The following is an 86,096-nucleotide window of genomic DNA, read 5'->3' as shown; positions in this document are numbered from 1 at the left end:
GAGCTAAAGAGGAATTGTAATTTTCTCACTGAAAAATCTAAATACAGATTAACAGTGTCTCTATAGCTCTACTAACCGAACCAAAGAGGAATTGTAATTTTCTCACTGAAAAATCTAAATACAGATTAACAGCGTCTCTATAGTTCTACTAACCGAACCAAAGAGGAATAGTGTTTTTTTTACTGTAAAATTTAAAAACTAATTAACAGTGCCTCTATCGTTCTTACTAACTAAACCAACGATGAGTTTTAATTTCAACTTGCTATCATATCAATTGATTTGTTAATTGATAGTGTAACTAAGATTTATTTTTTCAGTCTCGTTAAAGACGGGCGCAGTATATTTTTTGCGTTTCCGCATGTCAACAAAAAAGGGTGATAAAAAAATTGGTTGCTGATAAATCAAGCAACCAATGTTCGTTATTTGTTAATTAGCCCTTTTTCGCTCATAATTAAAGCAAATTAAATATCCCACTTAATACTGCCAGCTAACTTCTCTTTCATTACTTCAAGCGGCTCATCTGGTTCACCAACGATAACAAGGCTTGCCTTACCGATATGCTCTGAAATCCCTTTTAAGTGTTGATCTTTAAATGAAGAGGAAGGCATAAACCCAGCATCTTCAGGAACCACAAAAACAGTAACGCGTCCTTTTTCACCTTTTAATATCATATGTAAAGCTGAAGTCCCTTCAAAACTACAATAGTTAACAAATAATACTTCACCAAAATTATCCATCGCTTTAGCACCGTATACTGCTAATTTGGCATTGACTGTTTGTAAGGTTGCATTTTCATTTGCTTTTGCAGTTAAAAAATACTCTTGTTTGACATGTTGTAACGCAACACTACCAATATCTGAATGTGGCTTTACTAATGGCACCGTACTCGCGGTATTAACAACCGCAGGCGAGTTCGTTAATTGTCCCATCATTGGCACACTAATACCGATCACAAACGCGATTGATGCTGCGATAGCAATATGCCAACGAGCACTGACCGTTTTATCATGTTCTAGAGCAAAACTTTGTTCTAGTAAGATTTTATCAGTGAGATCACTTGGTACATCAACTTGCAAACTATCTTTCAAGAATTTATCAAAGGCTTTTGATTCTTCAACCAAGTTTTTAGCACTATCAGAAGCTGCAGCTCGAGATAAAAATGCATCGCTTTTATCGTTAGGTGTCGCTATCGCTGAGTGCCGGAATAAAATATCATCCATGCGCTTCTCCGTTATTATTAATTTCTACTTTTAGGTTGGTTTTGAGCAAGTTTTTTGCTCTAAATAACCGTGTTAGGACAGTATTTTTATTTAAGTCCAATTGAATAGCTATTTCTTCAGCGGTAAAACCAGCTATCAACTGTAATAGTAATGGTTCTTTATAGTCTGATGGCAAAGCTGCAATTTTTTGCTGAATTAACTCTTTATCATAGGGACTACTATTTTCTTCTGCTGCTATTTCATAATCATCAATATCCACTAAAGCCAGTTGTTTTCGCTCAAAACGCCTTGCATTTTCTCGTCTTAAAATCGTAAACAACCACGCTTTAGCTGATTTATCATCTAATAAGCTATCTATACTTTTCCATGCTCGCAGGCAAGTCTCTTGCACTAGATCTTGAGCAACCTCAGGATCTCGGCAAATCCAAAATGCATAACGGTACAAATCTGCACTATATACATTCACTAATGATTCATATCTTTTTTGTTTTCTGTCCATATCCTTATAGACCGTCGACGATGAACTTTTATTTCGTTTTGATGTAAAAAAATTCATTTGTTTCCTTAATTACTGATTTAGTCCTACACTCTTTAACTTTATGCTTGTGCATAAAACTATCGACGACATAGCTAACATTGAATGTTTATAAATTAATTTTATTATTTTTGAAATTTTTTTTACTTAAAGTCGGTATCTATTATTGGACACATCATTGAATCACGCAATGCGTGCATTTTTACATTAAATATAAAGGATCTACATTATGAAAAAATCAAATATAGCATTGGCAGCAACAGTTTCTTCTATTCTAGCTATCGGTACGCTAGTTTCTTCTCCAGCGATGGCGGCAGGTAAAGAAAAGTGCTATGGCGTTGCTGCAGCGGGTCAAAATGACTGTGCCACTAAATCAAGCTCTTGTGCTGGCACATCTAAAGTAGATAACCAAGGCGATGCGTTCATCGCAGTGCCAAAAGGTTTATGTGATAAATTATCAGGTGGTAGCTTAAAACCAATTGAAGGTTAATAATAGCACTTCATCAAGTTAAACCAGTCATTTCAGCTAATTTTGATTGTTAACTTTATTTTTTGACAATAAAAAGCTGCCATTAATACTACTCTGAAAGGAAGTGAGTAGTATTAATTTTTTACAAGGGTTTATGTGAATAATATGAGTATAACCAATGTAGGCATAGGTTTAAGAGCTGAACACTATCAAGAGATACATCAAACTTCACCTGCCATAGACTTTTTAGAGGTCCATAGCGAAAACTACTTTGATAAAAATTCGCTCAATTACTTTTATTTACAACAATTAAGTGAACAATATCCACTTAGTTTTCATGGAATCGGACTTTCATTAGGTAGTGCGGAGGCTGTTTCTAAAGATCATTTAAAACAATTAAAAACACTAGTAGCAGAATTTAATCCTTTTTTAATATCAGACCACTTAAGTTGGAGTTCATGGCAAGGGACCTATTTTAATGATCTACTGCCAGTCCCTTACACAGAAGAAGCGCTATCTCGTTTTATTACCAATATCAATCAGGTTCAAGATCATTTACAAACACAAATAATCGTAGAAAACCCATCGTCATATTTAGAGTATAAAAATACTGATTATGATGAAGCGACTTTTCTTAATGAAATTAGTGAACGTACAGGTTGTGGACTGTTACTTGATATCAATAATGTTTACGTCAGTGCAACCAATAATAATTTTTCAGCACAACAGTACTTAGATGAAATTAACTTTAATAAAGTACAAGAAATCCACCTTGCAGGGCATATACGTAAACAATTTGCAGAAGGTGAGATATTAATTGATACGCACAGCAAATTAATCAGTGATCCAGTGTGGCAGCTGTACTCTGCAAATATTAATAAAATCAAAAATGCAGTCACTTTAATTGAATGGGATGCTGAATTACCAGCCCTTTCTGTACTATTAGGTGAAAGAGATAAAGCCAAACAATTCTTAAGAGAGGTTACTCATGATTAAACCTCCTAATCAAGACAACCTTGCCCCCTCTTCTTTAAACCTTAAACAGTTACAACAACAATTTAGTCAAAGTCTGTTGTATCAAGAATCTGATATCGCGTTGCAACTTAAAGAAAAACAAGGTTTTACATCTCAACAATTACTACAAATTCACCGCAACAATTTTGTGATGAGTGTAACCGAAAGTTTAAAAAGTACGTTCAAGTATACCGAGCAATTAGTTGGCGCAGATTTTTTTGACAGTGTCGCGAGACAATTTATTTTACGGCAACCACCGGCGATTAATAACATCATTGTTTACGGCGAACAATTTCCATTTTACTTATCAAATTTAACACAGCTAGCAGACATGCCTTACGTCGCAGAAATGGCAAAATTTGAATGGTTATATGAGCAATGCCAAAAAACAGTACAACAACCGATTGAGTTTGATCTGCAATCACTACAACAAGTTAATCCCGATGACTTTGAATACATACAATTTTCAATTCCATCGCATTGCCTAATTTTTGAGAGTTCACAAAATATAAACTTGTTGTATCAAATGCTAATTAATAACAATGTTGAAGCAACGAATTTAGATCAACCGTGTTACTTATTATTAGAAAAAGAACCTAACTTTACTATAAAAGTAACTGAGCTATCCAAGCAGCAATGGCAATTAATACAGCAACTACAACAGAAAATGCTACTTGGGGCATTGCAGCCAAGTACTTTACAGGAACAATTAAGTTATTTAATAACAGCCAATTTAATTGGTGATTTTAGTATCGTTAAAGTTAAGGAGAACCAATGAATACATTAATTAATTATTATCAGCAAAGCGTGCAAGCATTGCTGCAATATATACAACCCTTAGTATTACTTGCAGCACGTTTATGGGTAGCCAGCGTATTTTTCAAGTCAGGCTATTTAAAGTTTACCACTTGGGACAGTACCCTGTATTTATTTGAAGAAGAATATCAAGTGCCCATTATTCCTTGGGAATTAGCCGCTTATCTTGGTACTGCAGCTGAATTAATATTGCCAGTATTTTTGGTACTAGGTTTGTTAACACGCCCAATGGCCGCTATTTTATTTGTATTCAACATCGTGGCAGTGATTTCTTACCCTGTAATTTGGGAAGGAGGATTCTTTGACCATCAATTCTGGGGAGCACTTATTTTAATGAATGTGATGTGGGGAGCAGGTAATATTTCATTAGATTATTTATTAAAGAAAAAAGCGAACGCTTAATAAGGCCATCAAGCCTTTGAACATGCACCTGCGTTTTAATTATTAGAAGCACACTCGTTTTAATAATTAAAGCTACATACATAATGTAAGGTAATGTTTGTAGCGGCCTTGTACAGATATTCGAGCTTGTTTCTAACAAGGCCTTTTACAAGTAGAGTGATAATATTTATTACTGAAAGTAATTCATTTCTAAATTCGCACAATAGATGCCATCATTTCACAATTAAAAAATCGTAATATAAATTAACCGGCTGACCATTAACCTCAACTACTATGTCAAGTCGCCATAGCATTTTATCTTCAGTACAAACACCTAACATGCTTTTTCCCGTCGATTGTTGTTTACCTGCTATATTAGTCACTTCAGTAAATTTGATAGGTATCTTACCCATAAACATGGTTTTACCTATTATTTTAGCACTGCTTACCTGCCAGTTTTCAACCTTGCTTTCTAGAGTTAAGTGGAACCACTGCTCAGGGATAATCTTCCCGCCCTCTACAGATAAACTGAACGCCCCCCACAGAGAATTAAAAACACAGGGCTCAGAGAAATCACACAAAACCTCTTCAACCTTATCGCTCTGCACACTCTCTTCCTGATTTTTTTCAATAACAGGTGATAGTTCAATGGTTCTCCATATAAATAAACCAATTAGTAAGCTAAGCATAATAACTAATTGAATCAATCTGCTTTTTGTTAACATTGCAATTCCTTGTAAAAATAGTGGTTAACGCGCATTTTTTAACATATCCAGTAATTTTATTAACATTAAAGCAATGCAAATCTGTTCATTTTTTTAATTGTCGCGTAAACTTCCCGCCAAATATAGATGTTTTAAGTGATATTTTAAAATTTTTATATTGAATACTTATTTTTACGTCATAACGAACGTACATTGTAAATACATGCATGGAATCAACACAATGACAACCGCAACCAATATTCAACCTGACTACAACATGAAAGTTGTTCGTCAGTTTACACTTACTACCATTCTCTGGGGTATCGTGGGCATGAGTGTCGGGGTGCTTATTGCAGCCCAACTTATATGGCCAGCTTTAAACTTTGATACACCTTGGCTTACTTATAGTCGTTTACGTCCCCTTCATACTAATGCAGTTATTTTTGCATTTGGTACGTCTGCGTTAATGGCAACTTCTTTTTACGTTGTACAACGTACCTGTCAAACAAGATTGTTTGGTGGTCCGTTAGCCTCAATTGTGTTCTGGGGATGGCAGCTAGTTATATTATCCGCTGTTATTTCTTTACCGTTAGGCTACACATCTACTAAAGAATATGCAGAACTAGAGTGGCCAATCGATTTGCTTATCGCAGCTATTTGGGTTGTGTATGCCATTGTATTCTTTGGCACCATGACGATACGTAAAACCTCGCATATTTACGTTGCTAACTGGTTCTTTGGTGCATTCATTCTAACCGTTGCGGTATTGCATATTGTTAATAGTATGGCAATTCCTGTTTCTATGTCGTCAATGAAATCATACTCTGTCTATGCAGGTGCAGTAGATGCCATGGTGCAGTGGTGGTACGGTCATAATGCCGTAGGTTTCTTATTAACGGCAGGCTTCCTAGGTATGATGTATTACTTCGTACCCAAACAAGCTAATCGCCCAGTTTATTCTTACCGCTTATCGATCATCCACTTTTGGGCATTGATTGCAGTTTATATTTGGGCTGGTCCACACCACCTTCATTACACTGCTTTACCAGATTGGGCACAATCATTAGGTATGGTGATGTCACTGATCTTATTCGCTCCATCTTGGGGTGGCATGATCAATGGTATTATGACGCTATCAGGCGCGTGGCATAAATTACGTACAGACCCTATTTTACGTTTCTTAGTTGTTTCATTATCTTTCTATGGTATGTCTACCTTTGAAGGTCCTATGATGGCAATTAAAACGGTTAATGCCTTATCACATTATACTGACTGGACAATTGGTCATGTACATTCAGGTGCGCTTGGCTGGGTTGCAATGGTATCAATTGGTTCAATTTACCACTTGGTTCCTCGATTATTCGGTCAAAAAGGCATGTATAGCACTGCACTAGTTAACTTACATTTCTGGTTAGCAACTATCGGTACTGTTTTATACATTGTTGCAATGTGGATCTCTGGTGTAATGCAAGGGTTAATGTGGCGTGCTGTTAATGAAGACGGTACCTTAACTTATACCTTCGTAGAATCATTAGAAAAATCTTACCCGTTCTATACAATCCGCTTTGTAGGTGGTGTGATCTTCTTAACTGGTATGTTTATTATGGCTTACAATACATACAAAACAGTTTCTGCTGAAGAAGGCTCTATCAAGCCTCAAGAACTAGGTTAGAGGGAGTTACTAATGAAACATGAATTTATAGAAAAAAACGTTGGTTTATTAGCTATTTTTATCATCATCGCGATTAGCTTTGGTGGTTTAGCTCAAATTACACCGTTAATATTCCAAAAAGAAACTAATGAGCCTGTGGATACTTTACGTCCTTACACCGCTTTAGAGATGGAAGGTCGTGATATTTATATCCGTGAAGGCTGTCATGTGTGTCATAGCCAAATGATTCGCCCTTTCCGTGCTGAGACTGAACGTTACGGTCACTACAGTATGGCTGGTGAGCATGTTTGGGAACATCCATTCTTATGGGGTTCTAAACGTACTGGTCCTGACTTAGCACGTGTTGGTGGTCGTTATTCAGATGCGTGGCATGAAGTTCACTTACTGAATCCTCGAGATGTAGTGCCTCAATCAAATATGCCTGGCTTCCCATGGTTAGCAACTAATTTGTTAACGGGTGAAGATACCGCTGCAAAACTGTCTATATTTAAAGACCATTTTAGTGTGCCTTATACTGATGATGATATTGCTGGTGCTAAAGCTGCTGTTGAGGGTAAAACTGAAATGCAGGCATTAATTGCATACTTACAATCACTAGGTCATGCATTTAAATAATAAAAATAGTGCCTAGCAATAGGCACTTCGGCTACTGGAGGCTATATGGATTTTGCAACATTTAACGGACTATATACATTATTCTTAATTATTATTTTCGTTGCGTTGATTTTATGGGCATACAGTAAAAAACAAAAACAGACATTTGAAGAAATGGGTAATTCTATTTTTGAAGATGATCTGGACTCAAAACAGTATGAAAGCACCTCAAGCGAACATACAGGAGCTAAAAAATAATGAGCATTTTTTGGACAATATGGATCTCTGCGATCACGTTAACTGTCATTATCGGTTGTGCAGTTCTTCTGAGAGCAGCGAATAAAAATAATACAGGCGTTAAAGAAGGCGATCCAATGCCTCATACCTTTGATGGCATTCAAGAACTTAATAATCCACTGCCTAAATGGTGGGTTGGTCTGTTTTGGTTTACGATTGTTATCGCGCTGATTTATTCATTCGCTTTCCCAAGTTATACCGCTAATTGGAATGGTTTATTAGGTTGGTCAAGTTCTGAGCAAAGTGTTAAATCAAAAGAAGAATCGGCAGAAGCAGCTGCGACATCGCATTCACAGTACCAGCGTGAAATGAATGAAGCAGAGATAAAATACGGTGAAGTTTTTAAAAAATTAGTTTATACCGATGCTGATACTTATAAAGATATTGAATTAATCGCTCAAGATCCTAAAGCAGTAAAAGTAGGACAACGTTTATTCTTACAAAACTGTGCCCAATGCCATGGTTCAGATGCCCGTGGTGGTAAAGGTTTTCCTAACTTAACTGATAATGATTGGTTATATGGTGGTGAAGCACTTACTATCAAACAAACACTAATGCATGGTCGTAATGGTGTGATGGTTGCTTGGAAAGATATCTTAGGTGAAGATGGCGTTAAAGAAGTTGCTACTTATGTATTACAACTAAGTGGTCGTCGTGTAAATGATCTTGACGCGCAAGCTGGTAAAGAACGTTTTGTTGTTTGTGCAGCATGTCATGGTGCAGATGGTACGGGTGGTCAAGCATTCGGAGCACCTAACCTAACCGATAAAACTTGGTTGTACGGTGGTTCACGTAAAGCTGTTGAAGATACTATTCGTAACGGTCGAAATGGTGTGATGCCAGCATGGGGTGAAGTACTAGGTGAAGATAAAGTACATCTTATCTCTGCTTTTGTTTACTCTTTATCTAATAAATAAATAGACAACAAATTAACCTATAAACTAGGTTAATAAAATAAAAAGCCTCGTTTTATCGAGGCTTTTTTATAGCTAAAATTTACTGTAAATGCTAGATTATCGCCCATCAAGTCCCCCTTTTTTAATAACAGGAACAACCATGCAAACAAAAGAAAAAAAATCTTGGTTTAAACAATTTTGGCCTTGGTTTTTAATTATTTTACCATTGGCAGCGGTTGTTGCCGGGCTCAGTACACTAATGATTGCCTCTGACAATAAGCCTGAAATGGTTATCGATGATTACTACAAAACAGGTAAAGCAATCAATGCCGATTTAAGTTTACTTAAAAAAGCCAAAGAGTTGGGCATATCTGCTATTGTCGAACAGCAACAAGATGGATTATTAATTACCTTAACTGGTTTAGACAGTAATACATCAATCAGCTTTTCACTCTTTCATTCAACCCAAGCTAAGCGCGATAAAATAACCATGCTTACAGCGGCCGCTGATGGTAGTTATCACTTTGAAACCGATCAAGCGTTAGATGGTAAGTGGACACTACGCTTAGAGCCTTTTGATAAAAAATGGCGCTTGCAAAAGTCAGTAAAATTTCCAAATGCTAAAATAGCACTATAAAATGCAAAGTGTCAGTCAGTGCTTTCACTGTGGAGAGCCTAACCCAAACAATACGCCTTTCAAGGTAACCATTAACGGCGTACAACAAAAAATGTGCTGTCCCGGCTGTGAAGCTGTAGCACAAACCATCGTTGACAGTGGGTTGAGCTCTTATTATGAACACAGAACAGAAGTAGCAAGTAAAGGGGAATCACTGATCCCTGAAGAGCTACAACAGCTCGAACATTATGATATTGAACAAATTCAATCGGACTTTACAAAATCAACGGGGTCAAGCACTGAAATAACCCTAACCATAGAAGGTATAAGTTGTGCAGCCTGTGCTTGGTTAATTGAAAAACAACTTCGTTTTTTACCCGGGCTGGTTTTTGTCAATGTGAATACCACCTTAAATCGTGCAGTTATTCGATGGGATAATGAACAACTTGTTTTAAGTAAAATTTTACAACAAATCCAAAAAATTGGTTATAAAGCGTACCCCTTCCAAGTCAATCAGCAAGAACTTTTTTATACTCAACAAGTAAAGTCTTATTTACGTCGTTTAGGTCTTGCGGGCTTAGCTACCATGCAAGTAATGATGTTTGCGATTGCTTTATATGCGGACTTTTTTTCCGGTATGGAAGAAGAATTTATTCACTATTTTAGATGGGTAAGTTTTATTTTAGCGACCCCCGTTTTGTTATACAGTGCTCAACCTTTCTACGCCAATGCATGGCGTAATATTCGTAATAAAACATTGGGCATGGATATTCCTATTTCAATTGCATTGTTAGGTGCTTATAGCGCTTCTGGTTATGCAACAATTATGGGCCGTGGAGAGGTTTATTTTGAATCTGTTTCTATGTTTACTTTTTTACTCTTACTGGGGCGACTATTAGAGTTAAGAGCGCGTCGTAAAGCATCAGAAACCAGCAGTAACTTATTACGTTTGTTACCCGCCATGGCGACATTATTAGAAACAAATAATGGCGAGGCGATACAACAATTAATACCCGCGAAGACGTTACAACCAGGGCAACATATATTAGTTAAGCCAGGAGAAACGATTGCTATTGATGGAAAAATTATTGATGGACAGAGTAACATCGAAGAATCCATGTTAACTGGAGAGCATTTACCTGTATTTAAAAAGTCACAGGATAATGTTTATGCTGGTACAGTTAATATCAACGGCATTCTGACCATTGAAGTAATTAAAGTCGGTAACAACACACTTATTTCTGACATCATAGCATTACAAAATAGTGCTCAATTGTGTAAACCACGTATTGAAGTAATGGCAGACACAGTGTCTCGTTATTTTGTTGGTGCATTGTTAGTGACCGCTACACTCACTTATATTGGCTGGAGTATCATTGATTCAGAACAAGCTTTTTGGATCACCTTATCAGTCTTAGTAGCAACCTGCCCCTGTGCATTATCGCTCGCGACCCCCACTGCACTGACCTGTGCTACAGCTCAATTAAACAAACATGGCATTCTCATCAAACAGCACCATGTGTTAGAAACGGTTAATAATATTAAACATGTTGTATTGGATAAAACGGGCACATTGACACAGGGTAACTTTAAACTCTTAAATACCCATATCCTCAATCATAAGTGCTTTCCAAAATCGGTTAATCAACAACAAATATGTATCGATTTGGCAGCTAATTTAGAAGTTAATTCAGAACACCCTATCGCGATTGCTTTTACACAATTACAAAGTCAGAAGTTGTCACTAAACAACATTAAAAATATGCCAAGCCAAGGTATGCAAGCAACTTGGAGCCACCTACAAGAAGAACATAATATTAAGTTAGGTCATGCTAAGTTTTGTAAAGTAGAGCATGCATTATCGAGCCAAGAGTTATTGATTTATTTAACTATTGATGACCAATTAGCAGCGATATTTGAGTTGGGAGATCAATTACGAGATTCTGCGGCGGGGCTAATAAATTTTTGCCAACAAAAACATTTAGATGTCACCATGTTAACCGGTGACATTTCTAACAAAAGTGAAGAAGTAGCTAAGCAATTAAATATTAAACATGTTGTAAAGGGTGTCAGCCCACAACAAAAATTAGCTTATATTCAAACATTACAACAATCACAACCAGTAATGATGATTGGCGATGGAATCAACGATGCTCCGGTATTAGCTGGCGCTCATGTTTCAGTTGCACTTTCTAGTGGTACTGATATTGCAAAAAATAGTGCAGATGTGATCCTACTCGGCTCAGATTTACAGAAGATAAGCTTATTAACAACGAACGCTAAAAAAACGACAACCATTATTAAAGAAAATCTCGGTTGGGCAATCGGCTACAATATTATTATTGTTCCACTTGCCATCATGGGCTTAGTTCCCCCCTATGTAGCAGTGTTAGGTATGTCCTTTAGCTCTCTAATTGTAGTGAGCAACTCTTTAAGGTTACTAAAATGAGTATAATTTATGTGTTGATACCGATTGCCATGATCTTTGTTGCAATCGCTGTACTGGTCTTTTTTTGGGCAGTAAAATCTAATCAATATGATGATTTAGATAGAGAAGGTGTAAATATTCTTTTTGATGAAGATATGACCCCGAGTAAAACTTCACAAGCAGACCTTACTGATACAGAAAATAGTGAACAGAGTACTGAAAACAACGCGCCAATGAATACAACGATAAGCGCAACGATAAGTACGGCGAAGAAAAAAAGTGGTAAACCTTCCGATGCTCGTTAATGACTTTTTCAGCGCCTTCTTAATTGGAATTTTAGGGGCCGGACACTGTATCGGCATGTGCTCAGGTATTGCTAGTGCCTTAAGCTTTTCAATCAGTCCTACACAAAAAAATGGATTGTTATCATTACTCTTGTATAACCTAGGCCGCATTAGCAGTTATTCTATTGCTGGGTTTATCTTTGCTGCAAGTAGTAGTGTCCTCATCATCTGGATGGGTGGTAAAGAATCACTTATTTATCTGCGCATCTTTGCAGCAATAATGATGCTATTACTGGCATGTTATATTGCACGCCTATGGAATGGACTGATAATTGTAGAAAGAGCAGGGCAATTAATATGGCGTTTCATTAAACCGCTGGCACAATATTTTTTACCTCTTAAGCACCCTCTTTTAGCATTTCCTCTGGGGTTTTTGTGGGGTTGGCTACCCTGTGGTTTAGTTTATTCTACTTTAGTCTGGGCAATAAGTACCGCGGATGCCGTCAATGGCTTATTAATAATGCTAGGTTTTGGCCTTGGTACTTTACCGGCCATGATGTTGGTTGGCTCATTAAGTCATCGATTAAAAACGATCCTCAACAAGCAATGGTTTAGGTATAGCAGCGGGCTTATACTTGCCCTGTTTGCCTTACAAACACTGTATATTGCCTACAAACAATTAAGTTAATCTGCGTCGAATTAGGTAGAGATTCGTCACAGCATCGATTAAGACAAGCCTTTATGTAGCTTTAGGTATTCAAAGTCACTTTATAATAACCGCTATAAGATGTTATAATTGATTGAAATCAACAAATTTAAGAGTGGAATATGGAAAAAAATAACTCAGGTCGAGTACAAGCCGCTGGTAGTTCAATACATTGTCAAGATTGTAGTATTAGTCAGCTATGCATTCCCTACTCTCTTAATGAGTCTGAATTAGATCGTTTAGATGACATTATAGAACGTAAAAAACCGATTCAAAAAGGACAAGAAATTTTTAAAGCTGGCGAAGATATGAAGTGTTTATATGCCATTCGCTCAGGGACTTTAAAATCTTACACAATTACTGAACAAGGCGATGAGCAAATTACGGCTTTTCATTTAGCTGGAGATTTAGTAGGTTTTGATGGTATTAGTTCTGGTAGTCATCCAAGTTTTGCACAAGCTCTTGAAACGGCAATGATATGCGAAATACCTTACGATACGCTAGATGATTTATCAACGACGATGCCTAAACTAAGACAACAAATCTTGCGTTTAATGAGTAATGAAATCGTTGGCGATCAAAATATGATCTTACTGCTTTCGAAGAAAAATGCAGAAGAAAGATTAGCTTCATTCATTCATAATTTATCAGTGCGTTATTCTGCTCGCGGTTTCTCTCCAAGAGAATTTAGATTATCAATGACACGTGGCGATATTGGTAACTACTTAGGGTTAACTGTAGAAACTATCAGTCGCTTGTTAGGTCGTTTCCAAAAAAATGGCATGATTGCAGTTAAAGGTAAATACATCACAATATTAGATGAACCGCAACTCGCTGAGTTAGCAGGCCAATAACATAAATTTAACATCTCCTCCATTTCCAATTTTAAATAGCCAGAAACTGATTTAATTTGATTTTTCTGGCTAATATCACTATATGTTTGCCTCCATTTGTTCTAAATTAGAGTTAAGTGATTTATTAAATCTCGGAGGCTAACATGCTCAAATACCGTAATATTTTAGTTTATATAGATCCAACTCAAGAGCAACAACCCGCATTGCAACGTGCAGTCGAAATTGCACAAAAAGGAAAAAATGCAAAAATAACATTATTCCTATGTTGCTATGACCTTACCTATGAAATGACCTCTTTAAGCTCCATGGAAGAACGACATGCCATGCAGTCGCTTGTTATACGTGACAACAGAGAATGGTTAGAAACGCTAGCTGCGCCTTATCGTGAACAAGGATTAAGCATTGGTTGCCAGGTACACTGGCATAACCGACCTTTCCAAGCAGCAATTCAATCAATATTAAAAGAAGGTTATGATTTATTAATTAAATCAACACACCCTCACTCTCGTCTTAGTGCTATTTTATTCACGCCGACGGATTGGAATTTATTACGTAAATGCCCAGTACCACTTTTATTAGTTAAAGCTAAATCATGGCCTGAAAATGGTAAAATTTTATGTGCTATTGACTGTAAAAGTATTCAAGATACCGAGCACCATGATCTTAATGAAACAATTTTAAGTGAAGCGAATGACATTGCAGCGATGATCAATTCAAATATTCATGTAGTTAATGCTTACCCAAGCCCTCCTATGAATATTATGATGGAGCTACCTGAATTTGATCCTATTCATTATGAAGATGGATTAAAAAAATTCCATCAACAAACCTTGAGTGATTATGCTCGAAAATACCAAGTAGATGAAAAAAATATCCACTTGCATCAAGGTTTACCAGAAGATGTGATCAGCTCTGTTGCCTGTGATATTAAAGCAGAATTAGTTATTTTAGGCACTGTGGGCCGCTCAGGTTTAGGATTAACATTACTCGGCAATACCGCAGAACAAGTAATTGATAAATTAGACTGTGACTTACTAGCACTTAAACCAGAAGGTTTTGTTAGTCCAATCAAACTTGAATAAGCATGACTAGACTTTTAGGTCTGAAATTGCACTGTTGACTGACAATAATTAGTAGTCGTCGAAGGTGATAGTTGATAGTTGATAGTTGATAGTTGATAGTTGATAGTTGATAGTTGATAGTTGATAGCCATCATTAGTATTTAAACAGCTAATTAAATTAAAAACTAACTGCAATAAATCGCAAATATACAGCCCAACAAAATTTTCACTTGTTGGGCTTTATTTTTCTAGGATATTTTACGTTAAATAGGATCGCCTAGATTTTAAATACTTCAACTGACTTGCTCAATACCGTAGCAATGGTTGATAACTCTTCAGATCTTTTACTATTATTCGCAGAGCCTTCAAAAGTGACTTTAGCAATATCATTTATTTCAACAATACTCTCGTTTATATCACCGGCTACCAAGGTTTGTTCTTCTGCAGAAGTAGCAATTTGATTATTCATATCTTGAATCACTGAAATGGCTTGACGTATTTGCTCTAAAGCATTATTCGCTTGTTGTGATTTCTCCGCCGTCATCTGCGCATTATTCACATTCACTTGCATCAACTCAACTGAGTTTTTAGATTCATTTTGTAAACTACTTATCATTGCTTGAATTTCTGTAGTGCTTTCCTGTGTTCTATTTGCAAGGCTTCTAACCTCATCAGCTACCACGGCAAACCCTCGCCCATGCTCACCGGCTCTTGCCGCTTCAATGGCTGCATTTAACGCTAATAAGTTAGTTTGATCAGAAATACTACGTATGACCTCAATAATACTGCCAATATCATCAATTTCACCTTCTAATTTAGTCATCACCTGTTGCACGCTGGTAATACCGCTAACTAAGGTTGAAATATCAGTATTCATATCAAGCACAACGTTAATGCCTTGGGTAGATTGATGATTTGCTTCATCAGCAGCTGAAGAAGCTTGCAAAGCGTTACGTGCTACTTCATCAACTGTAACCGTCATTTCATTCATCGCCGTGGATGTTTGCTCTAATTGCACCATCTGCGACTCTGAACTGCTATTAACACTCGAAGCCGACTCTGACATCATAGTTGACACACTATTAAGCTGTCCTGATGAGAGATTAATATTTTCAATAATTCCCTTCAGGCTACTTACCATGGTTAATACGGCTTTATATACACCTGTTTCTTGGCCATTAGCAGGGGTAATTGACTTTAAATCGCCACTCGCTATTTTTTGTACAATCGCTTCGATATCAGCAGGTTCTCCACCAATAGGACGATACATTAACTTAATAATAATGAGATAAATGCTATATAGAGAAATAATGATAAAAGCTAATGCCATCCATAAACTGGTTGCAAGATTATCATTCGATGCTTCATTGATATTATCCCAACTACTCCATGCCCAAACTGTCCAGTTCATACCTTCAATACGTGTTGCGGCTACGTCATACTCAGCGCCTTCAAAACTATAATCATGGTGGCTTACGCGATCATTTTTAAATTCTTGATAAGAAGGACGAATGTGATATATATTTTTCCCAATTAACTCACTATCTTTTGCCGCCAATAAGTAACCATCTTCACGACTAACAAAAATATTATTCTCAGGAGTTAATTTTTTAATGAAATCGGTCACCTGATTAATACCAATATCAACGCATAATGCCCCTATTATTTTTCCATTACGTTTTACAGGCACCACTAATGCCATCACTGCACCGCCAAAGTTACTCATATAGGGTGTAGTAATAATTTTTTCTTCGCCATTAAATGCACGAAGGTACCATTCACGCTTTTGTTCTTTTGCGTTAAACCCTTCAATCAAACCATCGGCTGCATCGGAATAAGTTTTTGCATCCTTAGTCGCAACGTAAGCTTCAAGCACCCCTAGATTCTTTTTCATCAGATGTAACGTTGAAACTGTCTTATCTATATCGAGTAATCCTGTTCCATCAATTTCAATATCATTCGCGATTAAATTAAGCACATCAAAATAACGTTCCATTTTTTGTTCGACGGCTTTAGAAATTAAAAACGATTGATTATCGAGTTTAGCAATATAATTTTCCGTAGAAGATGATTTGAAATTATTAAAACCAACCCCCGATACCAATAATATTGAAGTTGCAAATAGCAACCCTATTAACAACAACATTTTAGCTTTTACAGTCATGCTTTTTCCCTGAAGAGTTTTACGAGTGACTCTTCATATAATTATAATTTTATGGATTGAATAGTTTTTTAGATGCTTTGCAGATTAGAATAAACCAGTAAATACGCCCCTACTAATAACACTAAAGCCATAAATAATTATTTATGGCTTTAGTGTTGAGATAATTGTTTAAGTCACTGCTTAACTATTTATTTGAACTGCTACTTAAAGCAGCAACACAAATAATGACACGTTGCTTACTTCATATTTAGAATTTAAGTAACTGACTTATGCTTTTGAATTTAAATAGTTGAGGACAACTTCGTGATGGTCTTTAGTTTTAAACTTGTTGAAGATATGCTCAAGATTTCCCTGTTCGTCGATTAAGAATGATGTTCTCACTACGCCCATATTCTCTCTACCCATAAACTTCTTCAACTGCCAAACACCATAGTCTTCACAGGTGCTATGATCTTCATCGCCAAGTAAGGTAAAGTTTAGCGATTGTTTATTGATAAAGTTTGTTAATTTTTGGGGCGTGTCAGGGCTGATACCTAATACCACAACATTTAAATCCGTTAGCTCATTTTTACTATCTCTTAAGGCACAAGCTTGTGTCGTACAGCCAGGTGTTGATGCTCTAGGATAAAAATACACCAACACTTTTTTACCAAGATAATCACTTAAATTAACAATTGAATTATTCTGATCTGGTAATGAAAAATTTGGCGCGCTGCTACCGATTTCTAACATACAATTTTCCTTGTAAACTAATGATTAATTTTAATTTTTCTATTTATTACTCTTTATTTCTATCGATTTAAATATTTGAATAAGAAACACTTTTTGCCTGCACTAGCTTAGCGGCAAGTTATTCATATTCTTTAACATTTATTTAATAATTGTTGACGATTCAAGAGATAAACCTTCTTCTATTTCAGTTTGCGTGTTCGGCCATGCATTTAAAACCGCTTTAACTAATGTGGCTAAAGGAATAGCAAAAAACACTCCCCAGAATCCCCATAACCCACCAAAAATAAGTACAGAAATAATAATCACAACAGGGTGTAAGTTAACCGCCTCTGAAAATAGAATCGGTACAATTAAGTTACCATCAAGCGCTTGAATAATGCCATAAGCTATCATCAAATAGGCAAATTCAGGAGAGATCCCCCATTGGAATAGAGCCACCACTGCAACAGGCACTGTAACCGCTGCCGCACCGATATAAGGAATGAGCACCGAAAGTCCGACCAATAAGGCTAATAAAGCAGAGTATCTTAAGTCCATAATAAAAAAAGTAAAATAAGTCGCGACTCCAACGATCAAGATTTCGGTTATTTTACCGCGAATATAATTCATTATTTGACCATTCATTTCCGACCAGACTTGTGCGGCTAATTTACGATTTTTAGGCAAGAAACGCGTGCTACTTTTAATTAATTGGTTTTTATCCTTAAGCATAAATAGCATCATTAATGGTACTAAAATCGCATAAACTAACAGTGCGGCAATATCTAATAAAGACGCAAATGATTGAGATAGGAGAAACCCACCACGCTCTAATAAATAACTTTTTATAGTGCCAATAATATGCGTAATAGTGACCGGATCAATAGCCTCGGGATATTGCGTTGGCAACGTTAAAATATAAGCCTGTCCCTGATTTAACATGGTCGGTAAATCACGAATAAAGGCGGCGCCTTGTTTGAATATAGTCGGTAACACCCCCAAAAAAGCAAACATAGCAACTGAAATAAATAACACCATCACTATCAAGGTCGCTAATGTTCTATTGATTTTGAAACGCATTAAATGAGTAACAGGCCAATCTAATAAATAAGCCAAGACAATCGCCACAAATAAAGGAGTCAGTATATTCCCGAAAAGGTAGATGACGATAAAAGAAAACAGTAATAAAAGGAACAAAACACTTAAATTGGGGTCAGAGAAACGTGTCTTATACCATTGAAATAGTTGCATAAACATTCAATATTGATCCTTATATTAATTACAAGGTGTCATTTTACAGAGTAATAGACACTGGTGATGCGCTTTAAAAATAACCTGAATCGCAGAGCTTAAAACAAGCGACAAGTTATCTAACATGTGCAAGTACAATTAATCACTCAACTTAACTAATAATGTAGTTTGATCGCAGCTATAGCAATAGTTTTTTTTATCCAAATATAATCGTAGATCTTGCATTGCAGCTTGGTTAGAGAAAAGAATTTTAATGTCCACGGAATGCTCAGTCTTAATTAAAGTTTGCTTTAATAAAACTAATGCTAATGGACAACGTATATTACGTAAATCTAAACAGTACATAGAAGTAACTTATAACGCTATAAAACATTAATTGTACCATCTTGTTAATTTAAATAGTTGCCAATAAATACTCAGGAAAAACAAAATGGGGTTGTTTGCGAAATAATAAGCCCCCTCTTTTTTAATGTGTAAGGCACCCATTAATCGAGTTGGATGATATGATGCTATCAACATCTTTGATATCGAGAATGTTGTAATAGGCTAATTTAAATAACTTTTAAATAAATAAAATAAACTGGAGTAAAGAATGCTTTACAAATTAAAACTATTTGCGGTGTGTTTTTTTCTCTTATGCCAGTCTCCTAATAGCCTAGCCAACAATGACCTACCTGAAATAGGAACGGTTGGTTCTGGTGTGCTCACTATCGAAAAAGAAAAGCAGTATGGTTGGGCTTTTAATATGATGGCAAACCAATCATTACCTATTATTGATGATCCAGTTTTAAATAATTATATTGCAACGCTTGGGCAAAATATTGTGGCCAACGCAGATTCAGTAAAGCTTCCCTTTAAATTCTTTCTAGTCGAAGATGATGAAATTAATGCAGCCGCTTTTTTAGGCGGAAATGTAAAAATCAATACAGGGTTATTCCTCTATGCAGCAACGGAAAGTGAACTTGCCAGCGTAATTGCACATGAAGTAGCGCATATTACACAACGCCATTTAGCACGAATGTTAGAGCAACAATCGATTAGCAACCCCGCTTCTATGGCCGCCATGGCTGGTTCTATTTTACTCGCTTTAGTCTCTCCCGCCGCAGGTATCGCAGCATTAACATCGACAATGGCCATCAACATGCAAAGCCAAATTAACTATACTCGCCAAAATGAGTTTGAAGCGGATCGGATCGGTATTCAAACCCTCGCCGCAGCGGGTTACGACCCCTATGGAATGGCTGATTTTTTTGGTAAATTGGCTGAAAAGTATAAATATGCAAGTCTACCTCCACAAATGCTATCAACTCACCCTTTACCAGAAGCTCGCTTGTCCGAAGCACGTTTACGCGCTAGCCAATTAAAAAAAACAAATATCAATAACAGCTTGAATTACCAGCTAAGTAAGGCACGCATCTTTGTCAGGTATTATCGCCTGAATGCTCCGGTTTTAATTAACAAGTATCAAGGTGAGTTACAAAACCACAAGTATCAACTTAAACAGGCTGCAGAGTATGGTTTAGCATTGGCTTATTTTAAAAACAAAGATTATGACAAAGCACAGGAAATTAATAAGAAGTTGTTGAATGATGATATTAATAATCTATTTTATATCGATTTAGCAGCAGATATTGCCTTAGCCACTAATAAGGAAAAAGACGCAATTCAATTATTGATGTCATACGATAATAACTTGTCGGGTAATGAAGTTATCCTGCTCAACTTAGTCATTGCTTTGCAGCAAGATCAACAATATGTATTAGCTGAAAAGAAATTAGAGTTCTTTGTACGTTCTCATCCTAAACATGTCCTCGCTCATAAGATAGCCATTACTCTTTACAAAAAAATGTTAAACAAATCAAAGGAGCATGCTATGCGAGCAGAATATCTCGCGTTATTAGGCCGTTTTAGAGAGGCGTCACAACAAATGGGTAGCGCATTAGCTTATGCAGACAATAAGCTGGATCAAGCACGTTATAGCGCCAAAATTGAAGAGTTCAGACGTGATGATATTCGATTACAGGAACTGCAACAGTAACTCATCAACTTTTTCAAATCTTAGATTAAAATAATAAGAGGTGGGGTTAATTGTTATCCAATGCAGCGGCTCTGTTCGGTCGCTACTAAATAATACTCAATGCAAAGAAAATACCTACCAATGTCGCACTCATAAAGTTAGATAACGTACCAGCTAATATTGCCTTTAGACCTAGACGTGCAATATCAGCACGACGGCTAGGCGCAATAACACCCAAGCCACCTAACAATATAGCCATTGATGACAAATTAGCAAAACCACATAATGCGACGGTTAAAATAACCTGTGTATGTTCGCTGAGTATATCTCGCACATTAATAAATTCGATATAAGCGACAAATTCATTAACCACTAACTTTTGCCCCAATAAACTTCCCGCTTCTAGTGCTTCAAACCATGGGATCCCCAATATAATAGCGATTGGAGCAAACAAATAACCTAAAATAGATTCTAAGGTTAATGTTTGTATACCAACCACATCACCAACAACTCCCAAAATATCGTTAATTAAAGCAATAAGTGCAATAAAAGCGATCAGCATAGCACCTACATTAAGAGCAAGCTTAAGACCTGAAGCAGCACCACTTGCCGCAGCATCAATCACATTAACGGGTTGAGCAAGGTTATCTTCATCTTGTAACTCAACTTCATCAAAATCAATTTTGGTTTTTTCTGTTTCAGGTTCAAGCAGTTTTGCCATTAATAAACCACCGGGCGCAGCCATAAACGAAGCGGCAATAAGGTAATCTAAACTCACTCCTAGCGACGCATACCCTACCAATACAGATCCCGCTACGGATGCTAACCCACCACACATAACAGCAAACAGTTCAGAACGAGTCATATTTTTAATATAAGGTTTAACTACCAATGGTGCTTCCGTTTGCCCAACAAAAACATTAGCCGCAGCAGACATTGACTCACTGCGACTGGTACCTAATACTTTTTGTAAAAAACCGCCGAAAATTTTAATAATTACCTGCATAATACCTAGGTAATAAAGCACCGCCATCAATGAGGCGAAGAAAATGATAATAGGCAAGACTCTAAAGGCAAAAACAAAACCGCCAGCACCAAAGATTTCGAACATTTTTCCCGAGACTAAACCACCAAATAAAAAGCTAACTCCAGCATTGGCGCTATCAATAACACCCTGAACCGCAGCGGACATCCCCTGTAGAAAATTAGCCCCCCATGGCGTAAAGATCACTAATGCAGGAATAAATGCTTGTAATATAAATGCCCTACTGACTGTTCTAAAGTTGATAGCATGACGATCACTTGAAAACATCACGGCAATCGCTATCAAGCAAAATAGGCCAACAAATCCAAACAGTATTTCCATAAGTTTCTCCATTATTCACTTACATGGGGGAGCGGATTCAACATTGAAGTCATAAAAATTGATACAAAAAAACACACTCGAAAGTGTGTTAAAAATTAAATGTCATATTCTACTAAGCATAAAATTCTGTTGATTTTGATGATTATCAAAATCAAAATAACAACTTAGACTTTTCAATGCCTAGATTTAAAAATAATTATATAACAGTGCTGTTGATAGCTAAACAAATTACATCATCTATTTTTAAAACCTTATCTGGCATTGATAGATGACTTAACAGTTCGGCTATTTAATGAGAACAAACATGGGAAAAATTGAGGTTATTTAGCCTCAATTCGGAATAACGGAAAAGAACGTTTTTATTATCTGGATCTATTTTTATTTTTTGAATCTAAATGTAGAAACGTTAAATTTTAAATATATCAGCAGGGTAATTTTGTAAAGTTCAAGGCACACTATCAAATCAATAACTGCTTATTGGAAGATAGATTAGTACAGAAACCCACAGAATTAACTGTGCTGAATCGCCTTGCTTATCTTGAGGTTAATTTAGAGCTTAACTTTCAACTTATTATCCAACTTAACCTCCAAATTAATCTCCAGCAGAGGCTAGCTATAAAACTTTTTGGAAGTGAGCATTATTAGCAGGATCCACAGTAAAACCCATTTTAATTAAATAGTCCTGATGCACAGGATCTAAAACCGTCACATTTAGTGACTTAACACCTTTTTCCTTTAAAAAATGGCGATGAGTTTTAAAATAATAAGCACCTAATTTATAATCCCGATAACGTGGTAGCACATAGTCTAAATAGATATCAAAACAACCATCTTTTTTAACGGTTCCAATCAATAAACCAGCGATATTGTTGTCTCTCAATAAATAAAAAACCTGATTAGCTTGGCACAGCTGCTGAATAGAACTTTGCATCGTAATTTGTTGTTCATTATGACGAATGAAGTGCCACAAAAACTCTGAGTCAATGTTAGTTGACACTATTTTAAATTGTTCTTTAGTGGAATAGATGCCATATAAGAAGTACAAGTTAATCGCAGCGATGCCAAGATTCATCGCCAAGGTAGGCCATGAGTCAATGAAATAAGCAAAAGTAGCAAACAGTAAACAACCGATAAGATTTATAAAACGTAATTTAATAATCGAGGTCATAGTAAGAGAAATTAATACAACCAATGACGCAAAGTAACCAAACCATTCAACCCAATCTCTCAAGATTGATTCAATCATAATTCAAACCTCCCTTTTTAAGCTTCTATTTTAATATAAGCCCTTGATTAATAGTGCGACTGAAGTACTTTGGTCCCTTACCAATCCATATGTTGATTGTAGATATTGGTAAATAACCGAAATAATCACTTCATCGCCTAAGCCCATCGTATCCATTATCTTTGGGCACTTTTTATTAGCTGCACACTCCTGTGTTAGCTCAAAATAGCAAACTAGCGACTCAATTTTGCTAAAACTAATAATAAGTAATAGTTAGTGTAGAGACTGATTAAAAATATAATGCGATAAGAATCAAATAAGCTTGAGGAAATTGTCGGTTTTTTTATATTTCGAGATACAAAGTGAGTAAAGAACCTAATCAGCTAGCTGATTAGGTGAATCATTTAACAAAAAAAGCGATTTAATGGCCTAATAACAACGTAATCGCGGATAGTTAAGTTGATCGCTACACTGAAAAAAATAACAAACATTTAAGCTTTAAATCAATTATTTATGCAGGACTTCAGTTACTGATTAAAGTACAATCTTGGTAATAAACATCACTTAAAAAATACACGGGTCATTCTATTTACGACTAACCTCCTCAATATATGTTCGAGATATTTATGGATAACAATTTACTGCTTTTATTTATTCCTACTTTTTTTGCCGTTTCTATCACGCCAGGGATGTGCATGACACTTGCAATGACGTTAGGTATGACGATTGGTATTCGCCGTAGTTTATGGATGATGATGGGCGAATTAGTTGGTGTTGGTTTAGTCGCATTATCAGCATTAATAGGTGTCGCTACCCTATTATTAGCAAGACCAAACTTATTTTTAATCCTTAAATATGCAGGTGGTGCGTATCTATTATATCTAGGTATTCAAATGTGGCGCTCGCGCGGTAAAATGGCGATCCCTTCCACTCCCGTCGATAACCAAGCAATTAAGCGAAGCGCACTAATAAGCCAAGGATTCATTACAGCAATTGCGAACCCTAAAGGTTGGGCATTCATGATCTCTTTATTGCCTCCTTTTATTAATCCAGATAGTGCGTTATTACCGCAAGCCTCCCAATTGATTGCCGTAATATTATGTTTTGAGTTAATTTGTATGTTGCTTTATGCAACGGGTGGCAAAACGTTACGCCACTTATTACAACAGCAAAGCAGCGTAAAAATATTAAACCGCATCGCCGGTTCAATGATGATGTTTGTCGCATTATGGCTAGTGGTCAGTTAAGTAGTTAGGTGGATAGTAGGCAAATAGGTAGATGATAAATAGGTAAATAGGTAAATAGATAGATAAATAACTCGCTAATATCTTAACTATTTAATACTGCTGCTAGTTTGAGGCTAAAAATATAGTTTAGTGGTTTTAATTAACATTTTCGAACCAAGAAACAGGCTTAAATAGCAACGTCCTAGTGAGATACTTTATACTTAGCCAACTTAACTTAGTTTAAGTTGGCTTTATGGTTCGCTATTAAAGTTAATTGCCCCTCATACATATAGGAATAATCTATGACCATAATGCAAAAAGTGCTTTGGCTGATTGCCTCTCTTGGTAATTTTTCAGCAGTCTACTTTTATATACAGGCTCAAAATGTATTTAGTTTGATCATACTTCTATTTACATTGGCATATACAGCTATTGGTCTCTACGATATTTTTCGTAGCCCGCACACACTCAATCGCCTCTATCCCGTTGTAGCTTATTTACGCTATTTTCTAGAATCTTACCGAGTTGAAATTCAACAGTATTTTATAGCCAATGACACCGAAGAGATGCCCTTTAACCGAGAACAACGCACGCTTATTTATCAACGATCTAAAAACCAACGCGATACCATTGCTTTTGGTACCCAACGCAATTTGATGGAAGATAATTATTTAAGCTTATGGCATTCACTGTCTCCTGCTCATGTCAAACCCGACGCTAAGCGGGTGTTGATAGGAGAAGCAAACTGCAAACAACCCTACTCCGCATCATATTTCAACATTTCTGCTATGAGCTTTGGCTCACTAAGCCCCAATGCAATTGAAGCACTTAACCTAGGTGCTAAAAAAGCAGGGTGTTACCATAATACAGGTGAAGGTGCAGCAAGCCCTTATCACCTTAAACATGGCGGTGATATTGTGTGGCAAATTGGCTCTGGCTTATTTGGTTGCCGTGATGAAAATGGTCGATTTAACCCAGACAGTTTTACAAAAACAGCCTCACGAACACAAATAAAAATGATTGAAATAAAGCTTTCTCAAGGTGCAAAACCTGGCCACGGAGGGGTATTACCTAAGGCAAAGATTACCGATGAAATTGCACGTATTAGACAGATATCAAAAGATCACGATTGTGTTTCACCTGCTGTTAATCCTGAATGCACGTCACCTAAAGCGCTATTAAATTTTGTTCAGCAATTACGTGAATTGAGTGGTGGTAAACCTGTCGGATTCAAATTATGCGTCGGCAATCCAGCGGAGTTTCTCAGTATCTGTAAAGCAATGATAGAAACCGGCATTACGCCGGACTTTATTACTGTTGATGGTGCAGAAGGTGGAACAGGAGCCGCGCCCGTTGAATTCTCAAATAGATTAGGCTTAGTATGCTTAGAGGGAATTAGTGTCGTTAATAATGCCTTAATAGGAGTTGGGTTACGCGACAAAATCAAGATTATTGCCTCTGGCAAAACAGCGTCTAGTTTTGATCTATTAGCTAAAATAGCAGCTGGGGCTGACCTTGTTAATGCGGCACGAACCATGATGTTAGCATTAGGTTGTATCCAATCCAGACATTGTAATACTAACCTTTGTCCAACGGGAGTTGCGACACAGGATCAAGCAAGATCTGAAGCTCTCGATATAACAGTAAAAAGTGAACGAGTTAAAAACTATCATACCAATACCATGGCTAGTTTTTTTGAACTGGTGGGTAGTATGGGGCTAGACGATCCTACCAAACTGATTCCTCAGATGATCAAGCAACGCACATCCAATGGTGGCCAAATATCCGTCAATAGCTTTGCAAAACCACTGACATTAAATGCATTAATAGAAAATAAAGATCTCAACAAGTGTTGGCAACAATGGTGGCAAGCAAGTAGTGCAGAGCGATTTTATGCCGATGACTTATTTATATTGAAATCACCGGAACTTAGCTAAAATTAATGGAATTTACCCAGTAGGTAATTACTGGGTAAAAGTGATGCTACACAGAAATACTCGGTTTAATGAATAGCAATGCTCAGGTTACTAGCTGGACTAGTATTCCCTTTTTTTACTACATCACTTCGAACAAAAAAGCGCCTCAGCGCTTTTCTTTAATATTAACCACCTGACACTTATGATAGGCGTTGCCAGTGTTGCAAAATAAGTGCAAACATCAGGCCGCTATAAAAAGTGATTATTTATTAGAGACAGTAATGCCGTTATCAGCAATCACTATATCGCCATTTTTATATAACTGACCTATTGCCTTTTTAAAGTTGCCCTTGCTCATTTTTAAAATTTTCGCAATTTGCTCAGGGCTACTTTTATCTGATAATGGCAAGAATCCATCGTGTTGTCTCATGGTTAATAAAATACGATCCGACAATCCGTCCATTTTTGCATAACCAGTTTGCGTTAAACTCAGGTCAATTTTGCCATCTTCACGAATACGTCTGATGTAACCTTTACATTTTTTGCCAATACCCAAATCACCGAATACATCACTTTCAAAAATAACGCCCCAATGTAAGTTATTAATAATCGCTTTAAAGCCAATGTCGGTACGATCTGCAATCAATAAATCAACCTTTTCACCCACTTTATAGTTTGCAGGCACTTTATCTAAAAATCGATCCAACTTAGACGAAGCTAATAGTCGCTCACTGATATCGTCTTGGTATACATAGACTATGTATCCTAAGCCCGTTTTCATAGCTACTTTCTGCTGATTGAATGGCACTAACAAATCTTTTGGTAGGCCCCAATCTAAAAATGCACCTGCGCGGTTTGTATCGACTACTTTTAATGACGCAAATTCACCCGCCATCGCTTTTACATGTTGTGTCGTCGCGATCAAACGGTCTTCAGAATCAAAATATAAAAATACTGAAATAGTTTGCCCTATTTGCATACTTTCAGTGACGTAACGTTTAGGTAATAAAACTTCACCTAAATGAGAACCTGCATCTAAATACAGGCCAAAATCCACTTCTTTAACGATCTTAAGTTCGTTATAAGTGCCTACTTTAATCATAATTCTCTCTTTTTAAATACACCTCATTGTATGAGGTGTTTATTGTTTGGGTTTATCAATAACCGCTACAGTTAATCGTGAGGTGCAGATTAACTGTTGGCGTTCATTACAAATTTCTATTTGCCAAATCTGCGTACTATAACCAATGTGGACCGCCGTTGCAGTCCCTGTCACAGTGCCTTTTTTAATACTTCTAACATGATTAGCATTAACTTCTAAGCCAACACAAACCTTGTCATCTGCAACTACTAAATTAGCAGCCACACTACCGAGTGTTTCAGCAAGCACAACTGATGCGCCGCCGTGTAACAAACCATGAGGTTGATGTGTTCGTGTATCAACAGGCATAACTGCTTCAATAAAATTGTCACCAATTTTAGTATATTCAATACCTAATAGTGCAATAATCGTATCTTTACTGATTGCATTTAATCGAGCTAAATCAGTGCTTTTCTTCCAAATACTCATCGTGCCCCTTAGATTAACTATTGTTTATTGGTGATTATGTTAGCTATCATTTAACGTTAATGTTTTATCTCAATCCTAGATAACAAAAGTGCCTTTTTATTTAAATCTAGCACTGAGGTTATTTATAATAAACTTAATAAAGCTTGTACTGGGTGCTTTAGTGTTTCGCCCTCAATACGTTTAACTTGGCTACGACAGGAATATCCAGTTGCTAAGCATTGAGCACGTTCTCGTTTAGCAATTTCAGCTTCCCAACTTAAGCTATAAATTGCTTTTGAATCAGCTAGTTTACCTGCATCGTGGCCGTAAGTACCAGCCATACCACAACATCCAACTGCAACTTCTGATAATGAACCGCCAAAATGTTTAAAAATCGTCACCCAATCATTGCCCGCCATTGGCTCTGCAGTTTTTTCAGTACAATGTCCTAATAAGTAAAAGTCTGCATTACTAGCAGGTTTAACACTCCCCTTCAAACGTGGTTTTAACCATTCTTGAAACAGTTGAACATTAAATTCACCACGCTCATGACCTAGCGCTTTTTTATATTCGTCACGGTAACAAAGCACCATTGCAGGGTCAGTACCAACCATAGGGATAGACAGCTCAGCCATTTGATTCAAAAATGCGGCCGAGTCTTTAGCTGTTTTAGCGAATTGACCCAAAAAGCCTTTAATATGCTGCGCTTTACCATTTGGTTTAAAAGGCAGTAATACTGGCTTATAACCAAGCTTTTTGACCGTGAGTATTAAATCACGAACCACATCGGCATCATAATAAGTAGTGAACGGGTCCTGTACTATTAACACATAGTTTTCACGCTCAGTTGCACTTAATGCCTGTAATTTAGTTAAATCAAACTCAGTAATATCATGTTGATTTAATGTAGATTTTAGAGTCGGTGTAGAGAGTTGTGGAATATCTACCATACCCACTACTTTCTCCGTTAAAGTCGAAGTGACTTTTAACCCAGTGAAGAAGTTAAAAAATCTCGGCATAGTGCCCATTATCGGCGCGTATAGCTCAACATAAGCGACTAGGTAGTCTTTAACAGGACGTAAATAGCGATCGTGATACAAGTGAATGAAGCGTGACCTGAACGTCGGGACATCCACCTGTATAGGACACTGGGACGTACAAGCTTTACAGGCTAAACAACCTTGCATTGCCTCCATCACTTCATGTGAGAAATCATATTCGCCGTTACGTTTAGCTAAGGTATTTTTAAACTTAGTGAAAATACTGGCATTTTTACCCGCATAAAGGTCACTTTCTAATGCTAATACATCAATGTCATTATTCGCTAATTGACGTAACCATTCTCGCATTAGACCAGCACGGCCTTTAGGTGAATGTACACGATCTTTAGTGACTTTAACCGAGGGGCACATTGGCGATTTTGTATCGTAGTTAAAACACAATCCATTACCATTACAATCAAGTGCTTGCGAATAACTTTCTCGTACTTCAATCGGGATTTGACGATCGAATGTGCCTCGTTTAACCGCGTCAACACTCACTAACTGTTCAGTTGAATTTAAAGGGGTACAAATTTTACCTGGATTAACTCTATTATTTGGATCAAAAGCAGCTTTAATTTTTCGCAGCTCATTAAATAACACTTCACCAAAAAATTCAGGGCCGTATTCACTTCTAAATCCTTTACCATGCTCGCCCCACATCAGGCCCTTATATTTAGCCGTTAATGCCACCACTTTATCTGAAATTTCACGCATCAGCTTTTCTTGTTCAGGATCACAAAGATCTAAGGCTGGGCGAACATGCAATACACCAGCATCAACATGACCAAACATGCCATAATGTAATCCATTGTCATCTAACAATTGGCGAAATTCATTGATATAAGGTGCTAAATTTTCTGGAGGAACACAAGTATCCTCAGCGAATGGAATGGGTTTAGCACGAGTATCTGCTTTACCTAATAACCCAACCGCTTTTTTACGCATACCATAAATTTTATTAATATCTGCTAAATCACTACAAATTTGATAACCAATAACACCCGCTTCTTTATTGCTAATTAAACCGTCCAGCATCACGATAAGCGCATCAATTTTTTGTTGTTGTATGGTTTGATCCGATTCAGCAAATTCAACAATATTAATACCATCTAATACTTGTCCTGGCACATCGGTAATGAGATCTTTTACGCTATGCCATACGATATCTTGTTTTGCCAAATTTAAAACTTTTGAATCAACTGTTTCTACAGATAATGCATCCGCTTTTACTAAAAAAGGCGCATTTTGTAATGCAGATTGAAAACTATCATATTTAATATTGAATAACGTACGATAAGTAGGGATAGGTTGTACATGTAATGTTGCTTCAGTAATAAAAGCTAAAGAGCCTTCCGCTCCACATAAAATACGCGTTAAATCCACCGTGCCCGATTCATGGTCATAAACATGTTTTAAATCATAACCGGTTAGAAAACGATTTAACTTAGGGAATGTGTTTTCAATATTGTCCTGCTGAGATTCACAAGTTTCGATAACCTGACGATAAATTGCACCTATTGAGTCTTCTCGTTCGACTTGCTCTATCAAATCAACCGCGGCCAAAGGTTTACTTTTTAATAAACTACCGTCAATAAGGACCGAAGTTAATGCTAAAACATGGTCACTGGTTTTACCGTAAGCCAAAGACCCTTGTCCCGATGCGTCATTACTGATCATACCGCCAATCGTTGCACGATTACTCGTTGAGAGCTCTGGGGAGAAGAATAAACCATGCGGTTTTAAATAATCGTTTAATTGATCCTTCACAACGCCAGTTTGTACTCGAACCCAACCTTCTTTAGGATTGATCTCAAGGATGTTATTCATATGCTTAGATAAATCTAAAACAATATCATTAGTCAGAGACTGACCGTTAGTTCCCGTACCACCACCGCGCGGTGAAAAGCGTATATCAGCAAATTCGGATTGTTGGGCAAGTTGGCAAAGGGTAATAATATCTTGCGTCGACTTAGGGTAAATAACTGCCTGCGGAAGGCATTGATAAACACTGTTATCCGTTGCAACAGCTAAGCGGCTAGCATAACTTTTTGCAATTTCACCTGCATAATCACTTTCGCTTAATGCTTTGATAAACGCAAAAGTATCCTGCTTGATATTCTCTTGATGGTTTAAATTTGGGATCATGTGTAAAACGCTCTAATCTATTAATGATATACGGGGGATAAAAAATAGCTTCAGATAATAGCATAAATAACCGTAAAACAGATGATAAAATAGGAGTTTTACTATTAAAATTATTGCCTATTTATAGGGCTGGGAGTGGTTTTGATATTCGCTAGATTAATCATTTATGCTAAATTCAGTGCATTAAAATAACTAAGTCAGAGGCTTAGATTAGAGCCTCTGGAAAGGTTCTATTATTAAACACCTCGTATTTAGATTAAGGTGCTTAATACAAAAACAATAAATAAAGAGTTCCAAAGCTTAAAACCTAAAACAACTTAAAAAGCGTAGTTAGTTAACTTTTCCTGTGGAAAAAATTTAGGTTCTTCTGGCTCAGGAGCCGGCGTAGTTGGTTGAACTGGCGCAACGGGCGTTGCAATAACCACGGGAGCAATAGGCTGATAGGTTTCATCCTTTTCACTCAAACAAGCAAAAACTAAGGTTGTTTTGGTATCATTACCAAAAAATCCGGTGTATTCATTGAGATGTTTAACTTCCATATTAAGCTTTTTCTCTAAACAATAAGCGTTTGCTTGTGCCAGAATAGAGGCTAATAAATCATCTTCTTCACTTGAAAAAGTCGCAGGCTGTTTGCTTATAACATAACTGTCTTCCCCTGCCTCAATAGGACCAATAGAAACCGATGAACAGCCCGCTAAATACAACATACTGAACATTAAAATCAATGCTTTACTGACCATAATCACGTCTCTCACTTAAATAATACTAATGTAGGTTAAATACCTAAAATTAACGCGCATTATACGTACTTTTAAAGCAGATTCCACGCGTCAAAAAAAAATTATCAATATTCAATGACAAATATTAAATAACTTTGACATTTTTACTCTTACAAATGCGCGCAGCTTATTTGGTTAGATATTTGATACCGATTCCACTAAATAATAGCTCAATCTTGCTGATTAAAATGCATCTTTTTTGCGTTAGATATTTTACAAAGAGAACAACTTTTTTACGCATGACTACTTTAAATTGGCTCATTTTTCCTGCGCAATAATTATTCGCAGTCTTAATGGGGTAGGGATAACTTACATTAACGATATTTAAGCCCAAAAAAATATGAGTCTTAAAACGAAAAAAGCCAATACCTCGCACAAGATATTGGCTTTTATTTCATTGGCTTGCAATTACAGTGTCAAGTCAAAGCAAGTCAAGAAACGTTAACTAATCTTTTAATAAAAGAGTACTGATTGTTTCAATTCCGTGCCCTTTGCCACCAACAGACCATAGGCCGTTTGCAGCCAATTGGTAACTACCAGACAGATCAAAGTGGACCCAGTTCTGCTCAGGTTTTTCAACAAACTTAGCAAGGAATGCAGCTGCGGTAGAAGCGCCAGCCATGCTTTCTCCGCCACTATGAATATTGGCAATATCAGCAAATGCAGAACTAATTTGTTGCAAGTGGAAAGGGGCTAGTGGTAGACGCCATAATTTTTCATTGCTATCTTTTGCAGCTTCTAATGCAGACTCAGTGAACTCATCGTCCATACTTAGAATACAGTTATAATCACGCCCAACAGCCGCTTTAGCCGCACCTGTTAACGTTGCTGCATCGATGATCAGCTTTGCACCATCTTCTTGTGCGGCAATTAAACCGTCGGCCAACACTAAACGCCCTTCTGCATCAGTATTTAAAACTTCAACGCTAACACCATTTTTATAATTAATTACATCACCTAGTTTAAAGGCTTTGCCACTCACCATATTTTCTGCGCAGCATAAATACAATTTAACGCGCTTTTGTAAACCATTGGCAGCTGCTAATGCTAAAGCACCAGTGACCGTTGCTGCGCCGCCCATATCACTTTTCATGGCAGCCATAGATGCACTTGGTTTTAAACTGTAACCACCAGAATCAAAAGTGATCCCTTTACCCACTAACGCAAAATCAACGGGCGCATCTTGATCACCACTTGGATTGTAATCCAGTTGCAACATGCATGGCATATTAGTACTGCCTTTACCTACCTCATAAATACCAACATAACCATCGGCATTGAGTTGTTCACCCAAAATCAGTTTGTATTTTAAAGGCACTTTATCAGCACAAACTTGTTCTAATAATAGACACGCTTTTTCACACAATACTTCAGGAGTAACTAATGCAGGCCCTAGATTGATAGTTTCACGAACCCATTCGCTGATTAATTTTTTGTTTTTTAGCGCACTAATTGCTTCATCATCTAATTCAGGAAATTCAACATTAGCGCCTGTTTTTGCATTATAGAAACCTTGGCAAAATGCCCAACACAAATCAGAATTCCACTGTTCTCCAGTTAATTTTATATTGGGTAATGACATATTATCTAATTTACGCGCTGCACTTTGTACCTGTGATAAAACATCATTGATATAATCAATATGTATCGTCGCTTGTTGCTGATCAAAAGATAGAAGTGCATTCTCCCCCCAAATTGGATGCGCTTTTTGATCAGATAAATTAACTAGAAATGGCTGGCTCATAAGATTCCTTAATTGGCAAAAACGCGAGCCTAGGCTCGCGTTTATTAATTGATTACATTAATTATTTTCATCAATCCAACAAAGTTGAATTGCTTCTAAAATACGTTCACTACAATGTTCTGGGTCATCATCAAATTCCTCTAAAGCTAATACCCAATCACGTAAATCTGTAAAGCGTATTGCTAGCGGATCTTGCTCTGGATATTTATCAATTAACGCTAATGCAATATCTAAAGAGTCTATCCATTTTAAGTTCATTTCAGCGTTCCTAAAAATAATACGACAACAAAAATTTAATCATTAACTTTAGCTTAATTTATTAGATAAAAATTAATGCCCTTCCGACACGATATTAACCGTATACTTTGGAATTTCAACTACTAAGTCTTCGCCATGTAAACACGCTTGACAACCTAAGCGAGACTCAGGTTCAAGGCCCCATGCTTTATCTAGCATATCATCTTCTAATTCATCACTTTCTTCTAATGAATCAAAGCCTTCACGTACAATGACATGACAAGTTGTACAAGCACATGATTTTTCACAGGCATGTTCAATATGAATTTTATTCTTTAAAGCCACATCTAAAATGGTTTCGCCATCCTTTGCTTCAACAACCAAACCATCTGGACACAACTCTGCATGCGGTAAAAATATAACTTTTGGCATCTTAAAACCTTTCTAATTTATTGAATTTAGCTTAAATTTCGTCAACGGTATGACCCGTTAAAGCAGCTTTGATTGATACATCCATACGGCGCTCTGCATAGTGGTCCGTTAATTTATCGATTGCTTTAATAGCTTCTTTAATCGCATCGATATCATCGCCATCAGAGAGAGTAATTAATGCATCAATTGCTGTCGTTATTTGTTCATACTCTTGCTCATTAAGTAATTGCTCGCCATCTTTTTTCATTGCCGCTTGTAAATTTTCAACGACGCGTTTAGCTTCAACCTGTTGCTCAACTAACATACGGGCTTGAATATCTTTTTCCGCAAATGTCATTGAATCGGACAACATCATCATTACCTGCTCATCGCTTAAGCCGTAAGTTGGTTTGACTTCAATATAAGCCTGAACACCCGATGATTTTTCCATCGCAGTCACACTTAATAACCCATCAGCATCCACTTGGAACGTAACACGAATATGTGCTGCACCCGCGGCCATTGGCGGAATATCAGTTAATACAAATTTAGCTAAAGAACGACAATCACTGACTAATTCTCGTTCACCCTGTAATACGTGGATCATCATAGCCGTTTGGCCATCTTTAAAAGTAGTAAATTCCTGTGCACGCGCTACGGGTATAGTCGTATTACGAGGGATCACTTTTTCGACGAGTCCTCCCATCGTTTCTAATCCCAAGGATAGCGGTAAAACATCAAGTAATAACATTTCAGAATCAGGTTTGTTACCCACTAAAATATCAGCTTGAATAGCTGCACCAATGGCCACTACTTTATCCGGATCAATACTGGTTAATAATGTTCTACCAAAGAACTCAGAAACAGCTGAACGCACTAATGGTACTCGGGTTGAACCGCCCACCATGACCACTTCAACCACGTCTTCAAGTACAACATTGGCATCTTTTAATGCACGTTTACACGCACGTACTGTTTTCTTAACTAATTTAGCAATTAAGGTTTCAAAAACATCTTTACTTAACGTGCCAGTCCAACCAGCTTGTTGCAATGTAATGTCAACTTGATCTGCATCGGAAAGTGCTTGTTTAGCTGCGCGAGAAACTTTTGATAACTCCTGCTGTACCTGAGGAGAAACTTTACCTTCAATCCCCGCTTGTACTTGGATCCATTTTGCAATTTCAGCATCAAAATCATCGCCGCCTAATGCAGAGTCTCCACCCGTAGCTAATACTTCAAAAACACCTTTATGTAAGTGTAAAACTGAAATATCAAAGGTACCGCCACCTAGGTCATAGACAGCAATCAGACCTTCTTTACCTGAGTCTAACCCGTAGGCAATAGCGGCAGCAGTGGGTTCATTTAACAAACGTAATACATGTAAACCGGCTAAACGAGCGGCATCTTTTGTACCTTGACGTTGTGCATCGTCAAAATAAGCAGGTACTGTGATAACCACCCCACTCAAGTCACCTTGTAAAGATTCTGTTGCACGTTGTGCCAACACTTTAAGTATTTCAGAAGACGCTTGTACTGCATTGATAGGGCCGCATACGGTATTGATTTGTGCTAAACCACTTTCATGAGCAGAAAATTCATAGGGAAGATGTGTTTGATCTAGGTCAGCCAAAGATTTACCCATTAAGCGTTTTGCTGATACTAAGGTATTAAGAGGATCACTTACCGATTTTTCTAAAGCGCTTTTACCAACTAAAACTTGCGGCGTATTTTCTGCAGATAAAGCATAGTTAACGACTGATGGCAGCATATCTTGCTGCTCAATATCCTTAAGCGTTGTTGCTTCACCGCTGCGCACGGTAGCGACTAATGAATTGGTGGTACCTAAATCAATACCCGCTGCGAGTTTATGTTGATGGGGTGCTGCTGATTGACCAGGTTCTGCAATTTGAAGTAATGCCATGCGTTGATAATCCTATTATTTTTCGAGTATTACTAATCGAATAATTTTTCTTCTAATAACTCAAGCTCAACTTGAAGTTTTAGCATGAATTTTAATTTGCGGATAAGGTTTGCCGTAGTTTCTAATTGTTCTGCTTGTAATGCAGTTTCAATTTCTGCTTCTAAACCTTTAACTAAAGCAGAGATATCTTGATTGAACTCTTCTATTGCTTGTTCATCATCTTCGGTGAAGTTAGCAACTTTTTCTCGCCACTCCATTTGTTGAATTAAGAAACCAGTATCCTGAAGGGTACGCTGTTCTAATTCAATATCTAACCCACTCAGTTTCAAAATATACTGGGCACGCAAACAACTGTCTTTTAAGGTTTGAAAAGCATCATTAATTTCTGTGCTTTTTTGCATAGCTTGCAGGCGCGTGCGATCATCTTGCATTGTGAATTTATCTGGATGGAATTGTTTTTGTAAGTCACGGTAAGTTTGAGATAACCGAGTTTGATCGACAGAAAATTCAACAGGTAGAGAAAATAACTCAAAATAGTTCAAAACGATTTCCTAACTTGTTAATAATAAAACAATAAAGTCCGACCATACTAGTGTATTAGTCAGACTTCAATAATATCGAGACTTGCGTTTTTTATACGCTAAAGCTTTCACCACAACCACATTCACCATTGGTATTAGGGTTGTTAAATTCAAAACCTTCGTTAAGACCTTCTTTAACAAAATCTAACTCAGTACCATCTAAATAAAGTAAGCTTTTTTTATCAACAATAATATTAACACCTTGGTCGGTGAACATTTCATCATCGTCGTTTAGAATATCTACAAACTCAAGTACATAAGCCATTCCAGAACAGCCTGAAGTTTTAACACCGATCCGTAAGCCTAGGCCTTTACCACGGTTTTTTAAAAAATTTGATACATGCTTTGCAGCAGCTTCTGTCAGTGTAATAGCCAAAATCGACTCCGTTTATTTAATTCATAAACACGCTAATTGATAGCACAACACTATCACTTAGCTATGTTTTTTAAGCATTTTTACTTTTGTAATCTTCAATTGCCGCTTTAATTGCATCTTCTGCAAGAATAGAACAATGAATTTTTACAGGAGGTAAAGCAAGCTCAGCAGAGATTTCAGTGTTAGAAATTTTTCCAGCTTCTTCTAATGATTTACCTTTCACCCATTCAGTTACTAATGAGCTAGAAGCAATTGCACTACCACAACCATAAGTTTTAAACTTAGCGTCTTCGATGATACCGTTGGCATCAATTTTAAGTTGTAACTTCATCACGTCACCACAAGCTGGTGCGCCAACCATACCCGTTGCAACGCTTTTATCATCTTTATCAAATGAACCAACGTTACGTGGATTTTCATAATGGTCGATTACTTTTTCGCTATAAGCCATGATTGTATTCCTTATATTCTTTTAATAGTGTTTACGTCGGTATTGATTAATGATGAGACCATTCAATACTGTTTATGTCGATACCTTCTTTGTACATATCCCATAACGGCGACATATCACGTAAACGGCCGATGTTTTCACGGATAATTTTAATAGCGTAATCAATCTCAGCTTCAGTAGTGAAACGGCCAATACTAAAACGGATTGAACTATGTGCTAATTCGTCATCGCGACCAATTGCACGTAAAACATATGAAGGCTCTAAACTCGCAGAAGTACACGCACTACCAGAAGAAACAGCTAAGTCTTTCAGTGCCATTACTAATGACTCACCTTCAACATAGTTAAAGCTGATATTAATATTGCCTGCAACACGATTTTCCAACGAACCGTTCACATACACTTCTTCCATATCATTAACGCCATTTAATAGACGATTACGTAATGCTAGAACACGTTCGTTTTCGCTTGCCATCTCTTCTTTTGCGATTCGGAATGCTTCACCCATTGCTACAATTTGATGCGTTGCTAATGTACCACTGCGCATACCACGCTCGTGCCCACCACCATGCATTTGTGCTTCTAAACGAATACGCGGTTTACGGCTAACATATAATGCACCGATACCTTTAGGACCGTAAATTTTATGACCAGAGAAAGAGATTAAATCCACTTTCATTTTTTGTACGTCAATTTCAATTTTACCGGCACTTTGTGCTGCATCCACGTGTAAAATAGTCTTATTGGCACGACATAATTCACCATATGCTGCAATGTCTTGAATAACACCAATTTCGTTATTCACATGCATCAAGCTTACTAATACCGTGTCGTCTCGTAATGCTTCTTTTAATTGTTCAGGTGTTACGATGCCATCTTCTTTTGGGTCAAGGTAAGTAACTTCAAAACCTTCACGCTCTAATTGACGACAAGTATCTAAAACGGCTTTATGCTCAGTTTTAGCGGTAATAATATGTTTACCTTTTTTCTGGTAAAAATGTGCAGCACCTTTAATTGCAAGGTTATTTGATTCAGTAGCACCTGATGTGAAAACTATTTCACGAGAATCTGCATTTAATAAGTCGGCAATTTGCTCACGAGCAATATCAACGGCTTCTTCAGCCTGCCAACCAAAACGGTGAGAACGTGACGCTGGGTTACCAAAGTCGCCATCTACTGATAAATACTGCACCATTTTTTCAACAACACGAGGATCAACGGGGGTAGTTGCTGAATAATCAAGATAAATCGGTAATTTCATTTTTTTCTCCACTGCCCTTATTTAGAGATAATATTAAGCAGTTCGTTATTAGTAAATTTATTATTTTGTTGTTCAGAAACATGCTGTACATGTTCACTAGCCATTAATTCATCTAATGTTATGCCGTCTAAAAATGAACTAATTCTGGTACTTAATTGTTCCCATAAAGAATGCGTCAAGCACTGTACGCCATCTTCTTGACAACCACCTTTACCTGAGCATTTACGCACATCAACGCTTTCATTTACGGCATCAATAATCATTGACACTGAAATCTCTGACTTGCTTTTGCCCAACTTATAACCGCCACCGGGGCCGCGCACACTACTTACCAGCTCTTTTTGCCTAAGCTTTGAAAATAATTGCTCCAGATAAGAAAGCGATATTCCTTGGCGCTCAGAGATCTCAGCAAGGGGCACTGGGCCATTGTGCTCTTTTATTGCAACATCTAGCATCGCAGTGACCGCATAACGGCCTTTTGAAGTTAATTTCATAGTAGAGTTCGCTATAATAAGTGTTTTACAACCATATCGGTTAAAACGAATGACTTAATGCACTTAGTATAAATACCTGACAATTTTAGTCAAGTAAAAAACCCTACACTTTAGTAGGTTTTATTTTTTGTTGATGCTTGCATCTTTTAGCACATCTTTTTCTGCACTTTCTATGGATTTTTGCATGCTACTAAAAATACCTCTAAGCATTCTTAACTCATTGATTTCAGGACGGGCACGATTCAACAAACGACGTAACTTATCCATCACCAAGCCTGGATGAGCGGGTACGATAAAGCCGATTTGAAACAATGTTTTTTGTAAGTGTTCCAGCATACCTTCGAAGTCAGCAGCTCTTGGGTACTCCTCGACAACCTCAGGAAATGCTTCTGAGGCTAAAAATGCCATTCGTACTTCATAGCTTAATGTTTGAACAGCCATTGCTAAGTTGAGTGAGCTATAGTCTGGATTTGCAGGAATAAACACATGAAAATGACACTTCTGAAGTTCATCATTGGTTAAACCACTATTTTCACGACCAAACACTAATGCCACTTTGTGTTTTTTCCCTTCGCTCGCTACTTTAACACCCATTTCTCTTGGGTCTAACATAGGCCAATCAAGGGTTCTAGGGCGAGCACTTGCACCAACGACCAATCCACAATCTTCGATACCTTGATCGAGTGTTTTATAGACTTTATGATTTTTTAATACATCGCTGGCACCAGCTGAAAGAGCAACCGATTTACCATCGATTTCACATTCAGGATCGATCAACACTAAATCAGTCAAGCCCATTGTTTTCATTGCTCTAGCAGCGCTGCCAATGTTGCCAGGGTGAGAGGTACCAATTAATATAATGCGAACGTTGTCTAGCATCGTTTTTCCTTCGTGAAGAGTAAATTTTTGAGCGCAAAGTTTAGCACTGTTTGTATAACAACTAAACCACTGTAATTGGCCATTTTAAACTAAAACTCCATTTAATAGATGAATTTTCAAGCAATTAAAATATTGCACAATTATGTGACCTGTGTATAATTTCGCGCCGAAGGAATCTCCCTTCATGTTCTTTTAAAATCTAATGGTGATCCTATGCATCCAATGTTAAATATTGCGATTCGTGCTGCGCGTAATGCGGGTAAAGTAATTGTAAAAGGTTATGAAAATTTAGAGTCTGTTGAAGTTGAAGAAAAATCACTTAACGACTATGTAAGCAGCGTTGATAAAGAAGCTGAATTAGCAATTATTGGTACATTACGTAAATCATACCCAGACCACAGTATCATTGCTGAAGAGTCAGGTATTGATAACGGTGCAGACACCGATCACCAATGGATTATTGACCCACTAGATGGGACATCAAACTTCATTCACGGTATTCCTCATTTTGCCGTTTCAATTGCATTAAAAATCAAAGGTCGTACTGAAGTCGGCGTTGTTTTTGACCCTATCCGCAATGAATTATTCTCAGCAGCTCGTGGCCAAAGCGCACAAATCAATGGTTACCGTACTCGTACTAGCACAGTGCCAAAATTAACCGGTACTTTGTTAGCAACAGGTTTCCCGTTCAAACAAAAATACAACATAGAAACGTACTTAAACATCTTCCAAGATTTCTTTAAGGATGTTGCTGATATGCGTCGTGGCGGTAGTGCTGCACTTGACCTAGCTTACGTTGCTGCTGGTCGTATGGACGGTTTCTGGGAATTTGGTTTAAAACCTTGGGATATCGCGGCTGGCGAATTATTATTAAAAGAATCTGGCGCTATGATGACTGACTTTAACGGTGGCAATGACTACTTTAAATCAGGAGATGTTGTTGCAGCTAATCCAAAACTTTTAAAAGAAATGTTGACGGTTATTCGTAAGCATAACGCTTAATCAATCGTCTTTCATTTGTTATAAAAAACAAAAAAGAACAACCATTAGATTAAAAAAGCCAGAACAAATTGTTGTTCTGGCTTTTTGCATTAAAAAGACGCCAATCCGATAGCGTTCATTTATTGACGCAATGTTAACGTAATACTTACCACAGCATGGTCAGTGCTTTCTCCATCGATATCAAAACTTGGATTAATTAAATGTTTGTCCGTATTAATATAATCACTTACTTCGAAATAACTGGATTGATCTGCAGCATCAAACTCACTGGATAATAAAATATAATCTAACACTGAACTACCTTGCCCAAAATAATGGGTGGCAGCACGTGTTAACAGTACTTTAGTATCAGCCGACTGATTGTCTTTATATAAGTCCCAGGCATCTCGTAACGTATAAAACTTGACTAGCTTTTGCTGCGTTTGGTCATTATTAAAAAGTAAATTCGGGGTTACTAAGTGCGCTAAAATACCATCGCTTAATGGGTTATTAAAGTCTCCCATCAATATCATCGCATTACCCTTTTTTGCACGTCTCTCTAACATTTTCATCATTAATAATGTTGCTTCACTACCACGTTGAATAGAGGACGCCCACCCTCCTGCAACTTGTGCTTTAAACTGCTCAAGCACATTACCTTCTAATGAGGTTAATTTATCTACTTGTGCCTGCCAAGATGCTCGTTTTGATTTAAAATGCACCACATAACAATCACTGTCACCTATATGAGGCAATTCAACGGTAGCTCTTAACACTTTGCGACTAAAACTAAAGTCGGCTGTTAATCCTAATTTAAGAGCAAGTTCAGTATCGACAGCAACGGTAGAAATAACTTTAATTGGAAATTTACTGGCTAAAGCAACCACAGGATCACGATAGATAAAATCATCTATCACAGTCGGTTGATCAATCACAGCAAAGTATTGGTAGCCCGCCTCTTTCACTAACGCCTGCAACGACTCGACACTAAAAACTTCCTGAAAGCCAATCACATCTGGCTCATGTGTTGTTAAATAGGTTGTTATCCATTGTTGCTTTTTTTGCCACTGCTGTGCGGAATAAATACGGTCAAAATCATAGAAAGCATCAGGTGGTGCTAAATAATTGAAGAGATTAAAGGTCGCCACTTTAATCTTTGTATATGCCACTTCATTACTTACCTTGGAATTAGGTAGCAGTGAGCAGGCTTCACTTATAGTAGGTGTTGGTACAGAGTTATTTGACACAAAATCCTCATTATTAATAATCATTGGCAGCAGTATCGCACAATGTGAATAACTTTTACGATAATTGCTATAAATAACCTCTGCGTAGAAGAAGCTTTGAACTTAGTGAATAAGGCAGAAACTGGAACAATGAGTGCGCAACCATAGTCAAAAATTAAGCCCTATATAAATGGGTATAAGTATCAATATAAAAGGCTATAAGTCATCAATATAATTAACAACTGCATGACAAATAGTAAGTGAATGACAATTTGGAAACATTGCGCGTAAAAATAAGCCTTATAAAGATATCGGACTAATACGACACAAAAAACCTATTAGATGCAACTATTTACAAAAAACTGCTCATTAATCGCACAAGTTTAGCACTAATAAATAATCAAATGATGATCATATCGGCTTAACCCATTACACTATGCTTTATTCAATCAATACCACTTCCCTAAAGAGGATATGTTTAATGAAATTATTTTTAAAGATAGCAGCAGCTTTGATTGTGCTTTTATTATTAATCGTCATTATTGTTGTCACTTTCATTGACCCTAATGATTACAAACAGCAGATTCAAGATCAAGTTAAGAAGTCAGTAAATAGAGATTTGGTCATCGCAGGCGATTTAAGTTGGAGTTTATACCCTCTATTAGGTTTCCAAAGTGGTCAAATTACCCTATTCAATAGCCCAGAGTTTAAAGAAAAGACACTATTAAACGTCAAAGAAACTGCAATTTCTATCAGCGTATTACCTTTATTAAAAGGAAAATTAGAAGTTGGCGAAATTATCTTAGATGGTGTCGAATTTAACTTAATCACCAATAAAGATGGTTTATCAAATCTAGATAACTTACAACCTGAAGAAGCAACACAAACTGTTAACACACCAGAAGAAGAAATATCGACAGAAGAGCCTAGCGAATCATCAGCTCCCTTAGATCTGTCGCAATTTGTACTGTCTGGCTTGAATATCACTAATGCGCAATTAAAGGTGATCGACCACCAAAAAAGTGAAATACAGGAAGTTGACATTAATAGCATGACACTGAGCGAGTTTGCTTTTGATCAAACAGCTCATTTCAGCTTAAACAGCACCCTAAAAAATGCACAAGTTGAAGCAGATATATCATTAGAAACAGATCTATTTGTGGATGCCGCATTAAGTGTTGTTGAACTCACTAACTTAACCATTGAAAGTGACGTACTTGCAGACGCATTATCAGGTAGCGCCTTAAATACCAAATTTAAAAGTGGTTTAAAATACCAAGTTGGCAACAAGCAATTAGATATCAAAGCTATCACCATTAATAATCAATTTTCAGGGTCATTCTTGGAAGGCGATATTTATATCAACAGTAGTGATATTAATATTAAAGACCTTAGCCAACTCACTCTGGGCAAACTGATCATGACCAGCAGTTTAACCGGCAGCAGTCTAGAAAATAATAAGTTAGAAACTAACTTACAAACAAATCTGGCAGCTGATATCAATAAAAAAACAGCGACGATAGATAAGTTTGAACTTAAAAATAAAATCACAGGTGAGCAAATACAGGGCAATGTGAACCTTTCATTTAAACAAATGAATGTCAGTGATTTTGAGAAAATCATTATTAATCAATTCAAAATGGTCAGTGAATTAAATGCCCCAAGCATCAGCAAAGAAAAAATCAATAGTACTATTAGCAGTGAAATCAACTACGATCTTGCCAAGCAAAAACTTAACCTTAATAAGCTGCAAACAACAGTTAATGATATAGAGTTAGGCGGAGAATTAAGCTTCATCCAACAAGCGGTGCCTGTTATCCGTTATAACTTGAAAGGTAATGTATGGGACTTAAATCCCTATTTGGCTTCAAGTACAACAACAGAGTCTGGCAACACAGGTGAAAAAGCACCAACCACAGAAAAAGAAGTTGAGCCTGACTTAAGCAGTCTAAAAACCTTGGATATTAAAGGTGATTTAAGTATTGCAGGCGTACTTTATCAAGATATAAAAATCGGTAAAATCACCAATAACTTAACCGTAAAAGATGGCAGAGCAACGCTTAAACCGTTAACTGCAAAACTCTATGATGGTTCATTAAATATTGATGCTTGGGTTGATGAAAGCGGTGGTAAAAACACATACAAAGCCACAACCAGTATTAGCAATATAACATTAATACAACTATTGAAAGATGCAGCCAAGGTAGATCTATTAAGTGGTAATGCAAGTATGAACTTAGTCGCTAGTGGGCAAGGTTTAACAGCAAGCAAAATTCAACAAGGTATAGTTGCCAAAGGTGACTTTAAAATACTCGATGGAGAGTTATATGGGATTAACCTTTCTCACGAAATACGTGTTTTAAAAGCAAAAATACAAGGTAAAACAATTGCACCGGATAAACTGGTTAAGAAAACAGATTTTGCTTCATTATTAGGTGACTTTACCGTAGAAAAAGGTATTGCTAATAATCAAAAACTGACCATGTTATCTCCTGTTATTCGTTTAGATGGTACCGGCATTGCCAATACTATTGAGCAAACGATCGACTATAAATTAGGTGTGACACCATTATCGAAAACAGATGAAAGTACCAGTTATGTGGATCTAAATGGCATCTCTATACCATTGCGTATCAAAGGGACTTTCGCAAAACCAACCTTTGCTTTAGATACTGAAGGCGCATTAAAAGCGCAAATAGACGCAACTAAAAAAGCGGTAAAAGATAAAGCAGAACAAGTCATCAAAGATAAAGCAAAAGACATTCTTTCAGGTAAAAAAATATCCAAGGGTGACTTAAAAGAAGAAGCAAAAGATTTAGAGAAAACATTAAAAGGTTTATTTAACTAACTTTGTTTATGACCATCTATTGGTCACCTTCAAGCCTTAATAAAAATAGCTGATACAGAAAACTGTCTCAGCTATTTTTTTGCCTTTTTCCTGCCATATTTAGTTCAGAAAAATAGTAGTTTTAATAACTCTATTAAATATGTGAGGTAAGTATACGCATTAAAAACAAGCGGAAATAATACATTTTAACCAGCAAAGTTGATCAGCTATTTAGCTGTGTTGTTAGTGCATAATAGAACTAAAGATTGTGAATAAAAATGGTTTTTTAATTCAAACTGAGATTCAAATTTACATTAAAATAAGGTCTACCTTGATGCATTTAAAACGATTAACTACGTGAACTCTGGATCAGTAAACAAGCATTAAAGAAGTTAATTTATAAATTCTTTAATGCTTGTTACATTTATGAAGATTGCAACAAGGAAATAAGCCACTTTAACAAGTAAAATTGCCTACATTAATTAATATGATTGTTATAACATAAATAAAGAACCTATCTTTGTAGTAAGGACGTTTCGTTGACATCACCAATACTCGACTTTTTAAGCAAACAAATATCCGTCAAAAAGATAGCTATTAAAGAAAATACAATCGTCTGTCGCTTAGGTGATCATTGCGATAATCTTGTGGTATTAACCAAAGGCAAAGTGAAAGTAATGCGTATTGCAGAGGATGGCAGACATATTACACTTTACAACGTTCATGCTGGTGAAAGCTGTGTATTAACTACATCTTGCCTATTCAATGAAAAAGCATTTCCCGCTATTGCAATCACTCAAGTTCACTCAGAAGGTTATGTTATCTCCAAAAATCAATTAAAACATTGGTTAACGGCAGAGCCTATATGGCAAGCTTTCATTTTTAAAATGTTAACCGAACGCATGGCAGACCTGATTTTAAAGGTCGATGAACTCGCCTTTGATTCCTTACAAACACGATTGATACATTGGTTATCTGCACACAACCAAGCACCACACTTAAAAATAACTCACCAAGAAATTGCACAAGAACTCGCATCATCAAGAGAAGTGATCAGTCGCTTACTTAAAAAGCTGGAAGAGAAACAATTGATAGAATTACACCGAGGTGAAATCGTTTTACGTAAACAGCTTTTATCCTGATTTTTCTTCAGGTATTTTTCCCAATTAAATTTGCCGCTTTATTTGAAAAGCATTGTTAAAACAACTATTTAAAATAAGTGTAAAAGCTATGTGACAATAGTTACATACTCACCGGTTATGAAGCGTAATAATACCTCAAGAACAAACTACTGGAGGTATTCTCATGAACAAAAACATCGGCAATACGGATCGCACCATAAGAATGATATTAGGTTTAGCACTTGCTATATGGGGTATTATCAGCGTTAATTACTGGGGAGCTATTGGAATTGTATTGATAGCAACAGCATTAGTAAAAACGTGTCCTGCTTATACTCTATTAGGCGTAAAAACCGATAAAAATGAACAGTAATAGTGTTTATAAATTTGCTTATGTCATTGCGCTTATTACTTGAACTCAAGATTGTATCCACTACAAAAATTAGATAACAACGACATAAGATACATGCCACTTCATCGTCTACTTGATAAAAGACTAACAAGTGAATGACTAATCGCAAATAAGATAAAGGGACGTTTCTCAGCATCCCTTTTAAGTAACAGATACAAAGCCCCCATTATTTAAACACTATAACGTTAACTATTACCTAGCTGAATATTACATCGTTGAATGTTACATCGTTGAATATTACCTATTTGAACATGACAACATGAGTACTGCCCTCCTTTAGAACTAAAGACTTCAGCACTCTACAACGAGGAGAACTTATCTAGTGAATATGATTAACGAGCTTAAAGATATAATTGATAGTTTTGATACCTTCATTCTTGACCAATGGGGATTACTGCACAATGGTGGAGGTGCATTTTCAGAAGCTATTGCCGCATTAAAGTTTTTAAAAACACACAACAAAAAAGTCACCGAACAAACGATGACGACTTAATGCTTAATGAACTAAAGAAGTACTGACGGGTTTCTTAGCTGCTTTTGCCGCTTTCTTCTCTTTTGCTGTTAAAAGGGGTTTCTTTTTAGTCGCTTTTTTACTGTCTTGGCCTTTACTCATGATGCTTTCCTTTTGGAGATGGACTCTAAACTAGAGTCAGTTTGAGCTAACCTAATGATTGAGGTTACACAGTAGCAGTAAGGCTGATGCATAACGATTCAGTATGCGCCTAAGACTGTGCAATAGATAGGAGTAGATAATACAAAAAAGTGTAGAGTAACGATTTATTAGCATTTTAGGGTTGAGCTTTAACCTATTGAAATACTATTACTCTGCTTAATGGGAAATATGAGGACTTAATGGGGATATATGAAGGTAATATGAAGGTAATATGAAGGTATAGTTCAGGTAAATCATCGTAGCAATAGCTACCTAAGGGCAGTTAAGTGTTAAGACTGAGCTAACCTCGGGTTATATGAAGTTAGCTCAGGAAAACGGCTAAAAATTCGTACTGATAACCTTAAAGGGTAACCAGCACTGTATGTTTAAAGCTTAGTTACGAAGGTGCGAGCCTGGTAAAGAGCAACGCCACTAAGTATAATAATAACGGCAACAGCAAGTATATCAGCTCCCGGAAATCCCCAAAAATCAGACATTCTATCTCCTTATTTAAAGTAAAAATAAACTTAGTACTCATTCTCAGGCTAATGCGGTGTCGCGCATACGCTGTCGACCGAAGTCGTTAAGTCTAAATTTAAATAACACTCGGCCTTCGCCAAAATACGCTTGTTCGTCGAGTTGTTCTTCAACACTTTCAATGATACCGCTGGAAAATAAATCAGCGAGTGTGACGCGTGTAGTACCACGCCAGTAAGCACCATTAAGACCGTATTCTTTCATCACTGCGTCAGTCACTTCCCAATCCCAAATACCAATATCTAGCTGCTCATGAATCAATTGTAGAATGCGCCCTTTCATATGTAATCTTTTCATTACGTACTCCAATTATTACGATTTAATCGACTTAGTATTGCCAGTATCAGCTTTCGCTTCTGTCGATACAGCACGAACGACCTCCAGCACATCGTCACTTTCCGTAAACATGACAAAACCGCCCCCAACAAATAAAAACAAACCAGCCAAGAAATTCCAATCAGGAAACTTAAGCGTGAATGCAGCAAGAAAGATAACGGCAAAAAGCCCATACAATGCAGCAATTGCTTGTCCACGCCCGACACCTATCAATGGAAACGACTTATACCAAGAGACATAGCAGAAGGCAAAAGTGACACCTGCCAACAGCAGCCAACCGATAGCCGCCCAGTTAAATGTAGCGATAACTAGCTCTACAACGGGTTGATCAGTGAAGAAGTAGATCCCAGGTAAAATAAGTAAAACCCAATAAAGGACTTCGGCCGTAAACCTCACCGTAATACCTACATCAGGATCAGCGACATCTAAGCCACGGCCTGCGATTGCACCTTCAACACCCCAGCCTATCGCTGCCATTGCGCCACCCAGATAACCAAGCCATCCAGCGTCGCCAGTACCATTAATTTCAGCAATAATACCGGGAGCATATACCGTCACACCACCAGCAAGAATGATGAAAATACCCACGGCCGCACGACGAGTAATCTTCTCGTTGTACCAGAGCCTAGCTAAGCTAGCACCAATGATCGGATACATCAGTGCTGAAATGGCCGCAAAAGCCCCGCCGATATAACCAATCGCCAGATACGAACCAAAAATAGCCATCGGACCACCAAAAATAGCCCCGATAAAGAACCATTTGGAGATATGACGCATCTGCTTAATGGTACGGACATACTCTCCTAATTTTCCCAATACCGCATTCCAAACAAACAGGAACAACAACACCATAATCGCGTTAAAGGTAGTTAACACCGCCGCAGCTAATAGAAACTCAGCATTAGTATCGTAGCTGAGGTCAACATAAGGAGCTTCAAACCAGACTGCAGAACCCGGCACATACCAAGCCCCCCACAGTACAGCTGCCCACAAAGCCCACATAAAACCCCAACGTATACTGCTCGCAGTGAAACGAGATCGGGCTTCATTCAAGCTTGGGTTCATGAAATTTCCTTTACAAGCTGCTTTTTCTCTTCAAAAAGGAAGGTCTCTAGAGAATCGTCCATCGCTTCCATCCACGGTGTATGGTGAACAGGCGCTAGTGTTCCGGTCAATGTAGAACGATAACTCTTATTACGATAACCAAGAATATCGGCTTCTTTATCGTGTTCCCATTCTTTGAATGTTTCAGCAACAGCAGATACATCAAAATCTGGGTAATCAGTCGGTGCAATTAGATCTTCAATGTAAGCAGCCTGAAAGTCGATATCGTCAGTAGGATTAGCAAGCTTAAGCTCACGGCTGACCCACTCTTTAGTATCAGCGGTCATTACATCACTTTCAGGTAATTTAATGCGACCAAGCATTACATCACGCGCATACCAAGCCTGAGCATCGAACATATTGAAGGTATAGTACTGATCTTGCATACCCAGAAATATCAACTTCGGATTTGCTAGAGAAACAATCCCTTTATACAAACCTTCTGGATACATTCTGTTATGTGTCGTCAGCGTTAGTTCATTAGGTAGGAACGGGAAATAATGCTGATATCCCGTACACAGAATAATAGCGTCAACCTCTTTGCTAGTTCCGTCCTTGAAGTGAGCTGTTTTACCGGTTACGCCCGTGAGCAAAGGAACTTCGCTAAAAGATGCTGGCCAGTCAAAACCCATAGGGTTAGAACGATAACTGAAAGTAACTGATTTAGCGCCGTATTTATGACACTGTGTACCGATATCTTCTGCCGAGTAGCTACTACCAACCAATAACAAATCTTTACCTTTAAATTCACAAGCGTCACGAAAGTCATGCGCATGTAAAACACGGCCTGGGAACTGTTCCAAACCTTCAAAATAAGGTGTATTAGGCGTTGAGAAGTGCCCAGTAGCAACGATTACATGATCAAATTCTTCCGTACTCAGTTCGTCTTTCTTGAGGTCTCTTACTGTCACTGAAAATTTATCGCTAGCTTCATCATGTGTCACCCAATGTACCGCAGTATTAAAGCGGATGTATTGACGCATATTACTCTTAGCGATACGTCCCATGATGTAATCACGCAATACTGCACGTGGTGGATATGATGGGATAGGACGACCAAAATGCTCCTCGAAGCTATAATCCGCAAATTCTAAACATTCTTTAGGGCCATTTGACCACAAATAACGATACATGCTGCCGTGGACTGGCTCACCGTAGGCATCCAAGCCTGTGCGCCATGTATAATTCCACATGCCACCCAAGTCGCTTTGTTTTTCATAACAAACAATCTCTGGGATATCAGCACCGGCGTCGCGGGCTGCTTCAAATGCACGTAATTGTGCTAAACCACTGGGGCCAGCACCTAAAATTGCAACTCTAAAACTCATAAAAATTCCTTTTACAGGGGATGTGTCGTCCGTCAGGAGAAAGAAGCCCGAGCGACGATTAAAAGCAGGGAATAGCACAGGTTGAACCGACAACGATTCAGCAATGAAATTCCACAGTGAAATGCACCAAATTTGAATTAACCGATGGTACAGTAGTGAAGACAGCCTTTGTTGTGAGAAACAAAAAACCGAGGGTGAGCTGGTCACCGATCAAACACGAGGTTTCGAGAAGACGCCTTAGGGGAGCGTTCGAACTGGTCAAGGAAGATTAAAATGCTTGTTAACTCGTATACCAGTAGCACTACCTTAACACATTTTAGTTACTGATGAGGTTTCTTCCCATAAAATACAAGATGGCTGCGATGGCTGACGCCATCACTTATTGAAAAATCAATACAATGAGTAATCAAAATGCTATTTATAATGCTAATCCCATCAAATATATGTTCAAATATTAAGCAGTAAAAATAAATCAATTTAAGGTATAAATTGCGTTAAATGGTTGCTCCCATCAGAAAATGTCTAACACCAAAGAGCTTCATTTTAAGCCCTTAACTTTAAAAAAGCACAACGTTGTTCAGCAATTTAGAGAAAGTGCCATAAAAATCATAAAATATATTTATCTTTTTTATTATCAACAATTGGTATAGAAAATTCAAAGAAGATACAAAAAGTTAGCCTCTACAAGCAACTGTGAAGTGTGTGTATAATAGAGGAGCTGAAATTGGCCCCACTACTCTCGCGACAAAAGGAATCTATTTAGTGAAAATAATTAACGGCCTTAAAGATATAATTGATAGTTTTGATACCTTCATTCTTGACCAATGGGGAGTGCTGCACAATGGTGGAGATGCATTTCCAGAAGCTATTGCCGCATTAAAGTTTTTAAAAGCACACAACAAAAAAGTCGTTATTCTATCTAATAGTGGTAATACTGGCACGTTCTCCTATAGCCGCTTACAAGAGTCAGGCATTAACCGTGATTTATATCTTGATGTACTCACCTCTGGTGATCACATGCGCCATAACTTTGCTTCAGGTAAATTCAAACAGTTGGGTAACCAAGCTTTATATTTTTCTTGGGATAATAACCATAGTGTACTAGCAGATTGTGGTCTGACTGAATCAACACGAGATGAAGCTTCTTTTATATTATGTTGCGGGGTTGATCGAGGTAGCCTCGAGGCTTATTTAGATGACTTAAAATGGGCTTATCAACATAACCTTGAATTAGTGGTGAGTAACCCAGATCTGGTTGCTATGCAGCCCGATGGCACCTTAAAAATTTGCCCAGGATCGATAGCGAGTGCTTACCAAAAGATGGGGGGAACGGTGCACTGGCACGGAAAACCACAGCAAGATATTTATAGAATGTGTAAAGAGTTGGTGGGAGGCTGGGAAAATGCGATCGCAGTGGGTGATAGTTTAGAGCATGATATAGCGGGTGCAAATGCAGCAAATATCAGTAGCTTATTCATCACTAGCGGGATTCATGCGAAGAGTATTAGCAACCATCAAAGTATCGAAGATTTATGTAATGAGTATGCTGTCAAACCTACTTTTTATGTCGATTGGTTTAAGCAATAAAAAAATTAATCATATTCATAGTTATAATAGCAGTAAAAAGTAACAGGCAGCCTACTCGTTGCCTGTTATCAAAGAGATGCACTCTAACACTTTATAATTGAACACTTTATAATTGAACAAGTTATAAATTGCACTGCCTATAACTTACTTCTCTAGACCCTAAACCTTCATACTCTATCTAAACTAGATAAAACCTACCGCTTTTAAACTAAATTAACTAAGTTTTATCAAGGCGATTAAACGTTAAACAACGTTATTTTGTTCGATCAGAAGCTTTTCAAAATCCTCCAGAGATAGAGGTTTAGCTAATAAATAACCTTGTCCCAGCAGACAACCCGCGTCTATCAAAAGTTGCTTTTGTTGTTCTGTTTCAATGCCTTCTGCTATTACTTCAATATTCAGTTTTTTTGCCATCACTATAATAGCTTCGCATAATGCAACATCTTTATTATCAGCTGACATATTTTGCACAAAGCTTTTATCAATTTTCAAATAATCAATGGCATAGTTTTTAAGGTAAGAAAAAGAACAATAACCCGTACCAAAATCGTCAATGGACACAGCAATACCGTGCTCACGTATCGTATCGAGTACGTCAACTACTTCAGCTTGATTTTCCATCACTAAGTTTTCAGTGATCTCTATAGCGATCGCTTCACAAGGTATTTTTCGTGCAATTAGGGATTCTGCCCAAGATTTAATTTGTTGACCGTCATTTTTAAACTGTACTGGAGAAGTATTAATGCTTATTGTTAAATCCTTACAGTATTCATTTCGCCAAATCTTGGCTTGCTCTGATACTTCCTCAAATATCCATTCACTAATTTCTATAATAATCCCGATTTCCTCGGCAATAGGAATAAAATCTAAGGGAGAGATCAGACCTTTCTCTGGATGCTGCCAACGAATAAGGGCTTCTGCTTTAATGATTTGATTATTTTCCAAGTTAACAATGGGCTGATACACCATATAGAACTGGTTTTGCATTACCGCAATGCGTAGGTCCTGAATGATCTCCATTCGTTTCATAAAGTCTGTACGCATATTGTCAGTAAAATAATGAACACTATTGCGACCTTGAGTTTTAGCTCGATACATTGCTTGGTCTGCATTTCTCAATAAGGCATCAATAGACAAGGCGTCATTAGGATAAAATGCGAGGCCAATGCTCGCGGTACAAAAAATATTTTTTTCCTGAATAAGGTAAGGTTTAGCCAGTGTATTTGATAGTTTTTGCGCAATTTTATCTATATCTTCTGCCGTTGTTGTACCCACAAAAACAATAATAAATTCATCGCCACCTAAACGCGCCGCAATATCATTTTTTCTAATACAAGCCTTAATACGCTTTGAACACTCAACCAAAACAGCATCACCAACACCATGTCCTAAGGAATCATTAATATCTTTAAACTTATCAAGATCTAGCATTGCAATAGCGATTTGCTTTTTATCACGTTCGGCGTTATTGAGCGCATTAGTTAAATGTTCATGTAATAAATTCCGATTAGATAAATGAGTCAAGCTATCAAAATTAGCTTGCTGCCAAATTATTTTATCTGCATTTTCCCGTTCTATCGCAATCCGAGCAAGGTTCACAAATTGTTCGATAAGTAAAAAATCATTGCTCTTGGGTGTCGATATTTTACGATGATAAAGAGAAAAAGTACCGAGTATATTTCCTTGATTACCAATAATCGGCTCAGACCAACATGACGCTAAATTTGCTTTTTTAGCTAACGCTTTCCAAGCAAACCAATAAGGGTGTGTAGCAACATCAGAAACAATCACTCTTTTACCTGTAAAGGCAGCTGTTCCACTGGAACCGACTCCATCACCAATCACTAAGCCATCTATAAAACCTGTATAAAAGTCAGGTAAACTAGGTGCGGCACCAACGGTTAAATGTTTACCTGTTTTATCAAGCAATAAAATACTGCAGATAGTGCCTGGTAATTCATTTTCAATAGAATGTATCACTGCAGGCAATACTTTAGATAACTTACTTGAACCAGCAATCAGCTCAAGAATATTATTGCGAAGTTGGCTTATTTTGTCTTTTTCTAATAACTGCTTATTTTTATTTTGCATAAACATTGAAAAAATCATAGAAAATAAATTGGTAACAAAAAATGCTCCAACAATACGAGACAATGTAAAACTATCAAATTGATCATAGGTAAACAAACAAGCGATAGTAATCAAAAGTAGATTAAATAAACTGGCAACAAATATGGGTAATAGATAAAAACTGGCGATAATGATTGGGAAAAGCCAATAAATTAGCCCCGCCCCTTTTACATAAATACCAATTAAAATAGTAACTTGTGCAAGAACCGCGAATATAGCACTAAAAAGCTTAATGTTACTGGTAAACCACACCCCGAGAAATACAGAAAAAATACCACCAACGGCTGCAATATCAACAGCAATATGCGCGATATCGTGCGCTAAAAGACTTGTGATAAGAAAAGGAAATAGGACTAATGTTGCAGCAGCAGTAATGGCTAATAGAATTTTATCTTCTAAAGTACGCTGCTTTAATTTAATAGGCATACAGGTCTAGCTTCCTTTTAATGGAGTCTATTATAAAAATATTGCCGAGATCCAAGTCAATAGAGTTGAAAAGATAATATACATAATAATATACGAAACAAAACAAATTAAGCACCTCTTTTGAGGTGGTTCATTTTGAGTTATTGAAGTTAATTATTAGGTAACAATTATTAGGTAATATAGTTATCAATATTGTAAGAGCTCTCATACTAATGAGAAAATTTACTCATCGTGATTGATATTATATTTAAAAAAATTTCAATTGCTTGCTTCACCTATTATCAAAAATATTAACGATACGCTGATGTTGCCACAGCCCCCGATGCAATAAGCCAAGAAAACCTATCTTACTGAATATTAAATAAATAATATATAAAAACCCATCAACAACCAACTAAAAGATAAAATAATTTAATAGACTTTTACCATACTAAGTCTCAACCTAATTTTAATGGTTACAACAATATCAATTAAATTGAATGAGGAAGTTAAATTTTGTTCAACAATTACTTAACACAATGAGTAAATAGTTGATTGGGTAAATAGTTGAATAGGTAAGTAGATGTAAATGGTGATTAAGGGTAGCCACTATTTTAAAGAAAGGTTTTTGGTTATTTTATATAGCTATTCGCTATTCAAATAGTAAAAATCAGTAATAGGTGATGGTTGGTAACGATGATTTAGCGTTCACCACACAAGTAAGCACAACAAACGCTAAAGAATATAGAGATGAATAAGTTCAGTAAGTAGATAGTGGTGATAGGAATGTTGGTAGTGATAGTGCCATAACTCACTACTTTCACTCATCTAAAAACTTAAATTTTTTAATTCATCACTTAAGGATAAAACGCAGTAAATAGGCGAATACGCTCAAGGCAAGTACACTGCCGAACCAAATTATAACCATCCATCCCCATTGCTTTAGTGATTGCTTCATTAATGGTACCCCTCGTCGTGTTTTAATTTACCTCTGAATACCCAATAAGCATAACCGCTGTACGCAATCACCATGGGTAATAAAAATACCGTTCCAGTGAGCAAAAACTTTAAGCTACTATCTGGTGCAGCAGCGTCAGCATAAGTAACAGCAAAAGGCACAATATAGGGGAAGGTACTAACAGAAAACCCTAATGCAGAAACAATAAATAAACCAATGCCAAACAAGTATGCCCGCACTGCTTGATGATTGTTTAAGGATTTAAATAATTGCCAAATACATACCACAGCTAATATCGGCACCATAAAATAAAGCATCGAATTGGGTAAGTTAAACCATCGCTCGGAAACAATTTCATGAGTTAATGGCAACCAAGCACTAACAACAACAATGCAAAGTACCAAAGCTACTCCCCAATGCTTAGCCACATCATAATATCTATCAGCTAACTCCTGAGGTAACTTGATCACTAACCAACACGCACCTAGTAATGCGTAGGCACAAATAGTTGCAAAACCACAGAATAGAGTAAACGGTGTGAACCAATCAAACCAACCTCCCGCATAACTTCTACCATCGACTTCGATACCTTGTAACATGGCACCTAGCATGATCCCTTGAGTTGCAGCAGCTGCAATCGATCCTGCAAAGAATGCGATAGACCAAACAAACTTTCCACGTTTAGTTCTAAATCGATATTCAAATGAAACACCACGTAATACCAACCCCAGCAACATAATAATTAACGGTGCATAAAGCGCAGGCATCACAATCGAATAAGCAAGTGGAAATACAGCAAATAACCCACCTCCCCCCAGCACTAGCCAAGTTTCATTACCATCCCAAACAGGTGCAATGCTATTCATCATTAAATCTCGTTCTGCTTCATTGGAAGCTTTGGGAAAAAGAATGCCTATCCCCAAATCAAATCCATCTAGCACAACATAAATTAATACGGCAAAACCAATCAACCCGTACCAAATTAAAGCGTAATCCATATATTTCCCCTAAGGTAATCTGTTCGGATGTGAAGCAGGTGGCACTTCAGCACCATCAGGAAGTCGAGCCTCTAATGCTTGTTCATAACGCGTAGGCGACTTTTGCATTAAACGAATGATATAAAAGAACCCTGCACCAAAAACGCACAAATAAACAACAACAAATGCGGTTAAAGACCAACTTATTGCAACTGCGTCTATTGGTGACGCTGAGTCAGCAGTTCTTAATAATCCATAAACGGTAAATGGTTGCCTGCCCACTTCAGTGGTTATCCAACCTGAGATTAAAGCAACAAAACCAGCGGGGCCGAATAAAACACAGACTTTATGAAATAATGGTGTTTGATAAAGCTTACCTTTTTTACGAAGCCATAAACTGACAAGACCAATCGTCAACATACCAAAACCGATACCCACCATTACCCTAAAGCTCCAAAAAACAATCGAAACGGGTGGATGATCAGCTTCAGGAAAAGCATCAAGGCCTTGCACTCTGCCGTTAAGTTCATGCGTTAAAATAAGGCTACCTAACTTAGGAATAGCTACCTGGTATTTCATCTCTTTTGCTTGATCATCAGGAATGCCGAAAAGGATCAGAGGAGCGCCATCGTGAGAATCATAATGTCCTTCCATCGCGGCTATTTTTGCAGGTTGATGTTGCATTGTATTTAATCCATGAAAATCACCAACAATAATTTGCAATGGCGCTACAACCACAATCATCCACAACGCCATTGAAAACATAGTTTTGGCTAGAGGATTGTGATTTGCTTTAATTAGGTGGTATCCCGCTACTGCTGCAACCACAAAGGCAGTCGTCAGATAAGACGCCAATAACATATGCACCAGGCGGTATGGAAATGAGGGATTAAAAATAATCGCTAACCAATCTTCTGGAATAAATTGCCCTGCTTCATTGATCGAATATCCAGCAGGTGTTTGCATCCAACTGTTAACCGACAATATCCAAAAGGCCGAAAGAAAAGTACCAAAAGCAACAACACAAGTAGCTGAGAAATGTAGTTTCCTCCCCACTTTTTTCATACCAAACAACATCACCCCAAGAAATCCTGCTTCTAGGAAAAATGCAGTTAAAATTTCATATCCCATTAGTGGCCCAAGGATGGGACCAGTTTTATCGGAGAATACACTCCAGTTAGTCCCAAACTGATAACTGAGTACGATCCCACTAACCACACCCATACCAAAAGTAACAGAGAATATTTTTAACCAATACTTATAGATTTGAATGTATTTGTCATCGTTGGTCTTCAGCCATAGACCTTCTAATACAGCTAAATAGGACGCAAGCCCGATAGTAAATGATGGGAATATAATGTGGAAAGACACAGTAAATGCAAATTGAAACCGTGCCAGATCTAATGCCAAAGTATCCATAATCGCTCCTAATTTGTATAGGATTATGTACGCTGCTTTGAGCAAGAAAGATCAAGTACCCTCTAATGTTTTTTATCTGTAGAATTTCTCTTAAGACAGTTTTTTTATATAAAAATGGACAATATATCCCTAGATAGTTGTCATTCACAGCACCTGTTTTTTATCCCCTTAAGTCATATTTGGTTATTCACATTAGATAAATATAATGAGTTACCAACCTATTTAGCCGGTGATTAAGTTTGCGTAAAGCCTTCTTAACTAACTTAAATTCTGATTAATGAATGTGAAAGTGAAAGTGAGAGTGAGATTGAGATTGAGAGTGCAATTACATTTAATTATAAAATACAGTTTGTATCGCTTAGTTGAAGACGAGTTATGAAATCAATAACAGGTTATTATGAAGTAATTTAATGTAGAAATGAGTAAATAGCAGTGCTGTATAATTTTGCTTGAGCCAGTAAATAAGCCTTGTAACGAATGATGTCTGAGCAGGGTCAAATACATTCGATCCTTTCAATAAACCTTTAAATAATTCTGTGGGTATATTTCCATTTGAACATCACTGCTTAATTTATGGCCTCCTTTTATAACGCTCGCAGCGATTCCTACCATGTTCCTTGCTTTGGTATAGGGCAAGATCTGCTTGTTTAATTAGCTCCACAGATTTAATATTTAATTGAGGGATCATTGATGCGACACCTAAACTAATGGTGACATGCTTGTATGACGACTCACTATGGGAAATGTTTAAATTACTAACAGCAAGCCTTACCTTTTCTGCTACTAAAGCGCCTTCTTTAATATCACTTTCTAGCAATATAACAAACTCCTCACCACCATAACGAGCCAAAAAATCAGTAGGTCTATTAATAGTTTCTTGGATAGTTTGGGCCACTTTTTTTAAACAATCATCACCCGCTATATGTCCGTAAGTGTCATTAAATTTTTTAAACTCATCTATATCAATGAGTAATAAAGTTAACGGTTGTTGGTTACGGGTTTTTACCAACCACAAATAATTAAGCGTTTTATCTAACCATCTCCTATTAAATATCTCAGTTAACCCATCGACTTGTGACAACGACTCTAATACCGCATTCGATTTTTCAAGTTTATCATTTCTCTCATTAACCATATCGATAGCTGCATTAAAACCAATAATCAAATCACCTATTTCATCTTTTTTATAACCTTTAATATGTGTCAGGGATTTTTTCTGCAATACCATTTTCCTAACCGATTCAGCAGCCTTTTTTAATGGATTAAAAAAGAAGAATAAAAAAAACATAATCACCAAAAATACAGAAAAACTAACAATGATCCCATTAATAATGGCAGCCCGTAAACTTTCATTTATTATCTGATAAACCTTGGCCACAGGAGTTCTTACCATAACAAACCAATCCGGGGAGTTAATATCAGCCGTAGCTGCTAACATTTCACCTTCAACTGAAGTCACTGTATGGCCATATCCATTAAAGCCTCTCATTACCTCGTCAAGGAATGCATCCATCCCTTTTTTTGGAGTTGCTTTTAACACAAGGTTTGGATCGCTCGATGCTAAGAATATTTGATTCGCTCTTGAAATGACTAAGATATCGCTACGTTCACTAAAGTCTTTATCAAAGATATACGCCATAAAACCGGGGCGGTTCAAGAAGATTGGTGCTTCTAATATGCCTAATACCTGTCCATTTTCATCTCTTAACGCTTTTGCGATCACAACCAGTACTTCACCCATAACTTCAGAACGAAAAGGTGAACTAATAATAACGCCTTGGCTATTATTCGCCTTTCTCAACCATTCGTAATCAGTCATTACTAAGTTTTTTCTACCTGGAATAACCGGATATTCAGCTATAGCGCCCTGTCCATTTGGGCTTATAACTGCAAAGCCCTGTGGAAAAAAATCAGTAAAAACAATATTATTTTTAAATATTTCCGTTATAAAGGCTTCTGATTGTATTTTTTGAGGAGGGATTTTATCAGCTAAAGCAACCAAAAAATTAGTACGCATTGCTATTTTTTTTTGAATGTCTTTTGCAATATATTTAGCTTGTGTATATTGCTCTTTATTGATTTGGTTTTTTATTTCAGCCTTAAGCATTAAAAAATTGTAAATTTGAAGCGGCGTAAAAGCAACGATGATAAACACCGCAACATAGAAAGATAATTTAGTGGAAATACGGGATGGTTTTATTTTATCTAAAAGAGTTGTCATCTACTCATAATTTATTAGTTAATACACAAAGGCAAACATACCTCTTTTATTATATAAAAGTTAGTTGTTTTGTTGATAACATTGCGACTCATCATGAAATTATTTGTTTGAAACAAAACTCAGTTATTAGCGACTATTAATTTTTACTATGCGAGATATAAAGCGGTAATAAAACGTATCAACAAGTAACACTTGGGATTGTCGAGATTGCGTAATCACATCTTAGAATGAAATATAAATTTAAGTGATGCAGTTTTATACGCAGTCGTTGTTTAACATGAATTATTTAATATAGGCGATTAACCACAATTAACTTAACAAGCTCTCCTTTAGCAATATGTTTGATTGCGCTTTTAACAGAACTTGTTATGATTTGTGGCGATTATAGTCGGGGGGCCATTGGCTGAGAGCGATGTGATATCAATATTAATTGATAAAACGTCGATACCCGTTGAACCTGATACAGTTAACACTGACGCAGGGAACTATGTAGAAACCATTCCTGTGGCATTCCTTTGCTTTGTATTGGTGGATATCAGTTCCGATCGCGTTGTGAACGGAGCCATTATGTCTGACCTTACGCCTAACACTATTTGTAACCCAATTCGCACACCGATAGTATTAACTATTGCTGGTTCTGACAGCAGTGGCGGTGCTGGCATTCAAGCCGATATTAAAGCGATTTCAGCCACCGGCAGTTATGCTTGCTCTGCGATCACTGCTATTACCGCACAAAATACGCTTGGTGTGTCTGCTATCTTCCCGATCCCCCTTGAACATGTTGAAAAGCAATTAGATGCTGTTTTTAGTGACCTCAATATTGTCGCGGTTAAAGTAGGCATGTTAGCCGACTGCGAGATCATCAAAGTGGTGGCTAAAAAACTAAAACAGTACAAACCGTCCTTTTTAGTAATCGACCCTGTGATGGTCACCACCAACGGTGATTTATTATTAGAAAAAGTCGCCATTCAAACTCTAAAAACTGAACTACTGCCAATGGCTGATTTAATCACCCCTAACTTGCCTGAAGGCGCGGCGTTAATTGACAGTCACATTCCCACCAGCGAACAAGAAATGCAGGCAATGATTGATGCTTTACGTCAGTTAGGTGCTAAAGCCGTATTATTAAAGGGCGGGCATTTAGAGCAAGATGAAAACAGTAATGATTTGTTAGTTTTAGCGGACTCAGTACAGCAACTAACTGCAAAACGTATTAACACAAAAAATAACCACGGCACAGGTTGTACTTTATCTTCAGCGATTGCTTCTTATCTGGCTCAAGGCCATGAATTATCAAAAGCAGTACAGCTTGGTAAAGATTACATTACGCAAGCATTACAACATGCTGACCAACTTAATATTGGTCAAGGCCGTGGCCCTGTTGATCATTTTTATGCATTGAATCGATAGATGCTCAATATGACAAATAACCTATCGTCACAGCAAACAGTACCAAAGCAAGCAATGTCAAATGAGATAAATGCACCCAGCATTGATATTCACAATGCCAGTTTGCGTTATAACGACAGTGACCAGTGTGTATTGTCGTCACTGACGATGCATATTCCAGCGGCGCAATGGACTTGTATTCTAGGCCGCAGTGGCTGCGGTAAAAGCTCTTTGTTACGTTATTTGGCGAACTTATTAAGCGATAAAATACAATGGTCTGGGCAGCTATCCACCAGCACCAATATTGCATTGCAAGGTCAAATTGCCTATATGGCACAGCAAGATTTATTAATGCCCTGGTTATCGGTATTAGATAACGTACTGCTCAGCGATAAATTCACACCTAATCCACAGTCATCACAACGTGATAAAGCACAACAACTATTACAGCAGGTTGGCCTTGAGCAACAAGCTCATTATCTACCACAGCAATTATCTGGTGGAATGCGACAGCGTGTTGCATTAGCGAGAACCTTAATGCAAAACAAGCCTGTAGTATTAATGGATGAACCTTTCTCGGCATTAGATGCAGTAACACGCTACCGCTTGCAAAACTTAGCCCATGAATTATTAAAAAATAAAACCGTAGTATTAATTACACATGATCCACAGGAAGCTATTCGTTTAGCAAACCAGCTTTATATTATGCAAGGTCAACCTGCATCTGCAGAATCATTAGATGTACCTAGTACCCCAGCACCAAGACAATTTGATGCACAATGCGCTGAGCTACAGCAGACTATTCTTGACCGTTTGGAGCAAGATTATGCGTAATTTTGTTGCCATGTCAGGTTTAACTAAATCGTTTAAAAGCAGTGATAAAACATTACCGCCAGTATTACGTATCCTGTTCACTTTTATGATTATAATTGCGATTTGGCAAGCGATTGTGGTGATCTTTGATCTACCATCTTTTATTTTACCTGAGCCGTTAGCGGTATTTGAACGCCTGATCACACGTTATGAAGTGCTGTTAAAACATAGTTGGGTAACCACACAAGAGATACTTTTAGGGTTATTACTAGGGCTTTCCATGGGCCTATGTTTTGCACTACAAATGTTACTGTTTAAACCCATTAAACGTTGGTTATTACCGATCCTGATCACCAGCCAAGCAATTCCTGTTTTTGCGATTGCGCCTATTTTAATGATCTGGTTAGGTTACGGTATTTCCTCAAAAATAGTGATGGCGGCGATGATCATCTTTTTCCCTGTGACCACCTGTTGCTACGACGGGTTAAAAAACACACCTACTGGTTACCTTGATTTAGCGAAAACCATGGGCGCGACTAAATGGAAGATGTTACGTCATATTCAATTGCCTGCTGCTTTACCTACTTTAGCGTCTGGGATTCGTGTTGCGGTGGTTATTGCGCCGATTGGTGCGGTTGCCGGTGAATGGGTAGGTTCAAGCGAAGGGTTGGGTTATTTGATGCTACAAGCTAATGCGCGAATGTTAATTGATGAAATGTTTGCGGCCTTATTTATTCTATCTGCGCTCTCTGTAAGTTTATATTTTATCACCGATAAGTTACTAAAAAAGCTTATCCCATGGGAAGTCTAAATGCACCATTTTTAATAACCCTAAACTAAGCCTAAAACTAAAACGATTAATACCAAAAATACTATAAGGAAATAAAACACATGAAAAAGAGTTTCATTTTAACCGCCTTGTTTCTAACGGCTGCATTATTATCATTCTCCGCACAGGCTGAAGATAAAAAAGTCACGCTAATGCTAGATTGGTTTGTTAACCCTAACCACGGCCCAATTGTGATTGCACAACAGCTTGGTTATTTTAAGCAGCAAGGTTTGTCTGTCGATATTCAAGAACCTGCAGACCCAAGCATGCCACCTAAATTAGTTGCCGCGGGTAATATTGACTTGGCTATTACTTATCAGCCTAACTTGATCATTGATGTATCTGAAAAATTACCTTTAGTACGCTCAGCGACCTTAATAGCAACACCGTTAAATACATTAATGGTCTTAGATAATGGCAAAATAAATTCATTGAGTGACCTAAAAGGAAAAAAAGTCGGCATTGCTATTTCAGGTAGTGAAGAAGCCATCATTGGCAAAATGTTAGAATCAGTACAACTTAATTATCAAGATGTAGCGATCATTAACGTCGGTTGGGCTCTCTCTGCTTCTTTAGCATCGGGCAAAGTCGATGCCATTTGGGGCGGGTTACGTAACTTTGAAACTAACCAGTTAGAACTGGAAGGGTTTAAAGCTAAAGCTTATTTCCCTGAAGAGCATGGTGTTCCGGTTTACGATGAATTGGTATTTGTTGCAAATGCAAATAAATACGATGCGAAAATGATTAAAGCCTTTAACAAAGCCATAGAGCAAGCCACTATTTATATCGTTAACCACCCACAGCAAGCATGGAATGAGTTTGTTAGTTACGCACCTGATACGTTAAATAATGAGTTAAATAAACGAGCATGGCGCGATACGTTGACTCGTTTCTCCTTACGCCCTGCTGCTATTGATTTAAAACGTTACGATGATTATGCGCAATTTATGTTTGATAACAAACTGATTAAAAGTCTGCCAAAAGCAAAAGATTACATGCCAATATTCGAGTAGTTAGCACACTAATATCAAGTTTAAATAGACAACTAAAAAACAGCGAGAGAATCATGAACCATCAAGATTTAATTAGTGCTTGCCAGTCTGACTGGGATGCCTACACACAGCATCCATTTGTGATGCAATTAGGAAACGGCTGTTTAGCGCAACCGTGCTTTTTACATTACCTAAAGCAAGATTTTTTGTTCTTAAAGCAATATGCGCGTGCTTATGCATTAGCCATTTATAAAGCCAATACACTAGCAGACATGCGTAAGGCGTTACCTAGTGTACATGCGTTACTAGATTCTGAGATTAGTCACCATGTCACTTACTGTGCAAATTGGGGCTTAACTGAAGCAGACTTAGAAGCAGAGGATGAAGATTTTGGTACCGTCGCTTACACTCGTTACGTGTTAGATGCAGGCATGACCGGTGACCTAGTTGATTTATACGCAGCATTAGCACCCTGCTCTATTGGTTATGCAGTGATTGGTCGTTTATTAGCAAATGACAAAAACACTAAAATAGTTGGCAATGAGTTTGCTAGTTGGATTGATTTATACAGCGGCGAAGAGTTCCAACAAAGTGTCGCAGATGGTGCACAGCATTTTGACCAGTTACTTGCTGAAGTAGACATTAACAGCAAACGGGGTCAACACTTGGTAAAAGTATTTAAAACAGCAACCAGAATGGAAGTTGCCTTCTGGCAACAAGGTTTAAACGCCGCTATTTAAATAGACGCAGTGCTAAATAAAAACAGAAGTAGAGGAGCAAATATGTCAGTAATAGCAACGGAAAAGCGACAAGTGATCACTAATGCCTTACAAGTATTGCGCGAACAAAAACCATTAGTAGTAAACATCACTAACTATGTGGTGATGAACAATACAGCTAATGCATTGTTAGCAATTGGCGCTTCACCTATTATGGCGCATTCACGCCAAGAAATGGCTGAAATGATGTCATTTAGTGGTGCGTTAGTCATTAACATTGGCACCTTAGATAGCCAGTGGATACCGCGCATGATCTTTGCAGTTGAACAAGCGAACCTCAATAATAAAGTGGTGGTATTAGACCCTGTGGGTTGTGGTGCAAGCACTTTACGTACTGAAACATCACGCCAAATAGCAGCACTTGCAGAGCAGTTAATTATTCGAGCTAATGCTTCTGAAATTATTGCTCTAGCAGGAGAAAAAGCACAAGGCAAAGGTGTCGATTCACTTGATAGCAGTGAAGCAGCCGTTGGTGCAGCCCGTTACTTAGTTGAAACTTATCAATGTAATGTCGTCATTTCTGGCGAAGTCGATTACATCATCAATGCGGAGAGTGAAATATCACTGCATAATGGTGATGCAATGATGCCTAACATCACAGGAATGGGTTGTAGTTTAAGTGCATTAACCGGTGCTTTTGCAGCGATTGGTGAAAATACTGGTTTAGCAGCTGCTGCCATACTTGGCATCGCAGGGGAAGTTGCAGTTAAGCAATCCGCGGGACCAGGAAGTTTACAAATGAACTTATTAGACGTGCTATATCAATTAGATGATAAAGCGATTGTGGCATACTTAAAGATGACTATTAATAAATAATACAGTCGTTGCTGGATCAGTAAGTGAAAGTGACCTTATTGCTTTCACTCTACTCATTTATATCCTTTGCTATTTAGTACTATTGATTAGCTTTGCTGCTTAGCATGTCAACTTAGCTTTGACATTTAACAATGCTATTTACATAAGCCATTTTTTTATTGTATCCAATACAGGTAAGCACCATGAATCCATACCGTTTATATCTAGTCACCGATGATCAACAGGATCTTTATACTTTAATTAATGTAGTCAAAGAAGCTGTCGCTGGCGGTGTTTCCATGGTGCAAGTACGCGAAAAAAGTAACGATATACAATCTTTTATTACTCGCGCTCAAGTGGTTAAAACCATACTTCAAGGCACTGGCGTTCCGCTAATTATTAATGATCGAGTTGTTGTTGCTTTAGCGGTAGATGCCGATGGTGTGCATTTAGGTCAATCGGATATGCCAGCACAAATGGCAAGAACATTAATTGGTCCAAATAAGTTGTTAGGTTTATCGATAGAGAATGAACAACAATTAATGGATGCAAATACACTACCACTGAATTACATTGGTTTAAGTGCAATATTTGCTACACCAACAAAAACCGATACGCTTAAACAATGGGGTATTGCCGGTTTACAAAAAGCGATTAATGTTTCTCAATTTCCGATCGTGGCTATTGGTGGTATTAATCACAGTAATCTTGATCAAATCATTAGCACGGGTGTTGACGGTGTAGCGCTAGTCTCTGCTATTTGCCATGCCGATGATCCTAAAGCTGCTGCAGCAGCGCTGTTAAAACAGATACAAACTGCTACGCCATAAGCCTGTTGAAATAAAAGCAATTAATCACAAAGCTAAAAAAGGTAAATCAAAAGCGCTTAACCACGAAGGCACGAAGTTAAAAGAAGGTTAGGTCAAAACCTTATATGAAGGTAGGTAGCACTAAACTTTCCACTTAAACCCAGTTTTTCTTTCTTAGTGCTCTTCGTGTAGCCGGTAGCGCAGCGCTTCGTGGTTAATCTGTTTTTTTAAATCAAAAGTCTTATGCCTAACAACTAACTTTAATACACTGAATTCTAAATGTTTTTACTTTCATCCATTCTTTTGCACTTCTTCGTGCCCTTCCTTTAGCGTAGCGCTTCGTGGTTAATATCTTTATTTTTATACTTTAATTTGTCACTAATGACTTCTCAACCACAGCATTTCAATTAAGAATAACTTACAATATTATTCAACTTGTTAATTAAATCAGAACAATGGCTAACGATGAATATAACGCTCAAACAATTGCATGTATTTGTAACTATTACTCAAGAAAAAACCTTAACCACTGCGGCTGAGAAATTATTCCTGAGTAAACCAGCAGTGAGCATGGCTTTAGCTGAACTTGAAAAACAGTTAGGGCATAAACTCTTTGAGCGCACTAATAATCGATTATTAATCAATGAAATGGGCAAGGCTTTATTACCATTAGCCGATGAACAAATAGAACGCAGTAAAGCTATTACTAGTTTATTTGATAAAAACAATTTCCAAGGAAAACTAAGAATTGGCTCAAGTAATACCGTCGGAAACCATTTGTTGCCCAATTTATTAGCTGAGTTTAGGGATATTAAACATCATCAAGCTCAATCCATATACGTTGATAACAGCACTTGTATCGGCAAAAAACTTAAAGAATACGAGCTAGATATTGCCTTAGTTGAAGCTTTAGTGATTGATAAACAATTGCATATCGAGCGATGGATAAAAGATGAGATGGTGATAGTCGCTAGTCCTGCTCACCCGCTAATGAATCAAGAACAAGTCACGATAGAAGATTTAAACCACCAGCATTGGATTTTACGAGAGCAAGGCTCAGGTACGCGCGAGTTTTTTATTACACACATTGGACAGTATTTAACAAACCTCGATATTACCTTTGAATTAAGCTCTACGGAGGCTATCATTAACTGCTGCGCTGCAGGGTTAGGATTATCTTGCATGTCTAGTACTGCTGCTCGGCATGCCCTGCAAGATAAACGTTTAGTAACCCTGCCCATTAATATCGATATGTCACGAGACTTATATTTGGTATGGCATAAAGAAAAATATCAGAGCCCAATATTGAAAGAGTTTATTATTTTTTGCCAGCAATGGACCTTAAACGCTTAATTCGAAAGATAGTTACCTTAACTTCTTAGGCATATTATTTAAATAACAGACTTCACTAATATAATTCTTGAATTCAATAATAATCTCAACATTTTAAAATCAAACAAAATTAGTACTGGAATAAACATAAAAAAACAGCGACTTACTATCATTTTCATTAAATAACACACCATAAAACTACCTATATTTAAATAATAGCCTATTCTAAACGCTTCATTATGTGCACTTTAAAAGGCGATAAAAGAATATGGCTAGAAGCAAAACCACCTCTACAGACGATGTATTATTAGTATTATGTAATTCGGTAAAGTCTGTTTTAAGTAGTGCAACGGGGCGAACGGTTAACTATTCATCTATGGTTCAAAAAATCAATAAAACCTGTCTTAAGCCCGATATTGGCTGTTTTGTGTTATTTGACGGTGGTTTTTCTGGATTAGTTATTTTGAATTTTAGTGCCGCTGCTGCAATGGAGCTATACACCACATACATGACCAATATGGGTTTGTCGGAAGAAGACTTAGCCACATCGCATACTGCTGATGATGTAAGTGATGTAATGGGTGAATTAATGAATCAAGCCGTTGGTGATTTTACGGGGGTTATTGGTCATGAATTACATACATCTATCAATCAAAACCAACCTAAAATGCTGACTATCAACAAGCAAGTTGTACTCTCTATTGATACAAACCTAGATCGCCCACAAGCTCGACGAGTGAGTTTTACAACAGAAAAAAATAATATTTTTTATCTTGAATTAGCGATGGATAAAACTGAGTTTATTAAGTTACCTAATTTTGAAGAGCGAGAAGCATTTGATCCCGACTCTCTAATTGAAGAAGAGAACAATAAAACATTGCAGGCAAACGCAACGGCTCAAAATACATCGACCTCAGACTCTGATTTGTTTGATGAGTTAGGTATTTAACCTCAGTTCGGGATAAGCAAAACGACTCAATACCGTGAATTTCTGCGTTAATTTATCTTGTGACAACCTGGTGTTCGAAAATTTATAAAGTACATAAAAAAAGTTTGCTGAGTATACTCAGCAAACTTGGATTTTATAACATTACAAAGATTAAAGATTTATTGTAACTACTCAGGCCGTCGCTATTTAAGCCTATTTCTTCGTTGAAAAATGCTCATTTAAACCACTAAACTGCGCTTTTTCGCCTTGAACTAAGCATAAATAGCTTCGCCCTGAGCATTTACGTTTTTATTTTGGTAAAAAGCACTCAGTTTTAATGGGTGCTGAGTAGTTACGATTTATTAAGCTTGTTTATTCATTTTTGCATGTTGTTGATGAAACGAGTCGAACTCAACTTGTGAAACTTTTCCATTACCATCAGTATCTAACATTTCAAAAGTCGGACGTTTATGACTTTTTTTAGCTTTAACCATCGCATTAAACTCTTGCTCTGACACCAGACCATTATTATCAGCATCTATTCTATCAAAATGTTTAAGTAAACGTCCTTTCGCTTCGCTTTTAGCAATTGAGCCATCATTATTGGCATCAACCATGGCAAAAGTTAGTTTTTGATCGCGCTTTCCTTTACCCATCTTTTTCACTAATTCAAATTCAGCACTTGTGATTGCACCGTCTGCATCCGTATCAATTTTATCAAAGCCTTTCAATAAACGACCTTTGGCTTCATTTTTAGTGATTTTACCATCGTTGTTAGCATCGACTTTAGCGAAGGTAGGTTGTTTATGGCCTTTACCTTTTCCTTTGTGCATTGCTTTCATGGCATCAAATTCAGCGCTAGTAATTGCACCGTCTGCATCTGCATCAATCTTATCAAAGTATTTTAGTAAACCACCTTTGGCTTCATCTTTAGTGATTTTAGCGTCGTTATTAGTATCAACTTGAGCAAAGTCTAATTTATGATTACCGTTACCTTTTTTATGCCCTTTGCCTTTATGCATATTTTCCATTGCAGTAAATTCAGTGGTTGTGATTGAACCATTTGCATCGCTATCTATTTTATCAAAATGTTTCAATAAACGACCTTTAGCTTCATCTTTAGTGATTTTAGCGTCGTTATTAGTATCAACTTGAGCAAAGTCTAATTTATGATTACCGTTACCTTTTTTATGCCCTTTGCCTTTATGCATATTTTCCATTGCAGCAAATTCAGTGGTTGTGATTGAACCATTTGCATCGCTATCTATTTTATCAAAGCCTTTCAATAAACGACCTTTAGCTTCATCTTTAGTAACAACACCGTCACTGTTAGCGTCTACCTGAACGAAGTTTAATTTTCGATTTCCTTTATGCATTTTTTTCATTGCATCAAATTCTGCTGCCGTAATATCGCCATCGCCATTACTATCAAAATCAGCGAATGCAGCTTTTTTATGACCTTTTCCCTTATGCATTGCTTTCATAGCTTCAAACTCAGCTTTATTAACACTGCCATCACCATCGCTATCAATACGATCAAAATGCTTAGCCATTCTTGAACCCGCTTCTGCTAACGTAATTACACCATCGGCATTCGCATCAAAGCTTTCAAAGTCACGTTTACTTTTACCATCTGCTGCCATTGTTAAAGCGCTAGAAACCATTAACGCAACACCGCTTAATATAAATAATTTTTTCATGTTAACCTCTATTCTAATTTACCAAATAAAGCTCTTTCTGAGCTGATGTAAAGACTATAGGTAAACATTGTGCAGGAAATATGGATAAAAAAAGGAGTTAAGGGTTTTAGGCTATTTTTAAGGACAATTATTTATTAATTGCTGACTTTGAATAGTATAAAAAGGAAGGCTTACTATTTAAAAATGTGGCGAATTCAGCATTGAACCACATTATATTTTTAACAGTAAGCAGTAAATAAAGAATGTAACAGCTAACGTTCGTTGTTAGATGAATTTGATATTTATTAAATTCACTTGGAATTCAGAGATATAATTAATGATCACAGGGCAAACTTATAACCCACTCCATATATTGATTGAATGCAATCGACCTCAGCATCAACATTTTGGATTTTACGACGTAGATTTTTAATATGGCTATCAATCGTTCTATCGGTAACAATGCGATTGTCAGAATAGATTTGAGACATTAGTTGTTCGCGACTGAACACTTGGTCTTTATGTTGGTGAAAATGGGATAATAAACGAAACTCCGCACGGGTTAAACTCACTTCTTTACCCTTAACTAACACTTGCATGGTGCTTTCGTTGATACTCAAGACTTTATCTACTGTTTTGACATCATCTGTAGCGCGACGTAAAATATTTTTCACTCGCACCACTACTTCTCGTGGACTATAGGGTTTACAAATATAATCATCAGCTCCAAGTTCAAGCCCTACTAAACGGTCAATTTCATCCACTCTTGCCGTTGCCATCACCACGGGTATGTCAGTGAAAGTACGTAACTCTCGGTAGATATCTAAGCCATTTTGGCCCGGCAACATTAAATCTAATATAATCAAATCAACAGAGTTTTCTTTTACCCAACTAACAACGGATAAACCATCATTGAGAATGTGTGTAATAAAACCAGATTGACTAAGGTACTCACTAAGTACTTGTGCTAATGAATGTTCATCTTCCACGATTAAAATATGCTGTGGCATTATCTATTTCCTAATTATTGGCAAACTAATAGTGATGGCTAATCCGCCTAAAGCGGAATGGGTCGCAACCATACTGCCTTGATGTGCTTGTACAATGGTTTCACAAATCGATAACCCTAAACCTGCCCCCCCACTTAAACGACTACGTGATTCATCAACCCGATATAATCGTTCAAATAACTTAGGTAAAGCGGCATCAGGGACACTAGGTGCACTATCTTCAATACAAATAGAAAGCTGTTTTTTATTTGTTTTAATATGTACTTGTAATACGCCAGGCGAATCCGTGTAGCGTAGACTGTTTTCTAATAAATTAGAGAATAGTTGCGTTAATGACTTTTGATCACCTTTAATATAAACCGGCTTTTTAAGATCAAAATGACTGTGCAACTGTATCTGTTTTTCTTGACACCGCAGTTGATATTGATTGCAACTGGTGGCCAATAATTGTTGAACATCAACCGAATCCGTTAAGTTAAATTGTAATCCTGCATCGGATAATGATAATTGATATAAATCATTCACTAGCTGACTTAAGTTCTGAACCTGATGGTGTAAAGAGTCAATATACTTTGGTTCAGGTTGACGAATACCATCCTGTAATGCTTCGATTTCACTTTTTAACACTGAAATAGGCGTACGTAGTTCATGTGAGATATCTGCTAACCACTGTTCTCTGGTCTTTTTTTGATGTAACAAACTTTGACTTAATTCATTAAATCTCGTTGATAATGCAGCAAGCTCATCTTCACCTTGTACTTCTATTTGCGTTAAATAATCACCTTGTTGTAAGGAATTAGCGGCGCTTTCAAGGCGTTTTAGTGGCGTTAAAAAATGTCGTACCAATAACCAAGATAATGAGAATGACAATAAGGTTACCCACAACACAATCCACATTAGGTTATGTTGCTGCTCGCGATAAAAACTACTTTCTAATGCACCTGAAATAGTATTTCGTTTTTTAGTGATCACCCAACCAACCGTCTTACCTTGATAGCTAATCACCACTTTAATCAAGCCTTTTTTACTTTTGGGTTTAGGTTGATTTAATAGAGGTTGATAGTCTTTATCTAAAATAAAAATACGTTTCATTAGACTTTCAACATTCCTTGCAGATGCTTGTCGCGGTTGATTATCTCCATGACGTGGTCGAGCAAATACTTGTGCGATAACATCCCCCACAACTTTTGGAGACAAATCTTGCCAACCATTTAACGTTGAGTAAAAAGGCGCGATATGCTCAGCAACAAGTTGCAATTTTTCCTTTTCACCGTGATTAAGATAATTCCGCAGTCCAGTTTGGAAGCTAGAGTTCATTAACCATGCCATGCCTATGACCATTAAAGAGCTAATGAATAACATGGAAATGAGAATTTTCTTGAACAAGGTTAGACGCATCTAGCACCCTTTTATCTAAATTGATTATCAACACTTAACTGTAACATAAACTGAGATTTATTCCGTAGCGAGAATTAATACTCCTGCGGCTAAATAAATCACTTGCCTTAAAATATGTATGTCACAAAGATTAGCTTAAAAAAAAGCCACTAAGTAAATTACTTAATGGCTTTCCAATGACATACTATAAAGTATGTTAAATTTTATAACTTCAACAACAAGGTCATAAAATACTGTTTAAAACGATTAGATATTTTCAATCGCTGTATTTAATGTCGCACTTGGACGCATTGCTGCAGATACTTTAGCTGGGTCAGTGTCGAAATAACCACCTAAATCAACTGCAACACCTTGTGCATCGTTAAGCTCTTGTACAATTTTAGCTTCATTGCTTAATAATACGTCAGCAAATGGTTTAAATTGTGCTTGTAGCTCAAGATCTTTAGTTTGTGTTGCTAACGCTTCAGCCCAATACATCGCTAAGTAGAAGTGGCTACCACGGTTATCTAATTCTTTTACTTTACGAGAAGGAGATTTATCTTCTTTTAAGAATTTACCGTTAGCAGCGTGTAATGCTTCAGCTAAAATAACTGCTTTTTCATTACCTGTTTTCGCTGCAATATCTTCGATTGAAACAGCCAATGCTAAGAACTCACCTAAAGAATCCCAACGTAAATGGTTCTCTTCAACAAATTGTTGAACGTGCTTAGGTGCAGAACCACCCGCGCCTGTTTCAAATAAACCACCACCAGCAAGCAATGGAACAATTGAAAGCATTTTAGCACTCGTACCCAACTCTAAAATTGGGAATAAATCTGTAAGGTAATCACGTAATACGTTACCCGTTACAGAGATAGTATTTTTGCCTTCTTTAACACGTTGTAAAGAGAATTTACATGCTTCTACAGGTGTTAATATTTGAATATCTAAGCCAGCTGTATCATGGTCTTTTAGGTATTCATTTACTTTAACAATCAAGTTTTTATCGTGTGCACGATTTTCATCTAACCAGAAGATTGCAGGTTGGCCAGTTGCTTGTGCACGACTTACAGCTAAACGAACCCAATCACGGATTGGAATGTCTTTAGCTTGACACATACGCCAGATATCACCCGCTTCAACATCGTGAGACATTAATATGTTGCCCGCAGAATCGATTACGTTAACAGTACCTGCTTCTTTGATTTGGAATGTTTTATCGTGTGATCCGTATTCTTCAGCTTTTTGAGCCATTAGACCTACGTTAGATACATTACCCATTGTTGCTGGGTCAAATGCACCATTCTCACGACAGAATTTAATCGTTTCTTCGTAGATACCTGAGTAACAACGATCTGGAATCAATGCTTTAGTATCTTCAAGCTTGCCTTCTACATTCCACATTTGACCGCTAGAACGGACCATTGCTGGCATAGAAGCATCGATGATCACATCACTTGGCACGTGTAAGTTAGTGATACCTTTATCAGAATCAACCATCGCTAGGCTTGGACGAGTTGCATATACCGCAGCAATATCCGCTTCGATAGCCGCTTTTTGATCTGCAGGTAAGTTAGCAATTTTTGCGTAAACATCGCCTAGACCATTACGCTCATCAACACCTAACTCTTTAAATAAGTCTGCATGCTTAGCAAATACATCTTTAAAGTAAACAGTTACAGCGTGACCAAACATGATTGGGTCAGATACTTTCATCATGGTTGCTTTAAGGTGTAAAGAAAGCATGATGTTGTTTTCTTTCGCTTCCGTCATCTCTTTTTCATAGAAAGCACGTAATGCTTTTGCACTCATACGAGATGCGTCAATTAATTCATCTTTTAATACTGGTGTTGATGCTTTAAGTACCGTTTTTTCACCAGCAGCATTAGTAAATTCTATTTTCACATCATCATCTTGGCCTAAAACAACTGATTGCTCAGAGCTATAGAAATCACCATCATCCATGTCTGCAACATGAGATTTAGAATCTTTAGACCATTTACCCATGCGATGTGGGTTGTCTTGTGCGTATTGTTTAACCGCATCGGCAACACGACGGTCAGAGTTACCTTCACGTAAAACAGGGTTAACTGCACTACCTAATACTTTTGCGTAACGCGCTTGTACATCTTTTTCTTCTTCAGTAGTCGCTACTTCAGGGTAATTTGGTAACGCAAAGCCATGTGCTTGTAATTCTTTGATAGCGGCATGCAATTGTGGAATTGATGCGCTTACATTGGGTAATTTTATGATATTTGCTTCGGGCGTCTTCGCTAAGTCGCCTAGTTCGGCTAGGGCGTCAGCTTGCTGTTGTGCAGGAGGTAATTTATCAGAAAAGTTAGCAATAATTCGAGCAGCTAGAGAGATGTCACGCGTTTCTACAACGATGTTTGCAGCTTTAGTAAATGCATTAACGATTGGTAATAGAGAGTGAGTTGCAAGCGCAGGTGCTTCATCTGTTTGTGTATAGATGATCTTTGCTGATTTATCTGTCATTTTATTTCCTTTAACAAAAATTTATGAAGTGAATTGTTAGCGTTAAAAATGTTATCAAATTGTTACGCATAATAATTACGCGCATATCATATCGGAAAAAACAAAATTATCTAGTTTCAGACCCTTAAGTCATCGATTAAAACGAGATCAAGATCATTATTTGTGAACTTGTGCTTGTTACCATCAAGTAATTAAATAATGTCAGATAGCGCTATTTGATACTGATAAACATAACATTTCATAAGCAACTCTGCCTTAATATTTTATTCTGCTACAATGTTTTTTTTTGACTGCTTTTAAGGGCAACAAATGAACCAACCTCCAATAAAAAAAACCAATAGCACATTTAAAGCAGACGCAAAGAGCAGTCCACGAAAAACCAAAAAACCTTCGCATTTTAATGTTAAAAAAGCAGCGCATAAAACCTTTGTTCCGAAAAAAGCACTACCTAAAGCAATGCAAAAAATCGTTTTATTTAACAAACCTTTTGATGTGTTAAGCCAATTTACCGATGAAGGTAACGCTGACAGCTTTCGAGAAACCTTAAAAGACTACATTACGATCCCTAATATCTATGCTGCGGGTCGTTTAGATAGAGATAGTGAAGGTTTATTGGTACTAACTAATGACGGGCAATTGCAAGCGGACATCACGCAGCCAGGTAAAAAGACGGAAAAAACCTATTGGGTACAAGTTGAAGGTGCGCCAAAGGAAGCTGACTTAGACAAATTACGTCAAGGTGTGAAATTAAAAGATGGTATGACCTTACCTGCAAAAGTAAAAATAATGGACAACCCTAATATTTGGGAGCGATACCCTCCGATACGCGAACGAGCGAACATTCCTACTACGTGGTTAAGCATTACCATTTCTGAAGGGCGCAACCGACAAGTACGCCGAATGACTGCTAATATAGGCTTTCCGACATTACGTTTGATTCGTTACTCCATTGGCGAATGGACCATTAAAGGGCTTGATAACGGGACTTTCAAAGTACTTTAAAAAGCAATCAGTTATTTAACAAGCAATCAGAGTTTTAACAGTAAAAAGCCCGAAGCATAAATGTACTCAGAACCAACTCTGAGTGGACTCGGGCTTTATCGATTTATTACTGTAAGTGACCTAAAGCCCACAAAAATTAATATCTAAAAAGCCCCGCTCTTTAAAACTCATTGTTAAAGCGGTTAAATGTGCTTTGCTTTCAAACTGGCGGGTATAAAAAGCCTGATGATTTAATGGGTACTTGTTTAATGGGTAATTGTTTAATAGCTGAGAACTTGACAGTGGATCGTTTAATAATTGCTCACTTAATAACTGTTCATCTAATAAATGTTCGCCCACTGATAGAGGATTTAATAACTGCTTTACACGCAACGCAATCGCTTGCCCAGAGTCAACTAAATGAACCGGCCGAGCGAAACAGGCACTGATTTCTTCTTTGAGTAGAGGGAAATGAGTACATCCTAATACTAATGTATCAGGCATGTTATCTTCATTCTTTAACCAAGGTGCTAATATTGCTCTAAAACTATCTACATCAAGTACTTTCCCTATCAACTTATCTTCAGCTAATTTAACCAATTGAGTAGAGCCAATACGCAGTACCGTTTTATCAGCGGCAAACTCATTAATTAACGTATCGGTATAAGCACGCTCTATAGTACCCGGCGTTGCTAATAATCCAATCACATTATTAGCAGTGATTAAAGTAGCAGGCTTGATGGCCGGCACAACCCCAACAATTGGTATAGTAAAGTGCTGACGTAATGCATCAAGCGCGACTGTGCTCGCGGAGTTACACGCGATGACAATTAAATCAACCGAGTGCAACTGCATAAATTCAGTTAATAATTGTGTTAGCCGATGAATTAATTGTTCTCTTGGCAGCTCACCATAGGGGAAGTAAGCATTATCAAACAAATATTGACACTTGATAGTAGGATTATATTTAACTATCTGTTCGTAAACAGATAAACCACCGACTCCAGAATCAAATATAAGTACTCGTTTGGCTGACATTTTCTACTTCCTTGGCAAAAAAAGTATTTTAGCCTGTAATCAAAGCATAAAGAAATAAAATGATCATTAACCTGATAATAATGATGGTCGGTTTTAGCTAGCCAACAGCTACTCGCTGTTTTAGAATGCCCCTCCATTTAAATGCTATTGAAAAATAGTCAGTGATAGATATAAAAAACAGAGGTTATTATGAGCTTAGAATTTGTTGATCCGGATAATTATGAATCACAATTAGACGCTAAAAAAGAGCAATTTACAGCTCTCTTTTCAACCTTTGAACTCCCTGAATTAGAATGTTTCGATTCACCAAAAACACATTACCGCATGCGCAGCCAATTTCGAGTTTGGCATGAAGATATGGACCTGTATTTTTACATGACCGACCAAGAAACGCGCCAGCGTATACGTGTAGAACAATTTGCCCCTGCGAGTGAATTAATTAATCGATTAATGCCACGCCTAGTAGAAGAATTAAAAGTATCACCCATTCTTCGCTATAAATTATTTCAAGCTAATTTTTTATCAAGCATGAGTGGCGAAATTATGGTGAGCTTTCTTTACCATAAAGTTTTAGATGATGAATGGTTAACGGCGATTAAAGCATTAAAAACCCGCTTATCTAAAGAGTTTAAGATTAACTTTATTGGTCGAGCACGCAAACAAAAACTGATTGTCGATCATGACTATGTAGTAGAAAAACTAAATGTAGATGGGCAACAATTAATATATCAACAAGTTGAAAATAGCTTTACCCAACCTAATACAGAAGTTTCGATTAAAATGCTTGAGTGGGCTATCGAATGTACACGAGATAGTGAAGGTGATTTATTAGAACTGTACTGTGGTAATGGTAATTTTTCTTTAGCATTGGCAAAGAACTTCAACCGAGTATTAGCGACAGAAGTCTCTACTCCATCGGTTAATTCTGCACAATATAATATTGCCGCAAATAATATTGATAACGTGAAAATTGTTAGAATGTCTGCTGAAGAATTTACTCAAGCGATTAATGGCGAGCGAGAGTTTAATCGTTTAAAAGAAAAAAATGTCGATTTATCTAGTTATCAATGTAATACCATTTTCGTTGATCCACCACGGGCTGGCCTTGATGATGATACCGTTGAAATGGTACAAAAATATGACAACATCATGTACATCAGCTGCAATCCTGAAACGTTAAAAGCGAATCTTGATGTATTTACTCAGACACATAAGATTAAAAAATTCTCTCTATTTGATCAGTTCCCTTATACACACCATACCGAAGCGGGTGTATTTTTAGTTAAAAAGCAGTAACTATTCAGAAGATTGTTATCTGAGCCTATTTACTTGTTGAAATATGCTTATATAAACAAAATAAAAAAACGGGTCGATAAATACAAAAAAGCTACATACCTAAGTATGTAGCTTTTTATTTTGTAACTACTCAAGCCGTTGCTATTTAAGCCTATTTCTTCGTTGAAAAATGCTCATTTAAACCACTAAACTGCGCTTTTTCGCCTTGAACTAAGCATAAATAGCTTAGCCCTGAGCATTTACGTTTTTATTTTGGTAAAAAGCACTCAGTTTTAATGGGGCCTGAGTAGTTACTTTATTTTTACACTTAACTTACGCGCTTATTAGCTAACTAAAATCAAGTCGAGGCTAGATGCTTATTAAAAAAGTTGATACTTCTATCCCAAGCAAGGTCGGCCATGGTTGGAACGTAGCGAGCTGTTGAGTCATTATGAAAACCATGATTGGCTTTTTCATACATATGCATTTCATAATCCACATTATATTTTTTTAAGTCCGCTTCATATTCTGGCCAATACGCATTCACCCTTTTATCAAGTTCAGCTAATTGAATTAATAAAGGTGCTTTAATATTTTTTCTTAATTCTGCTTTAGCAGGGGTTCCGTAGAACGGCACACCCGCATCCAGCGTTTCAGGGATAGTTGCTGCCAGCATATTGACAATATAGCCACCAAAACAAAAACCTACTGCACCTAGTTTTCCATTACTCTGTGGATGTGTTTTTAAATAATTAGCTGCTGCAATAAAGTCTTCTTCAATTTTATTTTTATCTAACGAACTTTGCATCTTTTTACCTTGGTCATCATTACCTGGGTAGCCACCAAGTGAATGTAAGACATCAGGGGCAAAAGCAATAAACCCTGCTTTTGCCAAACGACGAGCAACATCTTTTATGTAAGGATTTAAGCCGCGATTTTCATGAATAACCAACACCACAGGTAATTTACCGTCTACAACTTTTGGTGTAACAAAATAGCCTCTGCCTTCACCGTGCCCTTTCGGTGATGGGAATGTTTGGTAGGTTGCAGTGATATCATCATCATTAAATGAAATTTGTTCAGCGAGCGCATAATTAGGCGTTAATGCCGTTGAAAGTGTTGCTAAGGTAATACCGGCTCCTGCAATACCAGCTAGTCGTCTTAAAAATGTACGTCTATCTATATCTCCATGAGCATATTCATCATACCAGTCAAAGGCTTCTTGGGGGATCTGCATGCTAGGCTGGTTTTCTGGTGCTTTAGTTATATTAGCTTTATTTGTTATATTAGCTTTATTAGTCATATTCACACTCTCATTATTAATAAATTATTACATTTAAAAACGATCGTTCAAACAATAACCAATTTAAAACCTAGTGTAAAATTTATTCTTAATAATCAGTGATCATCAACCTATTCCTAGCGTCATTTTTCATATCTTTATTATTTTTGCAAGGATGTAACGATCTAATAATCGATAAAGTGAATAATAACTTAGTGCAGTGAAAACGATTTAAATAGTTTTAATTGACGGCTTTAATATAAGAGCCAATCACTGTTACTGCATATTGAGCTTGTATCTCAGCTAACGCAGAAGCGATATGTTGATCTTCTTGATGTCCATCTATATCAATAAAAAAGTGATAATTACCTATTTGTGAACGAGTAGGACGAGACATGATAGAGGTTAAATTTACTTTTTGCATTGCAAAAGCACTGACAATACTACCTAAAACACCCGGACAATCTTGTTTATTATTAACAACCAAAGTGGTTTTATATTCTTTATCCTGAATCCGTGCTTGAGGTGTTTCAGAAAGTACTAAAAAACGTGTTTGATTATTAGCATAGTTGGTTACGTCATTATCAACTATGCTTGCTTCAGTCGCTTGTGATAAAGCATGTTGCGGAATAATTGCACCAGCCGATTTACCTTTTTGTTGCGCTAACACCAAGGATTCAATATTGCTTTGCGTGTTGTGTATTCTAACACCTTCCAATCCATTGATGAATTCAGAGCATTGCCCATGAGCAACAAACTGCACATACAAATCACGTAGATCAGAGAATTGCTCACAGAATCCAACAAATGAGAATTGAATCGGCAATAGCAGTTCAGAGATAACAAACAGCTTAGTATCCAATAATTGGTCTAAAACTACCTGTACATAACCTTCGGATAAGTTTTCAATGGGTAAAACACCTAATTGACAGTCTTTGCCAACGGCTTGAAAGGTTTGTGATAGCGTAGAGTAATATTTAATATCAGTATTGGGGACGGGATCTTTATCTTGAATAGCCTGAATATACTGCTTAGTAGCGAGATCTGAGAATGTATCTTTAGGGCCAAGTGTCGCGATAGTAAGCATAGAATACCGAGTTGATCTTAGAGAGGGTAAATAAAAAGGTGAGCCTGAGCTCACCTGATAATATTCTAACTATTTAGAAGTCCATGTTAGTTTTTAATTTCTTAAGGGCATTCGCTTCTAACTGACGAACACGCTCCGCAGAAATATCATAACGTGCAGCTAAATCGTGTAAAGTGGCTTTTGGCTCACTCAACCAACGAGAATTTAAAATATCTTGGCTACGTGCATCTAACGTTGATAACGCTGAATACAATTTATTCTTTGTATGAGACTCAGTATTTTCTTGCTCAATTTGAGTTTCAACGCTTGCACTTTTATCTTCAAGATAGTGCATCGGTGCAAAGGTATTGTCATCATCGTCATTAACACTTAAATCAAAAGATTGATCTTGAGCATTTAAACGAGACTCCATTTCAAGTACATCTTTAGTACTTACATTTAACTCTTCAGCAACCGCTTCTACTTCTTCTTTTTTGAACCAACCTAAACGTTTTTTAGATTTACGTAAATTAAAGAATAATTTTCGTTGTGCTTTTGTCGTTGCAATTTTTACAACACGCCAATTACGGATCACGTACTCATGAATCTCTGCTTTAATCCAATGCACAGCAAAAGAAACAAGACGCACACCCACAGTTGGGTCAAAGCGTTTAACCGCTTTCATTAGTCCTACATTACCTTCTTGAATTAGATCCGCTTGCGCTAAGCCGTAACCTGCATAACTTTTAGCAATGTAAGCAACAAATCGAAGATGCGACATGACTAATTTTTTAGCGGCTTCTAAATCACCTTTGTAATATAGACGCTCTGCTAACTCTTGCTCTTCTTCAGCGCTTAGCTTAGCAAATGAGTTTACAGATTGAACATAGGCTCCAATACTTCCTTGAGGAACTAGACTCATTGAATTTATTGTTTCACTCATGTTTTACCTTAATACTTGAAGTTTTAATAATAAGTGTTTCGATACTAATCAAACACTCTATATTATACAGTAGCAAATTGAAAATAAAATATTTTACTTACCTAATAACCCTAACTGGCTATCAAAAAATTGAAGTAACATCTTTTATCTAACTTGCGTTTTACATAACGGGATAACCAATATTGTCCGATACTATGATGTTGAAAAACATCTCGAAAATGTAATGAATTGATACGCATAATCTGACCATCAAATAGATCAAAAGTTCCGTAAGCAACCAACCGTCCATCAATACGAATAACAAGAATTTCTTTACAATTAGCAATCAAATCAATCAGCGTCATGCCTTTATGGAAGGCCATTTGTTCTTGAATGAGCACTTGGCATGTAGGTGACGAAATGGGTAACAACTGAATATCAACATTTTTTTTCATAAAACACCTGAAATCAAATTCCCTTAGCAAACCCGTGAAGTAGATCACATATTACAGGCAAAACAAAAGAGATCAAGCAGTTGTTTTTGATTTATTTTTATAAAAAATTGGTATTAAGTTATTCCATAAGCGTCTAAAAGCAGCAATTATAGTGATTAAAATTACTTCGGTTCAATCTTCACAAGGTATTGTTTTACAGATATAAATGAAGCAATAAAACCTAATAGAGCACCAACAATAAGTAGTGTAATAGATTCATCAAAATTCAATGATATTATTTGAAATTGAGCCTGATAAAGGCCGGTTAAATTCATCACCCCAGATTCCAACCAGATAACCAGTATCCAAGAAAAGAACCAAGCAATCACCCCACCCAAAAATCCATACCAAGCTCCGATATAAATATAAGGTAATTGGATAAAACTGTTGGTTGCTCCGACTAATTTTAGTACTTCTATTTCATCACGTTGATTAAGTATGTTAAGCCGGATCGTATTACTAACAATTAATAACACAGATAATAATAATAATGTTGCAATACCAATGACCATATCAACCACAAGATAGAAAATAGCCTGTAACTTTTCTATCCAATCAATATCAACACTTACCAAGTCAATATCTTGCTCTCGTTCAAGTTTAGCCACTAGTAATTTACTGCCTGCGGCATTCATCGCCGATTTAACAGGTACAACCACCAGCACTGCAGGCAATGGATTTTCATCTAAATAACTTAATGCCTTTGAAAAACCAGACATCTCTTTAAACTCTAACAATGCTTGATGACGCGAAATATAAGTAACGGCTTCAATATCTTCATACAAACCTAACTTATTAATCAGTACTTGTACCCGTTCTTCAGAAATATTCTTTTTTAAAAAAAGGCTTACCTCTGAGGCGCTGTCCCATTGTCCGCTAACGCGCTCTACATTTTTATAAACTACATGGAAGACAGTGGGTAAAGATAATGCGACACCTAATACTAGAATTGTCATCAAGGTTGCAAACGGCGTTTTCCATAATTCAAAAAAACTATGGATAACCTGATGTACATGCTGTACGAGCGTTGCTTTAACACGACCAATAAAAGACACTTTATTAATTTTAGGAGAGCCAGATAGCTTTCTTTTTGCGCCCATCTTGTTACTCATTACGTTCCCTTAATAAGCCGTCATTGATCATATCACCATCACGCAATGTCAGTGTACGGTAACGCATCTTAGCAATTAGCCCTAAATCATGTGTGGCAATCAACACGGACATACCAAATTGATTTAAAGATTCAAACAAGGTTAAAATTTCTAATGATAATTTAGGATCTAAGTTACCAGTGGGTTCATCTGCTAATAATAAAGGAGGTTGATTAATAATTGCTCGCGCTATACCTACTCGTTGTTGCTCGCCACCTGATAAGTTGATGGGAAAACTGCTTTCTTTCCCCGTTAATCCCACTTTATCTAAAGCCGCTAAACTACGCCGTTTAATTTCATAACGGCTGTAACCTTCAATTAATAAAGGCAAGCCAACATTTTCAAGTACGGTACGATTCATCAATAAACGATGATCTTGAAAGATCATACCAATATGACGACGTAAATAGGGAATATCATTGCCTTTAATATGACTGATATCATTGCCATTTAAAACAATACGCCCCGTAGTAGGGCGCTCCATCAGGCTCACCAGCTTTAATAAAGTACTTTTACCAGAACCAGAGTGGCCGGTAATAAAAGCCATTTCGCCTTGTTTTAAATGAAAGTCTACTTTATTTAAAGCGATTTGCTCATCGGCATAAATTTTGCTGACTTCTTCGAATAATATCATTATCTATTTTACCTTATGACTCATCTTCTTTAGAGAAAAGAGCATCGATAAACTCTTTGGCGTTAAACTCCCTTAAATCATCAATGCCCTCTCCCACTCCGATATAACGGATAGGCAGTTTAAATTGGTCCGCAATAGAGAAAATAATCCCCCCTTTTGCCGTACCATCAAGCTTAGTAAAGGTCACGCCTGTCAATCCTACGGCTTGGTTAAATAATTTAACTTGGCTAATCGCATTCTGACCAGTACCCGCATCAATTGTTAACATGATTTCATGAGGAGCCGTTGGATCTTTTTTACGCATGATTCGTACTACTTTTGCCAACTCGTCCATCAAGTGATCTTTATTTTGTAAACGGCCAGCTGTATCTGCAATTAACACATCGATACCGCGAGCTTGCGCTGCATCCATCGCATCAAATAAAACCGATGCACTATCTGCCCCCGTTTGCTGAGCAATCACAGGAATGTCGTTACGATCTCCCCAAACTTGCAACTGCTCAACAGCAGCGGCACGGAACGTATCACCGGCAGCAAGCATCACTGATTTACCTTCCTGTTGGAATTTTTTGGCTAATTTACCGATAGTGGTTGTTTTACCAACACCATTTACTCCAACCATTAAAATAACATAAGGTTTTTTAGTTTCATCAATCACTAATGGCTTTTCAACTTCATGCAGTATATCTGATAAGTCTTTTTTCAATAACTCATAAAGAACTTCTGCATCTTTTAACTGTTTACGGTCTGCATGCTCCGTTAAATTATCAATGATACGCAATGTCGTCTCAACACCGATATCCGCGACAATAAGTTGCTCTTCTAGTTCTTCAAATAGCTCATCATCAATTTTTTTGCCTTTAAATAACGATAATAAACCACTACCAATATTAAGCCGAGTTTTCTTTAAGCCAGCAGCAAAACGAGCAAAAAAACCTAATGTATTTTTTTGTTTCTCTGCTTCAACTTCTTTTTCAGCAACTAACTTTGCCTCTATCTCAGCTTCTTGTGTTGCTTCTTCATTTGCCTCACTTTCTACCTGTTGACGTGCTAATTCAGCATTTTTTTGTGCTTCTTGATATGCCAATCTTGCTTTAGCAGCTGCCTCTTGTTGAGCTACTATTTCTAACTGACGTTGTGCTTCTTCTGCTGCCGCTTTTTCTCTTACTTCAAGTTCAGCTTGCTTACGTGCTAACAGCTCTGCGCGTTTGACTGCTAACTCTTTTTCTATTAGCTCAGCTTGCTCTTTTTCGGCTAGTTCTTTTTCTACTAGCTCTGCTTGTTGTTTTTCTGCTAGTTCTTTTTCTACTAGTTCAGCTTGACGTTTTGCTTCTTCAGCAGCGGCGATCTCCTGTGCTTCAAGTTCAGCCTGTTTGCGTGCTAATAGCTCGGCTTGCTCTTTTTCAGCTCGCTCTCTTTCTATTAGTTCAGCTTGACGTTTTGCTTCTTCAGCAGCGATCTCTTTCGCTTCAAGTTCCGCTTGTTCGCGTGCTAACAGCTCAGCTTGCTG

At 37.2% G+C, this 86,096-nt stretch carries 77 protein-coding genes, 1 pseudogene and 1 riboswitch; of the genes and pseudogenes, 34 read left to right on the top strand and 44 right to left on the bottom strand.

The window, feature by feature from the left end:
- Positions 1-461: 461 nt before the first annotated feature.
- The gene (locus MT390_RS17875; RefSeq protein WP_499442494.1) at positions 462-1,220 is read right to left on the bottom strand and encodes a DUF3379 family protein; all 759 of its coding nucleotides are present in this window, start codon (positions 1,218-1,220) and stop codon (positions 462-464) included.
- Positions 1,213-1,776, bottom strand: coding sequence for a sigma-70 family RNA polymerase sigma factor (locus tag MT390_RS17870; RefSeq protein WP_166370551.1), 564 nt, complete (start codon positions 1,774-1,776; stop codon positions 1,213-1,215). Before MT390_RS17870 ends, MT390_RS17875 begins: the two co-directional genes overlap by 8 nt.
- 208 nt (positions 1,777-1,984) lie before the next feature.
- Between MT390_RS17870 and MT390_RS17865 the strand changes: the two genes are divergently transcribed.
- From MT390_RS17865 to MT390_RS17850, 4 genes are all read left to right on the top strand, one after another.
- Positions 1,985-2,245 (top strand): BufA1 family periplasmic bufferin-type metallophore, encoded by a 261-nt coding sequence (locus MT390_RS17865; protein ID WP_166370553.1) that lies wholly within the window; start codon positions 1,985-1,987, stop codon positions 2,243-2,245.
- 144 nt (positions 2,246-2,389) lie between these two features.
- On the top strand, positions 2,390-3,220 hold the full coding sequence (gene bufB / locus MT390_RS17860) for an MNIO family bufferin maturase (RefSeq protein WP_499442492.1): 831 nt from the start codon (positions 2,390-2,392) through the stop codon (positions 3,218-3,220).
- Positions 3,213-4,016, top strand: a complete 804-nt coding sequence (locus tag MT390_RS17855; RefSeq protein ID WP_499442490.1) for an HvfC/BufC N-terminal domain-containing protein — start codon at positions 3,213-3,215, stop codon at positions 4,014-4,016. The genes bufB and MT390_RS17855 overlap by 8 nt, the downstream gene beginning before the upstream one ends.
- The gene (locus MT390_RS17850) at positions 4,013-4,456 is read left to right on the top strand and encodes a DoxX family protein (RefSeq protein ID WP_166370559.1); all 444 of its coding nucleotides are present in this window, start codon (positions 4,013-4,015) and stop codon (positions 4,454-4,456) included. The genes MT390_RS17855 and MT390_RS17850 overlap by 4 nt, the downstream gene beginning before the upstream one ends.
- Before the next feature lie 212 nt (positions 4,457-4,668).
- Here MT390_RS17850 and MT390_RS17845 read toward each other — a convergent pair whose 3' ends face one another.
- Complete coding sequence (locus MT390_RS17845; protein ID WP_499442488.1) at positions 4,669-5,160, bottom strand: hypothetical protein; 492 nt, start codon at positions 5,158-5,160, stop codon at positions 4,669-4,671.
- Between the two features lie 220 nt (positions 5,161-5,380).
- On the opposite strand from MT390_RS17845, the gene ccoN reads away from it, so the two are divergent.
- From ccoN to uspE, 10 genes are all read left to right on the top strand, one after another.
- Entirely contained in the window at positions 5,381-6,811 is a 1,431-nt protein-coding gene (ccoN, locus tag MT390_RS17840) for a cytochrome-c oxidase, cbb3-type subunit I (RefSeq protein WP_499442486.1), read from the top strand.
- 12 nt (positions 6,812-6,823) lie between these two features.
- Complete coding sequence (gene ccoO / locus MT390_RS17835; protein WP_166370565.1) at positions 6,824-7,426, top strand: cytochrome-c oxidase, cbb3-type subunit II; 603 nt, start codon at positions 6,824-6,826, stop codon at positions 7,424-7,426.
- Positions 7,427-7,471: 45 nt separating this feature from the next.
- Positions 7,472-7,663 (top strand): cbb3-type cytochrome oxidase subunit 3, encoded by a 192-nt coding sequence (locus tag MT390_RS17830; RefSeq protein WP_028870405.1) that lies wholly within the window; start codon positions 7,472-7,474, stop codon positions 7,661-7,663.
- A complete protein-coding gene (ccoP, locus tag MT390_RS17825) occupies positions 7,663-8,619 on the top strand; it encodes a cytochrome-c oxidase, cbb3-type subunit III (protein WP_499442483.1) in 957 nt (318 codons plus the stop codon). Before MT390_RS17830 ends, ccoP begins: the two co-directional genes overlap by 1 nt.
- 139 nt (positions 8,620-8,758) lie before the next feature.
- Positions 8,759-9,235 carry a FixH family protein gene (locus tag MT390_RS17820; RefSeq protein ID WP_166370569.1) on the top strand — a complete coding sequence of 159 codons (477 nt, stop codon included), beginning with the start codon at positions 8,759-8,761 and terminating at the stop codon, positions 9,233-9,235.
- A 1-nt stretch (position 9,236) separates the two neighbouring features.
- On the top strand, positions 9,237-11,663 hold the full coding sequence (locus MT390_RS17815) for a heavy metal translocating P-type ATPase (RefSeq protein ID WP_166370571.1): 2,427 nt from the start codon (positions 9,237-9,239) through the stop codon (positions 11,661-11,663).
- A complete protein-coding gene (gene ccoS / locus MT390_RS17810; protein ID WP_499442480.1) occupies positions 11,660-11,947 on the top strand; it encodes a cbb3-type cytochrome oxidase assembly protein CcoS in 288 nt (95 codons plus the stop codon). Before MT390_RS17815 ends, ccoS begins: the two co-directional genes overlap by 4 nt.
- Complete coding sequence (locus tag MT390_RS17805) at positions 11,937-12,614, top strand: sulfite exporter TauE/SafE family protein (protein WP_499442500.1); 678 nt, start codon at positions 11,937-11,939, stop codon at positions 12,612-12,614. The genes ccoS and MT390_RS17805 overlap by 11 nt, the downstream gene beginning before the upstream one ends.
- Positions 12,615-12,754: 140 nt before the next feature.
- A complete protein-coding gene (locus tag MT390_RS17800) occupies positions 12,755-13,486 on the top strand; it encodes an FNR family transcription factor (RefSeq protein WP_499442478.1) in 732 nt (243 codons plus the stop codon).
- 143 nt (positions 13,487-13,629) lie between these two features.
- Complete coding sequence (gene uspE / locus MT390_RS17795; protein ID WP_166370577.1) at positions 13,630-14,568, top strand: universal stress protein UspE; 939 nt, start codon at positions 13,630-13,632, stop codon at positions 14,566-14,568.
- A gap of 256 nt (positions 14,569-14,824) precedes the next feature.
- Here the strand turns inward: uspE and MT390_RS17790 are convergent, their stop codons facing one another.
- From MT390_RS17790 to MT390_RS17775, 4 genes are all read right to left on the bottom strand, one after another.
- A complete protein-coding gene (locus MT390_RS17790; RefSeq protein ID WP_499442476.1) occupies positions 14,825-16,711 on the bottom strand; it encodes a methyl-accepting chemotaxis protein in 1,887 nt (628 codons plus the stop codon).
- Positions 16,712-16,978: 267 nt separating this feature from the next.
- A complete protein-coding gene (gene bcp, locus MT390_RS17785) occupies positions 16,979-17,443 on the bottom strand; it encodes a thioredoxin-dependent thiol peroxidase (RefSeq protein ID WP_499442474.1) in 465 nt (154 codons plus the stop codon).
- 138 nt (positions 17,444-17,581) lie between these two features.
- The gene (locus MT390_RS17780) at positions 17,582-18,679 is read right to left on the bottom strand and encodes an AI-2E family transporter (RefSeq protein ID WP_166370583.1); all 1,098 of its coding nucleotides are present in this window, start codon (positions 18,677-18,679) and stop codon (positions 17,582-17,584) included.
- 132 nt (positions 18,680-18,811) lie between these two features.
- Positions 18,812-19,018 (bottom strand): sulfurtransferase TusA family protein, encoded by a 207-nt coding sequence (locus MT390_RS17775; RefSeq protein WP_166370585.1) that lies wholly within the window; start codon positions 19,016-19,018, stop codon positions 18,812-18,814.
- A gap of 247 nt (positions 19,019-19,265) precedes the next feature.
- Between MT390_RS17775 and bepA the strand changes: the two genes are divergently transcribed.
- Entirely contained in the window at positions 19,266-20,711 is a 1,446-nt protein-coding gene (gene bepA / locus MT390_RS17770; protein ID WP_499442472.1) for a beta-barrel assembly-enhancing protease, read from the top strand.
- Positions 20,712-20,796: 85 nt separating this feature from the next.
- On the opposite strand, the gene MT390_RS17765 is transcribed toward bepA, so the two are convergent.
- Both MT390_RS17765 and MT390_RS17760 read right to left on the bottom strand, forming a co-directional pair.
- On the bottom strand, positions 20,797-22,056 hold the full coding sequence (locus MT390_RS17765; protein WP_499442470.1) for a NupC/NupG family nucleoside CNT transporter: 1,260 nt from the start codon (positions 22,054-22,056) through the stop codon (positions 20,797-20,799).
- A 613-nt stretch (positions 22,057-22,669) separates the two neighbouring features.
- The gene (locus MT390_RS17760; protein ID WP_299665529.1) at positions 22,670-23,302 is read right to left on the bottom strand and encodes a hypothetical protein; all 633 of its coding nucleotides are present in this window, start codon (positions 23,300-23,302) and stop codon (positions 22,670-22,672) included.
- Positions 23,303-23,907: 605 nt separating this feature from the next.
- On the opposite strand from MT390_RS17760, the gene MT390_RS17755 reads away from it, so the two are divergent.
- Together MT390_RS17755 and MT390_RS17750 are read left to right on the top strand one after the other, a co-directional pair.
- The gene (locus tag MT390_RS17755) at positions 23,908-24,528 is read left to right on the top strand and encodes a LysE family translocator (protein ID WP_166370591.1); all 621 of its coding nucleotides are present in this window, start codon (positions 23,908-23,910) and stop codon (positions 24,526-24,528) included.
- Positions 24,529-24,809: 281 nt separating this feature from the next.
- Complete coding sequence (locus MT390_RS17750) at positions 24,810-26,444, top strand: FMN-binding glutamate synthase family protein (RefSeq protein ID WP_499442467.1); 1,635 nt, start codon at positions 24,810-24,812, stop codon at positions 26,442-26,444.
- A 241-nt stretch (positions 26,445-26,685) separates the two neighbouring features.
- On the opposite strand, the gene MT390_RS17745 is transcribed toward MT390_RS17750, so the two are convergent.
- The 14 genes from MT390_RS17745 to trmJ all read right to left on the bottom strand — a co-directional run bounded on the left by MT390_RS17745 (position 26,686) and on the right by trmJ (position 40,294).
- Positions 26,686-27,525 (bottom strand): CvfB family protein, encoded by an 840-nt coding sequence (locus tag MT390_RS17745; RefSeq protein WP_299665522.1) that lies wholly within the window; start codon positions 27,523-27,525, stop codon positions 26,686-26,688.
- Between the two features lie 39 nt (positions 27,526-27,564).
- Positions 27,565-27,993 (bottom strand): hotdog fold thioesterase, encoded by a 429-nt coding sequence (locus MT390_RS17740; protein WP_166370597.1) that lies wholly within the window; start codon positions 27,991-27,993, stop codon positions 27,565-27,567.
- Positions 27,994-28,115: 122 nt separating this feature from the next.
- Positions 28,116-31,160: a D-2-hydroxyglutarate dehydrogenase YdiJ gene (gene ydiJ, locus MT390_RS17735; protein WP_499442464.1), complete on the bottom strand. Its 3,045-nt coding sequence runs from the start codon at positions 31,158-31,160 to the stop codon at positions 28,116-28,118.
- A 317-nt stretch (positions 31,161-31,477) separates the two neighbouring features.
- Positions 31,478-31,900 carry a hypothetical protein gene (locus tag MT390_RS17730; RefSeq protein ID WP_299665513.1) on the bottom strand — a complete coding sequence of 141 codons (423 nt, stop codon included), beginning with the start codon at positions 31,898-31,900 and terminating at the stop codon, positions 31,478-31,480.
- A gap of 484 nt (positions 31,901-32,384) precedes the next feature.
- A complete protein-coding gene (gene pepB, locus MT390_RS17725; protein WP_499442461.1) occupies positions 32,385-33,683 on the bottom strand; it encodes an aminopeptidase PepB in 1,299 nt (432 codons plus the stop codon).
- 57 nt (positions 33,684-33,740) lie between these two features.
- Complete coding sequence (iscX, locus tag MT390_RS17720; protein ID WP_499442459.1) at positions 33,741-33,941, bottom strand: Fe-S cluster assembly protein IscX; 201 nt, start codon at positions 33,939-33,941, stop codon at positions 33,741-33,743.
- Between the two features lie 72 nt (positions 33,942-34,013).
- Complete coding sequence (fdx, locus tag MT390_RS17715; protein ID WP_166370607.1) at positions 34,014-34,352, bottom strand: ISC system 2Fe-2S type ferredoxin; 339 nt, start codon at positions 34,350-34,352, stop codon at positions 34,014-34,016.
- 31 nt (positions 34,353-34,383) lie between these two features.
- On the bottom strand, positions 34,384-36,252 hold the full coding sequence (hscA, locus tag MT390_RS17710; RefSeq protein WP_499442457.1) for a Fe-S protein assembly chaperone HscA: 1,869 nt from the start codon (positions 36,250-36,252) through the stop codon (positions 34,384-34,386).
- Between the two features lie 32 nt (positions 36,253-36,284).
- Positions 36,285-36,794, bottom strand: a complete 510-nt coding sequence (hscB, locus tag MT390_RS17705; RefSeq protein ID WP_499442455.1) for a co-chaperone HscB — start codon at positions 36,792-36,794, stop codon at positions 36,285-36,287.
- Between the two features lie 91 nt (positions 36,795-36,885).
- Positions 36,886-37,209: an iron-sulfur cluster assembly protein IscA gene (gene iscA, locus MT390_RS17700; RefSeq protein WP_499442454.1), complete on the bottom strand. Its 324-nt coding sequence runs from the start codon at positions 37,207-37,209 to the stop codon at positions 36,886-36,888.
- 70 nt (positions 37,210-37,279) lie between these two features.
- The gene (iscU, locus tag MT390_RS17695; RefSeq protein WP_028868609.1) at positions 37,280-37,660 is read right to left on the bottom strand and encodes a Fe-S cluster assembly scaffold IscU; all 381 of its coding nucleotides are present in this window, start codon (positions 37,658-37,660) and stop codon (positions 37,280-37,282) included.
- A 46-nt stretch (positions 37,661-37,706) separates the two neighbouring features.
- The gene (locus MT390_RS17690; protein ID WP_166370615.1) at positions 37,707-38,921 is read right to left on the bottom strand and encodes an IscS subfamily cysteine desulfurase; all 1,215 of its coding nucleotides are present in this window, start codon (positions 38,919-38,921) and stop codon (positions 37,707-37,709) included.
- Positions 38,922-38,938: 17 nt separating this feature from the next.
- Entirely contained in the window at positions 38,939-39,415 is a 477-nt protein-coding gene (gene iscR / locus MT390_RS17685; RefSeq protein WP_028868611.1) for a Fe-S cluster assembly transcriptional regulator IscR, read from the bottom strand.
- A gap of 120 nt (positions 39,416-39,535) precedes the next feature.
- Complete coding sequence (gene trmJ, locus MT390_RS17680; protein ID WP_499442451.1) at positions 39,536-40,294, bottom strand: tRNA (cytosine(32)/uridine(32)-2'-O)-methyltransferase TrmJ; 759 nt, start codon at positions 40,292-40,294, stop codon at positions 39,536-39,538.
- 213 nt (positions 40,295-40,507) lie between these two features.
- Here trmJ and suhB point away from each other — a divergent pair, with 213 nt between their 5' ends.
- Positions 40,508-41,296 (top strand): inositol-1-monophosphatase, encoded by a 789-nt coding sequence (gene suhB / locus MT390_RS17675; RefSeq protein ID WP_299665491.1) that lies wholly within the window; start codon positions 40,508-40,510, stop codon positions 41,294-41,296.
- A gap of 119 nt (positions 41,297-41,415) precedes the next feature.
- Here the strand turns inward: suhB and MT390_RS17670 are convergent, their stop codons facing one another.
- Positions 41,416-42,522: an endonuclease/exonuclease/phosphatase family protein gene (locus tag MT390_RS17670; protein WP_499442449.1), complete on the bottom strand. Its 1,107-nt coding sequence runs from the start codon at positions 42,520-42,522 to the stop codon at positions 41,416-41,418.
- Between the two features lie 460 nt (positions 42,523-42,982).
- Between MT390_RS17670 and MT390_RS17665 the strand changes: the two genes are divergently transcribed.
- From MT390_RS17665 to MT390_RS17650, 4 genes are all read left to right on the top strand, one after another.
- A complete protein-coding gene (locus tag MT390_RS17665) occupies positions 42,983-45,349 on the top strand; it encodes an AsmA family protein (protein ID WP_499442447.1) in 2,367 nt (788 codons plus the stop codon).
- A gap of 518 nt (positions 45,350-45,867) precedes the next feature.
- A complete protein-coding gene (locus MT390_RS17660) occupies positions 45,868-46,470 on the top strand; it encodes a Crp/Fnr family transcriptional regulator (protein ID WP_499442445.1) in 603 nt (200 codons plus the stop codon).
- A 163-nt stretch (positions 46,471-46,633) separates the two neighbouring features.
- Positions 46,634-46,822: a YgaP family membrane protein gene (locus MT390_RS17655; protein ID WP_499442443.1), complete on the top strand. Its 189-nt coding sequence runs from the start codon at positions 46,634-46,636 to the stop codon at positions 46,820-46,822.
- A 361-nt stretch (positions 46,823-47,183) separates the two neighbouring features.
- Positions 47,184-47,354 carry a hypothetical protein gene (locus MT390_RS17650; protein WP_499442441.1) on the top strand — a complete coding sequence of 57 codons (171 nt, stop codon included), beginning with the start codon at positions 47,184-47,186 and terminating at the stop codon, positions 47,352-47,354.
- Between the two features lie 699 nt (positions 47,355-48,053).
- Here MT390_RS17650 and MT390_RS17645 read toward each other — a convergent pair.
- The 3 genes from MT390_RS17645 to MT390_RS17635 are packed head-to-tail and all read right to left on the bottom strand — an operon-like array spanning position 48,054 to position 50,818.
- The gene (locus MT390_RS17645) at positions 48,054-48,347 is read right to left on the bottom strand and encodes a hypothetical protein (RefSeq protein ID WP_166370629.1); all 294 of its coding nucleotides are present in this window, start codon (positions 48,345-48,347) and stop codon (positions 48,054-48,056) included.
- Between the two features lie 15 nt (positions 48,348-48,362).
- A complete protein-coding gene (locus tag MT390_RS17640) occupies positions 48,363-49,451 on the bottom strand; it encodes a DMT family transporter (RefSeq protein WP_166370631.1) in 1,089 nt (362 codons plus the stop codon).
- Positions 49,448-50,818, bottom strand: coding sequence for a trimethylamine monooxygenase (locus MT390_RS17635; protein WP_166370633.1), 1,371 nt, complete (start codon positions 50,816-50,818; stop codon positions 49,448-49,450). The genes MT390_RS17640 and MT390_RS17635 overlap by 4 nt, the downstream gene beginning before the upstream one ends.
- Before the next feature lie 762 nt (positions 50,819-51,580).
- Between MT390_RS17635 and MT390_RS17630 the strand changes: the two genes are divergently transcribed.
- A complete protein-coding gene (locus MT390_RS17630; protein WP_346774328.1) occupies positions 51,581-52,405 on the top strand; it encodes a TIGR01459 family HAD-type hydrolase in 825 nt (274 codons plus the stop codon).
- A 243-nt stretch (positions 52,406-52,648) separates the two neighbouring features.
- On the opposite strand, the gene MT390_RS17625 is transcribed toward MT390_RS17630, so the two are convergent.
- The 5 genes from MT390_RS17625 to MT390_RS17605 form a co-directional block, all read right to left on the bottom strand.
- On the bottom strand, positions 52,649-54,961 hold the full coding sequence (locus MT390_RS17625; RefSeq protein ID WP_499442438.1) for a putative bifunctional diguanylate cyclase/phosphodiesterase: 2,313 nt from the start codon (positions 54,959-54,961) through the stop codon (positions 52,649-52,651).
- Between the two features lie 832 nt (positions 54,962-55,793).
- A complete protein-coding gene (locus tag MT390_RS17620) occupies positions 55,794-55,898 on the bottom strand; it encodes a DUF2474 family protein (RefSeq protein WP_166370635.1) in 105 nt (34 codons plus the stop codon).
- Entirely contained in the window at positions 55,898-56,896 is a 999-nt protein-coding gene (gene cydB / locus MT390_RS17615) for a cytochrome d ubiquinol oxidase subunit II (protein WP_499442437.1), read from the bottom strand. Before cydB ends, MT390_RS17620 begins: the two co-directional genes overlap by 1 nt.
- A gap of 9 nt (positions 56,897-56,905) precedes the next feature.
- The gene (locus MT390_RS17610; protein WP_166370639.1) at positions 56,906-58,294 is read right to left on the bottom strand and encodes a cytochrome ubiquinol oxidase subunit I; all 1,389 of its coding nucleotides are present in this window, start codon (positions 58,292-58,294) and stop codon (positions 56,906-56,908) included.
- 571 nt (positions 58,295-58,865) lie between these two features.
- Positions 58,866-60,515 carry a sensor domain-containing diguanylate cyclase gene (locus MT390_RS17605; protein WP_499442435.1) on the bottom strand — a complete coding sequence of 550 codons (1,650 nt, stop codon included), beginning with the start codon at positions 60,513-60,515 and terminating at the stop codon, positions 58,866-58,868.
- 379 nt (positions 60,516-60,894) lie between these two features.
- Positions 60,895-61,016, top strand: a riboswitch (TPP riboswitch).
- Positions 61,017-61,082: 66 nt separating this feature from the next.
- Between MT390_RS17605 and thiD the strand changes: the two genes are divergently transcribed.
- From thiD to MT390_RS17560, 9 genes and pseudogenes are all read left to right on the top strand, one after another.
- On the top strand, positions 61,083-61,925 hold the full coding sequence (gene thiD, locus MT390_RS17600; RefSeq protein WP_499442433.1) for a bifunctional hydroxymethylpyrimidine kinase/phosphomethylpyrimidine kinase: 843 nt from the start codon (positions 61,083-61,085) through the stop codon (positions 61,923-61,925).
- A gap of 54 nt (positions 61,926-61,979) precedes the next feature.
- The gene (locus tag MT390_RS17595; protein WP_499442498.1) at positions 61,980-62,738 is read left to right on the top strand and encodes an ABC transporter ATP-binding protein; all 759 of its coding nucleotides are present in this window, start codon (positions 61,980-61,982) and stop codon (positions 62,736-62,738) included.
- A gap of 103 nt (positions 62,739-62,841) precedes the next feature.
- Positions 62,842-63,528 (top strand): annotated as a pseudogene (locus tag MT390_RS17590) (ABC transporter permease); the annotation flags it as partial.
- Positions 63,529-63,608: 80 nt separating this feature from the next.
- Complete coding sequence (locus tag MT390_RS17585; RefSeq protein WP_499442431.1) at positions 63,609-64,559, top strand: ABC transporter substrate-binding protein; 951 nt, start codon at positions 63,609-63,611, stop codon at positions 64,557-64,559.
- Between the two features lie 53 nt (positions 64,560-64,612).
- Positions 64,613-65,278 carry a thiaminase II gene (tenA, locus tag MT390_RS17580; protein ID WP_499442429.1) on the top strand — a complete coding sequence of 222 codons (666 nt, stop codon included), beginning with the start codon at positions 64,613-64,615 and terminating at the stop codon, positions 65,276-65,278.
- 42 nt (positions 65,279-65,320) lie between these two features.
- Complete coding sequence (gene thiM, locus MT390_RS17575; protein ID WP_499442427.1) at positions 65,321-66,133, top strand: hydroxyethylthiazole kinase; 813 nt, start codon at positions 65,321-65,323, stop codon at positions 66,131-66,133.
- Between the two features lie 182 nt (positions 66,134-66,315).
- Entirely contained in the window at positions 66,316-66,942 is a 627-nt protein-coding gene (gene thiE / locus MT390_RS17570; RefSeq protein ID WP_499442425.1) for a thiamine phosphate synthase, read from the top strand.
- Between the two features lie 444 nt (positions 66,943-67,386).
- On the top strand, positions 67,387-68,274 hold the full coding sequence (locus MT390_RS17565) for a LysR family transcriptional regulator (protein WP_299665443.1): 888 nt from the start codon (positions 67,387-67,389) through the stop codon (positions 68,272-68,274).
- Between the two features lie 247 nt (positions 68,275-68,521).
- Positions 68,522-69,202, top strand: coding sequence for a DUF3334 family protein (locus MT390_RS17560; protein ID WP_166370662.1), 681 nt, complete (start codon positions 68,522-68,524; stop codon positions 69,200-69,202).
- A gap of 341 nt (positions 69,203-69,543) precedes the next feature.
- Here the strand turns inward: MT390_RS17560 and MT390_RS17555 are convergent, their stop codons facing one another.
- The 4 genes from MT390_RS17555 to MT390_RS17540 form a co-directional block, all read right to left on the bottom strand.
- A complete protein-coding gene (locus MT390_RS17555; protein WP_499442422.1) occupies positions 69,544-70,881 on the bottom strand; it encodes an EF-hand domain-containing protein in 1,338 nt (445 codons plus the stop codon).
- A gap of 320 nt (positions 70,882-71,201) precedes the next feature.
- Positions 71,202-71,870 (bottom strand): response regulator, encoded by a 669-nt coding sequence (locus MT390_RS17550; RefSeq protein WP_299665434.1) that lies wholly within the window; start codon positions 71,868-71,870, stop codon positions 71,202-71,204.
- A gap of 3 nt (positions 71,871-71,873) precedes the next feature.
- Positions 71,874-73,268, bottom strand: a complete 1,395-nt coding sequence (locus tag MT390_RS17545) for an ATP-binding protein (RefSeq protein WP_499442420.1) — start codon at positions 73,266-73,268, stop codon at positions 71,874-71,876.
- A 246-nt stretch (positions 73,269-73,514) separates the two neighbouring features.
- Entirely contained in the window at positions 73,515-75,743 is a 2,229-nt protein-coding gene (locus tag MT390_RS17540; RefSeq protein WP_499442419.1) for an NADP-dependent isocitrate dehydrogenase, read from the bottom strand.
- A 309-nt stretch (positions 75,744-76,052) separates the two neighbouring features.
- Here MT390_RS17540 and MT390_RS17535 point away from each other — a divergent pair, with 309 nt between their 5' ends.
- Positions 76,053-76,745 (top strand): pseudouridine synthase, encoded by a 693-nt coding sequence (locus tag MT390_RS17535; protein WP_166370672.1) that lies wholly within the window; start codon positions 76,053-76,055, stop codon positions 76,743-76,745.
- Between the two features lie 120 nt (positions 76,746-76,865).
- Here the strand turns inward: MT390_RS17535 and murI are convergent, their stop codons facing one another.
- Complete coding sequence (gene murI / locus MT390_RS17530) at positions 76,866-77,762, bottom strand: glutamate racemase (RefSeq protein WP_499442417.1); 897 nt, start codon at positions 77,760-77,762, stop codon at positions 76,866-76,868.
- Positions 77,763-77,951: 189 nt separating this feature from the next.
- Here murI and trmA point away from each other — a divergent pair, with 189 nt between their 5' ends.
- Positions 77,952-79,058 carry a tRNA (uridine(54)-C5)-methyltransferase TrmA gene (gene trmA, locus MT390_RS17525; RefSeq protein ID WP_499442415.1) on the top strand — a complete coding sequence of 369 codons (1,107 nt, stop codon included), beginning with the start codon at positions 77,952-77,954 and terminating at the stop codon, positions 79,056-79,058.
- Between the two features lie 337 nt (positions 79,059-79,395).
- On the opposite strand, the gene MT390_RS17520 is transcribed toward trmA, so the two are convergent.
- From MT390_RS17520 to ftsY, 7 genes are all read right to left on the bottom strand, one after another.
- Positions 79,396-80,340, bottom strand: a complete 945-nt coding sequence (locus MT390_RS17520; RefSeq protein WP_499442414.1) for a dienelactone hydrolase family protein — start codon at positions 80,338-80,340, stop codon at positions 79,396-79,398.
- Positions 80,341-80,560: 220 nt separating this feature from the next.
- Positions 80,561-81,406: a prephenate dehydratase gene (locus tag MT390_RS17515; RefSeq protein ID WP_499442413.1), complete on the bottom strand. Its 846-nt coding sequence runs from the start codon at positions 81,404-81,406 to the stop codon at positions 80,561-80,563.
- A 73-nt stretch (positions 81,407-81,479) separates the two neighbouring features.
- The gene (gene rpoH / locus MT390_RS17510) at positions 81,480-82,328 is read right to left on the bottom strand and encodes an RNA polymerase sigma factor RpoH (protein ID WP_166370680.1); all 849 of its coding nucleotides are present in this window, start codon (positions 82,326-82,328) and stop codon (positions 81,480-81,482) included.
- A gap of 110 nt (positions 82,329-82,438) precedes the next feature.
- Positions 82,439-82,762: a hypothetical protein gene (locus MT390_RS17505; RefSeq protein ID WP_499442411.1), complete on the bottom strand. Its 324-nt coding sequence runs from the start codon at positions 82,760-82,762 to the stop codon at positions 82,439-82,441.
- 161 nt (positions 82,763-82,923) lie between these two features.
- The gene (gene ftsX, locus MT390_RS17500) at positions 82,924-83,913 is read right to left on the bottom strand and encodes a permease-like cell division protein FtsX (RefSeq protein WP_166370684.1); all 990 of its coding nucleotides are present in this window, start codon (positions 83,911-83,913) and stop codon (positions 82,924-82,926) included.
- A complete protein-coding gene (gene ftsE / locus MT390_RS17495; RefSeq protein WP_166370686.1) occupies positions 83,906-84,586 on the bottom strand; it encodes a cell division ATP-binding protein FtsE in 681 nt (226 codons plus the stop codon). Before ftsE ends, ftsX begins: the two co-directional genes overlap by 8 nt.
- 13 nt (positions 84,587-84,599) lie before the next feature.
- Positions 84,600-85,817: a signal recognition particle-docking protein FtsY gene (ftsY, locus tag MT390_RS17490; protein ID WP_499442496.1), complete on the bottom strand. Its 1,218-nt coding sequence runs from the start codon at positions 85,815-85,817 to the stop codon at positions 84,600-84,602.
- Between the last annotated feature and the right edge of the window lie 279 nt (positions 85,818-86,096).

Source organism: Vibrio sp. 2-Bac 85 (assembly GCF_037546705.1).
Classification (GTDB): Bacteria; Pseudomonadota; Gammaproteobacteria; order Enterobacterales; family Psychromonadaceae; genus Psychromonas.
The sequence above is the reverse complement of the archived record's forward strand: the minus strand, read 5'-3'. Positions and strand labels throughout refer to the sequence as shown.

Excerpts from the sequence above, each read along its gene's own strand:
- MT390_RS17620 (WP_166370635.1), bottom strand. The coding sequence starts at position 55,898 with ATGAAGCAATCACTAAAGCAATGGGGATGGATGGTTATAATTTGGTTC.
- MT390_RS17740 (WP_166370597.1), bottom strand. The coding sequence starts at position 27,993 with ATGAGTATTTGGAAGAAAAGCACTGATTTAGCTCGATTAAATGCAATC.
- MT390_RS17805 (WP_499442500.1), top strand. The coding sequence starts at position 11,937 with ATGCTCGTTAATGACTTTTTCAGCGCCTTCTTAATTGGAATTTTAGGG.
- MT390_RS17635 (WP_166370633.1), bottom strand. The coding sequence starts at position 50,818 with ATGAGTTTTAGAGTTGCAATTTTAGGTGCTGGCCCCAGTGGTTTAGCA.
- trmA (WP_499442415.1), top strand. The coding sequence starts at position 77,952 with ATGAGCTTAGAATTTGTTGATCCGGATAATTATGAATCACAATTAGAC.
- cydB (WP_499442437.1), bottom strand. The coding sequence starts at position 56,896 with ATGGATTACGCTTTAATTTGGTACGGGTTGATTGGTTTTGCCGTATTA.
- MT390_RS17730 (WP_299665513.1), bottom strand. The coding sequence starts at position 31,900 with ATGGTCAGTAAAGCATTGATTTTAATGTTCAGTATGTTGTATTTAGCG.
- hscA (WP_499442457.1), bottom strand. The coding sequence starts at position 36,252 with ATGGCATTACTTCAAATTGCAGAACCTGGTCAATCAGCAGCACCCCAT.
- MT390_RS17875 (WP_499442494.1), bottom strand. The coding sequence starts at position 1,220 with ATGGATGATATTTTATTCCGGCACTCAGCGATAGCGACACCTAACGAT.
- MT390_RS17560 (WP_166370662.1), top strand. The coding sequence starts at position 68,522 with ATGGCTAGAAGCAAAACCACCTCTACAGACGATGTATTATTAGTATTA.
- MT390_RS17830 (WP_028870405.1), top strand. The coding sequence starts at position 7,472 with ATGGATTTTGCAACATTTAACGGACTATATACATTATTCTTAATTATT.
- ccoO (WP_166370565.1), top strand. The coding sequence starts at position 6,824 with ATGAAACATGAATTTATAGAAAAAAACGTTGGTTTATTAGCTATTTTT.
- MT390_RS17760 (WP_299665529.1), bottom strand. The coding sequence starts at position 23,302 with ATGATTGAATCAATCTTGAGAGATTGGGTTGAATGGTTTGGTTACTTT.
- ccoP (WP_499442483.1), top strand. The coding sequence starts at position 7,663 with ATGAGCATTTTTTGGACAATATGGATCTCTGCGATCACGTTAACTGTC.
- MT390_RS17625 (WP_499442438.1), bottom strand. The coding sequence starts at position 54,961 with ATGCCTATTAAATTAAAGCAGCGTACTTTAGAAGATAAAATTCTATTA.
- MT390_RS17755 (WP_166370591.1), top strand. The coding sequence starts at position 23,908 with ATGGATAACAATTTACTGCTTTTATTTATTCCTACTTTTTTTGCCGTT.
- ccoN (WP_499442486.1), top strand. The coding sequence starts at position 5,381 with ATGACAACCGCAACCAATATTCAACCTGACTACAACATGAAAGTTGTT.
- MT390_RS17870 (WP_166370551.1), bottom strand. The coding sequence starts at position 1,776 with ATGAATTTTTTTACATCAAAACGAAATAAAAGTTCATCGTCGACGGTC.
- tenA (WP_499442429.1), top strand. The coding sequence starts at position 64,613 with ATGAACCATCAAGATTTAATTAGTGCTTGCCAGTCTGACTGGGATGCC.
- MT390_RS17850 (WP_166370559.1), top strand. The coding sequence starts at position 4,013 with ATGAATACATTAATTAATTATTATCAGCAAAGCGTGCAAGCATTGCTG.
- iscU (WP_028868609.1), bottom strand. The coding sequence starts at position 37,660 with ATGGCTTATAGCGAAAAAGTAATCGACCATTATGAAAATCCACGTAAC.
- murI (WP_499442417.1), bottom strand. The coding sequence starts at position 77,762 with ATGTCAGCCAAACGAGTACTTATATTTGATTCTGGAGTCGGTGGTTTA.
- MT390_RS17610 (WP_166370639.1), bottom strand. The coding sequence starts at position 58,294 with ATGGATACTTTGGCATTAGATCTGGCACGGTTTCAATTTGCATTTACT.
- iscX (WP_499442459.1), bottom strand. The coding sequence starts at position 33,941 with ATGAACTTAAAATGGATAGACTCTTTAGATATTGCATTAGCGTTAATT.
- MT390_RS17800 (WP_499442478.1), top strand. The coding sequence starts at position 12,755 with ATGGAAAAAAATAACTCAGGTCGAGTACAAGCCGCTGGTAGTTCAATA.
- ccoS (WP_499442480.1), top strand. The coding sequence starts at position 11,660 with ATGAGTATAATTTATGTGTTGATACCGATTGCCATGATCTTTGTTGCA.
- MT390_RS17515 (WP_499442413.1), bottom strand. The coding sequence starts at position 81,406 with ATGCTTACTATCGCGACACTTGGCCCTAAAGATACATTCTCAGATCTC.
- MT390_RS17565 (WP_299665443.1), top strand. The coding sequence starts at position 67,387 with ATGAATATAACGCTCAAACAATTGCATGTATTTGTAACTATTACTCAA.
- rpoH (WP_166370680.1), bottom strand. The coding sequence starts at position 82,328 with ATGAGTGAAACAATAAATTCAATGAGTCTAGTTCCTCAAGGAAGTATT.
- MT390_RS17690 (WP_166370615.1), bottom strand. The coding sequence starts at position 38,921 with ATGAAATTACCGATTTATCTTGATTATTCAGCAACTACCCCCGTTGAT.
- MT390_RS17865 (WP_166370553.1), top strand. The coding sequence starts at position 1,985 with ATGAAAAAATCAAATATAGCATTGGCAGCAACAGTTTCTTCTATTCTA.
- MT390_RS17595 (WP_499442498.1), top strand. The coding sequence starts at position 61,980 with ATGTCAAATGAGATAAATGCACCCAGCATTGATATTCACAATGCCAGT.
- bufB (WP_499442492.1), top strand. The coding sequence starts at position 2,390 with ATGAGTATAACCAATGTAGGCATAGGTTTAAGAGCTGAACACTATCAA.
- thiD (WP_499442433.1), top strand. The coding sequence starts at position 61,083 with ATGTCTGACCTTACGCCTAACACTATTTGTAACCCAATTCGCACACCG.
- MT390_RS17820 (WP_166370569.1), top strand. The coding sequence starts at position 8,759 with ATGCAAACAAAAGAAAAAAAATCTTGGTTTAAACAATTTTGGCCTTGG.
- MT390_RS17815 (WP_166370571.1), top strand. The coding sequence starts at position 9,237 with ATGCAAAGTGTCAGTCAGTGCTTTCACTGTGGAGAGCCTAACCCAAAC.
- MT390_RS17845 (WP_499442488.1), bottom strand. The coding sequence starts at position 5,160 with ATGTTAACAAAAAGCAGATTGATTCAATTAGTTATTATGCTTAGCTTA.
- trmJ (WP_499442451.1), bottom strand. The coding sequence starts at position 40,294 with ATGCTAGACAACGTTCGCATTATATTAATTGGTACCTCTCACCCTGGC.
- MT390_RS17790 (WP_499442476.1), bottom strand. The coding sequence starts at position 16,711 with ATGACTGTAAAAGCTAAAATGTTGTTGTTAATAGGGTTGCTATTTGCA.
- MT390_RS17535 (WP_166370672.1), top strand. The coding sequence starts at position 76,053 with ATGAACCAACCTCCAATAAAAAAAACCAATAGCACATTTAAAGCAGAC.
- ftsE (WP_166370686.1), bottom strand. The coding sequence starts at position 84,586 with ATGATATTATTCGAAGAAGTCAGCAAAATTTATGCCGATGAGCAAATC.
- MT390_RS17665 (WP_499442447.1), top strand. The coding sequence starts at position 42,983 with ATGAAATTATTTTTAAAGATAGCAGCAGCTTTGATTGTGCTTTTATTA.
- MT390_RS17605 (WP_499442435.1), bottom strand. The coding sequence starts at position 60,515 with ATGACAACTCTTTTAGATAAAATAAAACCATCCCGTATTTCCACTAAA.
- bepA (WP_499442472.1), top strand. The coding sequence starts at position 19,266 with ATGCTTTACAAATTAAAACTATTTGCGGTGTGTTTTTTTCTCTTATGC.
- MT390_RS17550 (WP_299665434.1), bottom strand. The coding sequence starts at position 71,870 with ATGCCACAGCATATTTTAATCGTGGAAGATGAACATTCATTAGCACAA.
- suhB (WP_299665491.1), top strand. The coding sequence starts at position 40,508 with ATGCATCCAATGTTAAATATTGCGATTCGTGCTGCGCGTAATGCGGGT.
- ydiJ (WP_499442464.1), bottom strand. The coding sequence starts at position 31,160 with ATGATCCCAAATTTAAACCATCAAGAGAATATCAAGCAGGATACTTTT.
- MT390_RS17855 (WP_499442490.1), top strand. The coding sequence starts at position 3,213 with ATGATTAAACCTCCTAATCAAGACAACCTTGCCCCCTCTTCTTTAAAC.
- bcp (WP_499442474.1), bottom strand. The coding sequence starts at position 17,443 with ATGTTAGAAATCGGTAGCAGCGCGCCAAATTTTTCATTACCAGATCAG.
- MT390_RS17545 (WP_499442420.1), bottom strand. The coding sequence starts at position 73,268 with ATGCGTCTAACCTTGTTCAAGAAAATTCTCATTTCCATGTTATTCATT.
- MT390_RS17745 (WP_299665522.1), bottom strand. The coding sequence starts at position 27,525 with ATGATTAAAGTAGGCACTTATAACGAACTTAAGATCGTTAAAGAAGTG.
- MT390_RS17775 (WP_166370585.1), bottom strand. The coding sequence starts at position 19,018 with ATGTACTGTTTAGATTTACGTAATATACGTTGTCCATTAGCATTAGTT.
- iscR (WP_028868611.1), bottom strand. The coding sequence starts at position 39,415 with ATGAAATTAACTTCAAAAGGCCGTTATGCGGTCACTGCGATGCTAGAT.
- fdx (WP_166370607.1), bottom strand. The coding sequence starts at position 34,352 with ATGCCAAAAGTTATATTTTTACCGCATGCAGAGTTGTGTCCAGATGGT.
- uspE (WP_166370577.1), top strand. The coding sequence starts at position 13,630 with ATGCTCAAATACCGTAATATTTTAGTTTATATAGATCCAACTCAAGAG.
- MT390_RS17765 (WP_499442470.1), bottom strand. The coding sequence starts at position 22,056 with ATGGAAATACTGTTTGGATTTGTTGGCCTATTTTGCTTGATAGCGATT.
- thiE (WP_499442425.1), top strand. The coding sequence starts at position 66,316 with ATGAATCCATACCGTTTATATCTAGTCACCGATGATCAACAGGATCTT.
- pepB (WP_499442461.1), bottom strand. The coding sequence starts at position 33,683 with ATGAGCCAGCCATTTCTAGTTAATTTATCTGATCAAAAAGCGCATCCA.
- MT390_RS17585 (WP_499442431.1), top strand. The coding sequence starts at position 63,609 with ATGAAAAAGAGTTTCATTTTAACCGCCTTGTTTCTAACGGCTGCATTA.
- MT390_RS17505 (WP_499442411.1), bottom strand. The coding sequence starts at position 82,762 with ATGAAAAAAAATGTTGATATTCAGTTGTTACCCATTTCGTCACCTACA.
- MT390_RS17655 (WP_499442443.1), top strand. The coding sequence starts at position 46,634 with ATGAACAAAAACATCGGCAATACGGATCGCACCATAAGAATGATATTA.
- MT390_RS17555 (WP_499442422.1), bottom strand. The coding sequence starts at position 70,881 with ATGAAAAAATTATTTATATTAAGCGGTGTTGCGTTAATGGTTTCTAGC.
- MT390_RS17750 (WP_499442467.1), top strand. The coding sequence starts at position 24,810 with ATGACCATAATGCAAAAAGTGCTTTGGCTGATTGCCTCTCTTGGTAAT.
- MT390_RS17520 (WP_499442414.1), bottom strand. The coding sequence starts at position 80,340 with ATGACTAATAAAGCTAATATAACAAATAAAGCTAATATAACTAAAGCA.
- MT390_RS17645 (WP_166370629.1), bottom strand. The coding sequence starts at position 48,347 with ATGAAAAGATTACATATGAAAGGGCGCATTCTACAATTGATTCATGAG.
- MT390_RS17540 (WP_499442419.1), bottom strand. The coding sequence starts at position 75,743 with ATGACAGATAAATCAGCAAAGATCATCTATACACAAACAGATGAAGCA.
- ftsX (WP_166370684.1), bottom strand. The coding sequence starts at position 83,913 with ATGAGTAACAAGATGGGCGCAAAAAGAAAGCTATCTGGCTCTCCTAAA.
- thiM (WP_499442427.1), top strand. The coding sequence starts at position 65,321 with ATGTCAGTAATAGCAACGGAAAAGCGACAAGTGATCACTAATGCCTTA.
- MT390_RS17780 (WP_166370583.1), bottom strand. The coding sequence starts at position 18,679 with ATGTTTATGCAACTATTTCAATGGTATAAGACACGTTTCTCTGACCCC.
- MT390_RS17640 (WP_166370631.1), bottom strand. The coding sequence starts at position 49,451 with ATGAACCCAAGCTTGAATGAAGCCCGATCTCGTTTCACTGCGAGCAGT.